At 61.4% G+C, this 115,343-nt stretch carries 88 protein-coding genes, 8 tRNA genes and 1 pseudogene (1 of these 97 running past the window's edge); 38 read left to right on the top strand and 59 right to left on the bottom strand.

All coding sequences use genetic code 11. The features are described from left to right. The 7 genes from AC1MEK_RS17755 to fabI all read left to right on the top strand — a co-directional run. Window positions 1-1,164 carry the 3' portion of a LysM peptidoglycan-binding domain-containing protein gene (locus AC1MEK_RS17755; RefSeq protein WP_480397583.1) on the top strand. 447 nt of this gene lie to the left of the window's left edge, so the window shows 1,164 of its 1,611 coding nt (coding positions 448-1,611); its start codon lies off the left edge, out of view; the stop codon is at window positions 1,162-1,164. A gap of 203 nt (window positions 1,165-1,367) precedes the next feature. Next, window positions 1,368-3,197 (top strand): extracellular solute-binding protein, encoded by a 1,830-nt coding sequence (locus tag AC1MEK_RS17750; protein WP_480397582.1) that lies wholly within the window; start codon window positions 1,368-1,370, stop codon window positions 3,195-3,197. After that, window positions 3,194-5,059, top strand: a complete 1,866-nt coding sequence (locus AC1MEK_RS17745; RefSeq protein ID WP_480397581.1) for an extracellular solute-binding protein — start codon at window positions 3,194-3,196, stop codon at window positions 5,057-5,059. The genes AC1MEK_RS17750 and AC1MEK_RS17745 overlap by 4 nt, the downstream gene beginning before the upstream one ends. A gap of 1 nt (window position 5,060) precedes the next feature. Then, complete coding sequence (locus tag AC1MEK_RS17740; protein ID WP_480397580.1) at window positions 5,061-6,134, top strand: microcin C ABC transporter permease YejB; 1,074 nt, start codon at window positions 5,061-5,063, stop codon at window positions 6,132-6,134. Window position 6,135: 1 nt separating this feature from the next. After that, window positions 6,136-7,155 carry an ABC transporter permease gene (locus AC1MEK_RS17735; protein ID WP_480397579.1) on the top strand — a complete coding sequence of 340 codons (1,020 nt, stop codon included), beginning with the start codon at window positions 6,136-6,138 and terminating at the stop codon, window positions 7,153-7,155. A gap of 1 nt (window position 7,156) precedes the next feature. Further along, on the top strand, window positions 7,157-8,767 hold the full coding sequence (locus tag AC1MEK_RS17730) for an ABC transporter ATP-binding protein (protein ID WP_480397578.1): 1,611 nt from the start codon (window positions 7,157-7,159) through the stop codon (window positions 8,765-8,767). Between the two features lie 18 nt (window positions 8,768-8,785). Next, window positions 8,786-9,580: an enoyl-ACP reductase FabI gene (gene fabI / locus AC1MEK_RS17725; protein WP_480397577.1), complete on the top strand. Its 795-nt coding sequence runs from the start codon at window positions 8,786-8,788 to the stop codon at window positions 9,578-9,580. Between the two features lie 946 nt (window positions 9,581-10,526). On the opposite strand, the gene AC1MEK_RS17720 is transcribed toward fabI, so the two are convergent. The 9 genes from AC1MEK_RS17720 to AC1MEK_RS17680 all read right to left on the bottom strand — a co-directional run bounded on the left by AC1MEK_RS17720 (window position 10,527) and on the right by AC1MEK_RS17680 (window position 19,777). Beyond that, window positions 10,527-12,398: a SurA N-terminal domain-containing protein gene (locus AC1MEK_RS17720; protein WP_480397576.1), complete on the bottom strand. Its 1,872-nt coding sequence runs from the start codon at window positions 12,396-12,398 to the stop codon at window positions 10,527-10,529. 228 nt (window positions 12,399-12,626) lie between these two features. Beyond that, window positions 12,627-12,899 (bottom strand): HU family DNA-binding protein, encoded by a 273-nt coding sequence (locus AC1MEK_RS17715; RefSeq protein WP_003183171.1) that lies wholly within the window; start codon window positions 12,897-12,899, stop codon window positions 12,627-12,629. A 141-nt stretch (window positions 12,900-13,040) separates the two neighbouring features. Then, on the bottom strand, window positions 13,041-15,437 hold the full coding sequence (lon, locus tag AC1MEK_RS17710; protein WP_480397575.1) for an endopeptidase La: 2,397 nt from the start codon (window positions 15,435-15,437) through the stop codon (window positions 13,041-13,043). Between the two features lie 184 nt (window positions 15,438-15,621). Then, complete coding sequence (gene clpX / locus AC1MEK_RS17705; protein WP_480397574.1) at window positions 15,622-16,905, bottom strand: ATP-dependent Clp protease ATP-binding subunit ClpX; 1,284 nt, start codon at window positions 16,903-16,905, stop codon at window positions 15,622-15,624. Window positions 16,906-17,022: 117 nt separating this feature from the next. Beyond that, window positions 17,023-17,664, bottom strand: a complete 642-nt coding sequence (gene clpP, locus AC1MEK_RS17700) for an ATP-dependent Clp endopeptidase proteolytic subunit ClpP (protein ID WP_274135006.1) — start codon at window positions 17,662-17,664, stop codon at window positions 17,023-17,025. Window positions 17,665-17,754: 90 nt separating this feature from the next. Continuing rightward, window positions 17,755-19,065 (bottom strand): trigger factor, encoded by a 1,311-nt coding sequence (gene tig / locus AC1MEK_RS17695; protein ID WP_480397573.1) that lies wholly within the window; start codon window positions 19,063-19,065, stop codon window positions 17,755-17,757. 376 nt (window positions 19,066-19,441) lie between these two features. Beyond that, window positions 19,442-19,526, bottom strand: a tRNA-Leu gene (locus AC1MEK_RS17690). A gap of 57 nt (window positions 19,527-19,583) precedes the next feature. Beyond that, window positions 19,584-19,659, bottom strand: a tRNA-His gene (locus AC1MEK_RS17685). 41 nt (window positions 19,660-19,700) lie between these two features. Further along, a tRNA-Arg gene (locus AC1MEK_RS17680) sits at window positions 19,701-19,777 on the bottom strand. Window positions 19,778-20,085: 308 nt separating this feature from the next. Between AC1MEK_RS17680 and folD the strand changes: the two genes are divergently transcribed. After that, on the top strand, window positions 20,086-20,940 hold the full coding sequence (gene folD / locus AC1MEK_RS17675; protein ID WP_480397572.1) for a bifunctional methylenetetrahydrofolate dehydrogenase/methenyltetrahydrofolate cyclohydrolase FolD: 855 nt from the start codon (window positions 20,086-20,088) through the stop codon (window positions 20,938-20,940). A 237-nt stretch (window positions 20,941-21,177) separates the two neighbouring features. Here the strand turns inward: folD and AC1MEK_RS17670 are convergent, their stop codons facing one another. The 6 genes from AC1MEK_RS17670 to AC1MEK_RS17645 all read right to left on the bottom strand — a co-directional run bounded on the left by AC1MEK_RS17670 (window position 21,178) and on the right by AC1MEK_RS17645 (window position 27,353). Further along, complete coding sequence (locus tag AC1MEK_RS17670) at window positions 21,178-22,983, bottom strand: ABC transporter substrate-binding protein (protein ID WP_480397571.1); 1,806 nt, start codon at window positions 22,981-22,983, stop codon at window positions 21,178-21,180. Window positions 22,984-23,173: 190 nt separating this feature from the next. After that, a complete protein-coding gene (locus tag AC1MEK_RS17665) occupies window positions 23,174-23,446 on the bottom strand; it encodes a DUF2160 domain-containing protein (protein ID WP_480397570.1) in 273 nt (90 codons plus the stop codon). A 12-nt stretch (window positions 23,447-23,458) separates the two neighbouring features. After that, complete coding sequence (locus tag AC1MEK_RS17660) at window positions 23,459-24,259, bottom strand: carbohydrate ABC transporter permease (protein WP_480397569.1); 801 nt, start codon at window positions 24,257-24,259, stop codon at window positions 23,459-23,461. Window positions 24,260-24,269: 10 nt separating this feature from the next. Continuing rightward, window positions 24,270-25,136 carry a carbohydrate ABC transporter permease gene (locus tag AC1MEK_RS17655; RefSeq protein WP_480397568.1) on the bottom strand — a complete coding sequence of 289 codons (867 nt, stop codon included), beginning with the start codon at window positions 25,134-25,136 and terminating at the stop codon, window positions 24,270-24,272. After that, window positions 25,129-26,259 (bottom strand): ABC transporter ATP-binding protein, encoded by a 1,131-nt coding sequence (locus AC1MEK_RS17650; protein ID WP_480397567.1) that lies wholly within the window; start codon window positions 26,257-26,259, stop codon window positions 25,129-25,131. The genes AC1MEK_RS17655 and AC1MEK_RS17650 overlap by 8 nt, the downstream gene beginning before the upstream one ends. Then, window positions 26,259-27,353, bottom strand: coding sequence for an ABC transporter ATP-binding protein (locus AC1MEK_RS17645; protein ID WP_480397566.1), 1,095 nt, complete (start codon window positions 27,351-27,353; stop codon window positions 26,259-26,261). Before AC1MEK_RS17645 ends, AC1MEK_RS17650 begins: the two co-directional genes overlap by 1 nt. Window positions 27,354-28,614: 1,261 nt before the next feature. On the opposite strand from AC1MEK_RS17645, the pseudogene AC1MEK_RS17640 reads away from it, so the two are divergent. Then, window positions 28,615-29,550, top strand: a pseudogene (locus AC1MEK_RS17640) (sigma-54-dependent Fis family transcriptional regulator); the annotation flags it as partial. 163 nt (window positions 29,551-29,713) lie between these two features. Here AC1MEK_RS17640 and cysS read toward each other — a convergent pair. Together cysS and AC1MEK_RS17630 are read right to left on the bottom strand one after the other, a co-directional pair. After that, complete coding sequence (cysS, locus tag AC1MEK_RS17635) at window positions 29,714-31,096, bottom strand: cysteine--tRNA ligase (RefSeq protein ID WP_480397565.1); 1,383 nt, start codon at window positions 31,094-31,096, stop codon at window positions 29,714-29,716. Window positions 31,097-31,106: 10 nt separating this feature from the next. Next, a complete protein-coding gene (locus tag AC1MEK_RS17630) occupies window positions 31,107-32,804 on the bottom strand; it encodes a glutamine--tRNA ligase/YqeY domain fusion protein (RefSeq protein ID WP_480397564.1) in 1,698 nt (565 codons plus the stop codon). A 274-nt stretch (window positions 32,805-33,078) separates the two neighbouring features. Between AC1MEK_RS17630 and AC1MEK_RS17625 the strand changes: the two genes are divergently transcribed. Beyond that, window positions 33,079-33,582, top strand: coding sequence for a peptidylprolyl isomerase (locus AC1MEK_RS17625; protein ID WP_480397563.1), 504 nt, complete (start codon window positions 33,079-33,081; stop codon window positions 33,580-33,582). Further along, a complete protein-coding gene (gene lpxH, locus AC1MEK_RS17620; RefSeq protein WP_480397562.1) occupies window positions 33,579-34,364 on the top strand; it encodes a UDP-2,3-diacylglucosamine diphosphatase in 786 nt (261 codons plus the stop codon). Before AC1MEK_RS17625 ends, lpxH begins: the two co-directional genes overlap by 4 nt. A 514-nt stretch (window positions 34,365-34,878) precedes the next feature. Here the strand turns inward: lpxH and AC1MEK_RS17615 are convergent. The 5 genes from AC1MEK_RS17615 to AC1MEK_RS17595 all read right to left on the bottom strand — a co-directional run bounded on the left by AC1MEK_RS17615 (window position 34,879) and on the right by AC1MEK_RS17595 (window position 40,566). Next, complete coding sequence (locus AC1MEK_RS17615; protein WP_480397561.1) at window positions 34,879-36,411, bottom strand: DHA2 family efflux MFS transporter permease subunit; 1,533 nt, start codon at window positions 36,409-36,411, stop codon at window positions 34,879-34,881. Window positions 36,412-36,474: 63 nt separating this feature from the next. Beyond that, complete coding sequence (locus AC1MEK_RS17610) at window positions 36,475-37,710, bottom strand: EmrA/EmrK family multidrug efflux transporter periplasmic adaptor subunit (RefSeq protein WP_480397560.1); 1,236 nt, start codon at window positions 37,708-37,710, stop codon at window positions 36,475-36,477. 10 nt (window positions 37,711-37,720) lie between these two features. Continuing rightward, a complete protein-coding gene (locus AC1MEK_RS17605; RefSeq protein WP_480397559.1) occupies window positions 37,721-39,232 on the bottom strand; it encodes an efflux transporter outer membrane subunit in 1,512 nt (503 codons plus the stop codon). Then, window positions 39,229-39,702 carry a MarR family winged helix-turn-helix transcriptional regulator gene (locus AC1MEK_RS17600; RefSeq protein WP_480397558.1) on the bottom strand — a complete coding sequence of 158 codons (474 nt, stop codon included), beginning with the start codon at window positions 39,700-39,702 and terminating at the stop codon, window positions 39,229-39,231. The genes AC1MEK_RS17605 and AC1MEK_RS17600 overlap by 4 nt, the downstream gene beginning before the upstream one ends. A 258-nt stretch (window positions 39,703-39,960) precedes the next feature. Continuing rightward, a complete protein-coding gene (locus AC1MEK_RS17595) occupies window positions 39,961-40,566 on the bottom strand; it encodes a MiaE family protein (RefSeq protein WP_480397705.1) in 606 nt (201 codons plus the stop codon). A gap of 195 nt (window positions 40,567-40,761) precedes the next feature. Here AC1MEK_RS17595 and AC1MEK_RS17590 point away from each other — a divergent pair, with 195 nt between their 5' ends. Further along, window positions 40,762-41,637 carry a universal stress protein gene (locus AC1MEK_RS17590; protein ID WP_480397557.1) on the top strand — a complete coding sequence of 292 codons (876 nt, stop codon included), beginning with the start codon at window positions 40,762-40,764 and terminating at the stop codon, window positions 41,635-41,637. A 245-nt stretch (window positions 41,638-41,882) separates the two neighbouring features. Here the strand turns inward: AC1MEK_RS17590 and AC1MEK_RS17585 are convergent, their stop codons facing one another. Further along, window positions 41,883-42,356 carry a DUF1289 domain-containing protein gene (locus tag AC1MEK_RS17585; protein WP_480397556.1) on the bottom strand — a complete coding sequence of 158 codons (474 nt, stop codon included), beginning with the start codon at window positions 42,354-42,356 and terminating at the stop codon, window positions 41,883-41,885. A 395-nt stretch (window positions 42,357-42,751) separates the two neighbouring features. On the opposite strand from AC1MEK_RS17585, the gene acnB reads away from it, so the two are divergent. Next, entirely contained in the window at window positions 42,752-45,352 is a 2,601-nt protein-coding gene (acnB, locus tag AC1MEK_RS17580; protein ID WP_480397555.1) for a bifunctional aconitate hydratase 2/2-methylisocitrate dehydratase, read from the top strand. Window positions 45,353-45,752: 400 nt separating this feature from the next. Here acnB and AC1MEK_RS17575 read toward each other — a convergent pair whose 3' ends face one another. Beyond that, on the bottom strand, window positions 45,753-50,609 hold the full coding sequence (locus AC1MEK_RS17575; RefSeq protein WP_480397554.1) for an NAD-glutamate dehydrogenase: 4,857 nt from the start codon (window positions 50,607-50,609) through the stop codon (window positions 45,753-45,755). 545 nt (window positions 50,610-51,154) lie between these two features. Here AC1MEK_RS17575 and AC1MEK_RS17570 point away from each other — a divergent pair. The 10 genes from AC1MEK_RS17570 (at window position 51,155) to AC1MEK_RS17525 (ending at window position 64,285) form a co-directional block, all read left to right on the top strand. Then, window positions 51,155-51,511 (top strand): hypothetical protein, encoded by a 357-nt coding sequence (locus AC1MEK_RS17570; protein WP_480397553.1) that lies wholly within the window; start codon window positions 51,155-51,157, stop codon window positions 51,509-51,511. A 269-nt stretch (window positions 51,512-51,780) separates the two neighbouring features. After that, a complete protein-coding gene (locus AC1MEK_RS17565; protein ID WP_404631271.1) occupies window positions 51,781-52,740 on the top strand; it encodes an AAA family ATPase in 960 nt (319 codons plus the stop codon). 4 nt (window positions 52,741-52,744) lie between these two features. Beyond that, entirely contained in the window at window positions 52,745-53,689 is a 945-nt protein-coding gene (locus AC1MEK_RS17560) for a DUF58 domain-containing protein (RefSeq protein WP_480397552.1), read from the top strand. Then, window positions 53,686-54,180: a DUF4381 domain-containing protein gene (locus tag AC1MEK_RS17555; protein WP_480397551.1), complete on the top strand. Its 495-nt coding sequence runs from the start codon at window positions 53,686-53,688 to the stop codon at window positions 54,178-54,180. Before AC1MEK_RS17560 ends, AC1MEK_RS17555 begins: the two co-directional genes overlap by 4 nt. Continuing rightward, on the top strand, window positions 54,173-55,240 hold the full coding sequence (locus AC1MEK_RS17550; RefSeq protein WP_480397550.1) for a vWA domain-containing protein: 1,068 nt from the start codon (window positions 54,173-54,175) through the stop codon (window positions 55,238-55,240). Before AC1MEK_RS17555 ends, AC1MEK_RS17550 begins: the two co-directional genes overlap by 8 nt. Beyond that, window positions 55,237-56,955 (top strand): tetratricopeptide repeat protein, encoded by a 1,719-nt coding sequence (locus tag AC1MEK_RS17545; RefSeq protein WP_480397549.1) that lies wholly within the window; start codon window positions 55,237-55,239, stop codon window positions 56,953-56,955. The genes AC1MEK_RS17550 and AC1MEK_RS17545 overlap by 4 nt, the downstream gene beginning before the upstream one ends. Further along, window positions 56,952-58,631, top strand: coding sequence for a BatD family protein (locus AC1MEK_RS17540; RefSeq protein WP_480397548.1), 1,680 nt, complete (start codon window positions 56,952-56,954; stop codon window positions 58,629-58,631). Before AC1MEK_RS17545 ends, AC1MEK_RS17540 begins: the two co-directional genes overlap by 4 nt. A gap of 163 nt (window positions 58,632-58,794) precedes the next feature. Further along, on the top strand, window positions 58,795-60,036 hold the full coding sequence (locus AC1MEK_RS17535; RefSeq protein ID WP_480397547.1) for an exonuclease SbcCD subunit D C-terminal domain-containing protein: 1,242 nt from the start codon (window positions 58,795-58,797) through the stop codon (window positions 60,034-60,036). After that, window positions 60,033-63,677, top strand: a complete 3,645-nt coding sequence (locus tag AC1MEK_RS17530; protein ID WP_480397546.1) for an AAA family ATPase — start codon at window positions 60,033-60,035, stop codon at window positions 63,675-63,677. Before AC1MEK_RS17535 ends, AC1MEK_RS17530 begins: the two co-directional genes overlap by 4 nt. Beyond that, entirely contained in the window at window positions 63,674-64,285 is a 612-nt protein-coding gene (locus tag AC1MEK_RS17525; RefSeq protein ID WP_480397545.1) for a glutathione S-transferase, read from the top strand. Before AC1MEK_RS17530 ends, AC1MEK_RS17525 begins: the two co-directional genes overlap by 4 nt. Before the next feature lie 513 nt (window positions 64,286-64,798). On the opposite strand, the gene AC1MEK_RS17520 is transcribed toward AC1MEK_RS17525, so the two are convergent. Continuing rightward, window positions 64,799-65,029, bottom strand: coding sequence for a hypothetical protein (locus AC1MEK_RS17520; protein ID WP_480397544.1), 231 nt, complete (start codon window positions 65,027-65,029; stop codon window positions 64,799-64,801). Beyond that, window positions 65,026-65,217, bottom strand: coding sequence for a hypothetical protein (locus tag AC1MEK_RS17515; protein ID WP_480397543.1), 192 nt, complete (start codon window positions 65,215-65,217; stop codon window positions 65,026-65,028). The genes AC1MEK_RS17520 and AC1MEK_RS17515 overlap by 4 nt, the downstream gene beginning before the upstream one ends. A 345-nt stretch (window positions 65,218-65,562) precedes the next feature. On the opposite strand from AC1MEK_RS17515, the gene AC1MEK_RS17510 reads away from it, so the two are divergent. Further along, window positions 65,563-67,680 (top strand): TonB-dependent receptor, encoded by a 2,118-nt coding sequence (locus AC1MEK_RS17510; RefSeq protein ID WP_480397542.1) that lies wholly within the window; start codon window positions 65,563-65,565, stop codon window positions 67,678-67,680. 286 nt (window positions 67,681-67,966) lie between these two features. Here AC1MEK_RS17510 and AC1MEK_RS17505 read toward each other — a convergent pair whose 3' ends face one another. The 6 genes from AC1MEK_RS17505 to AC1MEK_RS17480 all read right to left on the bottom strand — a co-directional run bounded on the left by AC1MEK_RS17505 (window position 67,967) and on the right by AC1MEK_RS17480 (window position 73,928). Continuing rightward, window positions 67,967-68,146, bottom strand: a complete 180-nt coding sequence (locus AC1MEK_RS17505; protein ID WP_480397541.1) for a hypothetical protein — start codon at window positions 68,144-68,146, stop codon at window positions 67,967-67,969. A 174-nt stretch (window positions 68,147-68,320) separates the two neighbouring features. Then, window positions 68,321-69,487 carry a lactonase family protein gene (locus AC1MEK_RS17500; RefSeq protein WP_480397540.1) on the bottom strand — a complete coding sequence of 389 codons (1,167 nt, stop codon included), beginning with the start codon at window positions 69,485-69,487 and terminating at the stop codon, window positions 68,321-68,323. A gap of 147 nt (window positions 69,488-69,634) precedes the next feature. Then, window positions 69,635-69,922 carry a DUF5629 family protein gene (locus AC1MEK_RS17495; RefSeq protein WP_480397539.1) on the bottom strand — a complete coding sequence of 96 codons (288 nt, stop codon included), beginning with the start codon at window positions 69,920-69,922 and terminating at the stop codon, window positions 69,635-69,637. A gap of 89 nt (window positions 69,923-70,011) precedes the next feature. Next, window positions 70,012-71,337, bottom strand: a complete 1,326-nt coding sequence (locus tag AC1MEK_RS17490; protein ID WP_480397538.1) for an MFS transporter — start codon at window positions 71,335-71,337, stop codon at window positions 70,012-70,014. Between the two features lie 149 nt (window positions 71,338-71,486). Next, window positions 71,487-72,479 carry an AraD1 family protein gene (gene araD1, locus AC1MEK_RS17485; protein WP_480397537.1) on the bottom strand — a complete coding sequence of 331 codons (993 nt, stop codon included), beginning with the start codon at window positions 72,477-72,479 and terminating at the stop codon, window positions 71,487-71,489. A gap of 129 nt (window positions 72,480-72,608) precedes the next feature. After that, a complete protein-coding gene (locus AC1MEK_RS17480) occupies window positions 72,609-73,928 on the bottom strand; it encodes an MFS transporter (RefSeq protein ID WP_480397536.1) in 1,320 nt (439 codons plus the stop codon). Between the two features lie 219 nt (window positions 73,929-74,147). Here AC1MEK_RS17480 and AC1MEK_RS17475 point away from each other — a divergent pair, with 219 nt between their 5' ends. From AC1MEK_RS17475 to AC1MEK_RS17465, 3 genes are all read left to right on the top strand, one after another. After that, on the top strand, window positions 74,148-75,899 hold the full coding sequence (locus AC1MEK_RS17475; protein WP_480397535.1) for an IlvD/Edd family dehydratase: 1,752 nt from the start codon (window positions 74,148-74,150) through the stop codon (window positions 75,897-75,899). 217 nt (window positions 75,900-76,116) lie between these two features. Beyond that, on the top strand, window positions 76,117-76,839 hold the full coding sequence (locus tag AC1MEK_RS17470; protein WP_480397534.1) for a FadR/GntR family transcriptional regulator: 723 nt from the start codon (window positions 76,117-76,119) through the stop codon (window positions 76,837-76,839). A gap of 243 nt (window positions 76,840-77,082) precedes the next feature. Continuing rightward, entirely contained in the window at window positions 77,083-78,309 is a 1,227-nt protein-coding gene (locus tag AC1MEK_RS17465) for an alkaline phosphatase family protein (RefSeq protein ID WP_480397533.1), read from the top strand. 101 nt (window positions 78,310-78,410) lie between these two features. Here the strand turns inward: AC1MEK_RS17465 and AC1MEK_RS17460 are convergent, their stop codons facing one another. Further along, window positions 78,411-79,103, bottom strand: a complete 693-nt coding sequence (locus AC1MEK_RS17460; RefSeq protein ID WP_480397532.1) for a sensor histidine kinase — start codon at window positions 79,101-79,103, stop codon at window positions 78,411-78,413. Next, window positions 79,100-80,704, bottom strand: coding sequence for a response regulator (locus tag AC1MEK_RS17455; RefSeq protein WP_480397531.1), 1,605 nt, complete (start codon window positions 80,702-80,704; stop codon window positions 79,100-79,102). Before AC1MEK_RS17455 ends, AC1MEK_RS17460 begins: the two co-directional genes overlap by 4 nt. An 834-nt stretch (window positions 80,705-81,538) precedes the next feature. On the opposite strand from AC1MEK_RS17455, the gene mqo reads away from it, so the two are divergent. The 6 genes from mqo (at window position 81,539) to AC1MEK_RS17425 (ending at window position 86,694) form a co-directional block, all read left to right on the top strand. Beyond that, complete coding sequence (mqo, locus tag AC1MEK_RS17450; protein ID WP_480397530.1) at window positions 81,539-83,176, top strand: malate dehydrogenase (quinone); 1,638 nt, start codon at window positions 81,539-81,541, stop codon at window positions 83,174-83,176. 212 nt (window positions 83,177-83,388) lie between these two features. Next, on the top strand, window positions 83,389-83,604 hold the full coding sequence (locus AC1MEK_RS17445) for a tautomerase family protein (protein WP_480397529.1): 216 nt from the start codon (window positions 83,389-83,391) through the stop codon (window positions 83,602-83,604). Beyond that, entirely contained in the window at window positions 83,601-84,257 is a 657-nt protein-coding gene (locus AC1MEK_RS17440) for a DsbA family oxidoreductase (protein WP_480397528.1), read from the top strand. The genes AC1MEK_RS17445 and AC1MEK_RS17440 overlap by 4 nt, the downstream gene beginning before the upstream one ends. A gap of 52 nt (window positions 84,258-84,309) precedes the next feature. Then, window positions 84,310-85,020: an SDR family NAD(P)-dependent oxidoreductase gene (locus AC1MEK_RS17435; protein ID WP_480397527.1), complete on the top strand. Its 711-nt coding sequence runs from the start codon at window positions 84,310-84,312 to the stop codon at window positions 85,018-85,020. Between the two features lie 118 nt (window positions 85,021-85,138). Next, window positions 85,139-85,558, top strand: a complete 420-nt coding sequence (locus AC1MEK_RS17430; protein WP_480397526.1) for an organic hydroperoxide resistance protein — start codon at window positions 85,139-85,141, stop codon at window positions 85,556-85,558. A 266-nt stretch (window positions 85,559-85,824) separates the two neighbouring features. Next, entirely contained in the window at window positions 85,825-86,694 is an 870-nt protein-coding gene (locus tag AC1MEK_RS17425; protein ID WP_480397525.1) for an isocitrate lyase/PEP mutase family protein, read from the top strand. Between the two features lie 44 nt (window positions 86,695-86,738). Here AC1MEK_RS17425 and mntP read toward each other — a convergent pair whose 3' ends face one another. The 3 genes from mntP to AC1MEK_RS17410 all read right to left on the bottom strand — a co-directional run bounded on the left by mntP (window position 86,739) and on the right by AC1MEK_RS17410 (window position 88,698). After that, window positions 86,739-87,302, bottom strand: coding sequence for a manganese efflux pump MntP (mntP, locus tag AC1MEK_RS17420; protein ID WP_480397524.1), 564 nt, complete (start codon window positions 87,300-87,302; stop codon window positions 86,739-86,741). A gap of 256 nt (window positions 87,303-87,558) precedes the next feature. Then, window positions 87,559-88,449 (bottom strand): DMT family transporter, encoded by an 891-nt coding sequence (locus AC1MEK_RS17415; RefSeq protein WP_480397523.1) that lies wholly within the window; start codon window positions 88,447-88,449, stop codon window positions 87,559-87,561. Between the two features lie 172 nt (window positions 88,450-88,621). After that, window positions 88,622-88,698: transfer RNA gene (locus AC1MEK_RS17410), tRNA-Arg, on the bottom strand. Window positions 88,699-89,010: 312 nt separating this feature from the next. Between AC1MEK_RS17410 and AC1MEK_RS17405 the strand changes: the two genes are divergently transcribed. The 3 genes from AC1MEK_RS17405 (at window position 89,011) to AC1MEK_RS17395 (ending at window position 90,246) form a co-directional block, all read left to right on the top strand. Further along, on the top strand, window positions 89,011-89,244 hold the full coding sequence (locus AC1MEK_RS17405; protein ID WP_480397704.1) for a hypothetical protein: 234 nt from the start codon (window positions 89,011-89,013) through the stop codon (window positions 89,242-89,244). A 45-nt stretch (window positions 89,245-89,289) separates the two neighbouring features. Continuing rightward, on the top strand, window positions 89,290-89,475 hold the full coding sequence (locus AC1MEK_RS17400; RefSeq protein WP_480397522.1) for a PA3371 family protein: 186 nt from the start codon (window positions 89,290-89,292) through the stop codon (window positions 89,473-89,475). Window positions 89,476-89,919: 444 nt separating this feature from the next. Continuing rightward, window positions 89,920-90,246, top strand: coding sequence for an Arc family DNA-binding protein (locus tag AC1MEK_RS17395; protein ID WP_093464019.1), 327 nt, complete (start codon window positions 89,920-89,922; stop codon window positions 90,244-90,246). A gap of 1,041 nt (window positions 90,247-91,287) precedes the next feature. Here AC1MEK_RS17395 and mgtE read toward each other — a convergent pair. After that, window positions 91,288-92,736, bottom strand: a complete 1,449-nt coding sequence (mgtE, locus tag AC1MEK_RS17390; RefSeq protein WP_480397521.1) for a magnesium transporter — start codon at window positions 92,734-92,736, stop codon at window positions 91,288-91,290. Window positions 92,737-93,056: 320 nt separating this feature from the next. Here mgtE and AC1MEK_RS17385 point away from each other — a divergent pair, with 320 nt between their 5' ends. After that, the gene (locus AC1MEK_RS17385) at window positions 93,057-93,554 is read left to right on the top strand and encodes a DUF4124 domain-containing protein (protein ID WP_480397520.1); all 498 of its coding nucleotides are present in this window, start codon (window positions 93,057-93,059) and stop codon (window positions 93,552-93,554) included. Window positions 93,555-93,596: 42 nt separating this feature from the next. On the opposite strand, the gene AC1MEK_RS17380 is transcribed toward AC1MEK_RS17385, so the two are convergent. From AC1MEK_RS17380 to ltaE, 8 genes are all read right to left on the bottom strand, one after another. Then, window positions 93,597-93,673: transfer RNA gene (locus tag AC1MEK_RS17380), tRNA-Arg, on the bottom strand. A 246-nt stretch (window positions 93,674-93,919) separates the two neighbouring features. Then, a tRNA-Arg gene (locus AC1MEK_RS17375) sits at window positions 93,920-93,996 on the bottom strand. A 135-nt stretch (window positions 93,997-94,131) separates the two neighbouring features. Further along, window positions 94,132-94,208, bottom strand: a tRNA-Arg gene (locus AC1MEK_RS17370). 108 nt (window positions 94,209-94,316) lie between these two features. After that, window positions 94,317-94,407: transfer RNA gene (locus AC1MEK_RS17365), tRNA-Ser, on the bottom strand. Between the two features lie 62 nt (window positions 94,408-94,469). Further along, window positions 94,470-94,658, bottom strand: a complete 189-nt coding sequence (csrA, locus tag AC1MEK_RS17360; RefSeq protein WP_002554426.1) for a carbon storage regulator CsrA — start codon at window positions 94,656-94,658, stop codon at window positions 94,470-94,472. Window positions 94,659-94,838: 180 nt separating this feature from the next. After that, window positions 94,839-96,071, bottom strand: a complete 1,233-nt coding sequence (locus AC1MEK_RS17355; RefSeq protein WP_480397519.1) for an aspartate kinase — start codon at window positions 96,069-96,071, stop codon at window positions 94,839-94,841. Window positions 96,072-96,171: 100 nt separating this feature from the next. Beyond that, complete coding sequence (alaS, locus tag AC1MEK_RS17350) at window positions 96,172-98,790, bottom strand: alanine--tRNA ligase (protein WP_480397518.1); 2,619 nt, start codon at window positions 98,788-98,790, stop codon at window positions 96,172-96,174. Between the two features lie 144 nt (window positions 98,791-98,934). Continuing rightward, complete coding sequence (gene ltaE / locus AC1MEK_RS17345) at window positions 98,935-99,939, bottom strand: low-specificity L-threonine aldolase (RefSeq protein ID WP_480397517.1); 1,005 nt, start codon at window positions 99,937-99,939, stop codon at window positions 98,935-98,937. Between the two features lie 600 nt (window positions 99,940-100,539). On the opposite strand from ltaE, the gene AC1MEK_RS17340 reads away from it, so the two are divergent. Then, on the top strand, window positions 100,540-101,034 hold the full coding sequence (locus tag AC1MEK_RS17340) for a 6,7-dimethyl-8-ribityllumazine synthase (protein ID WP_480397516.1): 495 nt from the start codon (window positions 100,540-100,542) through the stop codon (window positions 101,032-101,034). Window positions 101,035-101,184: 150 nt separating this feature from the next. On the opposite strand, the gene astE is transcribed toward AC1MEK_RS17340, so the two are convergent. The 13 genes from astE to AC1MEK_RS17275 all read right to left on the bottom strand — a co-directional run bounded on the left by astE (window position 101,185) and on the right by AC1MEK_RS17275 (window position 114,662). Then, window positions 101,185-102,192, bottom strand: a complete 1,008-nt coding sequence (astE, locus tag AC1MEK_RS17335; RefSeq protein ID WP_480397515.1) for a succinylglutamate desuccinylase — start codon at window positions 102,190-102,192, stop codon at window positions 101,185-101,187. A gap of 15 nt (window positions 102,193-102,207) precedes the next feature. Continuing rightward, complete coding sequence (locus AC1MEK_RS17330) at window positions 102,208-102,498, bottom strand: topoisomerase II (RefSeq protein WP_480397514.1); 291 nt, start codon at window positions 102,496-102,498, stop codon at window positions 102,208-102,210. A gap of 21 nt (window positions 102,499-102,519) precedes the next feature. Next, window positions 102,520-103,866: an N-succinylarginine dihydrolase gene (astB, locus tag AC1MEK_RS17325; RefSeq protein WP_480397513.1), complete on the bottom strand. Its 1,347-nt coding sequence runs from the start codon at window positions 103,864-103,866 to the stop codon at window positions 102,520-102,522. A gap of 173 nt (window positions 103,867-104,039) precedes the next feature. Next, window positions 104,040-105,509 carry a succinylglutamate-semialdehyde dehydrogenase gene (gene astD / locus AC1MEK_RS17320; RefSeq protein ID WP_480397512.1) on the bottom strand — a complete coding sequence of 490 codons (1,470 nt, stop codon included), beginning with the start codon at window positions 105,507-105,509 and terminating at the stop codon, window positions 104,040-104,042. Continuing rightward, window positions 105,506-106,531: an arginine N-succinyltransferase gene (gene astA / locus AC1MEK_RS17315; protein ID WP_480397511.1), complete on the bottom strand. Its 1,026-nt coding sequence runs from the start codon at window positions 106,529-106,531 to the stop codon at window positions 105,506-105,508. Before astA ends, astD begins: the two co-directional genes overlap by 4 nt. An 88-nt stretch (window positions 106,532-106,619) precedes the next feature. Further along, the gene (gene aruF / locus AC1MEK_RS17310) at window positions 106,620-107,651 is read right to left on the bottom strand and encodes an arginine/ornithine succinyltransferase subunit alpha (protein ID WP_480397510.1); all 1,032 of its coding nucleotides are present in this window, start codon (window positions 107,649-107,651) and stop codon (window positions 106,620-106,622) included. A 167-nt stretch (window positions 107,652-107,818) separates the two neighbouring features. Continuing rightward, a complete protein-coding gene (locus AC1MEK_RS17305; RefSeq protein WP_480397509.1) occupies window positions 107,819-109,039 on the bottom strand; it encodes an aspartate aminotransferase family protein in 1,221 nt (406 codons plus the stop codon). Between the two features lie 339 nt (window positions 109,040-109,378). Continuing rightward, entirely contained in the window at window positions 109,379-110,362 is a 984-nt protein-coding gene (gene argR, locus AC1MEK_RS17300) for a transcriptional regulator ArgR (RefSeq protein WP_480397508.1), read from the bottom strand. 148 nt (window positions 110,363-110,510) lie between these two features. Continuing rightward, window positions 110,511-111,275, bottom strand: a complete 765-nt coding sequence (locus tag AC1MEK_RS17295) for an ABC transporter ATP-binding protein (protein ID WP_480397507.1) — start codon at window positions 111,273-111,275, stop codon at window positions 110,511-110,513. Between the two features lie 21 nt (window positions 111,276-111,296). Then, window positions 111,297-112,409, bottom strand: a complete 1,113-nt coding sequence (locus tag AC1MEK_RS17290; RefSeq protein WP_480397506.1) for a M14 family metallopeptidase — start codon at window positions 112,407-112,409, stop codon at window positions 111,297-111,299. Between the two features lies 1 nt (window position 112,410). Next, on the bottom strand, window positions 112,411-113,109 hold the full coding sequence (locus tag AC1MEK_RS17285; protein WP_480397505.1) for an ABC transporter permease: 699 nt from the start codon (window positions 113,107-113,109) through the stop codon (window positions 112,411-112,413). Beyond that, on the bottom strand, window positions 113,106-113,795 hold the full coding sequence (locus tag AC1MEK_RS17280) for an ABC transporter permease (RefSeq protein ID WP_480397504.1): 690 nt from the start codon (window positions 113,793-113,795) through the stop codon (window positions 113,106-113,108). Before AC1MEK_RS17280 ends, AC1MEK_RS17285 begins: the two co-directional genes overlap by 4 nt. Before the next feature lie 90 nt (window positions 113,796-113,885). Then, the gene (locus tag AC1MEK_RS17275) at window positions 113,886-114,662 is read right to left on the bottom strand and encodes an ABC transporter substrate-binding protein (RefSeq protein WP_480397503.1); all 777 of its coding nucleotides are present in this window, start codon (window positions 114,660-114,662) and stop codon (window positions 113,886-113,888) included. Window positions 114,663-115,343 lie beyond the last annotated feature (681 nt).

The following is a 115,343-nucleotide window of genomic DNA, read 5'->3' as shown; positions in this document are numbered from 1 at the left end:
TCGCGCAGCGATGCGGCGGGTATCTGGCAGTTCATCCCGTCCACAGGGCGCTACTTCAACCTGCGCCAGACCAGCTTCTACGATGGCCGCCGTGACATCACCGCCTCCACCACCGCTGCCCTGGACTACCTGACCAAGCTGCACGACATGTTCAACGGCGACTGGCTGCTGGCACTGGCCGCCTACAACGCCGGTGAAGGCACGGTCAGCCGCGCCATCGAGCGCAACGAAAAGCTCAACCTGCCGACCGACTACTGGAACCTGCCGCTGCCGCAGGAAACCCGCGACTACGTGCCCAAGCTGCTGGCGCTGTCGCAGGTGGTCATGTCGCCGGAAGCCTATGGCGTCAACCTGAGCCCGATCGAGAACAAGCCTTACTTTGAAGTCGTCGAGCTCAACAAGCGCATGGACCTGTCGAAGGTAGCCGAGATGGCCAACATCGACGAGGACGAGCTGATCCAGCTCAACCCTGCCTTCAAGAAACGCCTGACCATCGACGGCCCGCAGCACCTGCTGGTGCCGACCTCCAAGTCGCAACTGCTGACCACCAGCCTGTCGAACATGAAACCCGAGGAGCTGGTGGACTGGCAGCAGTACCGCGTGCGCCCCGGCGACAGCCTGGCGAGCATCGCCAGCCGTTACAAGGTCTCCACCACCACGCTCAAGGACTTGAACAAGCTCTCGGGCAACCGCCTCAAGCGCGGCCAGGCATTGACCATTCCCGTGCAACCGGGCATGAAAACCGCGATGCCGGTGTTCGAGGAAGTGGCTGAAGTTGAAGAAACTCCGGCTCGCACCCGCACCTATAAAGTGAAGAAAGGCGACAACCTGGGGCAGATCGCCCGCATCAACAAGGTTGAAGTCAAGGACCTGCAGCACTGGAACAAGATGTCCGGCTACAACCTCAAGGTCGGCCAGACCCTGGTCATGCAGGACACCAGCAAGCCCGCAGCCAAGACCAGCGCCCGCGCAGTCGCCAAGAACAACAGCAAGGCGAAGGATCCCGAGGGCAAGGCCACGCAATACAAGATCCAGAAAGGCGATTCGCTGTATCTGGTGGCCAAACGTTTCAACGTCGAGATGCAACACCTCAAGCGCTGGAACCCGCGCAGCGGCCAGGCGCTCAAGCCAGGGCAGACACTGACGGTTTATCTGCCGCATTGATCTTTCAGACACTGATTGACCCGTAGGAGCGAATTTATTCGCGAATCGATCGTTCAACCGACACATCTCTATCAGCTGAACGATCTTTCGCGAATGAATTCGCTCCTACAGGGTTCACCATCGGCCCGGCCGCTCTACCCCACCCTTTTTCCATCCCATACAAGCTGTTACTGTGACCGACCGCTGCCTGGATCGAAGCCGACTTGATACGCCTTCTGCTGCTGTTTTCCAGCCTGGTCTTGAGCACGACAGCCGCCGCGACCATCAGCGAAAGCCATGGTTACGCCCAGTTCGGTGTCCTCAAGTATCCGGCCAGCTTCACCCATTTCGACTGGGTCAACCCCGAGGCGCCGAAGGCTGGCACCTTGCGGATCATGGCATTCGGCACCTTCGACACGCTCAACCCCTACACCTTCAAGGGCAGCAGCCCGATTTCCACGCCCAACTTCGGCCAGTACGGCGTCAGCGAGCTGAACGAGCCGCTGATGGTCGGCACCGGGCAATACGACCCGTCCGGCGATGAGCCGACTTCCAGTTACGGCCTGATCGCCAAGTCGGTGGAATACAGCGAAGACCGCAGCTGGGTGGTGTTCAACCTGCGCCCCGAAGCGCGCTTCCACGACGGCAAGCCGATCACCGCCTACGATGTCGCGTTTTCCTACCGCACGTTGCTACGCGATGGCCATCCGCAATACCGCACCGCGCTTCAGGAAGTGCAGCGGGTCGACATCCTCAATCGCCAGCGGATTCGCTTCGTATTCAAGCGCTCCGGCAATCCATTACTGATCCTGCGCCTGGGTGAGCTGCCGGTATTGCCGCAGCACTACTGGAAAAATCGCGACTTCAAGGCCACTACGTTCGAACCGCCAGTGGGCAGCGGGCCGTATCGGATTACCCAGGTGCGCCCTGGGCGCAGCCTGGTGTTCGAGCGGGTCAAGGATTACTGGGGCAAGGACCTGCCGGTCAACCGCGGCAAGTACAACTTCAACCGCGTGGAAGTGGAGTTCTACCGCGACGCCGATGTGGCGTTCGAAGCCTTCAAGGCCGGCGAGTTCGACATCTATATCGAGCACCAGGCCAAGAACTGGTCCACCGGCTACAACTTCCCCGCCGTGGCCAACGGCAGCGTGATCAAGGCGCAGATCCCGCACCGGATCCCGACGCAGACCCAGGGCCTGTTCATGAACACCCGCCGCGCGACCTTCGCCGACATCAAGGTGCGCGAGGCGCTGGGGCTGATGTTCAACTTCGAGTGGACCAACCGCACGCTGTTCAACGACGCCTACGCCCGCTCGACCAGTTACTACCCCAACAGCGAATTCACCGCAACGGACCTGCCATCGGGCCGCGAATTCCTGATGCTCTCGCCCTATCGCGAGCAACTGCCGGCCAGACTGTTCACTCAGCCGTTCAGCGTGTCGAAAACCGACGGCGGCGGCGTGCCTCGCGAGACGATTCGCAAAGCCTTGGGGCTGCTCGCCGAAGCGGGCTGGAAGTACACCGACCGAGGGCTGGCCAACAGTGCCGGGCAGCCGTTGCGATTCGAAATACTTCTGGTCAACCCCAACCTTGAACGGATCCTGCAACCGTACATCGAAGACCTGACCCGCATCGGCATCGACGCGCGCCTGCGCACGGTGGACCGCGCCCAATACAAGCAGCGGCTGGACCAGTTCGACTTCGACATGATTCTGATGACCCTGAACCAGACACTCAGCCCTGGCCTTGAGCAGTGGCAATACTTCCATTCCAGCCAGGCCAACGTGCGTGGCAGCAAAAACTACGCAGGCATCGCCAACCCGGTGGTGGACAACCTGCTCAACCAGCTGCTGGCCGCCAAGACCCGGGACGATCAGGTCGCGGCCACCCGGGCGCTGGACCGGGTTCTGCTCTGGCAGCACTACATGATTCCCAACTGGTACCTGAACAATCATCGTCTGGCGTACCGCAATCGTTTCGCCATGGTCACCACCCCGCCCTACACCCTGGGCCTGCGCGCGTGGTGGCTCAAGTCTTCGGAGAAAACCCAATGACCGCACTGCGCTCACTGACGCGGGCCAGCGGCCTGTTCCTGCTAGGGCTGGCCTGCTCCGCTCAGGCCGCTCCGCAACATGCCATCACCCTTTACGGCGAAGCCCCCAAGTACCCGGCCGACTTCAAGCACTTCGACTACGTCAACCCCGACGCGCCCAAGGGCGGCATCCTGCGCAGCGCAGGCTTCGGCGGCTTCGACAGCCTCAACCCGTTCATCAGCAAGGGCGTGCCTGCCGACGACATCGGCCTGATCTACGACACGCTGATGCGTCAGGGCCTGGACGAACCGTTCACCGAATACGGCCTGATCGCCGGCAAGATCGAAAAGGCCCCGGACAACAGCTGGGTGCGTTTCTACCTGCGTCCCGAGGCGAAATTCAACGACGGCCACCCGGTGCGCGCCGAAGACGTGGTGTTCAGTTTCGACACTCTGATCAAGGACGGCTCGCCGCTCTACCGCAGCTATTACGCCGACGTCGATCAAGTCGTCGCCGAAGATCCGCTGACCGTGCTGTTCAAGTTCAAGCACACCAATAACCGCGAGTTGCCGCTGATCATCGGCCAGTTGCCGGTGCTGCCCAAACATTGGTGGGCCACCCGCGATTTCAACAAGGGCAACCTGGAAATCCCGCTGGGCAGCGGGCCGTACAAGGTGGTCGAAGTCAAAGCCGGGCGCTCGGTGCGTTACGAGCGGGTCAAGGATTACTGGGGCAAAGACTTGCCGGTGAACAAGGGCTTTTACAACTTCGACCGGCTCTCTACCGACTACTACCGCGACAACACCGTTGCCCTGGAAGCGCTCAAGGCCGGCGCGTTCGATTACTGGCAGGAAATGACCGCGAAGAACTGGGCCACTGCCTACGACGTGCCGGCGGTGAGACAGGGCCGCCTGATCAAGGAAGAAATCGCCAACGGCAACCCGCAGGGCATGCAGGGCTTCATCTTCAACCTGCGCAGGCCTATGTTCCAGGACGCCCGCGTGCGCCAGGCGATCAGCCTGCTGCTGGACTTCGAATGGACCAACAAGCAGCTGTTCTTCAGCAGCTACACCCGCACCAAGAGCTATTTCGACAACTCGGAAATGGCCTCCCGCGGCCTGCCTTCTGAAGCAGAGCTGAAAATCCTCGACCCGCTGCGCGCGCAATTGCCACCGCAGGTGTTCACCGATGAATTCAAGCTGCCGGTCACCGATGGCAGCGGCATCATTCGCGATCAGCAGCGCAAGGCCTTTGCCCTGCTCAAGGAGGCGGGCTGGAAGATCGTCGGCGACAAGATGGTCGACACCGAAGGCAAACCGGTGAGCATCGAGTTCCTGCTGGCGCAGACCGAGTTCGAGCGCGTATTGCTGCCGTTCAAGCGCAATCTGGCGGACATCGGCATCAATCTGGAGATTCGCCGGGTCGACGTGTCGCAGTACATCACCCGCCGCCGCTCGCGTGATTACGACATGATCGTCGGCAGCTTCCCGCAGTCCAGCTCACCGGGCAACGAACAGCGCGAATACTGGGATTCCTCGGCCGCCGACAAGCCCGGCAGCTACAACCTGATCGGCCTGAAGGATCCGGCAGTCGACACGCTGGTCAGCGGCCTGATCAACGCCGACTCGCGTCAGAGCCTGATCGACCACACCCGCGCGCTGGATCGCGCCCTGCTGTGGGGCTACTACGTGATCCCCAACTGGCACATCAAGACCTGGCGCCTGGCCTACTGGGACCATCTGGGGCATCCAAAGAAATCGCCGCTGTACGACATCGGCACCATGACCTGGTGGGTCAAGCCCGACACCACGCCGGCCATTTCGGTGCAGCCTGCCGATGACGCGGCCGCGCCTGACGCCCCTTCCAAGGACACGGAGCAATAGCATGCTGGCGTACATTCTGCGGCGCTTGCTGCTGATCGTGCCGACCTTGTTCGGCATCCTGCTGATCAACTTCGTGATCATCCAGGCCGCGCCCGGCGGCCCGGTGGAACAGATGATCGCCAAGCTCGAAGGCTTCGAAGGCGCCACCAGCCGCATCGCCGGCGGCGGTGCCGAGGTCTCCGTGGCGGGCTCCAACTACCGCGGCGCGCAGGGGCTGGACCCGGCGCTGATCAAGGAAATCGAGCACATGTACGGGTTCGACAAGTCGGCCCCGGAACGCCTGTGGATCATGGTCAAGAACTACTCGAAGCTGGACTTCGGCGACAGTTTCTTCCGTGACGCCAAGGTCATCGACCTGATCGCCGAAAAGATGCCGGTGTCGATCTCGCTGGGGCTGTGGAGCACCCTGATCATGTACCTGGTCTCGATCCCGTTGGGGATCGCCAAGGCCACGCGCCACGGCAGCCATTTCGACGTCTGGACCAGCTCGGCGATCATCGTCGGCTATGCGATCCCGGCGTTCCTCTTCGCCATCCTGCTGATCGTGGTCTTCGCCGGCGGCAGCTATTTCGACTGGTTTCCGCTGCGCGGGCTGACCTCCAGCAACTTCGACGAGTTGAGCTGGGCGGGCAAGATCGGCGACTACTTCTGGCACCTGGTGTTGCCGATCACCGCGCTGGTGATCGGCAACTTCGCCACCATGACCCTGCTGACCAAGAACAGCTTTCTCGACGAGATCGGTAAACAGTACGTCATTACCGCAAAAGCCAAGGGCCTGACCCAGCGCCGGGTGCTCTACGGCCATGTATTCCGTAACGCGATGCTGTTGGTGATCGCCGGTTTCCCGTCGGCATTCATTGGCATTTTCTTCACAGGCTCCCTGTTGGTCGAAGTGATCTTCTCCCTCGACGGCCTCGGCCTGATGAGCTTCGAGGCGGCGATCAATCGCGACTACCCGGTGGTGTTCGGCACCCTGTTCATCTTCACCCTGCTGGGGCTGGTGGTGAAACTGATCGGCGATCTGACCTACACGCTGGTCGACCCACGTATCGACTTCGACCGCAGGGATCATTGATATGACGTTGTCCCCTCTCAATCGACGCCGTTTCGAACGCTTCAAGGCCAACAAGCGCGGCTGGTGGTCGTTGTGGCTGTTCCTGATTTTGTTCTGCCTGAGCCTTGGCGCCGAGCTGATCGCCAACGACAAACCACTGATCGTCAAATACGACGGCCAGTGGTACTTCCCGGTGTTCGAGCGCTACCCGGAAACCACCTTCGGCGGCGAATTCCCGCTGGAGGCCAACTACAAGAGCCCGTACATCAAGGAACTGATCGCAGCGAAGGATGGCTGGACGCTGTGGGCGCCGATCCCGTTCAGCTACCAGAGCATCAACTACGACCTGAAAGTGCCGGCCCCCGCCCCGCCCTCGCGGGAAAACCTGCTGGGCACCGATGACCAGGGCCGCGACGTGCTGGCCCGGGTGATCTATGGCTTCAGGGTCTCGGTGCTGTTCGCCCTGACGCTGACCGTACTCAGCTCGATCATTGGTGTGATTGCCGGTGCACTGCAGGGCTTCTATGGCGGCTGGGTCGACCTGGTGGGCCAGCGCTTCCTGGAAATCTGGTCGGGCCTGCCGGTGCTGTACCTGCTGATCATCCTCGCCAGCTTCGTGCAGCCCAACTTCTGGTGGCTGCTGGGCATCATGCTGCTGTTCTCCTGGATGAGCCTGGTGGACGTGGTGCGCGCCGAGTTCCTGCGCGGGCGCAACCTGGAATACGTGCGCGCCGCCCGCGCCCTGGGCATGCAGAACGGCGGGATCATGTTCCGCCACATCCTGCCCAACGCCATGGTTTCGACCATGACCTTCATGCCGTTCATCCTCACCGGCGCCATCGGCACCCTGACCGCGCTGGACTTCCTGGGCTTCGGCCTGCCCGCAGGCTCGCCGTCGCTGGGCGAGCTGGTTGCACAGGGCAAGTCCAACCTGCAGGCGCCATGGCTGGGCATCAGCGCTTTTGCCGTGCTGGCCCTGATGCTGAGCCTGCTGGTGTTCATTGGCGAATCGGCCCGTGACGCGTTCGACCCGAGGAAATGAGATGAATCAGGACAATCTGATCGAAATCCGCAACCTGTCGGTCGAGTTCGTCACCGGCGAGAAAGTCCAGCGCGTGGTCGAAGGCATCAGCTTCGACATTCGCAAGGGCGAAACCCTGGCGCTGGTCGGCGAAAGCGGATCGGGCAAGTCGGTCACCGCCCATTCGATCCTGCGACTTTTGCCCTATCCGCTGGCCCGGCACCCGACCGGCACCATCAAATACGCGGGCGAAGACCTGCTGCACACCAGCGAAAAACGCATGCGCGCCATTCGCGGCAACCGCATCGCGATGATCTTCCAGGAGCCGATGACCTCGCTCAACCCGCTGCAATCGGTGGAAAAGCAGATCAACGAAGTGCTCGGCCTGCACAAGGGCCTGACCGGCAAGGCCGCCACACGGCGCACCCTGGAGCTGCTGGAGCTGGTGGGTATCCCTGAGCCGCGCAAACGCCTCAAGGCGCTGCCACACGAGCTCTCAGGCGGCCAGCGCCAGCGGGTGATGATCGCCATGGCCCTGGCCAACGAGCCGGAACTCTTGATCGCCGACGAGCCGACCACTGCGCTGGACGTCACGGTGCAGCTGAAAATTCTCAAGCTGCTCAAGGAATTGCAGGCCCGCCTGGGCATGGCGCTGCTGCTGATCAGCCACGATTTGAACGTGGTTCGACAAATAGCCAACCGAGTATGTGTCATGCAGCGCGGTTGCATCGTCGAACAGGCATCGTGCGAAGAACTGTTCCGCGCGCCGCAACATCCGTACACCTGCGAATTGATCAGCGCCGAACCCAAAGGCGGTCCGGCGGACAACGCGCCGGGCGCGCCGATGCTGGAAGTCGAGGACCTCAAGGTCTGGTTTCCGATCAAGAAAGGCGTGTTCAAGCGCACCGTCGATCACGTCAAGGCCGTGGACGGCATCCACTTCAGTCTGCCCCGGGGCCAGACGCTGGGGATCGTCGGCGAAAGCGGCTCGGGCAAATCGACATTGGGGCTGGCGATCCTGCGCTTGATTCGCAGCGAAGGCCAGATACGCTTTCAGGGCAATTCGCTGGCGTGCCTGAAGCAGGATCAGGTCAGGCCCCTGCGCCGGCAAATGCAGGTGGTGTTTCAGGACCCGTTCGGCAGCCTGAGCCCGCGCATGTCGGTGTGTGACATCGTTGGCGAAGGCCTGCGGATACACAAGATTGGTACACCCGCCGAACAGGAAACGGCGGTGGTCGAAGCACTCAAGGAGGTAGGTCTGGACCCGGCAACCCGGCACCGCTACCCCCATGAGTTTTCCGGCGGACAGCGGCAAAGGATCGCCATCGCACGGGCATTAGTGTTAAAACCTGCGCTGATTTTACTGGACGAGCCCACTTCGGCGCTCGACCGGACCGTTCAGCGCCAGGTGGTGGAGCTTTTGCGCTCCCTGCAAAGCAAGTACAACCTGACCTATTTGTTTATCAGCCATGACCTGGCGGTAGTCAAAGCGCTGAGCCACCAGTTGATGGTGGTCAAGCAGGGCCAGGTGGTCGAACAGGGTGTGGCCGAGGATATCTTCGCCGCACCGCAACATCCTTATACACAGCAGTTGCTGGAGGCCGCTTTCCTGGCACCGGCAACTGTCGATTAACCTGAAGAGGAACAAACCATGGGTTTTCTCGCCGGTAAGCGCGTCCTGATCGTCGGTGTCGCCAGCAAACTGTCCATCGCATCCGGCATCGCTGCCGCCATGCATCGCGAGGGTGCTGAGCTTGCCTTCACCTACCAGAACGAAAAACTCAAAGGCCGCGTGGAAGAATTCGCCGCTGGCTGGGGTTCGAGCGCCGACCTGTGCTTCCCTTGCGACGTTGCCAGCGATGAAGAAATCGCCAAGGTCTTCGAAGAACTGAGCAAGAAGTGGGATGGCCTGGACTGCATCGTTCACTCCGTAGGTTTCGCCCCGGGCGACCAGCTGGACGGTGACTTCACCCAAGCCACCACCCGCGACGGTTTCCGCATCGCGCACGACATCAGCGCCTACAGCTTCGTGGCACTGGCCAAGGCCGGTCGCGAGATGATGCAAGGCCGCAATGGCAGCCTGCTGACCCTGTCGTACCTGGGCGCCGAGCGCACCATGCCGAACTACAACGTGATGGGCATGGCCAAGGCCAGCCTTGAAGCCGGCGTTCGTTACCTGGCCCGCAGCCTGGGCCCGGATGGCACCCGCGTCAACGCGGTATCGGCTGGCCCGATCCGTACCCTGGCCGCTTCCGGTATCAAGAACTTCCGCAAGATGCTGGACGCCAACGAAGCCCAGACCCCGCTGCGTCGCAACGTGACCATCGAAGAAGTCGGCAACGCCGGCGCCTTCCTGTGCTCGGACCTGGCCTCGGGTGTGAGCGGTGAGATCATGTACGTTGACGGTGGTTTCAATACGACTGCGATGGGTGATCTGCAGGACTGAGATTTTTAGGTGATTCCTGAAGCGATGCTGCTTTGTGAATCGGCGCGAAATCTGTAGGAGCCGGCTTGCTGGCGAAGACGGTGGGTCAGACGGCGATGAGCTGGCTGGCCTGCCGTTTTTTTTGGCGTTTTTCAGGTCCGGATTTGGTGGTGAGGCTGCTTTCTGTTGTTCTGGCTAACGCCAGACCTGTTTCGACTTCGCCAGATCAAGAGCGCTCTTCCTAACGTCAGACCTGTTTCGACTTCGTCGAGTTACTTGGAAAAGTCGGAATGCCGCACCACCCCCAAGTAACCAAGGGGTCCTGCTCCTGGCTTGGGTCCTCCTTCGTCGGACTTCCTTCATTCCGGTCCCGCTCCGTGGGCCCGGCGCGAATGGGCCATCCATGGCCCCGCGCCTCGCGCGGCATCCATGCCGCTTGGCCCACTCCACGAGACCTCCATTCAGCCTGCACCCAAGTCGCGTCTTGTGGTGTCTGGGCTATCGCGCATAAAGATCAAAATCAAAAGCCAGATCAAGAGTGTGTGGGAACGATCAGATGCTTTTGCTTTGCTCTACTCTTGATCTTCATGCGCAACGTCTCAGGCGACGCAAAACGCGACTTGGGCGCAAGGCCGGAACGCAGGTGATGTGGAGTGGGTCGAGCCGCATGGATGCGGCGAGAGGCGCGTTGGGCCATGAATGGCCCTTTCGCGCCGACCCACGGAACATCGCCTTCGTTACGGGAACCCGACGAAGGAGGGCCAAGCCAGGAGCAGGACACCTTGGTTACTTGGGTGTCTTTTCCAAGTAACTCGACGAAGTCGAAACAGGTCTGGCGTTAGCCAGAACCCATCAGCGGCAACACCAAAACCGCAGCTATACACAGCTCAAAACCCCACCGCCAAAAAACAAAAAAGCCCCGATCCAAACGAACCGGGGCTTTATGTTTGTCAGCCTTGAGCGCTGATCAATACTTCTCGATCTTCGCCGCCGACTGCAACTGCGACTGGTACGACTCGAAGTCCTGACGCCCCTCACGGGAAGCCAGGAAACGCCGGTACTGCGTCTTCTCCGCATCAGTCGCCGGCGCTGCCTGATTCACGCCATTGAGGCGCACAATCACGAAGCTGCCATCCGCGGCCGTCAGGCTGCCGTAGACCGGCTTGTCCTTGGCCTCAGGCTTGGGCATGCGGAACAGCGCCTGCAGCACCTGAGGATCGACCCCCTCCTGACCGCGCGACGCCGCTTCCACCACCTTCCAGCTCTGACCTTCCTGTTTGGCCGTGTACGGCGTCTTGCCGTCACGCAGGCCGGCCAGCAGCGCCTCGCCCTTGGCCTTGATGGCCTCGCTGGCGTGGTTCTTGACCAACTGCGCGCGAATCGCATCGGACACTGCTTCCAGCGGCAACTGCTCAGGCTGACGGTGCTCCTTGACGTGCACCACCACGGTGGTTTCCGGATCGAGTTCCAGCGCTGCGCTGTTGGAGCCCTCTTCCATCACTTCCTGGCTGAACGCGGCCTGGATCACGGCACGGTTGGCCGCGATGCCTTCGCCGCCCTCACGACCGAATGCCGGGGTAGTCTGCACCTTCAGGCCCAGGTCCTGAGCTGGCTGGACCAGATCGGACGCTTCGTACGCGGCATCCTGCAATTTCTTGCTGGCGTCGACGTAGCTCTGCTCGACCTGCGCCGATTTCAGATCGTGGGTCAGCTTGTCTTTCAGACTGGCGAAGGTCGGCACCACCGGCGCCTCGACGCCCAGCAGCTTGATCAGGTGCCAGCCGAACTGGCTGCGCACCGGCTGCGAGACCTGATCCTTGTTCAGCGCGTACAGCGCGTCTTCGAAGGCCGGGTCGTAAACGCCCTTGCCGGCGTAACCCAGATCACCGCCCTTAGCGGACGAGCCCGGGTCCTGGGAGAACTCCTTGGCCAGTGCGGCGAAGTCTTCACCCTTGGCCAGGCGCTGCTGGATCTCTTCGACCTTAGCCTTGGCCTGGGCATCGCTGGTCTTGTCGTTGACTTCGATCAGGATGTGCGCAGCGCGACGCTGCTCGGCCAGATTTGCGATCTCTTTCTGATACGCCGCCTGCAGATCAGCGTCCTTCACCGAAACCTTGTCGAAGAACGAGGATTTCTTCAGTTCGATGTAGTCCAGCACCACTTGTTCAGGGCTCAGGAATTCCTTGGCGTGCTGATCGTAGTGAGCCTTGACCTCATCGTCGCTGACCTTGATGTTGGCAGGATCGGCCGGCAGGGTCAGAGTGGCGAAATCGCGGGTCTGTTTTTCCAGACGGGCGAACGCGTCGACCTGAGCGTCGGTGATGAATGCGCTGCCTGCAATGCCGGCGCGGATCTGGCCGATCAGCATTTCCTGACCGAGGATCTCGCGAAATTGCATGCGGCTGTAACCAAGCTGGCGAATGACCTGGTCGAAACGATCGGCGTTGAACTTGCCGTCGACCTGGAATTCAGGCGTCATCAGCATCTGCTGATCCAGCGCAGCCTCGGAGAAGCCGAACTTGGCATCGGCCGCGCCTTGCAGCAGCAGCTTGCGATCGATCAGGCCTTTGAGGGCCGAGTCGCGCAGCATTTTTTCGTTGAGCATCGCAGGATCGAAATCCTTGCCCAACTGTTGCATGAGCTGACGGCGTTGCATCTCGACCGCCTGACCCAGATCGTTCTGACTGATTGCGTCGCCGTTGACCGTCGCGGCATCCTGAGAATGACTGGTGGCCCTGAAAATGGCGTCGAAACCGGTCAAGGCCATCAGAACAACAATGACTCCGATAATGGTCTTGGCAATCCAGCCTTGTGAATTGTCCCTGATGTTTTGCAGCATGTGTCCCCCAGAACGGTTGCCTGTGACTCACCAACCGCCGAGCGTGGGTAGAATCCGGATAGAAGAAAGGCGCATCCGAGGATGCGCCTTCTCGTAACGTGCAAAGCGGACAGGGTTCGAATGTGCGTCCCCTGAGGTGACAGGCCAGCGCTTGACCAACCGCACTTGCCGCTTTGCGACCAGGACAGAGGTAACGCTGTCCTGGGTCGGCAAAGGTAAAAAAGAAACTTAGTTGACCGCTTCTTTCAGAGCTTTACCGGCTTTGAAGCCTGGCTTCTTGGCAGCCGGGATTTCCAGAGTCTTGCCGGTCTGCGGGTTGCGGCCGGTACGGGCAGGACGATCAGTTACGGAGAAAGTGCCGAAGCCAACCAGTACAACAGAGTCGCCAGCCTTCAGAGCGCCAGTGACGGATTCGATTACTGCGTCCAGCGCACGGCCAGCAGCAGCTTTCGGGATGTCAGCGGATGCGGCGATAGCATCAATCAGTTCCGACTTGTTCACTCTAAGTCCCCTTATATCTATATTGAGTATATTTTCTAAGTTTTTTGGTGTAGCCAAACGAACGCTGTATGGCCTGCAGACGCTTCAAAGAGCCGCTTTATAACAAGGGCTCTAAAAAGCTGTCAAGGAAGGCCCCCCAGACTAATGCGTGCTAATTCTTTCCTTTGACTCAGACTCGCGTTTTTCATCCTTTGCAACCATCTCCGGAGCCACATCCGGCAAGGGCTCCGGCGCGTATTGCAGCGCAATTTGCAGGACTTCGTCAATCCATTTAACCGGTTTGATCTGCAGATCCTGCTTGATATTGTCAGGAATTTCTTTCAGGTCACGCACGTTTTCTTCTGGAATGATCACCGTTTTAATTCCACCGCGGTGAGCGGCCAGCAGTTTTTCCTTCAGACCGCCGATCGCCAGCACTTGCCCACGCAGGGTAATTTCGCCGGTCATCGCCACATCGGCGCGCACCGGGATCTGGGTCAGCGCCGAAACCAGGGCCGTGCACATGCCTACACCTGCGCTAGGGCCGTCTTTTGGCGTCGCCCCTTCCGGCATGTGGATGTGCGTGTCGCGCTTCTCGTGGAAGTCCAGCGGGATGCCCAGGCTCTTGGCCCGGCTGCGTACCACGGTCTGTGCGGCGGTGATGGATTCGACCATCACGTCACCCAGCGAACCGGTCTTGATCAGTTGACCCTTGCCCGGCACCACGGCCGCTTCGATGGTCAGCAGTTCGCCGCCCACCTGCGTCCACGCAAGGCCTGTCACCTGACCGATCTGGTCCTGTTGCTCGGCCAAACCGTAGCGGAATTTGCGCACACCGAGGAAGTTTTCCAGGCTCGCGGCGGTGACCACCACGGTGAAACGCTTCTCGCCGGCGTGTTCCTTGACCGCCTTGCGGCAGACCTTGGCGATCTGGCGCTCCAGGCCGCGCACGCCCGCTTCACGGGTGTAGTACCGGATAATGTCGCGTATGGCCTCTTCTTCGAACTCGATTTCACCTTTTTTCAGGCCGTTGGCAGCGATCTGCTTGGGCGAGAGGTACTTGGTGGCGATGTTGATCTTCTCGTCCTCGGTGTAGCCCGGCAGACGGATCACTTCCATACGGTCCAGCAGGGCCGGTGGAATGTTCATCGAGTTGGACGTGCAGAGGAACATCACGTCCGAGAGGTCGTAGTCGACTTCCAGGTAATGGTCGTTGAAATTGTGGTTCTGCTCAGGGTCGAGCACCTCAAGCAGTGCCGAAGCCGGGTCGCCACGCATGTCGCTGCCCATCTTGTCGATTTCATCGAGCAGGAACAGCGGGTTGCGCACGCCCACCTTGGTCATTTTCTGGATCAGGCGACCCGGCATCGAACCGATGTAGGTGCGACGGTGACCACGGATTTCAGCCTCGTCACGCACGCCGCCCAGGGCCATGCGCACGAACTTGCGGTTGGTGGCGTGGGCGATGGACTCGGCCAGCGAAGTTTTACCCACGCCAGGAGGACCGACCAGACACAGTACCGGGCCACGAATTTTCTTCACGCGCTTCTGCACGGCGAGGTATTCGAGGATCCGCTCTTTGACTTCTTCCAGGCCGTAGTGGTCGGCGTCGAGGATGTCTTCGGCGCGAGCCAGGTCCAGACGCACCTTGCTCTGGGCCTTCCACGGCACCTGCACCAGCCAGTCGATGTAGGAACGCACGACGGTGGCTTCAGCCGACATCGGCGACATCTGCTTGAGCTTGTTCAGCTCGGCAGTGGCCTTGGCCATGGCATCTTTCGGCAGGCCGGCAGCATCGATGCGCTTTTTCAGCTCTTCGATTTCGTTGTGGCCTTCGTCGCTGTCGCCGAGCTCCTTCTGAATGGCCTTCATCTGCTCATTCAGGTAGTACTCGCGCTGGCTGCGCTCCATCTGTTTTTTCACGCGGCCGCGGATGCGCTTCTCGACCTGCAGCAGGTCGATCTCGGCATCCAGCAGCGCCAGCACGTGCTCGACGCGGGCGGCCAGGTCGATGATTTCGAGGATTTCTTGCTTCTGCTCGATTTTCAGCGCCATGTGCGCCGCCATGGTGTCGACCAGGCGGCCCGGCTCATCGATGCTGTTGAGCGAGGACAGGACTTCAGCCGGGACCTTCTTGCCCAGCTGTACGTATTGTTCGAACTGCGCCAGCAGGCTGCGCACGAACACTTCGGATTCGCGGTCAGCGGCATCGGCTTCTTCGATCAGTGCGACTTCGGCACGGCAGTGGCCATCCACTTCCATGAAGCGCTCGACCGAACCCCGCTGCTCGCCTTCGACCAGTACCTTGACGGTGCCATCAGGCAATTTCAGCAGCTGCAATACGGTTGCAACCGTACCCACGCTATAAAGAGCGTCTTCACCAGGATCATCGTCTGCTGGGTTTTTCTGCGCCAGAAGCAGGATCTGCTTGTCGCCGGTCATCGCGGCCTCAAGGGCCTCGATGGACTTCTCGCGCCCCACGAACAGTGGGATCACCATGTGCGGATACACCACGACATCGCGCAATGGCAAAAGAGGCAATTCAATGGTCGTCTTCATGATTTCGCCTCTACGGCGGCCTTAAGGCCATGGACAGATAAAAATAAGCTGAAAACCAAGATGGGGGCACCGCTGCAAAAATACAAGCTTGGGTTTGAGTTAATGAGAAAGTGATGCCCAAACGCGAAAAGGGGCCCGAGGGCCCCTTTTGTTCTTCCAGTCGCCCGGTGCGTAGCCCAGAGGGTTACGCGTCGGGAGCCGCCTTGGCTGGTGGCTCGCTGTTTTCGTAGATCAGCAGCGGCTTGGAGCTGCCCTCGATCACGCTTTCGTCGATCACCACCTTGCTCACGTCGGTCTGCGACGGGATTTCGTACATGGTGTCGAGCAGAACGCCTTCGAGGATCGAACGCAGGCCACGAGCACCGGTCTTGCGCTCCAGCGCGCGACGTGCAACCGACTTCAGTGCGTCGGTGCGGAACTCCAGGTCCACGCCTTCCATCTCGAACAGCTTGGCGTACTGCTTGGTCAGCGCGTTCTTCGGCTCGGTCAGAATCTGCATCAGCGCAGCTTCGTCCAGCTCGTCGAGCGTTGCCAGTACTGGCAGACGGCCCACGAATTCCGGAATCAGACCGAACTTGACCAGATCGTCAGGCTCGACCTCACGCAGGGACTCGCCCACCTTCTTGCCTTCTTCCTTGCTGCGCACTTCAGCGTTGAAGCCGATGCCGCCCTTGGTGGAGCGATTCTGGATGACCTTTTCCAGGCCCGAGAACGCACCGCCGCAGATGAACAGGATGTTGCGCGTGTCCACTTGCAGGAATTCCTGCTGTGGGTGCTTGCGACCGCCCTGCGGCGGAACGGAAGCCACGGTACCCTCGATCAGCTTCAGCAGGGCCTGTTGCACGCCCTCGCCCGATACGTCGCGGGTAATGGAAGGGTTGTCGGATTTGCGCGAAATCTTGTCGATTTCGTCGATGTAGACGATACCCATCTGGGCCTTCTCGACATCGTAATCGCATTTCTGTAACAGCTTCTGGATGATGTTTTCCACGTCCTCACCCACATAACCGGCTTCAGTCAGGGTGGTGGCGTCGGCGATGGTGAACGGTACGTTGAGCAAACGTGCCAGCGTTTCCGCGAGCAGGGTCTTGCCCGAGCCGGTAGGCCCGATCAGCAGGATGTTGCTCTTGCCCAGTTCAACGTCGTCATTTTTCTTGTCGCGCTGGTTCAGGCGCTTGTAGTGGTTGTACACCGCTACTGCGAGAACCTTCTTGGCACGCTCCTGACCGATGACATACTGGTCAAGGATGCCGCTGATTTCTTTCGGCGATGGCAGTTTATGCGCGCTGCTTTCTGCCTGTGCTTCCTGCACCTCCTCGCGGATGATGTCATTGCACAGGTCGACGCACTCGTCACAGATAAATACCGAGGGGCCGGCAATCAATTTGCGTACTTCATGCTGGCTTTTGCCGCAGAAGGAGCAATAAAGCAGTTTGCCGTTGTCCTCGCCGTTGCGGGTGTCAGTCATTCGATCGATCCAATCCGGTAGGCTTGCAACACAAGATGAAGGCAATTGCGGGCTTTTTCAAGTCCACAGGTGGCACGCGCGTGCATGTCACCTGTGGATGACCGCCCGTTCAGGCAATCACTTGATCATTTGACGCTTGTCGAGCACCGAGTCCACCAGACCGTATTCAGCAGCGCGTTCGGCGCTCATGAAGTTGTCGCGGTTGGTGTCACGCTCGATGGCTTCAAGCGATTGACCGGTGTGATGAGCCAGCAGTTCGTTCAGGCGCTGGCGAATGTACAGGATCTCCTTGGCGTGGATGTCGATGTCCGACGCCTGACCCTGGAAACCGCCCAGCGGCTGGTGAATCATCACGCGCGAGTTCGGCAGCGCGAAACGCTTGCCCTTGGCGCCGCCCGCCAGCAGGAACGCGCCCATGCTGCAGGCCTGGCCCATCACGGTGGTGGACACGTCAGGCTTGATGAACTGCATGGTGTCGTAGATCGCCATGCCGGCCGTCACCGAACCGCCTGGGGAGTTGATGTAGAGATGGATATCCTTGTCCGGGTTTTCCGCTTCCAGGAACAGCAACTGCGCCGAGATCAGGTTGGCCATGTAGTCTTCAACCGGGCCGACCAGGAAGATCACGCGTTCCTTGAGCAGGCGGGAGTAGATGTCATAGGCGCGTTCGCCACGGGCGGACTGCTCGATAACCATCGGGACCAGGCCGCCAGCGGCCTGGATGTCAGAGTTCTGCTGAATATAAGAATTGCGGGACATGTCTCGCATTCACTCCCAAATAGTCATGTCTTGAATACGCATAAGCCAGCACGAAGGCTGGCTTATGGTGTTTTCGAACGAGAGAGGAAATCAGTCGGCTTTTGGAGCTTCTACCGGCTTGACTGCTTCTTCGTACGAGACCGCTTTGTCGGTCACGCTCGCTTTCTGCAAAACAGTATCCACAACTTGTTCTTCCAGCACAACCGAACGAACTTCGTTCATTTGCTGTTCGTTCTTGTAGTACCAGGCCACAACCTGCTCTGGCTCCTGATAAGCGGATGCCATTTCCTGGATCAGCTCGCGAACGCGGGCTTCGTCAGGCTTGAGGTCGAACTGCTTGACCACTTCGGCAACGATCAGGCCCAGCTCGACGCGGCGCTTGGCCTGCTCTTCGAACAGCTCGGCTGGCAGTTGGTCCGGCTTGATGTTGCCGCCGAACTGCTGAACGGCCTGAACGCGCAGACGGTTGACTTCGTTTTCCAGCAGCGCTTTAGGCACTTCAATCGGGTTGGCAGCCAGCAGGCCGTCCATTACCTGGTTCTTGACCTTGGATTTGATCGCCTGACGTAGTTCGCGCTCCATGTTCTTGCGAACTTCGGTGCGGAAACCTTCCAGGGTCGCTTCCTTGATGCCGAACTGGTTGAAGAACGCTTCGTTCAGTTCAGGCAGGGTCGGAGCCGATACGCTGTTGACGGTCACGGTGAACTCGGCGGCTTTGCCAGCCAGCTCCAGGTTCTGGTAGTCCTCTGGGAAGGTCAGGGTCAGAACGCGCTCTTCACCGGCTTTGGCGCCAACCAGGCCATCTTCGAAGCCCGGGATCATGCGGCCCGAACCCAGTACCAGCTGGGTGCCGGTCGCCGAACCGCCAGCGAAGGCTTCGCCGTCGATCTTGCCGACGAAATCGATGTTCAGTTGATCTTCGTTCGCAGCGGCGCGGTCGGCCGCTTCGAAACGGACGTTCTGCTTGCGCAGGATTTCCAGCATGTTGTCCAGATCGGCGTCAGCGACGTCAGCGGACAGACGCTCGACGGAGATGGACTCGAAACCGGCAACGGAGAACTCAGGGAACACTTCGAACGTCGCAACGTACTCGAGGTCCTTGCCCTTCTCCAGCACTTTTGGCTCGACCGACGGTGCACCAGCCGGGTTCAGCTTCTGCTCGACGACGGCTTCGTAGAAGGAAGACTGGATGACATCGCCTACCGCTTCCTGACGCGCGTCAGCTTCGTAACGCTGACGGATCACGCTCATTGGCACCTTGCCTGGGCGGAAGCCTGGGATCTTGGCCTTCTGGGCAGTCTGCTGCAGACGCTTGTTGACCTGGCTTTCGATACGCTCAGCCGGCACGGTGATGCTCATGCGGCGCTCGAGAGCAGTAGTGTTTTCAACAGAAACTTGCATGGATATTCCTCGTTGCACAGACGTTAGCCGGCCGTTATCCGACCCTAGAATCAAGGGCAAGCATTCTAGTGGGTCAAACTCAAGAAGTCACCCTACTCAAAGCGGGTAAATACAGGGCAATGCTGCCAGGAACGAAAGGATGTGCAGCTGCACCATCGCGAGCGGTCTGCAATGGCCTTTGCGCGCCCTCTATATAAAGGAAGCGACGCATGACCGAATATCGCTCCAGTCCCTGGAAACACTGCGCCGATCCCTGCCAGCGACCGGAATACCGGCGGGGATCGACATCAAACCAACACCTTGAAACAAAAAAAGCCGCACAATGGCGGCTTTTCTAGCCTTGGGAAGGCCCGTGGCGCTTCTCAAGATTTGTAGCTGGTGCGGACGAAGAGACTCGAACTCTTACGCCTCGCGGCGCTGGAACCTAAATCCAGTGTGTCTACCAATTCCACCACGTCCGCGTTTTGAAGCGCTTAAAGCAAAGGCGCCAGATTATGAATCTGGCGCCTTTTCGAATATGGGGTGGACGATGGGGATCGAACCCACGACAACAGGAGTCACAATCCTGTGCTCTACCAACTGAGCTACGCCCACCATATTGCGTTGTAACTTACTTGTGCCAAAGCTGCCTTAAGTGGCGCACCCGGCAGGACTCGAACCTGCGACCATCCGCTTAGAAGGCGGATGCTCTATCCAGCTGAGCTACGGGCACTTATCTAATTTGCATTCTTGCGACTACAAATTAAGAGCTTTCGATCACGCCGAGCCGATCTGAGCCCTACCTGCTTAATCAACCTTTCCACTCGATCCGCCGCTTCCGGCTTATCCTGTTTCGGGTTGTGCCCGGCAAGTGCGACGAATCTTATAGACGACCTTGAGGGTCGTCAACACTTTTTTCTAAAAAATTCAGATAATTAAAGGGCTTAGCTTATTAAGCGGACCAACCGCCTTTGCCCTTGCGTCAGGTCATGCGAGAATGCGCGCTCTTTTTCCCTCCCTTCCGATGGTTAATCACGCGTAATGACTGCAAAACTAATAGACGGCAAAGCGATCGCAGCCAACCTGCGCCAGCAGATCGCCCAACGAGTCGCCGAACGTCGCGAACAAGGGCTGCGTACGCCCGGGCTTGCGGTGATTCTGGTCGGCAGCGACCCCGCCTCTCAGGTTTACGTCTCGCACAAACGCAAAGACTGCGAAGAGGTCGGCTTCATCTCCCGGGCCTACGACCTGCCCAGCGAAACCAGCCAGACCGAGCTGACCGAGCTGATCGACAGCCTCAATGATGATCCGGCCATCGATGGCATCCTGCTGCAACTGCCGCTGCCGGCGCATCTGGATTCTTCGCCGCTGCTGGAGCGCATTCGTCCGGATAAGGACGTCGACGGTTTCCATCCTTATAACGTCGGTCGCCTGGCCCAGCGTATCCCGCTGCTGCGCCCGTGCACCCCGAAAGGCATCATGACCCTGCTGGAAAGCACCGGTGTCGACCTTTATGGCAAGGACGCGGTGGTGGTTGGTGCATCGAATATCGTCGGGCGTCCGATGGCGATGGAATTGCTGCTGGCCGGTTGCACGGTGACCGTGACCCATCGTTTCACCCAGGATCTGGCCGGCCATGTCAGCCGTGCGGATCTTGTGGTGGTGGCCGCCGGCAAGCCGGGCCTGGTCAAGGGTGAGTGGATCAAGGAAGGCGCGATCGTGATCGATGTGGGCATCAACCGTCAGGACGACGGCAAGCTGGTGGGTGACGTGGTCTACGACACCGCCCTGCCCCGCGCGGGCTGGATCACGCCGGTTCCGGGCGGCGTCGGGCCGATGACCCGGGCTTGCCTGCTTGAGAACACCTTGTACGCGTGCGAAGAGTTGCATAGCTGATTGGCGTTATGCGTTGTGGAAAACGGCACCCAGGCGGTGCCGTTTTTTTTGCGCGAATGATCGTGGGGTGTGGTGGTGCGTCATTTCGCGTTGAGGTGTCTGATCTGGCGCTGTGTTCTGGCTAACGCCAGAACAACCACAGACGCCTCGAAACTCGATGACACACCACCGCATCGCCAGGTTCAAAGGGTGTAAAAAAACGGCGCCCACAGGCGCCGTCGTTCCAAAGCACAAACCTTACTTCTTCGCCGCCTCCCAGCTCTTGAGCAGATCCGAGTAGGCAATGGTCTCGCCCTTCGGCTTCTCGTTCGCCAGTTTGCGCTGCGGCGCCAGGAACGCGCCGTTGCTCTTCTCGGCCTTGGTGTACCACTCTTCAGCCGAGGTTTCCGGGTTCATCTTCGGCGCACAACCGCTGGCATCCTGAACCTTCGAACGTTCGATACGGGTCATGATGGCATCCTGATCCTTGGCCAAGCCGTCCAGCGCCGCTTGCGCGGACTTCTCACCAGTCACCGCCTCAGCCACATGGCTCCACCACAGCTGAGCCAGCTTCGGATAATCCGGCACGTTGGTGCCGGTCGGCGACCACTGTACACGGGCCGGGCTGCGGTAGAACTCCACCAGACCACCGAGCTTCGGCGCCAGTGCGGTCATCTCCTTGGAGTTGATGTCCGACTCACGAATCGGCGTCAGGCCCACGATGGTTTTCTTCAGCGATACCGATTTGGACGTCACGAACTGCGCATACAGCCAGGCCGCCAGGCGTTTCTTCTCGTCAGCCGACTTGAGGAAGGTCCACGAACCCACGTCCTGATAGCCCAGCTTCATGCCTTCCTTCCAGTACGGCCCTTTCGGCGATGGCGCCATCCGCCATTTCGGCGTGCCATCGGCGTTCATGACCGGCAGGCCCGGTTTGGTCATGTCAGCAGTGAATGCGGTGTACCAGAAAATCTGTTGCGCAACGTTACCCTGAGAGGGCACCGGGCCAGACTCGGAGAAGGTCATGCCCGCCGCCTCGGGCGGTGCGTAGGCCTTGAGCCAGTCGATGTATTTCTGGGTGGCGTAGACGGCCGCCGGGCCGTTGGTGTCGCCGCCGCGGGTGATGCTCGAACCGACCGGATGGCAGGACTCTACGCGGATGCCCCACTCGTCCACCGGCAGGCCGTTGGGCAGGCCCTTGTCGCCGCTGCCGGCCATGGAGAACCAGGCGTCGGTGAAGCGCCAGCCCAGGGACGGGTCTTTCTTGCCGTAGTCCATGTGGCCGTAGACTTTCTTGCCGTCGATTTCCTTGACGTCCTCGCTGAAGAATTTGGCGATGTCTTCATAGGCCGACCAGTTCACCGGCACGCCCAGCTCATAACCGTACTTGGCCTTGAATTTCTCTTTGAGGTCAGGACGCTCGAACCAGTCGGCGCGGAACCAGTACAGGTTGGCGAACTGCTGGTCAGGCAGCTGATACAGCTTGGCCGGGGTGATGACCTTGCCCGACGCATCCTTGACCTCTGGTGAGGTGGTGAACGACGTGCCGATGAAGTCCTTGATGTCCAGCGTAGGCGAGGTGACTTTCGCACCTTCCGGGCTTGCCATCAGGTCGGTCAGAGACAGCGCCTTGCCGTAGCGGAAATGCGTACCGATCAGGTCGGAGTCGTTGACCCAACCGTCGTAGATGCTCTTGTCCGACTGCATGGCGGTCTGCAGCTTCTCGATGACGTCACCTTCCTGCAGCAGGTCGTGGGTCACTTTGATGCCGGTGATTTCGGTGAAGGCCTTGGCCAGGGTCTTGGATTCGTATTCATGGGTGGTCAAGGTTTCGGAAACCACCTTGATGTCCATCCCGCGGAACGGCTTGGCCGCCTCGATGAACCACTCCAGCTCCTTGAGCTGCTCGGCATCGGACAAGGTGGTCGGCTTGAATTCGCTGGCCGCCCATTTCTTGGCCGCGTCTTCGTACTGATCCGCCCACGCCGAAATGCTCAGGCCGCTGATCATCACCATCGTCGCCAGCGTCACGCTATGTCGCAGCTTGTTTTTCTTATTGAACATAGACACCTCCAGTGTTGATTCTTATGTGTTCCCGATTTGCAAAAGCTCATTTGCACCGCTTTCTGTGGGAGTGACCGGGGTGGCGATCCACCTTGCTCGCGAAGACTTATGTACGGCCTCAGCAAAAGCATCGGATGTACCGACCTCTTCGCGAGCAAGCTCACTCCCACAAAGGTTCTTCAACACGCGTTCAACCCCAACGCATCACCACCAACAGCCAGCCCAGGGACAGCCCCGAGGCCACCCAGATGCTCCAGTCGGTCGCGCCGATCACCAGCAGATGCAGGTAGGCGCTGCCCAGAAGTCCGATGAACAGCCGGTCGCCACGGGTGGTGGCGATCGGCAGGAAACCACGACGCTCGATGCTCGCCGAGCGCAGCTCCCAGACGGTCATCGCCACCAGCACGGCGGCAATGGTTCCAAAAAACAGGGCAGTCGGCAGGGTCCAGGACATCCACTCCATTTTCTCGACTCCTCAGACACGACCAAGGGCGAAACCCTTGACCACGTGATTACGAACGAACCAGATCACCAGCATGCCCGGCAGGATGGTCAACACCCCCGCTGCCGCCAGCACGCCCCAGTCGATCCCCGATGCCGACACCGTGCGGGTCATCACCGCCGCGATCGGCTTGGCGTTGACCGATGTCAGGGTGCGCGCCAGCAGCAGCTCGACCCAGGAAAACATGAAGCAGAAGAACGCCGTGACCCCGATCCCCGAGCCGATCAGCGGGATGAAAATCTTGCCGAAGAACTTGGGAAAGCTGTAACCATCGATGTAGGCGGTTTCGTCAATCTCCTTGGGCACCCCGGACATGAAGCCTTCGAGAATCCACACCGCCAGCGGCACGTTGAACAGACAGTGAGCCAGTGCCACGGCGATGTGGGTGTCGAACAGGCCGATGGACGAATACAGCTGGAAAAACGGCAGCAGGAATACCGCAGGCGGCGCCATGCGGTTGGTCAGCAGCCAGAAGAACAGGTGTTTGTCACCGAGAAAACGATAGCGTGAAAACGCATAAGCGGCAGGCAGCGCCACGCTCAGCGATATCACGGTATTCAGGCAAACGTAGTACAGCGAGTTGATGTAGCCGCTGTACCAGCTCTCGTCGGTGAAAATCACTCGGTAGTTGGCCAGGGTGAAATCCTGCGGCCACAGGGTCAGGCCGCCGAGGATTTCGGTGTTGGTCTTGAACGACATGTTGATCAGCCAGTAGATCGGCACCAGCAGAAACAGCAGGTAGATCCACAACGGCAGCACTTTGCGCAGGTTCATCTGCCGCTCCTCAGTCTTTTTCGCCGTGGGTCATGGCGGTGTAGAACACCCAGGACACCAACAGAATGATCAGGAAGTACACCAGCGAGAACGCCGCTGCCGGCCCCAGGTCGAACTGGCCGAGGGCCATGGTGGTCAGGGTCTGACTGAGGAAGGTCGTGGAGTTGCCCGGCCCGCCGCCGGTGAGCACGAACGGCTCGGTGTAGATCATGAAGCTGTCCATGAAGCGCAACATGACCGCGATCAACAGCACGCTCTTCATCTTCGGCAACTGGATGTGTCGGAAAACCGCCCAGTTGGATGCCCGATCAATCCGCGCCGCCTGGTAGTACACGTCCGGAATCGCCCGCAGCCCCGAGTAGCACAGCAGTGCCACCAGCGAGGTCCAGTGCCAGACGTCAATGATCAGCACCGTCACCCAGGCGTCGGAGGCATTGGCCGCGTAGTTGTAGTTGATGTGCAGCACGTTGTTGAGCAGCCAGCCCAGCAGGCCGATGTCGCCACGGCCGAAGATCTGCCAGATGGTGCCGACCACGTTCCACGGGATCAGCAGCGGAATGGTCATCACGATCAGGCACACCGAAGACCAGCGGCCCTTGGTCGGCATGGTCAGGGCGATGGCGATGCCCAGCGGGATTTCGATCAGCAGCACGCACGCCGAATAGATGAACTGGCGCAGCAGCGAGTCATGCAGGCGCGGGTCCTGTAGCACCTGCTTGAACCAGTCGGCGCCGACGAAGTAGCGGCTGGACTGGTCGAAGATGTCCTGCACCGAATAGTTGACCACGGTCATCATCGGAATGATGGCGCTGAACGCCACCAGCACAAACACCGGCAGCACCAGCCACCAGGCCTTGTTGTTCTGCACCTTACTCATGTGGCACCTCGCTGGCCTGGGCGTGATTCACCGCGGCCTCCAGCAGAAATTCATCGGCGTAGAGCATCAGCCACTGCGCCGGGAAACTGATCCAGGCCTGGCCTTGCGGCACGGGTTTGTCTTCCTGCAGGCGAACCTTGAGCGACTGCCCGGCCAGCTTGAGGGTGAGGATCTTGTAGGTGCCCAGGTCTTCGACGTAGGTCACTTCGGCGCACATGGCGTCGTCGAACGGCCCGTCCCAGACATGCACGAATTCCGGACGGATGCCGACCTTTAGCGTGCTCCACTGAGTCGCGGCCAGGCGCTGTTGCAACGCCTCGGACAACGGCAGATGAATGCCGCCAAAGCCGACGCCGCCGGGCTCGGGCTTGACCTCGATCAGGTTCATGCCGGGGCTGCCGATGAAGTAGCCGACGAAGGTGTGATGAGGTTTTTCAAACAGCTCACGGGGCGTGCCGAACTGCACGATCTGGCCGCCGTACATCACCGCGATCTTGTCGGCGAAGGTCGAAGCCTCCAGCTGATCATGGGTGACGTAGACCATGGTGATGTTGAACTGCTCGTGAATCTGCTTGAGCTTGCGCCGCAGTTTCCACTTCAAGTGCGGGTCGATCACGGTCAGCGGCTCGTCGAACAGGATCGCCGACACGTCGTCGCGCACCAGCCCGCGGCCCATGGAAACCTTCTGCTTCTCGTCGGCGGTCAGGCCCTTGGCTTTCTTCTTGAGCAGCGGTTGCAGGTCCAGCACCTCGGCGATTTCCTGCACCTTGGTCTGAATTTTCGCTTCGGCCAGGCCCTGATTACGCAGGGGAAACGCGAGGTTGTCGTACACCGTCATGGTGTCGTAGACCACCGGAAACTGGAAAACCTGAGCGATGTTGCGCTGTTCCGGCGACATGTCGTTGACCACGGTCTGGTCGAACATCACCTTGCCCTCGGACGGGCTGAGCAGGCCGGAAATGATGTTGAGCAAGGTCGACTTGCCACATCCGGAAGGCCCGAGCAGCGCGTACGCCCCGCCCTGCTCCCAGATGTGAGTCATTTCGCGGATGGCATAGTCTTCAGGCCCCGCGGGGTTGGCGCTGTAGCTGTGCGCGAGTTGTTGCAAGCGGATCTCGGCCATCAGGCAACCCTCGCCATGCGCAGGCCCGGTGCCTGAATGAGGCCGCCCTGCTGATCGAACACGAATAATTTGTGAGTGGGGATGTACACGCGAATCGGCGTGTCGACGTCGTACTCGTGCACGCCCGGCAAATGCAGGACCAGCGAGAAATGCTCGTTGCGTACGTGCAGGAAGGTCTCCGAGCCGCTGATTTCAGCCAGTTCCACGGTCACTGCCAATTCCAGGTCGTCGTCGTTGGACGGCACCAGGCTCAGGTGGCTGGGGCGCACGCCGAACTGGAACGCGCCGTCGCCGATCTTGCGCAGGTCGACGTTGAGCGGGAAATGCACGAAGTTGGCAAAACTCACTTCGTTGCCATCGATGCGCCCCGGCATCAGGTTGATCGGCGGCTCGGAGAACAGCTCCGCCGCCAGCACGGATTTTGGCTGGTGATAGACCTCGGGGGTCTTGCCGCTCTGGATCAGGCGCCCCTCGTGGAGGATGGTGGTGGTGCCGCCCAGGGCCAAGGCCTCGTTGGGCTCGGTAGTGGCGTACACCGCGATGGTGTTGCGGGTTTCGAACAGCTGGCGCATTTCCTGACGCAGCTCTTCGCGCAGTTTGTAGTCCAGGTTGACCAGCGGCTCGTCGAACAGGATCAGCTCGGCATCCTTGACCAGCGCCCGGGCCATTGCCGTGCGCTGTTGCTGGCCACCGGAAAGCTCCAGCGGGTAGCGCGCGAGAAATTTTTCGATGCGCAGCATCTTTGCGGTTTCCCGCACGCGGCTTTCGATCTCGTCTTTGGACATCTTCGCCTGGCGCAAGGGCGAGGCGATGTTGTCGAAGACGGTCATGCTCGGGTAGTTGATGAACTGCTGATAGACCATGGAGACGTTGCGATGGCGCACCGCAACCTGAGTGACATCTTTGCCATTCATCAGTACTCGGCCGCTGTCTGGCTTGTCCAGACCGGCCATCAAGCGCATCAGGCTGGTTTTGCCTGATAAGGTGCGCCCCAGCAATACGTTGAATGAGCCGGGTTCGAAGCTCAGCGACGCGTCGTCGATCCAGATCTGACCGTCGACGGCTCGGCTGACGTGCTCAAGCGTGAGAGACATGGCGTGCCCTTTTTTATATGTCTTGTTCGGGTGAAGCGCTTGGTCGGGAGATTCACGACCGCTTGTTGGATAGCGACAACCGTGCCAACACGCCTTCGTTTCCGCGCATTCGGCCAAAACCCTTGTTTTAGAGCCATCAGGACAAAACAGACAGCGCACTAACGTTCGTTGATGAACAAAAATGAACAGGAAAGACTGAACACCTGAACAAAATGAACATTGACTTTGAACACTCATGAACAACAATGGGTGAACGTTTCGAGCACGGACGCTCTGCCAAAGCCGTACCCCAAAAACAATAAAAGACTCAGGACGGAGCCATTCAATGGCCATATCAGGCGCTGCGCTCGCTCACGACACCATCATTCAGGACTCCTGGGCCCGCTGCCGGGAGTTCGGCCTCAGCCACCAGTCCCGTCCGGCCTTCGGTCGCTTGCCTGAACAGCAGATTTCGCAATTGCTGGAGCGCCATCATTCGCTGGTGCAGACCACGCATCAGCAGGTCCTGCCCTTCTACGAAAACATCCTGAGCAACTCCAACTGCCTGATCCTGCTGGCCGACCACCAGGGCCAGGTGCTCAACTCCTGGGGCACCAAGCGTTTCGTCGAGCCGGATCAGCAACTGGGTTTCGTCGCCGGTGCCAGCTGGCTGGAACAGGGCGTGGGCACCAACGCCATCGGCACGGCGCTGGCCTGTGAGCAGGCTGTTCACATTGAACACGATGAACACTTTCTCAAGGCCAACCGCTTCATGACCGGCTCTGCAGCGCCGATCTTCGACGCCTCGCGGCGCATGATCGCGGTGCTCGATGTGTCCAGCGACAGCTTCCTGCCGCCGTCCCACACGCTGGGGATGGTGAAGATGATGAGCCAGACCATCGAAAACCGGCTGATCCTGGACCAGTTCCAGAACAGCCATTTCCAGCTGACCTTCAACACCGGCCTGAACAACCTCGACAGCCAATGGGCGGGCCTTTTGGTGTTCGACGAGTGCGGGCGCATCCTCTGTGCGAACCGCCGCGCCGACAATTTGCTGGGCGTGAGCCTGCTGCGAACCAACATCGAAAGCCTGTTCAAGGCGCCACTGGCGCTACTGCTCGACCAGCCGGAAGGCCAGCCCTTCCCGCTCCAGGCTGCCGGGCACAACCGGTTTCATTGCCTGCTCAAGCGGCCCAAGGCGCCGATACTGAAATTGCGCAGCGTGCCCTCTCCCGCCAAAGCTGAACTGCCCGAAACGCCAGCACAGATGGCGCTCACGGTTGGCGACGAAAAAGTGGCCAAGGCCGCCCGCCAGGCCCAGCGTCTGCTGGAGAAGAATGTGCCTCTGCTGATCCTCGGCGAGACCGGCGCCGGCAAAGAGGTGTTCGTCAAAGCCCTGCATCAGGCCAGCTCCCGTGCCGATCAGCCGCTGATTGCCGTCAACTGCGCCGCGATTCCTTCGGAGCTGGTGGAGGCCGAACTGTTCGGTTACGAAAAAGGCGCCTTCACCGGCGCCCACCATAAAGGCAGCGTCGGCCTGATTCGCAAGGCGGACAAAGGCACGCTGTTCCTCGACGAAATCGGCGACATGCCAATACCGGTTCAGGCCCGTCTGCTGCGGGTGTTGCAGGAGCGTTGCGTGCAGCCGTTGGGTAGCAGCGAGCAGTATCCGGTGGACATCCGGGTCATCTCCGCCACCCACTGTTCATTGCGCGAACAGGTGCAGAGCGGGCTGTTTCGCCAGGACCTGTATTACCGCATCAGCGGTTTGAACCTGGAGTTGCCGCCGCTACGAGAACGCAGCGACAAGGCACAGCTGGTTCAGGCGATCTGGGAGCAGCATCGCGAACCGCAACAGACCGCTGGGTTCGAGCCTGAGGTGCTGGCCCTGTTCGAACGCCATCCATGGCCGGGCAACCTGCGCCAGTTGAGCAACGTGATTCAGGTGGCGCTGGCACTGGCGGACGACGCGCCGATCTCCACCGAGCATTTGCCGGAGGACTTCTTTGCCGACCTGGAGCTGGCTGATCTGGAAATGGAAAACGAGAGCAGCGAACCCGAAATCCGCTTCAATCGCCGCGCGGCGCTGGATACGCCGGAAGAATTGAATGAGTTGTTGCAGGCGGCGGGCGGGAATATTTCGCAGCTGGCCAAGCGGCTGGGGGTGAGCCGCAATACGTTGTACAAGCGGTTGCGCGAGCAGGGAGCGGAGGGATGAAGATCGCGATCATTGTGGGAGCCGGCTTGCTGGCGAATGCGGTGTGTCAGCCACCGAAAAGGTTGCTGAACCACCGCATTCGCCAGCAAGCCGGCTCCCACAGGTCCGGCGCAATCCGGAAAATCTGATCGCTCCCAGTTACTGCGCGGGAACGATCAATCGATCAGTCAGCCAAGCGCCACGTCGTGCCGCCCTTCCCATCTTCCAGCACCACGCCCATGGCGGTGAGCTGGTCGCGGATGCGGTCCGATTCGGCCCAGTTCTTGTCGGCGCGGGCTTGCAGGCGCGCAGCGATCAGCGCTTCCACTTCGGCTGCATCGACGCGGCCTTCGGCACCGGCGCGCAGGAAGTCGTCGGCCTCGAGCTGCAACACGCCCAGCACGCTGGCCAGTTGCTTCAAGCGCGCGGCCAGACCCGCTGCCGCGTTGACATCGCTGTCACGCAGACGGTTGATCTCGCGGACCATCTCGAACAGCACGGCGCAGGCTTCCGGCGTGCCGAAGTCGTCATCCATCGCTGCCGTGAAACGCTCGACGAACGCTTCGCCACCCACTGGCTCGACCTGCGGCAAGCCCTTGAGCGCGTGGTAGAAACGCTCCAGCGCGCCCTTGGACTCGCGCAGGCTGTCCTCGGAATAGTTGATCGCGCTGCGGTAGTGGCTCGACACCAGCAGGTAACGCACCACTTCCGGATGGTATTTATCCAGCACGTCGCGAATGGTGAAGAAGTTGTTCAGGGACTTGGACATCTTCTCGCCATTGATGCGGATCATGCCGCAGTGCATCCAGGCGTTGGCGTAGGTCTTGCCGGTGGCCGCTTCGCTCTGGGCGATCTCGTTTTCGTGGTGCGGGAACTCGAGGTCCGAACCGCCACCATGAATGTCGAAGGTCTCGCCCAGGCAGCAGGTCGACATCACCGAGCATTCGATATGCCAGCCCGGACGGCCCGGGCCCCACGGCGATTCCCAGCTCGGCTCGCCCGGCTTGACGCCTTTCCACAGGACGAAGTCCAGCGGATCGTCTTTGGCTTCGTCGACCTCGATCCGCGCACCGATGCGCAAATCTTCGATCTTCTTGCGCGACAGCTTGCCGTAGCCCAGGAACTTGCCGACGCGATAGTACACGTCGCCGTTGCCCGGTGCGTAGGCGTAGCCCTTGTCGATCAGGCTCTGGATCATGTCGTGCATGCCGCCGATGTAATCGGTGGCGCGCGGCTCCATGTCCGGCTTCAAGATGTTCAGGCGCGCCTCGTCCTCGTGCATCGCGTCGATCATGCGCGCGGTCAGGGCGTCAAACGCCTCGCCGTTTTCACGGGCGCGGTTGATGATCTTGTCGTCGATATCGGTGATGTTGCGCACGTAGGTCAGGTCATAGCCGCTGAAACGCAGCCAGCGGGTGACCAGGTCGAACGCCACCATGCTGCGGCCGTGGCCCAGGTGGCAGTAGTCGTACACGGTCATGCCGCAGACGTACATGCGCACCTTGTTGCCGTCCAGCGGCTTGAAGATTTCTTTGCTCTTGGTGAGCGTGTTGTAAATGGAAAGCACGGTTCCTACCTTAGCTCCACGAATCGCGAAGCGTGACTGTCCGGTTGAAGACCGGAGCACCTGGTTTCGAGTCCTTCAGATCCGCGCAGAAATAACCTTCGCGTTCGAACTGGAAACGGTCTTCCGGCAGCGCCTGGCCCAACGACGGTTCGGCACGACAACCGGTCAGCACCTGCAGCGAGTCAGGGTTGATGTTGTCCAGGAAGGTCTTGCCCTCTTCGGCCTTTTCCGGGTTCGCCGACAGGAACAGGCGATCGTACAGGCGCACTTCGCATTCGATGCTTTCAGCGGCCGGCACCCAGTGGATCACGCCCTTGACCTTGCGGCCTTCCGGGTTCTTGCCGAGGGTGTCCGGGTCGTACGAGCAGCGCAGTTCGACGATGTTGCCGTCGGCATCCTTGATCGCCTCGTCGGCACGAATCACGTAGCTGCCGCGCAGGCGCACTTCGCCGTTAGGCTCCAGACGCTTGTAGCCTTTTGGCGGCTCTTCCATGAAGTCGTCACGGTCGATGTAGATCTCGCGGGAGAACGGCAGCTTGCGCACGCCCAGCTCTTCCTTCTGCGGATGACGCGGCAGTTCCAGGTGATCGACCTTGTCTTGCGGGTAGTTGGTGATCACCACCTTCAACGGGCGCAGCACGCACATGGCGCGCGGGGCGTTGGCGTCCAGGTCCTGGCGAATGCTGAATTCGAGCATGCCGAAGTCGACCACGCCGTCGGAACGGTTGGTGCCGATCATTTCGCAGAAGTTGCGGATCGAAGCCGGGGTGTAGCCGCGACGACGGAAGCCCGACAGGGTCGACATGCGCGGGTCGTCCCAGCCGTTGACGTGCTGCTCGTCCACCAGTTGCTTGAGCTTGCGCTTGCTGGTGATGGTGTAGTTCAGGTTCAGGCGCGAGAACTCGTACTGGCGCGGCTTGCACGGCACCGGCAGGTTGTCCAGGAACCAGTCGTAGAGCGGGCGATGGCTTTCGAATTCCAGGGTGCAGATCGAGTGGGTAATGCCCTCGATGGCGTCCGACTGACCGTGGGTGAAGTCATAGATCGGGTAGATGCACCACTTGTCGCCGGTCTGGTGGTGATGGGCGTGGCGAATGCGGTACAGGATCGGGTCGCGCAGGTTCATGTTCGGCGACGCCATGTCGATCTTGGCGCGCAGCACGCGGGCGCCGTCTGCGAACTCGCCGGCCTTCATGCGGTTGAACAGGTCCAGGTTGTCTTCGACCGAACGCTCACGGAACGGGCTGTTCTTGCCTGGCTCGGTCAGGGTACCGCGGTATTCACGGGCCTGCTCCGGGGTCAGGTCATCGACGTAGGCCTTGCCGGCCTTGATCAGGTCGACCGCCCAGTCGAACAACTGGTCGAAGTACTGCGAGGCATAACGCACTTCACCGGACCACTCGAAGCCCAGCCACTTGACGTCGCTTTCGATGGCGTCGATGTATTCCTGGTCTTCCTTGGCCGGGTTGGTGTCGTCGAAACGCAGGTGCGTGACGCCGCCGAATTCCTGAGCCAGACCAAAGTTGACGCAGATCGACTTGGCATGACCGATGTGCAGGTAGCCGTTGGGCTCCGGCGGAAAGCGGGTCACGATCTGGGTGTGCTTGCCCGAATCCAGGTCCGCCTGCACGATCGGGCGCAGGAAGTTGGTAGGGATAGCAGGGCCTGCCTTGGTGTTGGCAGCAGCGTCTTGAGTGGGCTTGCTCATAGGATCCTTGAAAACCTGACAGTCGCGGCCAGGGTAGGCCGAATAAATCAAAGCGCTTATCATAGCCGAACCTGTCAAGCCCCTGACAGCGTGCCGTGACAAAACTGCACCTTCGGGCATCCATTCATTTGCGCATGTTGCGGGCAATGGCAAGTTTCGCTTGTGCGGCTAGCCTCTGTAGACTGCGCGCCTGAGTGAGATCGTCGGCACTTTCATGTGCTGCCTGTGGCGATCGGCACGTCAAACCACGAATTCCAAAAGAGCGACCTTGAACATGTCCAAAGTAAAACTGACCACCAACCACGGTGACATCGTCCTGCAACTGGATGCTGAAAAAGCGCCGATCACTGTCGCCAACTTCCTCGAATACGTCAAAGCTGGCCACTACAGCAACACCGTGTTCCACCGCGTCATCGGCAACTTCATGATCCAGGGCGGCGGTTTCGAGCCAGGCATGAAAGAGAAGAAAGACAAGCGCCCGAGCATCCAGAACGAAGCCGACAACGGCCTGGCGAACAAGAAGTACTCGATCGCCATGGCCCGCACCATGGAGCCGCATTCGGCATCGGCGCAGTTCTTCATCAACGTCGCTGACAACAGCTTCCTCAACCACAGCGCCAAGACCGTTCAGGGCTGGGGCTACGCGGTGTTCGGCGAAGTGATCGAAGGTTCGGAAACCGTCGACAAGATCAAGGCCGTGGCCACCACTTCCAAGGCCGGCCACCAGGACGTTCCGCAAGAAGACGTGATCATCGAGAAAGCCGAGATCGTTGAGTGATACTGCTGATCTCCGATCTGCATCTGGAAGAAGGACGCCCGGACATTACCCGGGCGTTTCTGGATCTGCTGGCAGGCCGCGCCCGTGGCGCCGAGTCGCTGTATATCCTCGGGGATTTTTTCGAAGTCTGGATCGGCGATGACGCGATGTCGCCCTTCCAGGCCTCGATCTGCGATGCCCTGCGCGCCTTGAGCGACAGCGGCACGCAGGTTTTCCTGATGCACGGCAATCGCGATTTCATGATCGGCAAGGCCTTTTGCAAGGCGGCTGGCGTGACGCTGTTGAAGGACCCGAGCGTGGTCGATTTCAACGGTGAGCCGGTGTTGCTGATGCACGGTGACAGTTTGTGTACCCGTGATGAAGCGTATATGCGCATGCGCCGCTATTTGCGCAATCCACTGACTTTATGGGTGCTGCGTCATCTGCCCTTGCGGACCCGGCACAAGTTGGCGCGCAAGTTGCGCAATGAGAGCCGGGCGCAGACCCGCATGAAGGCCAATGACATTGTCGATGTCACGCCTGAGGAAGTGCCCCGCATCATGTCCGAGTTTGGCGTCAAGACGCTGATTCATGGGCATACTCATCGTCCTGCGATTCATAAGCTGCAGATTGGCGAGCAGACCGCCCAGCGCATCGTGTTGGGGGATTGGGATCGCGAGGGGTGGGCGTTGCAGGTTGATGAGCAGGGGATGCAGTTGAGTTCGTTTGGGTTTGTGCAGGAGCAGGCGTTGGGGTTGCCTTTGCAAACTTGCGCTGTTGATTCGTTGGTGCGCAAGTCTTAGAAGATCAAGATCAAGATCAAGGTCAAGGGCGTTCTTCCTAACGTCAGATCTGTTTCGACTTCGTCGAGTTACTTTGTTTCGGCAAAGTAACCAAACCATTGCTCCTGGTTGGGCCCCTCCTTCGTCGGGGTACCTTCACTCCGGTCCCGCTCCGTGGGCCCGGCGCGAATGGGCCATCCATGGCCCCGCGCCTCGCGCGGCATCCTGCCGCTTGGCCCACTACGCGTGACCTCCATTCAGCCTGCACCCAAGTCGCGATTTGTGGCGTCTGGGCTAATGCGTACGAAGATCAAAAGCCAAATCAAAAACGTCCGGCTAACGCCGTCCCCGTAGCAGCCGGGCTTGCCCGCGGGTGGCCCTCAAGATCGCTCCCGCCGGCAAGCCGTGCTGCTACGGCCTCGCGTGGTACCCACGATCTGCATCTGGCCGGAGGCCGTGGGAGCAAGCTTGCTCGCGATCTGGCGCGAAGCGGCAGTAAAGTCAGCGCTCGCGGTGTGTCAGACACACGGTTTGTTCAATGCCCTGCCCCCGGCCCCGCCTTGGCGGCAAACGGCGGTTTGGCCAGCCAGACGATCAGGATCAGGGCGACGAACATCCAGCCGAGCATGTAGAAGTAATCCACGGTGGACATCATGTAGGCCTGGCTGGTGACCACTGAATCGAGCCGTGCGTAGGCCTGGTTGCTGGCGCCGCCGAGGGTTTCCAGGGCGTGGCGGGTGGCGGGTTCGTAGGTGTTCACGCTTTCGCTCAAGTAGGCATGATGCTCGTTGGCCCGGCGGATCCAGATCCAGGTGGTCAGGGATGCCGCGAAGCTGCCGCCCAGGTTACGCAGGAAGGTCGCAAGGCCCGAGCCGTCGGCGATCTGCGAGGGTGGCAGGTCAGACAGCAGGATGCTCAGGGTCGGCATGAAGAACAGCGCCACGCCGGCGCCCATGAACAGCTGCACCAGGGCGATGTGCTGGAAATCCACCTCGTTGGTGAACTCCGAACGCATGAAGCAGCTCATGCCGATGGCCAGGAACGCCAGGCCTGCCAGCAGACGCAGGTCGAATTTGTTCGCGTATTTGCCGACGAACGGCGACATCAACACCGGCAGGATGCCGATGGGCGCCACCGCCAGGCCCGCGTAGGTCGGCGTGTAGCCCATCTGGGTCTGCAGCCACTGCGGCAGGATCAGGTTGATGCCGAAGAAACCGGCGTAACCCAGCACCAGACAGATCGTCCCAACCCGAAAGTTGCGGAAGCTGAACAGGCGCAGGTTGACCACCGGGTGTTCGTCGGTCATTTCCCAAATGATGAACGCTGCCAGGCCGATCACCGAAATCACCGTGCCGATGATGATGAAGTTCGAGGAGAACCAGTCCAGGTCGTTGCCTTTGTCGAGCACGATCTGCAAAGCGCCCACACCAATGATCAGGGTGATCAGCCCGACGTAGTCCATGGGCTGGCGGCTGGTGGTCACCGGACGCGCGGCCATCTGGGTGCGCACGACGAAGGCGGCGAACAGGCCGATCGGCACGTTGATGAAGAAGATCCACGGCCAGGTGTAACTGTCGGTGATCCAGCCGCCGAGAATCGGCCCGGCAATCGGCGCTACCACCGTGACCATCGCCAGCAGTGCCAGTGCCATCCCCCTTTTCGCAGGTGGATAGACCGCGATCAACAGCGTCTGGGTCATCGGGTACAGAGGCCCTGCGACCACGCCTTGCAGCACGCGAAAGCCCACCAGCTCCGGCATCGAGGTGGAAATACCGCACAGGAACGAGGCCAGCACGAACAGGATCGTCGCCCAGATGAACAGCTTCACCTCACCGAAGCGTCGGCTCAGCCAGCCGGTCAATGGCAAGGCAATGGCGTTACTCACGGCGAACGAGGTAATGACCCAAGTGCCCTGCTCGGAACTGACGCCCAGGTTGCCGGAAATGGTCGGCAGCGCCACGTTGGCGATGGTGGTGTCGAGCACTTGCATGAAAGTCGCCAGCGACAGGCCGATGGTGGTCAACACAAGGCTTGGCGGCGTAAAAGAAGCGGGAGCGTTGTTACTCATCGCGAATCCTTTGACACTCGGAAGATGCACCGGCCAGAAGGCCGGTGCAGAGGGATCGGCGAATCAGCGCGCTACAGTCTTGCCGGTTGGCGATGCGCTGTTTTCGTGAATCAGGCGGGCGATCAGGGTGTCGGCCTCGGCCAGTTGCTGGGTGTAGACGTCGGTGGTGAACGACGCCTCTTTGGGCGGCTGCTGCGCCAGCACCGGGCCGCTCTGGTCGTGCAAGTTGACGTTGACCAAGGTCGAGAGGCCGATACGCAACGGATTTTTGGCAAGCTCATCGGCATTGAGGCGAATGCGCACCGGCACGCGCTGGACGATCTTGATCCAGTTACCCGTAGCGTTCTGCGCTGGCAGCAGGGCGAAGGCACTGCCGGTGCCGGCGCCGACGCTGTCGACGGTGCCGCTGAACTTCACGTCGCTGCCATACAGATCAGCCTCGATGTCCACCGGCTGGCCGATGCGCATCTTACCCAGTTGGGTTTCCTTGAAGTTGGCGTCGATCCACAGCTGATCCAGTGGGATCACCGCCATCAGCGCAGTACCCGGCTGCACGCGCTGGCCCAGTTGCACGGTGCGCTTGGCCACGTAACCGGTGACCGGCGCGATCAGGGTGCTGCGGGCGCTGTTCAGGTAGGCCTGACGCAGTTGCGCGGCGGCGGCTTTCACGTCCGGGTGCGACGAGACTTGAGTGTCATCGATCAATGCGGTGCTGGTGACCAATTGCTGCTGAATGTTGTTCAGCGCGTTCTGCGCGCTGGTCAGGTCGTCCTTGGCGTGGGACAGCTCTTCCTGGGAAATCGCCCCGCCGGCCGCCAGATTGCGCCGACGGTTGTAGTTGTCCTGCGCCTTCTGCACTTCGGCGCGCTGGGCAGCCAGTTGCGCCTTGATGCCGTCGACGCTGCTGTACAGACCGCGAACCTGACGCACGACCTTGCCCAGATTGGCTTCGGCGCTCTGCAGCGCGACTTCGGCGTCGTTGGGGTCGAACTGCACCAGCACCTGGCCTTCACGCACCAGATCGCCATCATCGGCGCCGATGCTTACCACGGTGCCCGTCACTTGCGGGGTGATTTCCACCACGTTGCCGTTGACGTAGGCGTCGTCGGTGCTTTCGTTCCAGCGACCGTAGACCTCATACCAGCCCCAAACGCCGACCCCGGCCAGGATCACGATGATCAGCAGGCCGAACATCAGCAGCTTGCGCTTGCGTGGGTTCTTCTGGGGCTGGCCTGGCGCGGCCTTTTGTTGGTTTGCTGCAGTGTTTTCGACAGCGTTTTCGCGAGTGGCAGTGGCCATGACGAGTACCTTAATTGTTCAGCGATGCAGTTGACGGGACGGCTGGGGCGGCGTTCTCGCCGGGCTTGCTGTCTTCGAAGCCTCCCCCCAGGGCCTGCATCAACTGAATCGAAAGATCGATTCGTTCCGCGTTGAGATCAGCCAGTTGGCGTTGCGATTGCAAAAGTTGCTGCTCCACGCTCAGCACATCGAGGTAGTTGCCGATCCCCGATGAATAGCGCGTGACCACGGTGTCGTAGGATTTCTGGATGACGTCGGTGGCCTGCTGGCGTGCGTCGATCTGGCCGCTGATCGCATGCAGCTGGCCGATGTTGTCGCTGACATCGCCCAAGGCGCGCACCAGACTCTTGTTGTACTGCGCCACCGCGAGGTCGTAATCGGCATCGCGGGCATCAAGGTCGGCGCGACGACGGCCGCCGTCGAAAATCGGCAGGGACACAGTCGGCGCCACATTGAAGAAGCGGCTGGCCGAACCGAACATCGCATCCCCCAGCAACGACTCGACCCCGGCCGAGGCACTGAGGTTCAGGTTCGGGTAGAAGTTGGTCTTGCTGGCGGCGATGTCCTTGCTCGCCGCCTCGACCCGCCAGCGTGCAGCCACCAGATCCGGGCGACGGCCGAGCAATTCGGCCGGCACCACCGACGGCAACTGCACCACGGCCGGTTTCAGCACCGTGGGACGGGCGAGTGCTTCGCCGCGATCCGGACCTTTGCCCATCAGCACGGCCAGGGCGATCTTGGCCGAGCGCAGGCGTTTTTCAGCGTCGACCAGCGATTCCCGCGAGCCGGCTTCCAGGCTCTGGGTCTGCTGGTACTGGTATTCGCTGTCGATGCCGGACTTGAAGCGACGCGCGCCCAACTCCAGCAACTGGCGGGTGCGCTTGAGGTCTTCGGCAGCCAGATCGCGGACGATGTAGGCCTGGCCCAGATCGCTGTAGGCGCGGGCGACATCGGCCGCCAGGGTCAGTTGCGCGGCGCGCTGGTCGATCTCGCTGGCCCGGGCCTGGCCCAGTGCCGCTTCCCAGGCGGCACGCTGGCCGCCCCACAGATCGAAGGTGTAATTGAAGCTCGCGCCCAGGCTGCGCAGGGTGCTGTAGCGGTCGCCCTGCCCCAGCGGGTCCTGATCCTTGGCCAGCCGCGAACGGCTGACGCTGCCACTGGCATCGACCGTCGGCATGCGTGCGGCATCGGCGCCATAGGCCGCCGCGCTGGCCTGATGGGTACGGGCGGCGGCGATCTGCATGTCAGGGCTGTCGCGCAGGGCTTCAGTGATCATGCCGTTGAGTTGCGGGTCGCCCAGGGCGGTCCACCAGTCGCGCTTGGGCCAGGCCGCAGGCGACAGGTTGAGGCCTTTGAGGCTCTGCGACGCCTGCAGGCTGTTGGCGTCGATGCCGACGCCCTCGGTGTGCAGGCCTTTGGAACTGGCGCAGCCGGCCAGCACCAGGGCGACGAAGACCAGGCTCAACGAGGTGCGCAACGCCGGGCTGCGCTTGAGTACGACGTTCTTCGGGACAGTGTTCATCGTGCGGCAATCCGGGAAAGAGTGATCGGATCGGCTGCGGCCACCAGTACCTTGGTGAGCAGCTTCTCCAGCATGGCCAGCTCGCTGTCTTCCAGGACACCGACCATCTCGTTCATCGCCTTGGCACCGATTTCGGACAACAGATCGGCCACTTCCTTGCCCGACTCGGTGAGCACCAGCTTGACCTGGCGGCGGTCCGCTTCGGAGCGGGTGCGCACCAGCAGATCTTTCTGCTCCAGACGGTCGAGCATGCGGGTCATCGAACCACTGTCCAGACACAGCGACCGGCAAAGGTCGGCCGGGGTTTCGGCGCCGTAGAGCGCCACGATCACCAGCACCTTGAACTGCTGGGCGGTCAGGCCGTGGGGTTCGAGGTGTTTGTCCAGAATGCGGTTTTTCAGCAGGTCAGCCCGGCCGATCAGCATGCCCAGCAGGCTGTTCTGAAAGGTCTCGGGAGTGAAATGTGCCATTGATAGTTACCCATTATCTGCCTAGGCAGTGATTTGAGGACAATATTACTGCCTAGGCAGTAAACACACAATGAAACAATTTTTAAGATGCAGAGTTCCGGACGAACGTGGTTCGCCGGATTACTGGAAGGTGATTCAGGAATATGCCCGTAGCAGCACGGCTTGCCGGCGGGGCGGTATGTCTGCAACCAAAATGTCGCCTGACACACCGCACCCGCCGGCAAGCCGTGCTGCTACGGGGGAGCGATTACGCGAGGTTCAGGCAGGCACACCGCTATGAAAGCGGAAATCCTCATCCGGGCTTTCGATCAGCTCGCGTTCGGCCAGGCGGATTTCTTCAATCTTGGCGTCGACGTCCGCCTCCTCGCCATACAGGTAGGCGAGCTTGAGGTAGTCCTGAAAATGCCGGGCCTCGGACTTGAGCAGGCTGGCGTAGAACTTGGCCAGGTCTTCATCCAGATGCGGCACCAGCGCCCTGAAGCGCTCGCAGGAACGGGCCTCGACGATGGCGCCGACGATCAGCGCGTCGGTCAGGCGGTAGGGATTGTGGTTGCGCACCAGTTTGCGCAAAGCGCCGGCATAGCGCGCCGAACTGATGTTGGCCATGGGAATGCCGCGCTTCTTGATGATGCTGATCACCTGCTCGAAGTGGCGCAGCTCCTCACGGGCCAGACGCGACATCTTGGCCTGCAGGTCGAACTTGTCGTTGTACTGGAACATGAACTGGAACGCCGCGCCTGCGGCCTTCTTCTCATTGTTCGCGTGGTCGATCAGCAGGATATCCAGGTTCTGCATGGCCGCCTGCACCCAGCTGTCAGGGGTGGGGCAAAGCAGGAAGGCGTCGATTTCCGGATAAATCTGCATGGGTTCACAACTGGCGGGATGGACAAGGCGCAGCATTATACGGGCCTGACCGCGCAGAGCCAGCCTCTGTTACGTTCAATGCCTTGCGCCAGATCAACCAACCGATTGACGGCGGGCAACTATAGTCAATGGAGCGAACAGCCAGCGCCCCGTCATGTCGAAAGACTCACGCAGTCATTCAAGGGAGATCAGCTCATGCAAACGATTCGCAGGATTCTGGTGGTGATCGAACCCAGCGCCGAAACCGACAAGGTCGAAAGCCTCGCCATGCGACGGGCGTGCCTGATCGCCAACGCCACCGGCGCCAGTCTGCATCTGCTGATCTGCGACAAGAAGACCGATCACAGCGAGCTGCTGACTACCCTCAAGCATGACCTGCAGGCCGAAGATTTTGCCGTCACCGCCGAACAGGACTGGCACGACAGCGTTCACCAGACCATCGTCAAGGTCCAGCAGGCGGAAGGTTCGGACCTGGTCATCAAGCAGCATTTCCCGGACAGCACCCTCAAACGCGCCCTGCTTACCCCTGCCGACTGGAAACTCTTGCGCTACTGCCCCTGCCCGGTGTTGATGGTCAAGACTGACCGGCCCTGGAAAGGCGGGGCGATCCTCGCTGCGGTGGACGTCGGCAACCCCGATGGCGAACACACCGCGCTGCATTACAGCATTGTCAAACACGGCTACAACATCGCCGACGTGGCCAAGGGCGAGCTGCACGTCATCACCGCCCACCCTTCGCCCATGCTCTCGGCGGCGGATCCGGTGTACCAGTTGTCCTCGACCATCGAAGGCAAGTACCGCGAACAGTGCAAGGCATTTCAGACAGAGTTCAGCATTGATGATGCGCATCTGCATATTGCCGAGGGGCCGGCGGACGTGCTGATTCCGTTCACCGCGCATCATTTGCAGGCGGCGGTCACGGTGATCGGCACCGTCGGACGGACAGGTATATCAGGGGCGCTGATCGGCAACACCGCCGAGGTGGTGCTCGATTCGCTGGAAAGCGATGTGCTGGTGCTCAAGAGCGAGGAGGCATTGGCGCATCTTCAGGCGCATCTGGCGCAAGCCTGATCGACTGGCGTCGGGGCAATCATTTGGCACGGTCGACACGTCTGCTGCGCCTGACGCACCTTTCGCGAATGAATTCGCTCCTACAGATGATCTTCGTTGCGCCCACGGTCTGACGTTGGAATGCAACCCTGTAGGAGCGAATTTATTCGCGAAGGGTGCGTCAGGCGACAAAGGTATTCAGGATGTACCGGCCATTCGCGAATGAATTCGCTCCTACAGAGAGAACGTGATCCGCCCGGATGTCATCAAACCCCGCCCATCGCGTCCTTCAGGAAGCCTGGAGCGATGTAGCGTTCGTAATGCGCCTCGGACAGCAGGAAGAATTCCCGGTCGATCGCATCGCGCAGCTCCGGCAGGCCCCAGTCGCGGAACTCCGGCAACAGCACCATGCCGTAGGCCTCCAGATCGTTGATCATGCGCGCGCCGCGGGCGATCAACTGATAGGCCCAGCAATACTCGGACTGTTGCGGTACGAAGCGGATCTTGCGCTGTTCCAGTTGCTGGCGCAGCTTGCCGGCATCGAACACCTCGACTTTGGCCGCCATCACCTGCACCAGCAACTGTTCCAGGCGCAGCCAGACCGCGCGTTTTTCGTCTTCGCTGTAGCCGTTCCAGTGGATGACCTCGTGATGGAAGCGCTTGCAGCCGCGGCACACGAGATCGCCGTAAACGGTGGAACACAGGCCCACGCAGGGCGTCTTGATCACTTGATTGGGCATGGCGCAAAAACACGGCAACGGACGAAACAGGCCGTCATGTTAGCCCTTTGTCTAACGGGGTACACCCCTGAAGATGTAGGGGCTAACTTACCTTCCGGCATTTTTTGCCGTAGAATCACCGGGCCTTTTAAGGCGCCAATGTCCGTTGGAAGCTGTTTTCAAAGCGTCACGAGCACAGTAAGTCTACCCGGCAGTACGGTTCCATGACGCAGGCCTGGCCTGCGTCCCCTCCCCCAGAACCGCTCATGCAGGCGTAAAACTTTGAAAACAGCTTCTGTTGGAGATCGTCAGCTGCCTGCCCAAAGACTCAGAAGGTCTTTAATGAGCACGGCTGCGGACTTTTTCTGGATGAGCGTCCCGGACACCCATTTGGGACCACTGATGAGGGTAATACTGTGCTTGAAGCCTACCGTAAACACATCGAAGAGCGTGCCGCCCAGGGTATCGTGCCCCAGCCGCTTAACGCCGAACAAACCGCAGGCCTGGTCGAGCTGCTGAAAAACCCACCGGCTGGCGAAGAAGCGGTCCTGCTTGACCTGATCACCAACCGCGTTCCACCTGGCGTTGACGAAGCTGCCTACGTCAAGGCCGGTTTCCTCTCCGCTCTGGCCAAGGGCGAAGTCTCCTCCCCTCTGCTGGACAAGAAACGCGCTGTAGAACTGCTCGGCACCATGCAGGGCGGCTACAACATCGTGACCATGGTCGAGCTGCTGGATGACGCGGAGCTCGCTCCGGTTGCCGCAGAACAACTGAAGCACACCCTGCTGATGTTCGATGCCTTCCACGATGTCGCTGAAAAAGCCAAGAAAGGCAACGCTCACGCCCAAGGCGTGCTGCAGTCCTGGGCTGACGGCGAATGGTTCCAGAAGCGCCCGACCCTGGCCGACAAGATCAGCCTGCGCGTGTTCAAGGTCACCGGCGAAACCAACACCGACGATCTGTCGCCTGCACCTGATGCCTGGTCGCGTCCGGACATCCCGCTGCACGCCCTGGCCATGCTGAAAATGGCCCGTGACGGCATCGTGCCTGACGTGCAAGGCTCCATCGGCCCGATGAAGCAGATCGAAGAAATGCGCGGCCAGGGTTTCCCGATCGCCTACGTCGGTGACGTGGTCGGTACCGGTTCCTCGCGTAAATCGGCGACCAACTCGGTGCTGTGGTTCTTCGGCGATGACATCCCTTACGTCCCGAACAAGCGTGGCGGCGGTTTCTGCTTCGGCAGCAAGATCGCTCCGATCTTCTACAACACCATGGAAGACGCCGGCGCTCTGCCAATCGAATTCGATGTCTCGAACATCAACATGGGCGACGTGATCGACGTTTACCCTTATGAAGGCAAAGTCACCAAGCACGACAGCGACGAAGTGATCACCACTTTCGAACTGAAGACTCCAGTGCTGCTGGACGAAGTCCGCGCTGGCGGTCGTATCCCGCTGATCGTGGGCCGTGGTCTGACCGGCAAGGCACGCGCCGAGCTGGGCCTGCCGCCTTCGACCCTGTTCAAAACCCCTGAAGCGCCTGCTGCCAGCACCAAGGGTTTCACCCTGGCGCAGAAGATGGTCGGCAAGGCCTGCGGCACCGACGGTATCCGTCCGGGCACTTACTGCGAACCGAAGATGACCACCGTCGGTTCCCAGGACACCACAGGTCCCATGACCCGTGACGAACTGAAAGACCTGGCGTGCCTGGGCTTCTCCGCTGATCTGGTAATGCAGTCCTTCTGCCACACCGCTGCTTATCCAAAGCCGATCGACGTCAAGACCCACCACACCCTGCCTGACTTCATCATGACCCGTGGCGGTGTTTCGCTGCGTCCGGGCGACGGCATCATCCACAGCTGGCTGAACCGCATGCTGCTGCCGGACACCGTCGGTACTGGTGGCGACTCGCACACCCGTTTCCCGATCGGCATCTCGTTCCCGGCCGGTTCCGGTCTGGTCGCGTTCGCCGCTGCCACCGGCGTCATGCCGCTGGACATGCCGGAATCGATCCTGGTCCGCTTCAAGGGCAAGCTGCAACCGGGCGTCACCCTGCGTGACCTGGTGCATGCCATCCCTTACTACGCGATCCAGAAAGGCCTGCTGACCGTCGAGAAGAAAGGCAAGAAGAACGCCTTCTCCGGCCGCATCCTGGAAATCGAAGGTCTGGAAACCCTGACCGTCGAACAAGCCTTCGAACTGTCCGACGCCTCGGCAGAACGCTCGGCTGCAGGTTGCACCATCAAGCTGTCCAAAGAGTCGATCGCCGAGTACCTGAAGTCCAACATCACCCTGCTGCGCTGGATGATCGCTGAAGGCTACGGTGACCCACGTACCCTGGAGCGTCGTGCCAAGGCAATGGAAGCCTGGATTGCCAATCCTGAGCTGCTGGAAGCCGACAAAGACGCCGAGTACGCCGAAGTCATCGAAATCGACCTGGCCGACGTCAAGGAGCCTGTGCTCTGCGCGCCGAACGACCCGGACGATGCCCGTCTGCTGTCCAGCGTTGCTGGCGAGAAGATCGACGAAGTGTTCATCGGTTCGTGCATGACCAACATCGGCCACTTCCGCGCTGCCGGCAAGCTGCTGGATCAGGTCAAGGGCCAGCTGCCAACCCGTCTGTGGCTGTCGCCGCCGACCAAGATGGACGCTCACCAGCTGACCGAAGAAGGCTACTACGGCATCTACGGCAAGGCTGGCGCACGCATGGAAATGCCGGGCTGCTCGCTGTGCATGGGTAACCAGGCACGTGTGAACCCGAACGCGACCGTGGTGTCTACCTCGACCCGTAACTTCCCGAACCGTCTGGGCGACGGCGCGAACGTCTACCTGGCTTCGGCTGAGCTGGCGTCCGTGGCCTCGATCCTGGGTCGCCTGCCGACCGTCGAGGAGTACCTGGAATACGCGGGCAAGATCGACAGCATGTCTGCCGACGTGTACCGCTACCTGAGCTTCGACCAGATCGCCGAGTTCCGCGAATCCGCGGCCAACGCGAAGATCCCGGTGGTTCAGGCGTAAGCGTGTGATGTTGTGTTGAAAGAAACCCCGCTTCGGCGGGGTTTTTTTATGTCTGTTGGAGTTGGCTTGATATCGCTACATGGATGCCCTGCGGGCGCTTTTCGCGAGCAAGGTGGGACGCCACCCCGGTCGCTCCCACATTGTCTGCAACGTGCCATAGCCTGCGGGACCGAGGGGTGAGCCTTGGTGCATGGCTCTGGATTTCAAGCGAAAGCACAAAGCAGACAACGGGGTCTGTCAGGCAGCGGCACGTTGCAAAAAATGTAGGAGCGACCGGGGTGGCGTCCCACCTTGCTCGCGAAAAGCGCCCGAAGGGCACCAGAGTAAGAATCTCAAGCCAACCACAAAAAAACCCCGCATCTCGCGATACGGGGCTTCTCACTACCACTCAGCTAACGCCTCAAATCACCGAAGCCTGCCCACTCATGGCCAGATCCAGCAACTCCCGGTTGGCCACGGCGTACATCGCGTAGTCATTGCCGCTCGCCGCACGCAGTTCGACCAGCATGGCCTTCCAGCGGTCGACCATCGAAGCGTGCTGTTCCAGCCACAGGTTCAGGCGCTCTTCGACGTTTTCCGGGCCGTTCGGCATTTGCAGGACGGAGACGGTGATCGCGCGCTGTTGCCAGTCGACGTCGTCGCGGAACGCTTCGCGGGCCAGGGCCTGCCAGTTGTTTTCCACCGGCAGGGCGCTGATCTGCTGCAGATACCAGGTGATGTCCAGCGAGCTGCCCACGGCGAAGTAGACCTTGGCCACGTCGGCGGCGTTCTGGCCGGTGACGTCGGACGCTTCGATGATCGGCAGCAGCGTGTACAGGTGCGTGGTGCCTGCCACCATGCGCGCCAGCAGTTCAGGCACGCCAGCCTCGACGTATTCCTGATAACGCGCCTGCCAGACTTCACGGGGTGGGCCTTCCAGCAGTTCGTCGAGTTTCAGGCCCAGTGCCGCCAGGTGCGGACCGAAGTGCGCAACGTCACGCGCCGCGTCCAGTTCGTTGCGACGGCTGCGCAGGAACCAGCGGGTGGCGCGACGGCCCAGACGCATGATCTCGTCCATCAAGGCCAGCTGGATTTCGGCCGGAACCTTGTAGTCCAGCGCCTCGATCTGACGGAACCAGTGCGGCAGGTGGAAGATGTCGCGCACGATCACGTAGGCACCGGCCACGTTGGCCGCGCTCATGCCGGTCGACTCCTTGAGCCGCTGCACGAAGGTGATGCCCATGTGGTTGACCAGGTCGTTGGCGATCTGGGTGCTGACGATTTCGCGCTTCAGACGGTGGCGGCGCATGGAATCGGAGAACTTCGCGCCCAGCGACGGCGGGAAGGCGGTTTCCATGTCGCGGGCCAGGTAGTCGTCGTCCGGCACGCGGGATTCGAGCAGCGCTTCCTTAAGGTCGATCTTGCTGTAGGAGATCAGCACCGACAGCTCGGCACGGGACAGGCCTTTCTGTTCGGCGATGCGCTCGGCCAGCTGGTCTTCGGCCGGCAGGAACTCGATGGCGCGGTCCAGCTTGCCACGGGCTTCCAGGTCGTTCATCAGACGCTTGTATTCGGCGATGCGCTCGTAAGCGCGACGGGCCGCCAGAGACAACGCCTGAGTCTGCTTGTAGTTGTTGCCCAGCACCAGATTGCCGACTTCGTCGGTCATGCTTTCGAGCAGCAGGTTGCGCTGCTTCTCGGTCATGTCACCGGCCTGCACCACTTCGTTGAGCAGGATCTTGATGTTCACTTCGTGGTCGGAGCAGTCCACACCACCGGCGTTGTCGATGAAGTCGGTGTTGGTGGCGCCGCCCAACAGGCCGAACTCGACGCGACCCAGTTGGGTCATGCCCAGGTTGCCGCCCTCGCCCACCACCTTGCAGCGCAACTGGTTGCCGTTGACGCGCACGGCGTCGTTGGCCTTGTCGCCCACGTCGGCATGGCTTTCGGAGCTGGCCTTGACGTAAGTGCCGATGCCGCCGTTCCACAGCAGATCCACCGGCGCCTTGAGCAGCGCGTGCATCAGTTCGGTCGGGGTCAGCTTGTCGGCGCTGATGTCGAAGCGCTCTTTCATCTGCGGCGTGATGGTGATGCTCTTCAGGCTGCGCGGGAAGATACCGCCGCCTTCGGACATGATGCTGGTGTCGTAGTCGGTCCAGGCCGAACGCGGCAGGTCGAACAGACGCTGACGCTCGGCGAAGCTGGTCGCCGGATCCGGGTTCGGGTCGATGAAGATGTGCAGGTGGTTGAACGCGGCCACCAGTTGCAGCTTGTCGGACATCAACAGGCCGTTGCCGAACACGTCACCGGCCATGTCGCCGACGCCGATCACGCTGACGCTGTCCTGCTGGACATTGATGCCGCGCTCGCGGAAGTGGCGCTGTACGCCGACCCACGCGCCCTTGGCGGTGATGCCCATCTTCTTGTGGTCGTAACCGGCCGAGCCACCGGAGGCGAACGCGTCGCCCAGCCAGAAGCCGTAGTCGATGGCGATGCCGTTGGCGATGTCGGAGAAGGTCGCGGTGCCCTTGTCCGCCGCCACCACCAGGTATGGGTCATCGTCGTCATGGCGCACGACGTTGGCTGGCGGCACCAGCACGCCTTCTTTCAGGTTGTCGGTGATGTCCAGCAGGCCCGAAATGAAGATGCGGTAGCAGGCGATTGCCTCGGCCTGCACCTCGTCGCGGGTGCCGGTGGTCGGCAGGCGACGGGGCAGGAAGCCGCCCTTGGCGCCGACCGGGACGATGACCGAGTTCTTCACCTGCTGGGCTTTGACCAGGCCCAGCACTTCGGTGCGGAAGTCTTCTTCGCGGTCCGACCAGCGCAGGCCGCCACGGGCAACGTTGCCGAAACGCAGGTGCACACCCTCGACGCGCGGCGAGTAGACGAAGATTTCGAACTTCGGCACCGGCTTCGGCAGCTCGGGGATCAGGCGCGGGTTGAACTTGAAGCTGAAGTAGCTCTTGTTCTGGCCGTTGGCATCGGTCTGGTAGAAGTTGGTGCGCATGGTCGCCTTGATCAGGTCAAGGTAGCGACGCAGGATGCGGTCTTCGTTGAGCACCTGAACGTCGTCCAGGGCGGTGAGGATCGCGGTTTCCAGACGCTGTTGCATGTCGTCCAGGTCGCCGCCCGACAGCTTGCGCGCCAGGTAGAAGCGGGTCTTGAACAGACGGGTCAGCTCGCGGGCGATGTCGGCGTGGTTGTTCAGGGTGCTGGCGATATAACCCAGGTCGAAGCCCAGACGGATCTGCTTCAGGTAACGGGCATAAGCGCGCAGCAGCGCCACGTCGCGCCATGGCAGGCCGGCAGTCAGCACCAGGCGGTTGAACGCATCGTTTTCGGCGTCGCCGCGCACGATGTGGACGAACGCGTCCTGGAAGGTGTCGTTGAGCTGTTGCAGGTCCAGGTTCAGGCCTTCGGCGTAGGTGAAGGCGAAATCATGAATCCAGTACTCGCGACCGTTGGTGTGACGCAGGCGATACGGGAACTCGCCCAGCACGCGCAGGCCGAGGTTTTCCAGAATCGGCAGCACGTCCGACAGCGCCAGCGGGGTATCGGCGTGGTACAGCTTGCAGTGCAGCTGCGCCTTATCACCGGACAGCGGCTGATAGAAGCTCATCACCAGCGGCTTGGCTTCGGACAGGCCCAGCACATGCTGCATGTCGACCACCGCCGAGTGCGCGGCGAAACGCTCGCGGTAACCGGCCGGGAAGCCATTGGGGAAGTCGGCCAGCACGTTGGTGCCCTGGGCTTCGCCGAAGCTTTCGATGACAAGGCTGGCGTAATCGTCCTTCCATGAACGGCAGGCCTGGACCACTTCGTTTTCCAGTTGCTGCGGGTCGATGTCCAGGGTGACTTTCGGGTCCACCCGCAGGATCAGTTGCACGCGGGCCAGTACCGACTCGGAGAAGAAGGTCCAGAACTCGCAGTCGCTGGCCTTCAGGCGCTCCATCAGCACCTGCTGGATCTTCTGCCGCACTTCAGTGGAGTAGATGTCGCGCGGCACATAGGCCAGGCAGTAGCAGAAGCGGCCGTACGGATCCTTGCGCAGGAACACGCGAATCTTGTTGCGCTCCTGGATCTGCACGATGGACATGACGGTGCTGAACAGCTCGTCCACCGGGGTCTGGAACAGGTCGTCGCGCGGCAGCACTTCGACCACTTGCGCCAGTTCCTTGCCCAGGTGGGCCTTGGCGTCGAAGCCGGAGCGGCGCTCGATTTCGGCGACCTTACGGCGGATGTACGGGATGTTGCGCACGCTTTCGCCATACACCGACGAGGTGTACAGGCCCATGAAGCGGCATTCCTTGATGACGCGGCCATTGGCGTCGATCTGGCGGATCGACACGTAGTCCGGGTACGCCGGGCGGTGCACGCGGCTTGGGTGCGCGGCCTTGGCGAAGGACAGCAGCGTCGGCTCATGCAGGTAGTTCACCGCATAGCCTTCGATGTGCAGGTCTTCAGGGGTCAGGCCTGCGCGCAGCAGCTTGGTCAGGCCCAGGAACGACGCCGGATCGTAGGTCAGCTGGCCGCCGTTGCCGTCGCCCTCGACGGTGAACTCTTCGTAACCCAGGAAGGTGAAGTGGTTGTTCACCAGCCACTCGAGGAACACCTTGACCTCGGACTTCTCGTCCGGGTCGATGGCAAATTCGGAAGCATCGATGCTCGCCAGCAGGTCGTTGACCTTGGCTTTCATCGGCAGGAAGTCTTCTACCGCGACACGCACCTCGCCCAGCACCTGCTCCAGCTCACGTGCCAGCACGTTGAGCTCGGCCGGGTTGGCGCAGCGGTCGATTTCCAGGTACATCAGCGATTCTTGCAGCACGCCCTCGCCCAAGGTGCCTTTTGGCAGCACTTCGAGCAGTTGGCCCTTCTCGTCGCGACGCACGCTCAGCACCGTAGTCTGCAGCGTGTGGATGCTGTAGCCGCGGCGGTTCAGCTCGGTACGGACCGAGTCGACCAGGAACGGCAGGTCGTGGTGCAACACTTCAACGGCGGTGTGGGTGGACTGCCAGCCATGACGCTCGTAATCAGGGTTGTACACGCGCACCTGCGGCGTGTCGTGGGTGAAGCGCTCGAGCAGACGCCAGGCCGACAGGGTGCAACCGGCAAGGTCGGAGAGTCTGCGTTGAGTGAGTTCGTCCAGAGAAATGATGCCGAAGAACTGATCGGCGAACAGCGCCACTTGTGGCAGTGCCTGTTCGCTGATGTGCTGGGCCAGTGCCGCTCGCAGTTGATGCTGGAAGTCGGACTTGCTGGCTGCGGTGAAGAACGCCATCTGTGGTACTCCGCTTGCTTGGCTTTTATATAGGAGAGATGCGTGTTTCGGGGTCGTTCATGGGTACAGGTGTGTCAATTCGCGTCTGATCGATAATAGTCAGCAAATCGTGACAAGGCGCGATACCTGCACACATGCCTTTGTACTAACGCTCGTCGTGTGTGCGTCGTCACATTGCCCCCCGAGTGAAATTCGGTGCGGTGTCTGCCCAGGCAGGCTCGACCGCACGTCCGATCATCTGCTGCGAAGCTTAACGACAGCGGCCCCGCGCCCGCTTGCAGGGCTGCGACATATTCGGACATCGGGTTGAGAACCGGCATGGGCCATGCCGAAGAGGAATAGTGTCAAGACCTGCACCGCCTTACCCCTGTGGGAGCCGGCTTGCTGGCGAAAGCGGAGTGTCAGACGCTGCAACTGGAGCTGACACACCGTATTCGCCAGCAAGCCGGCTCCCACAGAAGCGCGGCGCTCGGTAGGAGAGGAAGTTTTCCCCCAAGACTGGCAAAATCCCGCTTTGTCCGAACCGAACCACAGGATCCGCCGCCATGCACATGACCACTGACAGCTTCATCCACAACCCTTGCGATGATGAAGAAGACGACATGGCGCTGGTCTGCTGCCATGGCGACAACGGCGACCTGTTTCTGCTGGCGCGCTTTCCGGACGAGGACGAGGTGGACATCACCTTCCGTGACGACACCATTCACGTCGAGCAGTTGAAAGTGACCCTGAGCGCAACGCTGTTGCGGGTGGAAATCGACGCGGCAGATGCCGGGCCGTTCGGTGGCGAGACCACTTACGAAATCACTCACACCACCCTGGACAACGAGCTGGGCGATCTGGACGAAACGCTGCGCATCCTGCTCAAGGATGTGGGCAGTTACGTCAGCGAAATCGGCTGAGCCTGTATCGCATCACACGCCCCGTAGCAGCACGGCTTGCCGGCGACAGGGCCCTCATGATCGCCATCGCCGGCAAGCCGGACTGCTACGGATCTGCGCTCGAACGCAAAACCTGTCCGACAATCCTGTAAATCGCCCCACGTACCGGCGCAGATACTGAAAAAACCCCTCCCCCGATTAGTCGCCACCCCCTCGGATGGATTAAAGTAACGCCCCCAGCCTCGGCGCCGTTTTGGCGCCCATGCGTCCTCTGCCAGGAACCGTCACCGATGGAACATCGTGAAGCGTTGATCGCGCTGCGAACCTTTCTCTCCACTCAGATTCTGGGGCAGGAGAAACTGGTCGAGCGCCTGTTGATCGCGCTGCTTGCCGACGGCCACATGCTGGTCGAAGGCGCCCCGGGCCTGGCCAAGACCAAGGCGATCAAGGAGCTGGCCGAAGGCATCGAGGCGCAGTTCCATCGCATCCAGTTCACCCCTGACCTGTTACCCGCCGACATCACCGGCACCGAGATTTATCGCCCGGAGACTGGCAGCTTCGTGTTCCAGCAGGGGCCGATCTTCCACAACCTGGTGCTGGCGGATGAAATCAACCGGGCGCCGGCCAAGGTGCAATCGGCGCTGCTGGAAGCCATGGCCGAGCGCCAGGTCAGCGTGGGGCGCAGCACTTACGATTTGTCGCCACTGTTTCTGGTGATGGCGACCCAGAACCCCATCGAGCAGGAAGGCACCTATCCCCTGCCCGAGGCGCAGCTGGACCGCTTCCTGATGCACGTGAAGATCGGCTTTCCCGACGCCACGGTCGAACGCAAGATCCTCCAGCAGGCCCGCGGCGAAGCGCTGCACGGCGAGGCCAAACCCGATCGGCGGGTCAGCCAGCAGGCGATCTTCGCCGCGCGCAAGGAAATCCTCGGCCTGTACATGGCCGACGCGGTGGAGGAATACCTGGTGCAACTGGTCATGGCCACGCGCACCCCGGCCAAGTTCGACGCCGAGCTGGCCGAGTGGATCGGCTACGGCGCCAGCCCGCGCGGCTCGATTTCCCTGGACCGCTGCGCCCGCGCCCACGCGTGGCTCGCGGGCCGCGACTTCGTCAGCCCCGAAGACATCCAGGCGATGGTCTTCGACGTGCTGCGCCACCGCATCATTCTGTCGTTCGAAGCGGAAGCGGCAGGCATCGATCAGGACCGCGTGATCCAGCGCATTCTCGACGTCGTTGCCGTCGCCTGAACCCATGCAACCCTATCTGATTTCCCAACCGGGCATCCGCATCAGCCTCGCCGAGCTGATCGAGATGCGCCATCGCGTGCGGGAAGTGCAGCTGTTTTCGTCGCCCGGCCGGCGCAGCCCGTTGATCGGCCTGCACCACTCCAAGCTGCGCGGGCGTGGCGTGGACTTCGATCAGGTGCGGGTCTATCAGGCCGGCGACGACGTGCGCACCATCGACTGGCGCGTCACCGCGCGCACCCAGGAGCCACACACCAAGCTGTTTCATGAAGAACGCGAGCGGCCGATTTTCATCATGGTCGAGCAGAGCCGCCGGCTGTTTTTCGGCTCGGGGCTGATGTTCAAGTCGGTGCTGGCCGCGCAAGCCGCCGCGCTGATCGGCTGGGCCGCGCTGGGCCACAACGACCGGGTCGGCGGGCTGGTGTTCGGTGACAACCAGCACTACGAGATCAAACCGCGGCGCAGCAAGCAGAGCCTGTTGCAGTTGCTCAACCGTCTGGTGCGAGTCAATCAGTCGCTGCACACCGAAGCGGTGGACGATCGCGACTCCTTCGGCGTGGCCTTGCGTCGCGCCCGGGAAGTGCTGCGGCCCGGCAGCCTGGTGTTCATCCTCTGCGACGAGCGCACCTTGTCGGACTCCGCCGAGCAGCAATTGGCGCTGCTGTCGCGCCATTGCGACCTGCTGCTGTTGCCGCTGTCGGACCCGCTCGACCACGCGCTGCCCGCTGCCGGCCTGCTGCGCTTTGCCGACCGTGGCGCGCAGCTGGAACTGGACACCCTCAACCCCGACCTGCGCCAGACCTACCGCGCGCAGAGTGAAGCCCGTCAGGCGCGTTGGGAATTGCTGTCGCAGAAACTGCGGGTGTTGATGATCCCCCTGAGCACCCAGCGCGAGATGGTCGAGCAACTGCGCGACTACCTCAACGAGCAGCAACCGGTGCGAGCCAAATGAGCCTGCTGGACCAGCTGCAGCCAATGATCCGCCCGGAACCGGTAGGTTTCTGGCCGCCCGCACCCGGCTGGTGGCTGCTGCTGGTTCTGCTGCCGGCGCTGGGTTACGGCCTGTGGCGCGCGCGGGTGCTGCTGCCGAAAAAGGCCCGCACCGAAAACAGCGAACCGCCGCTGGACCCGCGCCGCCAGGCCGCACTCCTGGAGCTGGCGCAACTGCCCAAGCCCTACGACGGCGCACCCGCCGGCGCCTGGCTGCAACAGATCAACGGCCTGCTCAAACGCCTGTGCCGTAACGACTACCCCTACAGCCAGAGCCACACCCTGAACGGCCGCAAATGGCTGGCGTTCCTCGACAACCGCTGCCCGGCCGCAGGCCTGACCCGCTGGATGATTCTGGTGGAAGGCGCCTACAAGCCCGAATGCAAGCTCGACGACAAGGCCATCAACGGCCTGACCCAGTCGGTCGAAACCTGGATTCGCAAGCATGTTTGAATTCGCGCAGGTCTGGCTGTTCGCCCTGCTGCCGCTGCCGTGGCTGCTGCGTTTCGTGCTGCCGGTGGCCGACAGCGGCGAGGCCGCGCTGAAAGTCAGCTTTCTCAATGAACTCGAAGGCCTGGCCGGGCGCCGTGCCCGCGCGCACCTGCCGGGCTGGCGTCGACAGTTACCGTTCGTCACCCTCTGGCTGTTGCTGCTGATCGCTGCAGCCCGCCCGCAATGGCTGGGCGAGCCGCTGCCGGTGGCTGCCAGTGGCCGCGATCTGTTGGTGGCAGTGGACGTGTCGGGGTCAATGGATTACCCGGACATGGTCTGGCAGAGCGACGAGGTCAGCCGCCTGACCCTGGTCAAACAGCTGCTGGGCGATTTTCTTGAACAGCGTCAGGGCGACCGCGTCGGCCTGATCCTGTTCGGCAGCCAGGCCTATCTGCAGGCGCCGCTGACCTTCGACCGCAGGACCGTGCGCGTGTGGCTGGACGAAGCGCGCATCGGCATCGCCGGCAAGAACACCGCCATTGGCGACGCCATTGGTTTGGCCCTCAAGCGCCTGCGTTCGCGCCCGGCCCAGAGCCGGGTGCTGATTCTGGTCACCGACGGCGCCAACAACGCAGGGCAGATCGACCCGGCCACTGCCGCGCGGCTGGCGGCCGGTGAAGGGGTGAAGATCTACCCGATCGGCATCGGCGCCGACCCGGACAAAGGCGCCACCAGCATTCTCGGCCTGAACCCGAGCCTGGACCTGGACGAACCGGCTCTGCGGGAAATCGCCGAGATCACCGGCGGCCAGTACTTCCGCGCCCGCGATGGCGAGCAGTTGAAAAGCATCGGCAAGACCCTCGACACCCTGGAGCCGGTGGCCCAGCAACCGACCCAGGCCCGCCCTGCCATCGAGCTCTACCACTGGCCGCTGGCCGCGGCGCTGCTGTTGAGCATCCTGTTGGTGATCCACGAGCGCTGGCCGCACAACCCGCTGTATCGCTTCCTCGCGCGCCAGCCGGTGCTGCATCAGGGCCCGCAATGGCGTCAGCGCTTCAAGCGCTTGCGGAGGCGTCGATGAGCAGCGTCTGGCCTCATGTATTGCGCCCCTGGTGGCTGCTGATCCTGCCGTTGCTGGTGTGGCTGATCTGGCGGTTGTGGAACCGGCAGAAGCGTGTAGGCCGCTGGCAGATGATTCTGCCCAGCGCCTTCCACTCGACCTTGCTCAGCGGCGGCAGCGGCCGCGAAAGCAAGCTGCCGTGGATCGTCCTGTCGCTGGGCTGGCTGCTGGCCCTGCTGGCGCTGATCGGGCCGAGCTGGCAACGCGTGGAGCAGACCAGCCAGAAACCGGTGGACCCGCTGGTGGTGGTGCTGGAGCTGACCCCGGAAATGCTCGCCGCCGACAGCCCGCCGACCCGGCTGGAACAGGCCCGGCGCAAGCTGCTGGACCTGTTACAGGTGCGCAGCGATGCGCAGACCGCGATCATCGTCTATGCCGGCAGCGCCCACACCCTGGTGCCGCTGTCGGACGACCTGACCACCAGCAAGAACCTGCTCGATGCCATCAAGCCGTCGATCATGCCCGAGAGCGGGCAGCGCGCCGACCTTGCGGTGCTCAAAGCGCGGGACCTGCTGCGCCAGGCCGATCTGGGTCAGGGCCGTCTGCTGTGGATCGGCTCGTCACTCAATGAAACCGAGCGTCAGGGCATTCGCCAGGCCATGAATGACCACCCGCCGCAGTTGCTGATGCTGGGCGTCGGCACCGCCGAAGGCGCGCCGGTGGCCCAGGAAAAAGGCGGTTTCCTCAAGGACGCTCAAGGCGCGATTCTGGTGCCGCGCCTGGAAAGCGCCAGCCTCAAGGACTTCGCCGAGAGCCTGGGCGGGCAATACACCCCGCTGCAATTGGTGGATGCCGACCTGCGCGAACTGGGGTTGCTGGCCACGCCTACCGAATTGCGCAGCATGGGCCGGACCGTGCAGCTCGACAGCTGGGCCGACCAGGGCTACTGGCTGTTGCTGCCACTGTTGCTGCTGGCCGCCTGCGCCGGGCGCCGTGGCTGGGTGCTGTGTCTGCCGCTGCTGATGGCCATCCCGCAACACAGCTACGCGTTCGACTTCGAAGACCTGTGGCGCCGCCCCGACCAACAGGGCCAGCACCTGCTGCAGCGGCATCGCCCGGCCGAAGCCGCCAGGCATTTCGAGAACGTGCAATGGCAAGGCATCGCGCTGTTCGAGGCCGGCGACTTTGCCGCTGCCGCTCAGCGCTTCGCCCAAGGCAACACTGCCGCTGACCATTACAATCGCGGCAACGCGCTGGCCCGAAGTGGCGAGCTGGAAGCGGCCGTCGACGCCTACGAACAAGCGCTGGAACGGCAACCCGAGTTCCCCCGGGCTGTGGCCAACAAGGCACTGGTCGAGCAGCTCATCGAGCAGAACCGCCAGGCCGCCGCCGAAGACCAGAGCGAAGGCAAGACTGAAAGCGAAGACGACGCCAGCCAGGCGCAGACCGGCGAAGCCCAACAGCAACAGAGCGACCAACAAGCGCAGGCCCAGGCCAGCGAAGACAACGCCTCGAGCAACCCGCCGCAGTTTTCCGGCAATGCCCAGGCGCCGGACGCCTCCCCGGATGCCGATGAACCGACCCAGGCGCCCAGCCGCCCGGTGGACACCCAGATCAACGCCGAACAGCGCCAGGCGCTCGAACAATGGCTGCGGCAGATTCCGGACGAACCCGGCGAGCTGCTGCGGCGCAAATTCTGGTACGAACAACAGCAACATCAGGAAAAGAGCAAATGAGTCGTGTGCACCGGGTGATCATCGTCTGGCTGCTGTGCCTGTTCGCCCTCGTGGCGCGCGCCGACGAGCCTGCGCAGACCTTGCAGGCCAGCGTCGATCGCACGCGAATCAACACCGGCGAGACCGTCGAACTGACCCTGGAATCCGACGACGCAACCTTGTTCGGCAAGCCGGACATGGCCCCGCTGGACGCCGACTTCGAAGTGCGCGACACCCGCCAGCTCAACAGCCTGACCACCCTGGAAGGGAACGTCCACGCCACCACCCGCTGGCTGATCACCCTGATGCCGCGCCACAGCGGCTCGATCGAGATTCCCTCGCTCAAGCTCGGTGAGCTGGTCAGCCAGCCGATCGCCCTGCAAGTGGTCGAGGTCGAAGCGTCCCAGGCCCAAGAGCAGAAGCTCGCGCCGGTGTTCATGGAAGCCAGCCTTGATCAGGATACGGTCTACGTGCAGGCCCAGGCGGTGCTGACCGTGCGCATCTACCACTCGGTTTCGCTGTTCGATGACAGCAACCTGACGCCGCTGCAGGTGCCAGACACGCGCATCGAAAAGCTCGGCGACACCCGCACCTACGAGAAGCAGATCAACGGCATCCGCCATGGCGTGATCGAAATGCGTTACGCCCTGTACCCGCAGCAGAGTGGCGACATGACCATTCCGGCGCAGGAATTCAGCGCGACCATGGTCCAGGACATTCCCGAAACCCAGGCCGCCGCCACCAGCCAGCCGACCGTGGCCACCAGCCCCAAGCCGGGCAAACTGATGCGCGTGACCTCGCTGCCGCTGGCGTTGAAGGTCAAGCCGCAACCGGCGCACTACCCGGCCAACACGCCGTGGCTGCCGGCGCGCAGCATCACCCTGAGCGAAGACTGGAACCCGGACCCGGCCCACGTGCAGATCGGCGATTCGCTGACCCGCACCCTGGTGGTCACCGCCGAAGGCTTGTCCAGCGCGCAGCTGCCGCCGCTGCCGGTCTCGGAAGTCAGCGCGCTGCGGCGTTATCCGGATCAGCCGCAGTTGAGCAATCAGGCCAGCGAGCGCGGCCTGGTGGGCACCCGCGAAGAACGCGTGGCGCTGGTGCCGAACCGGCCCGGCGCGATCGAGATTCCGGCGGTGGACCTGGTCTGGTGGAACACCCTGGAAGACCATCTGGAACACAGCGCCCTGCCCGCCCGCACCCTGCAAGTCAGCACCAACCCGGCGCTGGCGGTGGACATGCCGGTGAGTGACAGTTCCGGTGCGAGCGTGATCGGCCCGCCGGTATGGCCGTGGCAGTTGAGCACCGTGCTGCTGGCCTTCACCACGCTCTTGGGTTTCGCCCTGTGGTGGCGTGCCCGCGCCTTGCCAGCCGTGACCCGCGCCGCGCAAGCCGGCCCCAGCCCGCGCACGGTGCTGGACGACCTCAAGCGCGCCAGCCTCGCCAACGACCCCCAAGCCACCCGTCAGGCGCTGGACGCCTGGGCCCGGCAGCAGCCGGAAACCCTGGCCGACATGGCCGCGCGCTTCGTGCCGCTGTCCGATGCACTGGACGGCCTGAACGGCGCGCTGTACAGCGAAACCGGCAAGCTGTGGCTGGGCGAAGAATTGTGGCGCGCCGTCAAGGCACTGCCCGCCATCGAGAAACCGCTACAAGCCAACGGCGCAGACAGCCTGCCGCCGCTTTATCCGAAATGAACATGCCGATTGCCCACATGACCAAAACACCTGTGGGAGTGAGCTTGCTCACGAAAGGGCCGGTACAGCCGCCAGGTCTTCAGCGGCTGGACGTCATTCTTCGTGAGCAAGCTCACTCCCACAAGGTTCTCGGCACGCCTGCAACTGTATTCAAGGTACCCCCATGCGTCTGTTCCACACCTCCGACTGGCACCTGGGCCAGAACCTGCACGGCCAGGAGCGGGACTTCGAACACGAGAGTTTCCTCAAATGGCTGCTGGCCCGGCTCATCGAGCGCAAGCCCGACGTGCTGCTGATCGCCGGCGACATCTTCGACACGGTCAACCCGCCGGTCAAAGCCCAGGAGCGCCTGTACGACTTCATCGTCAGCGCCCACGAACAGAACCCGCAGCTGACCATCGTGATGATCGCCGGCAACCATGACTCCGGCTCGCGCATCGAGCTGCCCGCGCCATTGATGCGGCGCCTGCGCACCCACGCGCTGGGCCGGGTACTGTGGCTGGACGATGGTGTGCTCGACGTCGAGCGCCTGCTGCTGCCGCTGACCAACACCAAGGGCAAGGTGCTGGGCTGGTGCCTGGCGCTGCCGTTCCTGCGTCCGGCGGAAGTGACCGGCCCCACGCTGGGGGAGAACTATCTGCGCGGCATCGGCCAGGTCCACGAAATGCTCATCGAAGCCGCCAACAAGAAACGCAAGAAAGGCCAAGCGCTGATCGCCATCAGCCACGCCCACATGGCCGGTGGTTCGGTGTCCGAAGACTCCGAGCGCAGCCTGATCATCGGCAACGCCGAAGCGCTGCCCGCCAGCCTGTTCGGCGAGAGCATCACCTACGTCGCGCTGGGCCATTTGCACAAGCCGCAGAAGGTCAATGGCCAGAACCGCATTCGCTACAGCGGCTCGCCCATCCCGCTGTCGTTTTCCGAGATCGGCTATCAGCATCAGATCCTCGAAATCGACTGCGAAAACGGCAAGCTGGCCAGCGTCACCCCGCTGCTGATTCCCCGCGCGGTCAACCTGCAGCGCATCGGGCCATACCCCTTGGCCGAATTGCTGCTGCAACTCAAGGACTTGCCAGACATCGACCTGCTGGCCGACGTCGACCGCCAGCCCTGGCTGGAAGTGCGGGTGAAGCTGGACGAGCCGCAACCGGACCTGCGCAACCAGATCGAAGCGGCGCTGGAGAACAAGGCCGTGCGCCTGGTGCGCATCGCTGCTGAATACGCCGGCAAAGGCGCGCGGGGCGACGAAGACGAGCGCGACCTGATCGAACTCGACCAGCTCAGCCCCCAGGAACTGTTCAGCCGCGCCTGGCTGGACAACTACGGCAGCGAGGTGGATGACCAGACCTTGCAGGACTTCGCCAGCCTGCTGCAGGACGTGCAACTGGAGAGCGAACAGCCATGAAGATTCTTGCCATTCGCCTGAAAAACCTCGCCTCGCTGGCCGGCCCCTTCGAGCTGGATTTCACCGCCGAGCCCCTGGCCAGCGCCGGCCTGTTCGCCATCACCGGCCCCACCGGCGCGGGCAAGAGCACGCTGCTCGATGCATTGTGCCTGGCGTTGTTTGGCGCCATCCCGCGGCTCAACGATATCGGCCAGTCGCGGGTGCCGGAAATCGACGGCGACATCAGCACCGCCGACCCGCGCAACCTGCTGCGGCGCGGCACCGGCAGCGGTTATGCCGAAGTGGATTTCGTCGGTATCGACCAGCGCCGTTATCGCGCCCGCTGGGAAACCAACCGCGCCCGCGACAACGCCACGAAAAAACTCCAGCAAAGCCGCCAGACCCTGACCGATCTGGACAGCGAGCAGATCCTCAGCAGCCAGAACAAGAGCGAATACAAAAACCTGCTCGAAGCGCGGTTGGGCCTGAACTTCGAGCAGTTCACCCGCGCCGTAATGCTGGCCCAGAGCGAGTTCAGCGCGTTCCTCAAGGCCGACGACAAGGAACGCAGCGAGCTGCTGGAAAAGCTCACCGACACGGCGATCTACAGCCAGCTGGGCCGCCGCGCCTACAGCAAGAGCAAGGAAGCCGAAGAGGCGCTGAAAACCCTCAACGCCCAGGCGGGCAACCTGACGCCGCTGGAACCCGAGCAGCGCGCTGAGCTGGAACAGCGCTTCAGCGACGCTCAACAGCAACTGAAACTGGCCCAGAGTCAACTGCGCCAGCTGGAACTCAAGCAGCAGTGGTTCAGTGAGCTGACGCGCCTGCGTGACAGCCATCAGGCCGCCAATGAGCAACTGACTGGCGCGCAGCAGACCTGGGATCAACAGGCGAGCGAGCGTCAGCAACTGGTGCAGTTGGAGCGCCTGGCGCCGCAGCGGCATGTGTTCGGTCAACGTACCCGGCTCGAAAGCCAGATCAACCCGCTGGCGGCGAAGATCAAAGAACAGACCGAGCAACAGACGCAGATCCAGGCCACGCTGGGCGACCTCGAAAGCCGACTCGACAGCGCCCGATCCGGCCTTGCCCAGGCGCAGGAACAGCAGCAGAGCGCAGCCCCCGCCCTGCGCGAGGCATTCGAGCAACAACTGCAACTCGGCCACCTCGATAAAGAAGTGCGGCAAATCAGCGAGCAGGCCCTCGCCGCCGAGCAGGCGAGCAACGCGGGTCAGGCCGCGCTGGAGCAGTTGATCGAACAGCAGCGCCTGGTCGAAGCCCGACTGCAGGCCATCGATGAACAGCTGCAAGGCAGCGCAGTGCTGCAGGCGCTGAGTCATTCCTGGGCGGCTTATCGTCCGCAGCTGCAACAGATCGTGCTGACCAGTTCACGCCTGCAAAAAGGCCGTGAAGAGCTCCCCGCGCTGGAACAGGCCTCGACCCGCGCCGAGCAGACCCTGAGCGAGCGCCGCAGCGCCTTGCAAGCGGTCTACGACGACGCTCAGGTCAAGGCCGATGCGGTCAGCCAGGAAATCGAACGGCTGGGCCAGGCGCTGCAGGACAACCGCAAGGAACACAGCGCCAGCGACGCCCTGGAGCGCCTGTGGCAACGCCACGAGGAGCTGGCCAAGCGTCTGGCCGAAGTGCAGACCCAGCAACAACAAGCCACTGAACGCCGCGCCCAGAGCATCGCCCAGGGCATGCAGTTGAAGGGTGAGCACGAAGCCGCCGAGCAGGCGCTCAAGGTCACGGTCGAGTTGTTGCAACGTCAGCGCCTGGCCCGCAGCGCCAGCGTCGAGCAGTTGCGCGGGCAACTGGCTGACAACCAGCCATGCCCGGTGTGCGGCAGCGAAGATCATCCCTATCACCAGTCCGAGGTGCTGCTCGACGCGCTGTCCGGCCATGACGACAACGAAGAGAATGCCGCGCGCCTGAAGGTCAGCCAGCTCAGCGAAAAACTCGCCGAGCTGCGCACCGAAGTCGCGGAGCTGAACAACCAGCTCAAGCAGGCCAAACCGCAGCAGGAACAACTGAGCGAACAGTTGCAAAAGCTCGAGCCGGAACTGGCCGCCCACGCGCTGAACCCGCGCCTGCTGGAGCAGCCCGAGCACCTGCGCAGCGACTGGCTCAGCGAGCGCCTGCATCAGTTGGCCCAGGACATTCAGACCGCCGAACAGCGCCAGACGCGCCTGCTCAAGGCCCAGCGCGACGCCGAATCCCTGCAGCAGCAGGTGCAGGACGCCCGCGAAGCCAGCGCCCAGGCGATGAAACTGCTGGACGATCAGCAGCGCCACATCGCGCTGGACAACCAGAGCTTCGAGACCGCGCTGCAGGAATTCGAACCGCTGCTGCCAGCCGAGAGCCTGGCGCAGTGGCGCGAGTCGGCCACCAGCAGTTTCATGCAGCTGGACAACGACATCGCCCTGCGCCAGCAGCAACTGGATCAGCAAAAAGACGAGCAGCAGGAACACGCCGAGCGGGCGAAGAAAATCGAGCTGGAGCACAACGCCCAACAAGCTCGCGCGCTGGAAACGCAGAAGCTGCAAGAGCGCCTGCTCGCCAGCCAGCAGCAACAGGCCGTGGTGCAGCAGCGCCTGAGCGAAATCCTCGGCGAGCACGCCAGCGCCGACCACTGGCAACGGCATCTGGAACAGGCTGTGGAGCAGGCGCGCCAGTCTCAGACCGACATCGCCGAACAGCTGCAACAGGCGCGCAGCGAGCTGCTCAAGCTCAGCACCGAACTGGACGGCGGCCGCCAGCACCTGCAAACGGTGGAGGCCGAACAGGCCGAGCTGGATCGGCAGATCGGCGAATGGCGCAGCCAGCACCACGAACTGGACGACGCCGCGCTGGAGACGCTGCTGGGCATCAGCGACGAGGACGTCAGCCAGTTGCGCCAGCGTCTGCAACAGAACGAAAAAGCACTGGAACAGGCCAAGGTATTGGTGCAGGAGCGCGAGGCTCAGTTGCAGCAACATCAGGCGCAACACAGCGATGTCAGCGACGCCGAACAACTGGCTGGCGCCCTGACAGAAGCGCAGACCCAATCCGCTACCCATGACCAACTGTGCGCCGACCTGCGCGCGCAGATCAGTGAAGACGAACGCCGTCGCAACGCCAACAGCGAGCTGCAGGAGCGCATCAAGGCAGCCCACGGCGAGTACCTGCGCTGGGCGCGTCTGGCAGCGCTGATCGGCTCGGCCGAAGGTGACAAGTTCCGCAAGATCGCCCAGGCCTACAACCTCGACCTGCTGGTGCATCACGCCAACGCCCAGCTCCGGCAACTGGTACGCCGCTACCGCCTCAAGCGCGGCGGCAGCATGCTGGGGCTGCTGGTGATGGACACGGAAATGGGCGACGAGCTGCGCTCGGTGCATTCGCTGTCCGGCGGCGAAACCTTCCTCGTTTCGCTGGCCCTGGCACTGGGCCTGGCGTCCATGGCCTCGAGCACGCTGCGCATCGAATCGCTGTTCATCGACGAAGGCTTCGGCAGCCTCGACCCTGAATCCCTGCAACTGGCGATGGACGCGCTGGACGGCCTGCAGGCCCAGGGGCGCAAGGTCGGGGTGATTTCCCACGTGCAGGAAATGCACGAACGCATCCCCGTGCAGATCCAGGTCAAACGCCAGGGCAACGGCCTGAGCACCCTGGAGGTCAGCGGATGAGCGGCCTGCTCTACTCCTTCCGCCGCTGCCCCTACGCCATGCGCGCACGCATGGCGGTGGCCTATTCGGGCGTAAAGGTGGAAACGGTGGAAGTCAGCCTCAAGGCCAAGCCGCCGGAGATGCTCGAACGTTCCCCCAAGGGCACGGTGCCGGTGCTGGTGCTCGCAGACCGGGTGCTGGAACAGAGCCTGGACATCATGCGCTGGGCCCTGGCGCAGAACGACCCGGACGATTGGTCTCTGGTTTCTGACGTCGACGGCCAGCGGCAAATCGCCGAATTGATCGATGCCAATGATGGTGCGTTCAAGACCGACCTGGATCGCTACAAATACGCCGTGCGCTACCCCGAGTTCTCCCAGGACACCTATCGCGCGCGAGGGGAAGTGTTTCTGGCGAGGCTCGAAGGTTTGCTCGAAGGTCGCAATTACCTGGTCACCGACCACCTCACCCTGGCCGACACCGCGCTGGCGCCGTTCGTGCGCCAGTTCTGCGGGGTCGATCCGGACTGGTTCTGGCAGGCGCCGTATCCGCGATTGCAGGCGTGGTTGCAGCGATTTCTCGATTCGGCGCTATTCAAGCAGGCGATGGATAAACACACATCCCCGTAGCAGTCCGGCTTGCCGGCGGGGCAATCTTGAGGGCGACCCGCGGGCAAGCCCGGCTGCTACGAGACGGTGGTGTTTGTATGCTTTTGATCTGGCTTTTGATCTTCGTGTGCGATAGCCCAGACGACAAAAATCGCGACTTGGGTGCAGGCTGAATGGAGGTCTCGTGGAGTGGGCCAAGCGGCAGGATGCCGCGCGAGGCGCGGGGCCATGGATGGCCCATTCGCGCCGGGCCCACGGAGCGGGACCTTCATTCAGGAACCCGACGAAGTCGGGCCAAACCAGGAGCAAAAGCCCTTGGTTACTTGGGTGGTGCGGCATCCCGACTTTTCCAAGTAACTCGACGAAGTCGAAACAGGTCTGACGTTAGGAAGAACGCCTTTGATCTTGACCCCATCAGGGTCACCGCAAAAAAGGAGACAACACTGGATTGCTGACGAATGAGGTGTATCAGTCCCAACGGGTTTGGATGACACACCGCATTCGCCAGCAAGCCGGCTCCTACAGTGTTCCACGTCAAACGCGGCTCAACTGAAACACCGATGAAAACACCTCGCCCATCTTAGGCGGCGGATTCCCGGCATTGACCGATTGCGCCCGGACCATTTCCACCGCTTCGGCCATCTCGCTGCGAAACTCCAGGCTGCGGGCCACGCCGCCCACCGAACCCTCGCCCTGCCCCAGCAACGTGCAGCCGTTGTTGATAACGGCAAAGAACACGATCACCCAGAATTTCATCCCTCTCACGACGCACGCCCCTTCGCCTGTTCATCCGCGCCATCGAGCGCAAAAGCAGACGATTGAACGGACACCTGCGACGGTGCATTCAGTTGTGGATTGAGGCTGACAACAGTGACCACTGCGATGACAACGACATACAACGCGATGGCGATATATGCGCCTTGTTTAAGTGAATTGAGAATGGCAGTGGCCATGACAGAAGCTCCAGGATGTTGCTGTTTTCTGGAGCGAAATATGAGGGCTGGCGGTATTAATGAAAAACGATGTGCAGCGATTCTGAAGATCAGTTCGGTTGATTATTTAAACGCTCAATGAGGGCGATAGGCGTGACAAATATCCAGCACTCAATTCATGTCAACAACCACTCGCCGAATATAAGAAATTTCCCGCAATGGCGATCGGCAAGGGACGACATATACACGCACCTCTCGCTTGTAAATTGCGCCGCTTGAATCCGGCCGGTCAACATTGTCTCGACCCGATAACAGCGAGCCGTTCGGACCCTCTCCTGATTTCCTCCACCCACAACAAGACCCACCATGATCAAACATAGACTTGCCTTGCTAGTGCCGCTGTTCGGAACTGCCAGCCTTCCCGTGTTCGCCGAAGATAACGAAACCACGGGCAAGCCAGCCACGCTGAATCTCTCGGAGATGGTGGTTTCCGCCACCCGGACCCAGCAAAGCATCGCCTCGATTCCAGGCTCGGTGCAGGTGATCGAGGCCGAGCAGATCACCCAGCAGAGCGCCGCCGGGCGCAGGGTGGCGGACATCATCGGGCAACTGGTGCCGGGCCTTGCGCCGGCCACCGGGGGCATGAGCAATTTCGGCCAGACCCTGCGCGGCCGTAGCTTGCTGGTGTTGATCGATGGCGTGTCGCAGAACTCGACGCGGGACAATTTCCGCCAGTTGAACAGCATCTCGCCCGACAGCATCGAACGCATCGAGGTGATTTCCGGGGCCAGCAGCATCTACGGTGCCGGTGCGTCGGGCGGCATCATCAACATCATCACCAAACGCAACAAGGGCGAAGAAGCGGCCTTTTCCAGCCGCATCGGGATCAGCGCGGCGAACAACCTGCGCGCCGAAGGCTTTGCCTATGAGGCCTTTCAGAGTGCCACCGGGCGGTTCGGCGCCCTCGACGGGTATCTGTCGGCAGGGCTGACCCAGCGCAACGATCAGTTCGACGGCAAAGGGAAGCGTCTTGCCCAGGACACCTCCCAGGGCAGCAACATGGACACCGACACCTATGACGTGCAGGCGCGGCTGGGTTATCAGTTGGACGCCGAGCGCAGGATCGGGCTTGCGCTGCAGGACTACAAGGATCAGCAAGACACGCGTTACACCAAGGACCCGAAAAACCGCGAAGCGGCGACGGCGATCAAGGGCCTGCGCCTGAAGGATCAGCCCTACACCCATAACCAGGCGGTCAACCTGACCTACAGCGACGCCGACGTGCTGGGCCAGAGCCTGCAACTGGAAAGTTACTGGCGCCGCTCGGACGCACTGTTCTTTCCCGATCTGAAACGCGGCAAGGCAGGCATTTCCGACAACAACAGCGTGCAGGACGTGTACGGTCTGCGCGCTGCGGTCGACAGCGCAATGCCGGCGATCGGCAACGCCACCGGTAATCTGGTGTGGGGCGCGGACTATGATCATGAGCGCTCACGCCAGCGCGGCGATCAGTACAGTGTCGATGGCCTGACCTATCGCAAGACCGGCACCACCTTCGAGCTGGGGCCGGATCTGCAGACCGACACCCGCGCGCTCTTCGGCCAGCTGTCCTACGACATCGGTGACTGGACAGTGCGCGGCGGCCTGCGCAAGACCTGGATTGAAAGCAGGATCAGCGACAGCATCGCCTACGGCGAAATCGTCCAGACCGGCCGCAGGGCCACGCTGCCCGGCGGTACGTTGAAATACGACGCCACCCTGTACAACCTCGGCGCGATCTACCGCTTGAGCAACGCTCAGGAAGTTTTCGCCAACTTCAGCCAGGGCTTTTCCCTGCCGGACATTCAACGCTACTTGCGCGATGTCAGCAGCACCTATGACATCAACCGGCTCAACGCCCAGGCGTTGAAGGTCGACAGTTATGAACTGGGTTGGCGCGGCAACTGGGACCGCTGGCAGATGCAGGCCACCGCCTATGAGAACACCTCCGATGTGACGCAGTTCTACGACGCCAACGACCGCGTATTGCGCCTGATCAACCAGCGCGAACGTGTTCGGGGCGTGGAAACGGACCTGAGTTATCGCCTCACCGATCGCTGGAGCGCGGGCGGGACTTACGCGTGGGCCAAGGGCGAAACCCGGCAGAATGGCAAATGGATCGATTTGCCGGCCACCCGCGTCTCTCCGGCAAAAACCACACTGTTCGCCGAATACAGGCCCAATGATTATTCCGTGCGCCTGCAGGCAATGCACCTGGCCAGTTACGATGCGGCGTCAAAGGACAATAACGGTCGGCCAATCGATGGTTATACCTTGTTCGATCTTCTGGGCTCGAAACCATTACCCGTCGGGCGCCTGGAAGGCGGTATCTACAACTTGAGCAATCGCCAGTATCAGACATTGTTCAGCCAGGCCAACGCCCGCGCGCCATACCCTAATGCCCAGGGGCGGACCTTGAGTGTGAGTTATGCGGTGGATTGGTGATATCCAATAAAATCCAGGCATAAAAAAATCCCCATTGCTTGTTCAGCAGACGGGGACCAAAGGGAGGAATTCAACGCTTTCGCGAGCAAGCTCGCCTACATTTGATACATGGCCTGACACGCAGTGGTCAGTGGGTCGCATCAACCTGTTAAAGGCGAAGTTGCTCGCGAAAGCGTTCTTTCAACTACGAGCCGTTACAACAATTCAAAGCGTTTCTTGCAAATCCATTCCCCGGTAGCGAGGGCAGCGTTGACGGGGAATGGATTCACGTCCTGAGTGCTATTCATTACTGAGTCTTGTGATCCAGTGCAGCGTAGAAGTTGGCGCTTTGTTGCAGGTATTTCGGAGTATAGGACTGAGTCGCGCTGACTTTTTTATCGGTCACTTCGACACTGGCGCTGGCAGGCAATGCAACGGTGGCGGAGATGGCGGACGCGGCGATGATGGAGAAGAGATTGAAGTTCATGATGCGTACCTCGGTGTAGTGTTTCGTTTCAAGTCTTGACCGTCGTGGCCGTGGAATGAAAGTTACGCCCGAGTGGCTTTCAGAAAAAATCTTTTCTGGCACTAGCCCATATCACTTCAATTAATAGATGGCCGCAGCCCATGAAAATCAAGGGCTGCAGCCTGCGTCAATGTGTCACTTGGCGGTGAGGAAGCGGAAGTCGGAGGGGGAATCGAAGTCGATTTTCTGCACGGTTTCGCCCAGAAGGCCGGTTTTCGAGTCGACGCGCACGGTGACGATCTGGTTGCTCTTCTGGTTGGCGATCAAAAGGAACTGCCCGCTAGGGTCGAAGGCGAACTCACGCGGCTCCTTGCCCTCCACCGAGCGGCGCTGGACTTCCTTGAGCTGGCCATTGCCGTTGATGCTGAACACCAACAGTTCGTTGACCTCGCCACGGTTGGCGACGTACAGGAACTTGCCGTCCGGTGAGGTGTGCAGGCCGCCGGCGGCGCGGTATTGCTGGCCTTCCTGGTTGGCCAGTTCCACCAGTTGCGTGCGCTTGAACGCGCCGTCCTTGTAATCGAACACCGCCACTTGTGCGCTCATTTCCATGGTCAGCCAGGCGTGCTTGCCGTCCTTGCTGAACAGCAGATGGCGCGGGCCACTGCCCGGCGGCAGATCGACAGCCGGGGTTTTCGCAGGTTTGAGGGGCTGGGCCTGGTTGTGGTCGTAGCTGAACACGAACATCTTGTCCGCGCCCAGGTCCATGGCAACCAGGTATTTGCCATCAGGCGTCGGTACGGCGGAGTGAACGTGGGACGAGGCCTGGCGCTCGGGGTTGACCTTGCTCGCTTCGTGGGTCGCGGTCTGCGCCACGGGCGACAGCTTGCCGTCCTTGCCCACCGGCACCACCGCCAGCGAACCGCCCGGGTCCGGGTGCACGGCGTAGTTGGCGACGAACAGGAAATGCCCGTCCTGGCTCAGGTTGGAGTGGGTCGGCTCCTCGCCCTTGCTGTCGATCTGGTTGATGAAGGAGACCGCGTGGGTCTTGGGGTCGATGGCAAAGCTTGAAACCTTGCCGACCACGTCGGCCTGGCCCGGGCCGTTTTCATTGACCGCGAACAGGTGGCGCTGGTCTTTGGAGAGGGTCAGCCAGGACGGGTTTTCGCTCTTGATCACCTGACGCGGCGTGGCTTCGAGCTGGCCGGTCTGGGTGTTGAAGCCGTAGCGGTAGATACCTTCGCTTTTACCGGCGGTGTAGGCACCGACCAGCACGTCGTAATCGGTCATGGTCTTGGCCTGTACGGAAAGAGCCGTGAGGCTGCTGGCGAGTACCAGCCAGGGCAGGAGTCTGGGAGTCATTGGGGTGATCTCGTTGTTGGAGTTGTTGGCGGTATGACAGCGATCTGTAGGAGCGAATTCATTCGCGAACAATCGTTCAGGCGAAAGATATGCGTTGGATGCACCGCCGCTTCGCGAATGAATTCGCTCCTACTGAGGGGATTGCGATTACTCGTCTTCTTCGTCGCTACCGGCAAACGCATCCAGCACGACGATCCGGTGGTCGGCATTGCCATCGTTAATGACCCAGCTCTGCAGGGCGCTGTCGAACTCGGCGGAGTCGACCTGGGCCAGTGAGAAGCGCCAGACCTTGCGCTCGCGGCCGTCCATGCTTTCGATCTGCAGCATCTCGTCCAGGGTGAATTCGAAGGCGTGCAGGCCGTCGATTTCCAGCATGCTCTGGGACGTCAGCGCCGCTTGCAGGAGGGCGCGCAGGTTTTCCGGGGTGGTGGTCATGGCAGTCGTTCGCATAGGTGAAAGCGCGAATGATAGGTCAAAAGGCGCCGGTGTGGAGTGGCCGGCGCCTTGAAAACCTGTCCGGTCGATCAGCCTTGAGTGGCTTCTCGGGCGTAATAGCGCGCCGGAATCCCCCAGACGATCAGCCCGATGGCCAGCACGCTGACGGCGAACAGGGCAAACAGCGCAGGCGTGGCAGTGCCGGTCAGATCCTTGATGCGGCCGACCATAAATGGCGCGATGATGCCGCCCAGCTGCCCCAGCGAGTTGATCAGGGCAATGCCTGCTGCGGCCGCGATGCCGCTGAGGAAACGCGGTGGCACCGTCCAGAAGATCGGCATCCAGGCGATGATGCCGGTCATGATCACGCTCATGCCGACCATCAGCGGCAGCAGTTGCCCGGGAAACAGCGCACAGACCAGATAGCCCGCTGCCGTCAGCGTGGCGCACCCGACCATGTGCCAGCGACGCTCGCCGCGCCGGTCGGAACTGGCGCCGATCAACAGGTTGCCGACCACCGCGCACACGTACGGAATGACCGTGAGCAGGCCGATGTCCATGGTGTCAGTCACGCCGGCGGTCTTGATCAGTTGCGGCATCCAGAACAGCAATCCGGTCAGGGCCATGACCAGGCACAGGTAAATCGCGGACATCACGTAGGTGGTCGGGTGTTTCCAGATGTCTTTGACCTTTTGCGAGGTCTTGGGCTGCACCTCTTGCGCCATGCGGGTCAGTACCACTTGCTTCTCCTGGGCGCTAAGCCAGGGCGCGTCTTCGATGCGGTCCTTGACCAGCCAGAACACCACGCCGCCCAACAGCACCGAGGGAATGCCCTCCAGCAGAAACAGCCAGCGCCAGCCGGCGAGGCCCATGACCCCGTCGAAGTGGCCGAGAATCAGCCCGGCAATCGGACCGCCGACAATCCCGCACAGGCAAATGGAGCTTTTGAAGTAGGAATTGACCCGCGCCCGCCGCGTACTCGGGTACCACTGGGTGAAGAAATACAGCACGCCGGGGACGAATCCGGCTTCCATCACGCCAATCAGAAAACGCAGGGTGTAGAACCAGAACTCGGTCTGCACGAACATCATGCAGGCCGAGGCGATGCCCCAGGACACCATGATCCGGGCGATCCAGATGCGCGCGCCGATGCGGTGCAGCAACACGTTGCTGGGCACCTCGAACAGGAAATAGCCGACGAAGAACAGGCTCGCGCCCAGGCCGTAGATGGTTTCGCTGAAGCCCAGGTCGCTGGCCATCTGCAGCTTGGCGAAGCTGATGTTGACCCGGTCCAGATAGGCGAACAGAAAGCAGCAGATGAACAGCGGCACGATGCGCCAGCTGACCTTGCGGTAGATGCGGTCTTCCAGGGCGTCGGTGTCGAGCTGATCCAGCGGGATGGCGTTGGCGGTCATGGGCGCACCTCGATTGTTGTTATGCGTGCGAAAGGACGATGAACCTGTGGGAGTGAGCTTGCTCACGAATGCGCTGGGTCAGTTGATTGGACGTCGACTGATCTGACGCATTCGCGATCAAGCTCGCTCCCACAGGGGCAAGGTGGCGATCAGAGCTGCGTAATCCCGCCCGGCACAAACACCGCCTCCACCGGCGCAATGCCGTTGACCAGCGGCGCACCGAACTCGCTCTGGCTGATCTCGAAACGATCCCCCGGCTGAGTCTTGATGCCGTCGGCGAACGACAGGGTCGCGGTGCCGAAGAAGTGCACGTGCACATCGCCCGGACGCAGGAACTGGCTGTACTTGAAGTGGTGGTATTCGAGGTTTTCCAGGCTGTGGCACATGTTCGCCTCGCCGCTCAGAAACTCCTTCTCCCAGAGCACCTGACCGTCGCGCAGGATGCGGCTGGTGCCCGCCAGGTGCGCAGGCAGATCGCCGACCCGCAGCTCCGGGCCGAACGAGCAGGCGCGCAGTTTCGAGTGGGCCAGGTACAGGTAATTCTTGCGTTCCATGACGTGGTCGGAGAACTCGTTGCCGATGGCAAAGCCCAGCCGATACGGCTTGCCGTCGTGGCCGATGACATAAAGGCCGCTCAGCTCGGGCTCTTCGCCGGCGTCTTCGGAAAACGGCGGCTGCGCGAAGGCTTCGCCCGGACGCACGACAATGCTGCCATCGCCCTTGTAGAACCACTCCGGCTGTACGCCCGCCTCGCCCGCCGCCGGTTTGCCGCCCTCGATGCCCCATTTGAAGATGCGCATGGTGTCGGTCATGGCCGACTCGTCGTTGCCATGCTGGTGCATCTTGTCCCGGGCCGAGGCGCTGCCCAGGTGGGTCAGACCGGTGCCGCTGACCAGCAGGTGAGCCGGATCGGGGTGATCCAGCGGCGGCAGGATGCGCAGGTCAGCGCGCAGCTGCGAGTAATCGTGACTGTCGCCCAGACCCTGGCTGTCGACCTGCTCGGCCAGGGAGATTTTCTTGTCGATGGCGGCCAGCGCCAGATCGCGGGTGCTGGTCGCGCCCTGAATCTCGCGCACCAGTGCGCCGTCCACCAGGCCGACGCGACGCTGGCCATTACCCAATTCGAATTGAACCAAATGCATGGGTGTCTCCTTTCCAGATGATTTGCACAACCCCGTAGGAGCGCGCTTGCCCGCGATTGCGTTCTGTCAGCCAACACACTCGATGCTGGCAGTCCGGTCGCGGGCAAGCGCGCTCCTACAAAAGCTGCGTCATGAACGAGAACCGCGGGCGCTGGCCGCGAATTCGGATTCCGGCAACACGTGCCTGCGCTCGAGCACGCGATAGACCACGCCGGTGAGGATCAGGCCGAAGACCATCACCCCCGACAGGAAATACAGGCCCGATGCCAGACTGCCGGTGATTTCTTTCAGCCAGCCGATCACGAACGGGCCGATGTAGCCGCCCAGGTTGCCCACCGAGTTGATCAACGCGATGCCCGCAGCCGCACTGGCCCCGGCGAAGAAGCGGCCCGGCAGGGTCCAGAACACGGCGGTGCAGGAAAACAGCGAGAACGCCACCAGGCACAACGCGGCCAGTTGCAGCACCGGGGCATTGAGGAACGCGCTGAAGAACAGGCCCAGCGCGCCGATCACGTACAGCACGGCCAGGTGCCCGTAGCGGTCGTTGAGGCGGTCGGAGCTGCGCGGCACGATCAACAGGCCGACGATGCCGAAGATGTACGGCACCGATGAGACGAAGCCAGTCACCAGGTCGCTGCCGCCAAACTGCTTGATCAAGGTCGGCAGCCACAGGCCCAGGCCGTAGATGCTCAGGGTCACCGGCAGGTAGAACAGCGCCAGCAGCAGGACGCGTTTGTCCTTGAGCGCATGCAGCGGATTGCCGTGGCGGGTCTGGCCGTACTCTTCCAGGTCCTTTTTCAGCTCGCCGGCCAGCCAGTTCTTTTCCACCGGGTCGATCCACTTCACATCGTTCGGGCCGTCCGGCAGCCAGCGCAGCACTGGCCAGGTCAGCAGGATCGCCGGCGCGCCGATGCACAGGAACAGCCACTGCCAGCCGTGCAGCCCACCGATGCCCTCCATGCCCAGCAGGCCGCCGGAAATGGGCCCGGTGATCATCATGGCGATGGGTTGCGAGAGGATGAACAGGCCCAGGATCTTGCCGCGATGGCGCACCGGGAACCACTGGGTGATGTAGTACAGCACGCCGGGGAAGAAGCCCGCCTCGGCGGCACCGAGCAGAAAGCGCATGACATAGAAGCTGGTCGGCCCCTGAACGAACGCCATGCCCATGGTGATCGCACCCCAGGTGATCATGATCCGGGCGAACCAGCGCCGCGCGCCGAAGCGTTCAAGCATCAGGTTGCTGGGGATTTCCAGCAGGAAGTAACCGATGAAAAACAGCCCCGCGCCCAGGCCATAGGCCGCGTCGCCGATGCCGACGTCCGCACCCATGTGCAACTTGGCAAACCCGACCGCGGAACGGTCCACGTAGGCGATCAGGTACAGCAGGATCAGAAAGGGGATGAGCTTGAGCGTGATACGACGGATAAGCCTGAGTTCCTGGCTCATGTGAGCGGTCTCCACGTTTGTTTTTGTTATGGAAAGCGTCGCGGAGCGCCTCTTGGTTCGTGTGTGCCGGCCCGGAATGCGTCCGGCAGAGGTCGTCCTTCGATGGGAAACGACTATATAGTATTACTATTTAACGTGACAACACTTCCACTCAGGGCTTTTTAGGCCTATTTTAGTCAGCACGCAAAGCCTTTAGTCTTACAATAAGAGTGCTGATTTATGTCTGATGCCCCGTCCAATACCAAAAAACCCACCCTGCGTTCGGCCCAATGGTTCGGTACCGCCGACAAGAACGGCTTCATGTACCGCAGTTGGATGAAAAATCAGGGCATTGCCGACCATCAGTTTCAGGGCAAGCCGATCATCGGCATCTGCAACACCTGGTCTGAACTGACCCCTTGCAACGCCCACTTCCGCACCATCGCCGAACACGTCAAACGTGGCGTCATCGAAGCCGGCGGTTTCCCGGTTGAATTTCCAGTCTTCTCCAACGGCGAATCGAACCTGCGCCCCACCGCCATGCTCACCCGCAACCTGGCGAGCATGGACGTGGAGGAAGCGATTCGCGGCAACCCCATCGATGGCGTGGTGCTGCTGACCGGCTGCGACAAGACCACCCCTGCCCTGCTGATGGGCGCGGCCAGTTGTGACGTGCCGGCCATCGTCGTCACCGGCGGGCCGATGCTCAACGGCAAGCACAAGGGCAAGGACATCGGCGCCGGGACCATCGTCTGGCAGATGCACGAGTCTTATAAGGCAGGCCAGATCAGCCTCGACGAATTCCTCTCCGCCGAAGCCGGCATGTCGCGCTCGGCGGGCACCTGCAACACCATGGGCACGGCTTCGACCATGGCCTGCATGGCCGAAGCGCTGGGCACCTCGCTGCCGCACAACGCCGCCATTCCGGCGGTGGATTCGCGTCGCTATGTGCTGGCGCACATGTCCGGCATGCGCGCGGTGCAGATGGTCAACGAAGACCTGCGCCTGTCGAAAATCCTCACCCGCGAAGCCTTCGAAAACGCCATTCGCGTCAACGCCGCCATCGGTGGCTCGACCAACGCCGTGATCCATCTGAAAGCCATCGCCGGGCGCATTGGCGTGGACCTGGAACTGGACGACTGGACCCGCATCGGTCGCGGCACGCCGACCATCGTCGACCTGCAGCCGTCCGGGCGTTTCCTGATGGAAGAGTTCTACTACGCCGGCGGCCTGCCTGCCGTGCTGCGTCGTCTGGGCGAGAACAATTTGATCCCCAACCCGAACGCCTTGACAGTCAACGGCAAGACGCTCTGGGACAACGTGCAAAGCTCGCCCATCTACGGCGACGACGAAGTGATCCGCGCCATCGACAACCCGCTGGTGGCTGACGGCGGCATCTGCGTGCTGCGCGGCAACCTGGCGCCGCTGGGGGCAGTGCTCAAGCCATCGGCAGCCACCCCTGCGCTGATGCAGCATCGCGGCCGCGCGGTGGTGTTCGAGAACTTCGACGAATACAAGGCGCGGATCAACGACCCGGAACTGGACGTCGACGCCAGCAGCATCCTGGTGATGAAGAACTGCGGGCCCAAGGGTTATCCGGGCATGGCCGAAGTCGGCAACATGGGCCTGCCGGCCAAGCTGCTGGCCCAGGGCGTGACCGACATGGTGCGTATCTCCGATGCACGCATGAGCGGCACCGCCTACGGCACCGTGGTCCTGCACGTTGCGCCGGAAGCCGCAGCAGGCGGGCCGCTGGCCGTGGTGCGCGAAGGTGACTACATCGAGCTGGACTGCAAGACCGGGCGCCTGCACCTGGATATCCCGCAGGATGAACTTCAAGCGCGCCTGGCCGACTGGCAAGCGCCGCAGCATAACCTGATCGGTGGCTATCGCCAGCTGTACATCGACCATGTGATGCAGGCCGACCAGGGTTGCGACTTCGACTTCCTGGTGGGGATGCGCGGGGCGGAGGTGCCGAGGCATTCTCACTGACGCATTGAAGGAACGTTAATCACCACTGCTCCCCTGTGGGAGTGAGCTTGCTCACGAAAGCCATGGTTCGATCACCACGATCTATCGGTCGCTCAAGCCACTTCGTGAGCAAGCTCACTCCCACAAGCCATTTGTCGTCAACCGGATCACCAGCATCCCGGTCCGTGCCCTCTGCTATGATGCGCCGCACCCACCGCTCAGGATCGCCTCGCGCCCCATGGATTACCGTAAGCCCTCCGACCGCAAAAGCATGCATTCGCGCATCGTCCAGGACATCGGCATGCAGATCGTTTCCGGGCACTTCAAGCCCGACGACAAGCTCCCCGCCGAAGCGCTGCTGTGTGAGGAATACGCGGTCAGCCGCCCGGTACTGCGCGAAGCCACCCGGGTACTGGTAGCCAAGGGCCTGGTCTATTCGAAGCCGCGGGTGGGCACCGTGGTCAAACCCCGTCGCGAGTGGCACATCCTCGACCCCGACGTGCTGCACTGGCTGATGCAGAGCTCGCCGCAGAACGAGTTCTTCACCCTGTTGACCAGCGTGCGGGCGATCATCGAACCGGCCGCCGCCGCACTGGCCGCGCAGCATGCCACGCCGGAAGAAGTCGCCTCGATCGGTGAGGCCTACGAGCGCATGGCCGCCGCGCCCACCGTGGACGACGTGCTGCAGCCGGACCTGGATTTCCACAGCCGCATCGCCGATGCCACCCATAACGATCTGCTGGCGCATCTGTGCAACATGCTGTCACTGGCACTGCGCGAGGCGCTCAAGCATTCGAACAAGCGCCCCAACCTGCACGAACTCGCCCTGCCCCGGCACAAGGCGATCCTCACCGCCATCGAAAACCGCGACGCCCTCGGCGCCCATCATGCAACGCTGGTGCAGCTGGATGACGCGCGCAATGCGCTGAATGTGGTGTTGGGGCAAGGCCTGAAACTGTAGAAATTTACTCCACCTCCCCGTAGCAGCACGGCTTGCCAGCGGGAGCGATCTTGAGGACGCACCCGCTGGCAAGCCGTGCTGCTACGGGGATTATGTGCGCACATGGGTACACACACTCAAATGAATGGACACTCGCCCTCCTTCCCTCCAGAAATTGGCTATAACCAATAGAGCCCGTTTCACCATCGACAAGGACTCGTCGCTCGCCCATGCCTTACTTGCGACCTCAACATGAGGTTTAACATGTACTCCATCGCCAGACTCTGCGGCATCGGCTTGCTCCTGGGTCTTCTGGCTGCGCTGCTGCTCAAGAACATGCTGCTGGGCGATGCGGTCGATTTTCATCGGCACAAGGCCCTGTTAATCGGTATCGACGGGGTGCAGTACGAGCAACTCAGGCAAGTGATCGACGCCGGCAAGGCGCCGGTGATCGCCTCGTTACAACCGGCCATGAGCTACACCGGCGGCATCAAGGACACCTCGACCCAACAGAGCACGTTCAGCGGCCCCGGCTGGGCCACAGTGCTGACCGGCGCCTGGGCCAACCGCCATCGCATCGCCAGCAACGACAGCGGCCTGCGCAACAAGACCGACAGCCTGTTCAAGCTGATCAGCCTGTCGTCGCCGACCCGCCACACCGCCAGCATCGTCAGCTGGAACCCCATCAACGACAACTTCGCCGACGATCTCTCGGCCGGTTTCATCGAATTGGGGGTCAAGTGCGGCGGCGACGATCAATGCGTCACCGAGCGCACCATCCAGGAGCTGCGCACCGGCAATTTCGACTTCATTTTCGTGCACCTGGACCAGCCCGACGACGCCGGTCACGAAAGCGGCTTCGGCCCGAGTTATCAGGACGCTATCGCCAAATCCGACCGACAGATCGGGCTGATCCTGGACGCCCTGAGCAAGCGCAAGCGCGAGAACGCCGACGAGGACTGGCTGGTGATGATCACCACCGACCATGGCAGACGGCTGCCGGACGGCTACGACCACGGCGAACAGAGCCGCAGCGAAAAAACCGCGTTCATCGGCCTGAACAAACCGGCCAACGCCCAGTTGACCCAACCGATCCACGACCCTGACGACCCAGGGTTCGGCGGGCTTTACGGCTACGCCAGCGAGGCCGACATCGCGCCGACCATCCTCACGCACCTGGGCATCAACACCGATGCCGAGCGCTACGTCATCGACGGCGTGCCATTGCTCGGCCACCTCGGCGTGCGGCAGCTTTCCGCCACACTGAACCCGGACAACCGCACCGTGCGCCTGCGCTGGCGGATCAGCGAAGGCAGCAAGCAACCGCTGCGCATTTATCGCGCCGGGCAACTGATTGCCAAGCTGACGGATTCTTCAGGGGAATATGTCGACAGCGACCTGCCACAGCCCATCGGCCAGTTGAACTACACCCTGGTGCTCAACGAGGTGCCGGTGTCGATTCTGGTGTCGGACAAGTCGCTCAAGCGCTGAGAAAATGCAGGCGCCTCATACGTAGCAGCACGGCTTGCCGGCGGGGCGATCTTGAGGACGCACCCGCCGGCAAGCCGTGCTGCTACGGGGATCAATGATCATCACGGCAGGTAGATACTGAACAACCCGCCGCCCAGCTCGCCGCCGTTGGCAATCTCGATATGCCCGTGCACGCCCTGGCGCTGATGCTGGCGGGCGATGTTGGCGGCAAAGTACAGGCCAAGGCCGGTGCTGCCGCTGCTCTGGTTGATGCCCAGCACGTAGTCGCTCTGCTGCGCGATCATCGTTTCCGGGAAACCCGGGCCGTCGTCGTTGACGCTGATAACCAGCTGCTCACCCACCTGCCCCGCCGTGATCAACACTTCGCTGCGGGCGTAGCGGATGGCGTTGATCACCACGTTGGACACCACCGAACCGATCAGCTCACGGTCGAAGAACCCCGGCAGGCCGAAGTCATCGACGCTGTAGCGCGCGTTGATCCCACGGCTGGCCAGCACTTCCTGATGAAACGCCAGCTGCGCCTCGATGAAGTCGTCCAGCTCGTGATAATCAGGGCGCAGCGGCAGCTGGTTCACGTCCAGTTTGTACAAGCCCAGCAGTTGCACCAGCATGCCGTTCAGGTGGGCGAATTCGTAGTCGATCACGCCCTGCTCAGGGGTGCCGCGCTGGGCCTCGGGCAACTGGCCGAGCCACTGAGCGTGGGCCTGGATCAGCGAGGCCAGGGAGTTTTTCATGTCGTGCACGGTGGAGGCGATCACCATGGAAAAATCCAGCCCCTGATCCTGATCCTTCATTCGCCGAACGCCCTGAGTCGCAGTTTCTGGTAGCGCTCGTAGCGCGGGTCGGTTTCGGGCATCTTGCCCACCATTTTCAGGCTGTTCTGGCACTCGGCCAGGCTCGCCGCATCGAGATTCTGCACGCCCATGTGCAACAGCGACTGGGCCATGTTCAGGGCGATACTGATGTTCTTGGGTTGCAGCGCCAGGCCCTGGCGGAACAGGTCCTGAGCCTCGCCCAGCTTGCCCGCGCGATAGCTCTTGATGCCCTGCATGTTGAGGTCGATGGCCGCCTTGCCAGCGCTGAGGATTTCCGGATCGCTGGTCTGCTTGGCGATGTTCTGCATCACCACCGGGTCATCGCCGTAGATCTCCGCGCAGCTTTTCAGAATGCCCGCGCCCGCTGACTCCTGCCCGAGTTGGGTGAGCTGCGCGGCCACGGCCAGCGCCGCGTCGGCACTCAGGAACTGCTCCATGCCCTCGAGCCGGGCCATGGCCTGCTCGGTGAGTTTGGCGGCCATTTCCGGGTCGGAACTGGCGACGCTGGTGGCTTTCATCAGGCGCGCGCGCACCTGCAGGCCGGCGTCGTTGGTGTGTTCCTTGGCGACGTCGCTCAGGGTCTGGTTGATTTCCACCCGCGTACGCGCATCCAGCCCGCGCTCGCCGCCACGGCTGATCAACGCCTGAGCCAGGCCGAGGTTGGTTTCAGGGTCCTTGAAGCGGGAGAACTGCCCTTGGGAAACCGCCTGGCGATAGGCCCTGGAAGCCCCGTCGAAGTCCTTGTTTTCCAGCGCCAGTTGCCCCAACAGGCGCTGACGACGCACTGCGTAAGGCGAAAGCCGCACGGCCTCTTCGAGCATCTTCTGCGCGCGCTTGCGATCGCCCAGGGCGATCAGCACATCGGCCAGGCCGTCGAACAGCACCGGCATGGTATTGAAGGCACGAATCGCGTCTTCATAAACGGTCTGCGCCTCGGCGTTGCGTCCGCGCTTGTGCAGCAACTTGCCCAGCGCCGAGTAGGCCCAGGGTTGCGGACGATCGGCGAGAATCGATTTGAGAAAGGCTTCCAGCGGCTCGTGCTGGTTCAGGTCACGCAACGCGTCGGCCTTGTAGCGCAGGCACAACGGGGCGAAACGCGGGTCCTGTTTGGTCAGGTTCACGCATGCAGCCAGCACTTCTGCGGGCTTGCCGCGATCCAGTGCCTGGAGAATGGGTTTGAGCAGGTTCTTGCGCTGGACGATCTTCTCCAGCCGCTGGGCCAGGCTTGCGCGGTTGAACGGCTTGGTCAGGTAGGCGTCGGGTTCCCATTCCAGCGCGCTCATGACCATCGCCTGACTGTTTTCGGCGGTGACCATGACGAACACACTTTCATGGCTGATGAGCTTGTCGGTCATCAGGTCTTCGAGCACCTGCTGGCCGTTCTTCTTGCCGTCGCCCAGGTTGAAATCGTGCAGGACGAAGTCATAGCGCTTCTGCGAGCACATCTTCAGCGCCTGTTCGCCGTTATCGGCGGTGTCCACTTCCTTGACGCCCAATTCACGCAGCATCGACCTGACCGAGCTACGAAAATCGGAGAAATCATCGACGATCAGAAAGCTTTTTTGGTTCCACGCCAGCATCGAGATTCCTGTCACGGGAGAAAAAATCAGCCCAGGGGCAATTACACAACGGGTCGGCTTCGCCGCTCCCGGTTTTGCGGGGGCAGATGATAGCCAACATCAACTCGCCATCAAGCTATTTCACACAGTCTCAGGCCACTTGAGGTGCGGCAAGACGCCGCTTATCCGCGTTATCGGCGGCACAATGGCAAAGCTTAGGTGATGCCAGCGGGAAAAAGCGAACCCGATTGGGTGAAGGCCAAGGTCATTGCCACCTACCGCGCTTGTGCAACGTCAACGGCGTGGGCGGTCTCAATGACGTTGAGTAGTGGGTCATATCCGAATCCGAGGTGCGGCTGATAGGTTCTCGCTAACGCGAGACCTGTTTCGACTTCGTCGAGTTACTTGGAAAAGACACCCAAGTAACTCGACGAAGTCGAAACAGGTCTGACGTTAGGAAGAACGCTCTTGATCTTGATCAGAACAAACCAGCGCCCAGCGCCACCAATCAGCCACCTGTGACACATTGGCCAATTGACTAATTCGTCACACGTTTTGTCGTAAATCACATTTCAGGTACAATCCCGCCCCCGCTGCCCCATGTCTGGACCTGATGACCGGACCGAGCAGCGGATTGCTGTTTACTCAAGCTGCTGAATCCAATGATCCAACAAAAAGCCAGCGCGGAGGGACACAGAACTCAAGGGGCGTCTATCGACCTTGAACCCTACCTCCTCGCCCGTCGGGCGCGAAACCGGAATTGCGTGCACGCCAACACATGAATGGCGCAGCAGCTCCGGCCTCGCCCCCAATAAGAACGGCAGGCGGATAATGTTCGATCAACGGGATAACACAATGCTGAAAAACACGAGCAAGGCGCTGCTGGGGCTGGCAGTGTCGCTGGGCATGCTGCAGGCACACGCCGCAGACACCAAGAAAGTGGACGTGCTGCTGATCGGCGGCGGCATCATGAGTTCGACCCTGGGCGTCTGGCTCAACGAGCTGGAGCCGGGCTGGTCGATGGAAATGATCGAGCGTCTGGACGGCGTCGCCGAAGAGAGCTCCAACGGCTGGAACAACGCCGGTACCGGCCACTCGGGCCTGGCCGAACTGAACTACACCCCGGAAGACAAAGACGGCAAGGTCAACATCTCCAAGGCCATCGAAATCAACGAAGCCTTCCAGGTGACCCGCCAGTTCCTCGCCTGGCAAGTGCGCAGCGACGTGCTGAAAAACCCGCACTCGTTCATCAACACCACTCCGCACATGAGCTTCGTGTGGGGCGATGACAACATCAAGTTCCTCAAGAAGCGCTACGAAGCCCTGCAGGCGAGCCCGCTGTTCCGCCCGATGCAGTACTCCGAAGACCCGGCGCAGATCGCCAAGTGGGTCCCGCTGATGATGGAAGGTCGTGACCCGAACCAGAAGCTGGCGACCACCTGGACGCCGATCGGCACCGACGTCAACTGGGGTGAAGTCACCCGTCAGTACGTGTCCTCGCTGCAGACCCGTCAGAACTTCAAGCTCAAGCTGTCCACCGAAGTCAACGACATCACCCGCAACGAAGACGGCAGCTGGCACGTCGAGTACAAGAACCTGAAGGACGGCACCAGCAGCGCCACCGACGCCAAGTTCCTGTTCATCGGTGCCGGCGGCGGCGCCCTGAAACTGCTGCAGAAATCCGGCATTCCGGAAGGCCGCGAGTACGCAGGCTTCCCGGTCGGCGGTTCGTTCCTGGTCACCGAGAACCCGACCGTGGCCATGCAGCACATGGCCAAGGCCTACGGCATCGCCTCCACCGGCGCACCGCCCATGTCGGTTCCGCACCTGGACACCCGCGTGCTGGACGGCAAGCGCGTGATCCTGTTTGGCCCGTTCGCCACCTTCTCCACCAAGTTCCTGAAAGAAGGCTCCTACCTGGACCTGTTCAGCAGCATGACCACCCACAACTTCTGGCCAATGACCAAAGTGGGCATCGAGCAGTACCCGCTGGTCGAGTACCTCGCCGGTCAGTTGATGCTGTCCGACGACGACCGCTTCAAGGCGCTGCAGGAATACTTCCCGCACGCCAAGAAAGAAGACTGGCGTCTGTGGCAGGCCGGCCAGCGCGTGCAGATCATCAAGCGTGATGCCGAGAAAGGCGGCGTGCTGAAGCTGGGCACCGAAGTGGTCTCGTCTCAGGACGGCAGCATCGCGGCTCTGCTGGGTGCCTCGCCAGGCGCTTCGACCGCTGCACCGATCATGCTGAACGTGCTGGAAAAGGTCTTCAAGGACAAGGTCGCGACGCCTGAGTGGCAAGCCAAGATCCACCAGATCATCCCGAGCTACGGCACCAAGCTGAATGACTCGCCTGCAGCTGTTCAGCAAGAGTGGAACTACACCGCTGAAATCCTGCAGCTGGAAAAGCCGCCGGTGATCGACCAGAGCGTCGGCACCCGCACCGAGCCAGCCAAGCCGGTTGAAAGCAAGCCTGCGAACGACATGGCGCTGTAATACGCCTGACGTTCTCGCAGCAACAAGAAAGCCACGGGGCGCAAACCCCGTGGCTTTTTCGTTTCCGGGTGTTTGAATCTACCGAGGGATTCATTACACCGCATCACAAATGAAGTACCCGCCCCCTCATTTATCCGCCGCCCGCAACTTCTTAAAGTCCACTCCACCTGCTGACCGGTCACACCGACGGGTCGCACACTGGAGTTGCACTCATGCCTTTCATCAGCGTTCGCATCACCCGCGATGGCGTGACCAAAGAGCAGAAAGCCGAGGTCATCGCCCAAATCACCAAGACCATGGAAACCGTCCTGAACAAGGACCCGCACCTGACGCACATCGTGATCGAGGAAGTGGACACCGATAACTGGGGTTACGCCGGGATCACCACCACCGAGTACCGCAAGAGCCTCTCGGAGTCGAAATCGTGACCCGCAGCGTCAGCGTCGACTTCGTCTCGGACGTGGTCTGCCCCTGGTGCGCGCTGGGCGCCACAGCCCTTGCGCAAGCCATTGCCAACCTTGCTGGCGAAGTGAAGGTCGAGCTGACCTACAAACCCTTCGAACTCAACCCCGACATGCCGGCCGAGGGCGAGCACGCGGTCAGGCACATGATGCGCAAATATGGCCGTACGGCTGCTGAAGTGGCTGCGCGCAATGACATGGTCACCGAGCGTGGCAGGGCCATGGGTTTTGCGTTCGATCTGGAAAAACGCAGCCACTTCTACAACACCTTCAATGCCCACCGCCTGCTGTTGTGGGCGGCGGGTGAAGGTCGCCAAGTGGCGCTCAAGCACGCCTTGCTCAAGGCCTACTTCAGCGACGGCCAGAACCCGGACGACGTGGAAACACTGGTCCGCCTGGCCGCAGAAACCGGGCTGGACAGCACGGCGGCGCGAGAGCTGCTGGCGAGCGGCCAATTCGCCAGCGAGGTGCGTGAACTTGAGCAGTTTTATCAGGACCGCGGGATCAACTCGGTTCCGGCCCTGGTGATCAACGGCCGTCAATTGGTTACCGGTTCCCAGTCCGTCGAGTACTACGAACAGGTCCTGCGGGAAACGGCGCAAGCGCCTGCAACGGCCTGAAACATTACCCCATTCATTAAGAACGCTTTCCTACATTTAAAGAGGATTCATCATGAGCCATTCCAAAGTCGTTATCGTCACCGGCGCATCCCAGGGCCTGGGCGCAGGCATCGTCGCGGGTTTCCGCAAACTGGGTTATCGGGTCATCGCCACCTCCCGCTCGATCAAGCCTTCGACCGATCCGGACATCCTGACCGTGGCCGGTGACATCGCCGACCCGGCCACCGCGGAGAAGATCATCCGCGAAGGCGTGGCCCGCTTCGGCCGCATCGACACGCTGGTCAACAACGCCGGGATCTTCGTCGCCAAACCCTTCACCGAATACAGCCTTGAGGACTACGCGCAGATCGTCGGCACCAACATGACCAGTTTCTTCCGCATGTCGCAGCTGGCCATCGCGCAGATGGAAAAACAGGGCGACGGCGGCCACGTGGTCAGCATCACCACCACGCTGGTGGACCACGCGGTGGAAGGCGTGCCTTCGGTCATGGCCTCGCTGACCAAGGGCGGCATGAATGCGGCGACCAAGTCCCTGGCGATCGAATACGCCAAGCGCGGCATCCGGGTGAACGCGGTCTCCCCCGGCATCATCAAGACGCCGATGCACGGCGAGGAAACCCACGCCGCACTGGGCGCGCTGCACCCGGTCGGGCACATGGGCGAAGTCGAAGACATCGTCGGCGCGGTGCTGTACCTGGACAGCGCCAACTTCGTGACCGGCGAGATCCTCCATGTCGACGGCGGCCAGAGCGCGGGCCACTGAGGAAGCGGCCGGCGCCTGCGAGCGATTCGACAAACCGCAAAAGCAGGCGACACTTGAATCGGCCCCGCGCAGGGGCCGACTCATCCTCATTGAATGGCACTCATCACTGGAGCACATCATGAGCAAGAACCTCGACAAAGTGCTGTACACCGCCAAGGTCCACACCGACGGCGGACGCGACGGCGCTGCCGCCAGCCACGACAACCGGCTGAACATCAAGCTGTCGTCGCCGGGCGCCAAGGGCGACGGGACTAACCCCGAACAACTGTTCGCCGCCGGCTGGTCGGCCTGTTTCATCGGCGCCATCGGCGTGGTCACGCAGAAGATGAAAGTGGCCATGCCGGCCGACACCAGCGTCGATGCCGAAGTCGACCTGGGCACCAACGAAGGCGGTTATCTGATTCAGGCGCGCCTGAAAGTCAGCCTGCCGGGCCTGGACCGCGAAACCGCGCAGAAAGTGCTGGAAGCCGCCCACGAAGCCTGCCCGTATTCCAAGGCCACGCGCGGCAATATCAACGCCGAAATCACCCTCGCCTGAGCGGCTGATCCAGCCTCGTCAAAGCCAGCGTCCCGCCCCCGGGAACCGCTGGCTTTTTCAGTTCCGGCAAATGCCGGAAATCACGAGGAAAATGCGCGAAAACGGTGCACGAAGGAACGTTTCAGCACCCATATTCATCGGCCCATGTGCATCCCGTATACCCCATTCCCAAACGACATAACCCACGGTTTACAGGCGTGATAGTCTCGCCGCACCTATGAGCATATGAAATGGCATCAGTGAAGATCGCCAGAACAGGAAACGTCATGTCCAGAATGTCCCACACCGCCCTGCGCCGTAATTTCCGCGAGCTTCTCGCCTCCAGCAAGTGCTACGACACCGCCTCCGTTTTCGACCCGATGTCGGCGCGCATTGCCGCTGACCTGGGCTTCGAAGTCGGGATCCTCGGCGGCTCGGTGGCCTCGTTGCAGGTACTGGCTGCGCCGGACTTCGCCCTGATCACCCTGAGCGAGTTCGTCGAGCAGGCCACTCGCATCGGCCGCGTCGCACAACTGCCCTTCCTCGCCGACGCCGACCACGGCTACGGCAACGCGCTGAACGTGATGCGCACGGTCGAAGAGCTGGAGCGCGCAGGTGTTGCGGCGCTGACCATCGAGGACACCCTGCTGCCGGCGCAATTCGGCCGCAAGTCCACGGACCTGATTTCCATCGAAGAAGGCATCGGCAAGGTCAAGGCGGCACTGGAAGCGCGTTGCGATCCGGAACTGGCGATCATCGCCCGCACCAACGCCAACGTGCTGTCGGTGGAGGACCTGATCGAGCGCACCCAGGCCTATGAAAAGGCCGGCGCGGACGGCATCTGCATCGTCGGCATCAAGGACTTCGAGCACCTGGAGCAGGTCTCGGCCAAACTGACCGTGCCGCTGATGCTGGTGACCTACGGCAATCCGAAGCTCAACGACTTCGAGCGCCTGGCCCGCCTGGGCGTGCGCATCATCGTCGCTGGCCATGCGGCGTACTTCGCCTCGATCAAGGCCACTTACGACTGCCTGCGTGCCCAGCGCCAGGTCACCCACAGCACCGAGAACCTCAGCGCCACCGAGCTGACCCACACCTACACGTTGCCGGAAAACTACGTGGCGTGGGCCGAAGAGTTCATGGACGTCAAAGAGTAACCTGGCTGCAAGCGGCGCCCGCCAGTGGCGCCGCTTGCCCTTCATCAGGCGTTGAGATGCTCGTAGAGAATCGTCGCGCCCACCAGCATCAGCACGATCCCGCCGATGATCTCGGCACGTTTGCCCACCACCGTACCCAGGACTCGCCCCAGCATCACGCCGATGGAGACCATGACCGTGGTCGCCAGGCCAATGGCGCCGGCCGCCACCAGGATGTTGACGTTGACGAACGCCAGCCCCACGCCCACCGCCAGCGCATCGATGCTGGTGGCGAAAGCGGTGATCGCCAGGATGACGAAGGAATGGGAATCGGGTTTTTCGTCCTCTTCGTCTTCGTGCTTGCAGCCGTTGTAGATCATGTGCAGGCCCAGGATCAGCAACAGCGTGAAGGCGATCCAGTGGTCCCAGTTCTCGACGTACTGAGTGGCCGCCTGGCCGATGCCCCAGCCGACGATGGGGGTGATGGCTTCGATCACGCCAAAGATCACGCCGGTGCGCAGGGCATCGCTGAAACGGGGTTTGTGCAGGCTGGAGCCTTTGCCGATGGCCGCCGCGAAGGCGTCCGTGGACATGGCCAGGGCGAGGAAAATCAGGGAAATGGGGTTCACGGTCAGTTTCCAGTCGGGCTATAGAGACAACGATGCGACCACGCGCCCGACTTCAGGCATGGATGCATCGCTGGTCTCGCCAACCGAAAGGTGTTCGCGCCACGGCTTTGAGCCGAGAATGTTGACAACGAACGCTCGAAATCCCGACTGACACCGAGCCCGAGCAGGCTACTCCCCAACAACGGTGGCCACTATAGCCACTTCGATGTGAAAAACATATTAACTCGATCGATTTTCTCTCTTGCGCTTATCGTGATCAGCTCTTCACCCGGGCCGCATACAGGCCGCCGACGATCACCAGACAGGCGCCGATAATGGTCCATTGATCCGGCAGCTCGCCAAAGACCAGCAGGCCGATCAGGGTGGCGAACACCAGCAGCGAATAGTTGAACGGTTGCAGCGTCGACGCCGTGGCGAACCTGAGCGCCTGCAGCAACAGCAACTGCGCCACCACCCCGGTCATCGACAGAATCCCCATTAATACCCATTCGATCGGCGTCGGCGCTACCCACAGCGGCAGCCCCAGCACGGTCACTGCGATCGCGCCGAACACACCCATGTAGAGCATGTTGGTGGCGAAGGAATCGTCCTGGCTGATGCGCCGAGTCAGCACACTGAACAATGCGAACCCCAGCGCGGACACCAGCGGAATCAGGGCCGCGAGCTCGAACACCCCACTGCCCGGACGCAGAATCACCACCGTGCCGAGAAACCCGACCCCGGCGGCGATCCAACGCCGAAGGCCAATGAACTCCTTGAGGAAAAACCCGGCCAGGCCCAGTGTCATCAACGGAAACACCGCGTACAACGCATGCATCTCGGCCAGCCCCAGATAACGCAAGCCCACGCCGAACAGCACGATATCGCCCACCCCGAGCAGCGCGCGAATGATCTGCAAGAACGGATGACTGCTGCGGCTGGCCGCCCGTACTCCGCCGCCGCGAAACGTGCAGTAACCGATGGCAAACAGCAGAAACACCCAATAGCGCACCATCACCAGTTGCATCACCGGCAAGTCCTTGACCAGCACCTTGGTGATCCCGTCTTGGCTGGCGAACACCAGCATCGACAACAGGCACAACAAAATACCCAGTTCGGGCCGTGCAGCTTCATGTACGCGCGCAGTGCCTTGCAGCGGAGTGCTCATGGCGGGTCAGTCCGATGACGATTGAGGAAGGGGCCGAAAACGGCGGTCGATGCCGGGCATTTAAGCCAGAAATCGCGGTGAGGTGCATATCTGGCAACGACGAAAATGCGTCGGCCACAGCCATGTTTTGCCAAACGGGGCGCACGTGGGGTTGGGCGATGGGAATTTGAGATGGTGTCCCAGGGCAGGTTCGAACTGCCAACCTTCCCCTTAGGAGGGGGATGCTCTATCCAATTGAGCTACTGAGACGCTGTGCTGACGCGCCGAATGGCGTCAACGAGACGGCGAGCATGTTAACGGTAAGCCTTTGTTTTGTCATGTCGTCATTGCCAATTCAAGCTGTAGGCCGGCGCCCGTGTGGATAAGCGCTTTACGGTCATCATGCAAACTGCAATGCGCCAGATTGACATCATTGCAAACTGCAACCTCGAATCCTCGCCAATCATCTATAACTCATTGATTTATATGGTTTTTATTGCCGACAAAAGCTGGCATGCAGACTGCAATACTCCTCTGCATGCACATCCCCTTCAAAATCAATTCCAAGCGAAGGTAACCGACATGAACATGACTCTCTCGCTGTTGAATGCTGCCGCCCTCGTCGCTCTGGTGGCCTTTCACTTTCAGGACACTGGCAGCAAAACCGAGACAGTCGCCGTTCAGGCTCAACCCCACTATCTGATCAAGCAGGCACCTCGCTACGCTGCAATGCAATCGCAGCATTCCGACGCCATGCTGGCCAATGACACTGATGAAGCCATTCCTGTCGACCGTTCCGAACGCTGGGTGTTCTGATTTCGCCGCCCTGATGTGCCGCCGTCCCTAATTCCGAGAACCATCATGTCGAAAGCCGCACTGACCTTCCTGATCCTGAGCATCATGGCCATTGCCACCGATCAACTGCTGCCGCCGTCCATGGACACCATGGGCACGGTCGCCAAGACCGCTGCAGGCGTCTTCGCCAGCCTTTTCGTGGTGGCGTTGATCGTCGGGCGCCGGATCAAGTTCGACCCTGTCCTGCGCTGACCTGCGACGCCCTGCTTGCTGATACGCTTTATTCAGGCCTATCTGATCTGTTTTCCTACACCCGCGACACCTGATTCTTCTCTCCTGGCAATAGACCCTTCGTCTCTTTCTTGAGCCTTCGCTCGAAATTTTTCGTGGACGCTTCTACGCTGAAGACAGATGGCCATCATGGCGCAAACCCGCGCCCACGGCGGTTATCGCCTGGAATGTGGCATCCGGGAACTTTGCAAACCAGAACGCATTTCTGATAATTGGTGCTGGCTAAACGCCTTTATCTAGTTCAATATTGTCACAGATTTGACGCCAAGGATCCGACGTATTGAGGCATGATGGCGGACCTTTATGTTGGCGGGTTGAACATTTCGCCCAAATGACAGTCAGACGATGACATCACGCGGCTGAATGCAGAACCGCCTGCCCCTTTGAACTAAATCGGTTAAATATATGAGCCCTATGAAACAGGCCAATTATTCCAGTCGCACCGCTGACAAGTTCGTTGTCCGCCTCCCGGAAGGCATGCGCGAGCGCATCGCAGAAGTTGCCAAACAACACCACCGCAGCATGAACTCGGAAATCATTGCGCGTCTCGAGCAGAGCCTGATTCAGGAAGGCGCTCTGGGCGACGAACCAAGCCTGCGCCTGGACAGCCCGGAGCTGTCGCTGCATGAGCGCGAGCTGCTGCAACGCTTCCGTCAGTTGGCCCACCGTCAGCAGAACGCTCTGGTGTCGCTGATTGCCCACGATACCAGCCTGGCGAACGACGACGAGTAAGTCGACAGGGTCAGACACTCAAAAGCCAGCGGTTTGCTGGCTTTTTTGTGGGTCATTGGTTGGTTTTCAGAGTGCGTGCGGCCCGGGTACTGGGGTGACGCTGCTATCTTTTTGTTCTGGCTAATGCCAGACCTGTTTCGACTTTGTCGAATCACGATCAAGAGCGCTCTTCCTAACGTCAGACCTGTTTCGGCTTCGCCGAGTTACTTGGAAAAGACCCCCAAGTAACCAAGGGGTCTTGCTCCTGGTTTGGGTCCTCCTTCGTCGGACTTCCCTCCCTCCGGCGATGTTCCGTGGGCCCGGCGCGAATGGGCCATCCATGGCCCCGCGCCTCGCGCGGCATCCTGCCGCTTGACCCACTCCACATCACCTCCGCTCGGCCTGCACCCAAGTCGCGTTTGGCGGCGTCTGGACTATCGCGCATCAAGATCAAAAGCTTGAGGGCGATGCCCTCCGTAGCAGCACGGCTTGCCGGCGGGGCGATCTTGAGGTCGACCCGCGGGCAAGCCCGGCTGCTACGGGAATGATGGGGTTATTCGATCGCATGCAAACCGCATCCCCCGTAGCAGCACGGCTTGCCGGCGGTCTGGCGCGCAGCGGCAGCAAATCCTGCGCACGCGGTGTACCTGACACCGTCAGGTCGCCTGATTTTACTGCCGCTTCGCGCCAGACCGCCGGCAAGCCGGACTGCTACGGGAACGGCGTTAGCCGGTCTAACGCGTAGGCCGGTCGCTTTTGATCTGGCTTTTGATCTTCGTGCGCGATAGCCCAGACACCACAAATCGCGACTTGGGTGCAGGCTGAATGGAGGTCTCGTGGAGTGGGCCAAGCGGCAGGATGCCGCGCGAGGCGCGGGGCCATGGATGGCCCATTCGCGCCGGGCCCACGGAGCGGGACCGGAGTGAAGGGACCCTGACGAAGTCAGGGCCAAACCAGGAGCAGAAGGACTTGGTTACTTGGTCCCTTCAAGTAACTCGACGAAGTCGAAACAGGTCTGACGTTAGGAAGAACGCTCTTGATCTTGATCTTACCCCACCCACCCTAAAGCAGAAACAACGTCGCCAACCCCAGAAAGATAAAGAACCCACCACTGTCAGTCATCGCCGTGATCATCACACTAGACCCCATCGCCGGGTCGCGCCCGAACCGGGCCAGAGTCATGGGAATCAACACGCCCATGAACGCCGCCAGCAACAGATTCAGCGTCATTGCCGCCGTCATCACCACACCCAGCGACCAGCTGTGATACAGCATGTAAGCCACCACACCGATCACCCCGCCCCAGATCAGGCCGTTGACCAGCGCCACACCCAGCTCCTTGCGCATCAGCCGCGAGGTATTGCCGTTGCCGGTGCTGACCTGGTCCAGCGCCATGGCCCGGACGATCATGGTGATGGTCTGGTTGCCCGAGTTGCCGCCAATACCAGCCACGATCGGCATCAGCGCCGCCAGTGCTACCAGCTTTTCGATCGAACCCTCGAACAGCCCGATCACCCGCGAGGCAAGGAAGGCAGTGATCAGGTTGATCGCCAGCCACGACCAGCGGTTACGCAGCGAGCGCCACACGGAGGCGAAGATGTCTTCTTCTTCGCGCAGACCGGCCATGTTCAGCACTTCGGTCTCGCTCTCTTCACGAATCAGGTCGACCATCTCGTCGATGGTCAGACGGCCGATCAGCTTGCCGTTCTTGTCCACCACCGGCGAGGAAATCAGGTCGTAGCGCTCGAACGCCTGGGCGGCCTCATAGGCGTCGCCATCAGGATGGAAGCTCACCGGGTCGTCGGCCATGACTTCCGAGACCTTCTTCTCGGGGTCGTTGACCAGCAGGCGCTTGATCGGCAGCACGCCCTTGAGCACGCCGTCGTAATCGACCACGAACAGTTTGTCGGTGTGGCTTGGCAGTTCCTTGAGACGACGCAGGTAGCGCAGTACCACTTCCAGGCTGACGTCCTCGCGGATGGTGACCATCTCGAAGTCCATCAGCGCGCCGACCTGTTCCTCATCGTAGGACAGGGCCGAACGCACGCGCTCGCGCTGCTGGGTGTCCAGCGCTTCCATCAGTTCATGCACGACGTCGCGAGGCAGCTCGGGGGCGAGGTCGGCGAGTTCGTCCGCGTCCATTTCTTTGGCGGCGGCCAGAAGCTCATGATCGTCCATGTCGGCGATCAGGGTTTCGCGCACCGAGTCGGATACTTCGAGGAGGATGTCGCCATCGCGTTCGGCCTTGACCAGTTGCCAGACCGTCAGGCGGTCCTCAACAGGCAGGGCTTCGAGAATGTAGGCGACGTCGGCAGAGTGCAGGTCATCGAGCTTGCGTTGCAGCTCGACCAGGTTTTGCCGGTGAACCAGGTTGTCTACGCGTTCCTGATGCTGACCGTCCTGGCGGTGCGTCAGATCTTCGACGACACGCTGGCGCTGCAGCAGATCGACCACTTGCGCAAGGCGATCCTGCAGGCTTTCCTGCGTTTTCTTTACTTCGATTTCGGTCATAGGCGAACTCCACTCCCAGCAGTGGACCACGCCGGAAGATCAATCAGTCGATTCTTGATTGGTGTTGCTTGTATTCAAGTTGCTACTGGGTAAGTCCATGGAGGTATTCCACAAGCCCCGGCGGGGCTGACGGGCGCAATGATACACCGCTTGCCGAGGCTGCATGTTAAAAATTCAACGCGGAACAAGTGGTTGCAACACAATGTTAACCATTGTCCGAGTCGGTATGACTACGACGTCACATCCTGTGAAGAAAACACGCTCGCGGCGAAATAATCCTCTGGCTAGCCTGCGCATACCCCGCCAAGGAAGACACGCTCATGCCGTTGGACACAAAAAAACCGCTGATTGCTGCCCTGCTCTGCATTCCGGCTTTCGCAGGGGCCAGCACCGTGCACCGCTGCACCGACGAAGCCGGCAACGTCACCTTCACCGCCCATGGCTGCCTGGCCAGCCAGCACCTGCAACTGCAGGAGGCGCACAACGCACCGCCCGGCAGCGTTGCGCCCTCACCCCGCCCGATGCCGGAAAAGCCCCCGCTCAAGCAGACTGACAACTGGGTCGTGATCGGCCAGTGGGATGACGGCTGCGGCAATGTGTTGAGCGCTGAACAGCGGCGCAAGGCGATGATCGATTACCAGACGCCCACCGGCATGACCAAACGGGACGTGGAGAACCTGCTCGGCAAACCCGACAAGGTCATCAGCCGCAACGGCGAGGTGCAGTACCTGTACAAGGAACAGAAAGGCCACAGCCGGCAGGTGTCGTTCGACGAGCAAGGCTGCGTGAAGGGCAAGACGCAGAAACGCAAACGCTAGAAAGACAAAAGGCCCGCAATTGCATGCGGGCCTTTCGTTATATGGTGCACTCGACAGGATTCGAACCTGTGACCGCTCGGTTCGTAGCCGAGTACTCTATCCAGCTGAGCTACGAGTGCATGTGTTGCCGCGCATTATAGGCCGTCAAATCTGTTTGTAAATCGATTTTTCATATAAATTTCAACAACTTACATACAAACCCAGATTGCAACCGACTACGCAGACATGACGACTGGAGCAATGTGTCGAGCCCCGAACAGCGCCGCAAGGCGATGGACGAGCAAGACTGCGGGAAGGGCAAGACGCAAAAACGCAAACGCTGGAAAGACAAAAGGCCCGCATTTGCATGCGGGCCTTTCGTTTTATGGTGCACTCGACAGGATTCGAACCTGTGACCGCTCGGTTCGTAGCCGAGTACTCTATCCAGCTGAGCTACGAGTGCAGGTGGCGCTTGTTGAACCAGATCACCACTGGCTTGTTGCGTTTTACTTCTAGAAGTGAGTGGTTCTTCCGAAGACCTGTTGAAGCCAGGCTCTTTCTCAAGCAGCTGCCTGTATCACTACAAACAACGCTTAAATGGTGCACTCGACAGGATTCGAACCTGTGACCGCTCGGTTCGTAGCCGAGTACTCTATCCAGCTGAGCTACGAGTGCATTTGTTGCCGCGCATTATAGGCCGTCAAATCTGTTTGTAAAGCGCTTTTTTCTAGTAATTTCAACAACTTACAGATCAAGCCAGATTACAACGTACTACGCAAATAATGGCGGAGAACGGGGGATTCGAACCCCCGACACCCTTGTGAGGTGTACTCCCTTAGCAGGGGAGCGCCTTCGGCCACTCGGCCAGCTCTCCGCAACACGGGGCGTATAATAACCACCCTTTTCCCCGTTTGCAAACCAAAAATTCAAATAAAATTAATGGCTTGGTTCCTCGTCCTTCTCTTTCTTGATGCGCAGGTAGATCTCTTCACGGTGAACAGCCACTTCCTTGGGCGCATTGACGCCAATTCGTACCTGATTACCTTTAACGCCGAGCACGGTTACGGTGATCTCACCGTCACCAATAATCAGGCTCTCCGCGCACCGACGGGTCAAAATCAGCATGCCTATCTCCTCAATCTACATTCAGGGACTACAGTCTGCACAACCTAAAGGCATCGACCGACCGCTTGCATCGGCAGCCCGGTCCGCCTTGAGTATTGACCAGCGGCGCGAAAAAAACAGTTTTATCGCACCGCCAGAAACGCGAAAGGCGCGGTATACACCGCGCCTTTGCATCAACGCTTACTCGCCCTGGCGAGGCGCGTCGAGTTCGAAGGCGGTGTGCAGGGCGCGCACGGCCAGTTCCAGATACTTCTCTTCGATCACGACCGAAACCTTGATTTCGGAGGTGGAGATCATCTGGATGTTGATGCTTTCCTTGGCCAGTGCCTCGAACATGCGGCTGGCAACACCTGCGTGGGAACGCATGCCAACGCCGACGATGGAGACCTTGGCGATCTTGGTGTCGCCAATCACTTCACGGGCACCGATTTCGCTGGCAGTGTTCTGCAGCACGCTCAGGGCCTGATCGTACTCGTTGCGATGCACGGTGAAGGTGAAGTCGGTGGTGTTATCGTGCGCAACATTTTGCACGATCATGTCGACCTCGATGTTCGCGGCGCTGATCGGGCCGAGAATCTTGAAAGCAACGCCCGGGGTGTCAGGGACGCCACGAATGGTCAGCTTGGCCTCGTCACGGTTGAAGGCGATGCCCGAAATGATCGGCTGTTCCATGGATTCCTCTTCATCAATGGTAATGAGGGTGCCAGGCCCCTCCTTGAAGCTGTGCAGCACGCGCAGCGGGACGTTGTACTTGCCGGCGAATTCCACCGAGCGGATCTGCAACACCTTGGAACCGAGGCTGGCCATTTCCAGCATCTCTTCGAAGGTGATCTTCTCCAGGCGCTGCGCTTGTGGCACCACGCGCGGGTCAGTGGTGTAGACGCCGTCGACGTCGGTGTAGATCTGGCATTCGTCAGCCTTGAGGGCCGCGGCCAGCGCCACGCCAGTGGTGTCGGAACCGCCACGACCCAGGGTCGTGATGTTGCCGTGCTCGTCGACACCCTGGAAACCGGCGACGACAACCACACGACCTTCCTTCAGGTCAGCGCGAATTTTCTGATCGTCGATCTGCAGGATACGCGCCTTGTTGTGCGCGTTGTCGGTCAGGATGCGCACCTGATTACCGGTGTAGGACACCGCAGGCACGCCACGCTTGATCAGCGCCATGGCCAGCAAGGCGATGGTCACCTGCTCGCCGGTGGAGACGATCACGTCCAGCTCACGCGGGACCGGTTGATCGCTGATCTGCTTGGCCAGGTCGATCAGGCGATTGGTCTCGCCGCTCATGGCCGACAGCACGACCACCAGATCATCACCCGCCTCGCGGAATTTCTTGATCTTGTCGGCCACCTGCTCGATGCGCTCTACCGAGCCCACGGAGGTGCCGCCAAATTTCTGTACGATTAAAGCCATCTCAAAGCCGCCTCAGCCCGTGAAGGGCGCCCGTTAAACATTCAAACCACCAAGCGCTGCGACCGCCGGGGCAGGTCGCAGTGGGTCGACCAAGGGTTTGTTACAGACCCTGATCGGCGAACGGAACGGCCAGCGCCAGCGCTGCGTCCAGCCCGGCAGCGTCGGTACCGCCACCTTGCGCCATATCAGGACGGCCACCGCCCTTACCGCCAACAGCGGCAGCCGCTTGCTTCATCAAATCACCGGCTTTGAGTTGGCCAGTCAGGTCCTTGGTGACGCCAGCCACCAGTACGACCTTGTCCTCATGCACACCGCCGAGCAGGATCACTGCGCGGCCGAGTTTGTTCTTCAGCTGGTCGACCAGTGCCAGCAGCGCCTTGCCATCCTGACCGTCGAGACGGGCAGCGAGGACCTTGGCACCCTTGACGTCCACCGCAGCGGCCGACAGATCGTCGCCCGCAGCGCTGGCCGCCTTGGCCTGCAGTTGTTCCAGCTGTTTTTCCAACAGGCGGTTGCGTTCCAGGACAGCGCTGAGCTTGTCCAGCAGGTTGTCGCGATTGCCTTTGACCAGGCTCGCGGCTTCCTTCAGTTGTTCTTCGGCACCATTGAGGTACGCCAGCGCCACGGCGCCGGTGACCGCTTCGATACGACGCACGCCAGCCGCCACACCGCCTTCGCTGACGATCTTGAACAGCGCGATGTCGCCGGTGCGGTTGGCGTGGATGCCGCCGCACAGCTCGACGGAGAAATCACCGCCCATGCTCAATACGCGAACGGTGTCGCCGTACTTCTCGCCAAACAGCGCCATGGCGCCCTTCTTCTTGGCGGTGTCGATGTCGGTTTCTTCGGTTTCGACGGCGGTGTTCTTGCGAATTTCGGCGTTGACGATGTCTTCCAGCGCCTTGATCTGCTCAGGCTTGATCGCTTCGAAGTGACTGAAGTCAAAGCGCAAGCGCTGACTGTCGACCAACGAGCCTTTCTGCTGCACGTGGTCGCCCAGCACGCGGCGCAGGGCTTCATGCAGCAAGTGCGTGGCCGAGTGGTTCAGCGACGTGGCCTGACGCACCTCAGCAGCGACCTGAGTCTGCATCTGGGCGCCGACCGACAGGCTGCCCAGCGTTTGCACGCCGTGATGCAGGAAAGCGCCGCCGGTCTTGGTGGTGTCGCGTACTTCGAAGCGGCCGGCGTTGGATTGCAGGAAACCGCAATCACCGATCTGGCCGCCGGATTCGGCGTAGAACGGGGTCTGATCGAGGATCACGACACCCTCTTCGCCTTCGTTCAGTTGCTCGACCGACTGGCCTTCCTTATAGATAGCCACGATTTTCGCGTCGCCGCTGGTGGCGTGGTAGCCGGTGAACTCGGTGGCCACGTCAACCTTGACCAGGCTGTTGTAGTCCATGCCGAACGCACTGGCCGAACGCGCGCGCTCGCGCTGGGCGTTCATCTCGCGCTCGAAACCGACTTCGTCCAGCGTCAGGTTGCGCTCGCGGGCGATGTCGCCGGTCAGGTCCATCGGGAAGCCGTAGGTGTCGTACAGCTTGAACACGACTTCGCCCGGCACCACGGTGCCCTTGAGTTCGGCCAGATCCTGCTCGAGGATCTTCAGGCCCTGCTCCAGGGTCTTGGCGAATTGCTCTTCTTCGGCCTTGAGCACGCGCTCGATGTGCGCCTGCTGGGATTTGAGCTCAGGGAACGCCTCGCCCATCTCGGCCACCAGTGCGGCGACGATCTGATAGAAGAAACTGCCCTTGGCGCCCAGCTTGTTACCGTGACGGCAGGCGCGGCGGATGATGCGGCGCAGCACGTAGCCACGGCCTTCGTTGGACGGCAGCACGCCGTCGGCAATCAGGAAGCCGCAGGAACGGATGTGGTCGGCCACGACTTTCAGCGAAGGCTGGGCGTCGTTGCTGCAACCGATGGCCTTGGCAGCCGCGGCCAGCAGGCTCTGGAACAGGTCGATCTCGTAGTTCGAGTGCACGTGCTGCAGCACGGCGCTGATCCGCTCCAGGCCCATGCCGGTGTCCACCGACGGCGCTGGCAGCGGGTGCAGCACGCCATCGGCGGTGCGGTTGAACTGCATGAAGACGTTGTTCCAGATCTCGATGTAACGGTCGCCGTCTTCTTCCGGCGAGCCAGGCGGGCCACCCCAGATGTCGGCGCCGTGGTCGTAGAAGATCTCGGTGCAAGGACCGCACGGGCCGGTGTCGCCCATGGTCCAGAAGTTGTCGGAGGCGTACGGCGCGCCCTTGTTGTCGCCGATGCGGACCATGCGCTCGGCCGGCACGCCGACTTCCTTGGTCCAGATGTCATAGGCTTCGTCGTCGGTGGCGTAGACCGTGACCCAGAGCTTGTCCTTCGGCAGCTTCAGCACGCCGGTCAGGAAGGTCCAGGCGAAGGTGATCGCGTCACGCTTGAAGTAGTCGCCGAAGCTGAAGTTGCCCAGCATTTCGAAGAAGGTGTGGTGACGCGCGGTGTAACCGACGTTTTCCAGGTCGTTGTGCTTGCCACCGGCGCGCACGCACTTCTGGCTGCTGACGGCACGGGTGTAGGCCCGCTTTTCCTGGCCCAGGAAGCAGTCCTTGAACTGGTTCATGCCTGCGTTGGTGAACAGCAGGGTCGGGTCGTTGCCCGGAATCAAGGAGCTGGAGGCTACACGGGTGTGGCCCTGCTCTTCGAAGAAGCTCAGGAAGGCTTCACGGATTTCTGCGCTTTTCATAGGTTCTTCCACGGGAACTGCGGCCGGAGCCAGGTGCATTACGTCATTCGACGAAACGACGGCAAAGGGCCGCATTATATAGGCGTTGCTTCCACGGTACAGCGTCTTTGTACGATAGAAGCAACCAATTGGATTATCGGTCGATCAGTGCGCGCCGAATTCGGCAAATGCTGCAACCACTTGCTCCATTTGCGCGGCCGACGCGTCCAGGTGCGTGACCATGCGCAAACGCGGCGCGGCGCTCAGGACAATCCCGCGCTCGGCACAGAACGCCTTGAGTTTCTCGGCCCGCTCGCCGACCTGTACGTACACCATATTGGTCTGTACCGGCTCGACGGTGAAGCCCAGTTCCGCCAGGGCCTTGCCCAGGAACGCCGCGTTGGCGTGGTCCTCGGCCAGGCGCTGGACCTGATGCTCCAGCGCGTACAAGCCCGCCGCGGCCAACAGACCCGCCTGACGCATGCCGCCGCCGACCATCTTGCGCAGGCGGCGCGCCTTGGCGATCACCTCAACCGAGCCGCACAGCACCGAGCCGATCGGCGCACCTAGGCCTTTGGACAGGCACACCGACACCGAATCGAAATACCCGGCGATCTCGCGCGCGTCGACGCCCAGCTTGACGGCGGCGTTGTACAGCCGCGCGCCATCCAGGTGCAGGCCCAGGCCCTTCTCGCGGGTCAGTTGCCGGGCCGCCGCCAGATACTCCAGCGGCAGCACCTTGCCTTGCATGGTGTTTTCCAGCGCCAGCAGGCGGGTGCGGGCGAAATGGAAATCGTCGGCCTTGATCGCACCGGCGACCTGATCCAGGTCCAGGGAACCATCGGCCTGATTGTCCAGCGGCTGCGGCTGGATCGAGCCCAGCACTGCCGCGCCGCCGCCTTCGTATTTGTAGGTGTGCGCCTGCTGGCCGACGATGTATTCATCGCCGCGATCGCAGTGCGCCATCAGGCCAAGCAGGTTGCTCATGGTGCCGGACGGCACGAACAGCGCGGCAGCAAAGCCCAGCCTCTGCGCCAGGTACGACTCCAGGCGGTTGACGGTCGGGTCTTCGCCGTAGACGTCATCGCCCAGCGGCGCGCTGGCCATGGCGTCGCGCATACCGGCGGTGGGCTGGGTCACTGTGTCGCTGCGCAGATCGATTACCGTCACGATGAAGCTCCCTGAAATGTCTGTCGAACCTCAGTTCTGAGGCCTGAGCATCTGATAATCAAGGCTGGACGCAGCAATGCCAAGGCCTGCTTATAAGAAAAACCGATGAAAACCATCCAAAAGGCTTCATGCACATTCTGAAAATCTGTGTTACAAACTGCACGCCGGCGCACCATGGCGTCGGCAACGTTCTCAGGGCGGGGTGCGATTCCCCACCGGCGGTAATGGCGCGCGATGCGTCTAGCCCGCGAGCGCTCATCCTTTACAAGTCGGCTCCAGAAGTCGGCGAGCGAAGGTCAGGCAAGGCAAAAAACAGCGAGCAAGCGGAGTTGAGGGGCCTCAATGAGCATTGCGAGCTGTTTTTTAACGCAGCATGACCGAGCGCAGCCACTTCTGGTGTCGAGCTTGGGTGAGGTCAGCAGATCTGGTGCGATCCCAGAGCCGACGGTCATAGTCCGGATGAAGAGAGAACGGGATTGGTACAACAGGATCGACCCAATGGCTTGTCACGCATGTGTTGCGCAGACATCCAAGGCCGTACCCTGGCATCCCCTTCGATCCAAAACGCCCTGTTTTTTACTTAAACAGGAGTCAGAACAGATGCAACCCACCGCAATTCACGCTCACGAACGCGTCGCTTTCATTCAAGCTTGCTGGCACAAAGATATCGTCGATCAGGCGCGCAAGGGCTTCGTCGCCGAGATGGCCAACCACGGCTACGCCGAAAGCGATATCGACTTCTTCGAAGTGGGCGGCGCCTTTGAAATCCCGCTGCACGCCAAACTGCTGGCCAAGACCGGCCAATACGCTGGCGTCGTCGCCGCTGGCCTGGTGGTCGATGGCGGGATCTATCGTCACGAATTCGTCGCGCAATCGGTGATCAGCGCGCTGATGCAGGTTCAACTGGAAACCGAAGTACCGGTGTTCTCGGTGGTCCTGACCCCGCACCACTTCCACGGCGGCGAAGAGCACCACAACTATTTCTTCAATCACTTCGTGCACAAGGGCCAGGAAGCGGCCAAGACCTGCGCCGATACCCTGACCAAGCTGCGTGCGGTGCGTCGTCTGGGTGAGTCGCAGAAAGCGGTGGGTTGATCATAAACGCGAGCCTGCGGGCTTCAAACCTGTGGGAGCCGGCTTGCTGGCGAATACGGTGTGTCATTCAAAGTTGTAGTGTCTGACTGTCCGCATTCGCCAGCAAGCCGGCTCCCACAATTGATCACAGCATTTGGCAGGCTTTCAATTTCAGGCCAACTGCTCATCCGTCGTCGGCACGATCAGAATCCCCGCTCGCAAGCCGTTCTTGACCTTCGGGTTGGGAAAGATGATGCGCGCGCCCTCCTCTTCCACCACCCAGCGTGAATCGGCCAGGTCCTCGGCCAGCACGAAGCCTTTCTCCAGTTTGGTGAAGTTCTCGACATCCGCCGCCAGGTTCAGGCGGAAGGCGTCGCTGTGCTTGATGATTTCCCGGGCGACGCTGAACAGCTTCAAACCGTCGATCTGATCGCCAACTAAAGGCTCAGTGCCACGAATCAGATGTTCGAGCGTGGCTTTCAGCGGCGCAAGGTCCACGTCCTGGTTCTGCCCGAATGGCCGTGCCTTGCCCAGCTCCAGGGTGAAGGCCTCGGCATCCAGCTTGTCGTAGGTGTAGGCGCTGAACACAATGGACGGCTTGTTCTGCAGCAACACCGCCTCCATCCCGGCGCGATGCAGGCGCACCAGCTCGCGGCGTGAATGCTGTCGGCCTTCTTTCCAGGGATACAGGGCAAACTGCTCGATTTTCGAGCCGCGAATGGCGGTGTGCAGGTCGTAGTGCAGGCGGTAGCGGTCGGGCACGCTGAAAAAGCTCGCCGCCAACCGCTCCAGCTCGCAGGCGCGCATGGCTTCGGCGCCGCTGCCCTGCTCGTGACGGCCATTGAACAGCCGGTTGATGTCGTGCTCGACATAGCGCTCGCCACGACGCATCGCTTCGGGGTTGCCGAACAGAAACAGAATACGCGCCCGAGGCTTGAGTTCACCCCGGGCGATGGCATGAATCAGCTCGTCGAGCAGCTCGATCGGCGCGGTTTCATTGCCGTGCACGCCTGCCGACAGCAGCAGGTCGGTGCCATTGTCACGCCCCTGGGGCGGTTTGACTTCCAGCGCCCCTTCGGCCAGCCAGCGCATGCGCACGCCTTCGACGGTCAGTTGAGTCTTTTCTGCGGGTTCGCGACCCGCGAGAGTCAGTTCAAGCAGTTTGCCGAGGGCGAGCATAAGGCCTACTTCCGCTTAGTGATTGCAATCAGGACCGTGAACGTGACCTTCCTCTTCGTCGTCACCTTCGTCGGCCGCTTCCATTTCCAGCTGCAGGCTGACCAGGTTGGTCGCCATCGGGCGCAGCAGCAGGTTGGCGTATTCGGTGTCGCCTTCTTCGACGTCCACGCCGATCAGCAGCTGACCGCGGCCATCCTGCTGAATCCACACTTCTTTGCCCTGCCAGATAACGGCAAAACGGGTGCAGGAGGTTTCCAGCTGGGTGCCGTCGGTGTCTTCAAGGATCAAACGCAGGGCGTCGGTCATGTAAAAATTCTCTCTGGTGCATCAATTGATTTGGAAAGGATAGACCGAGCCCAGCTTGAGGTGCTGCGTCAGTTCATCCAGTGCCGTACGACATTCGGTCAGCAGGCACGGATCGGCCAGATCGTTTTCGCTCAGGCGGTCGCGATAGTGCTTGTCCACCCACTGCGTCAGGGTGTCGTACAACGGCGCGGTCATGATAACGCCTGGGTTGACCGCCGCCAGTTCCGTTTCGTTGAGCGCCACGCGCAAACGCAGGCACGCCGGGCCACCGCCGTTCTGCATGCTCTGCTTGAGATCGAAGACCTTGACCTCGCGGATCGGGCTGTCGTCGGCGATCAGGCGCTGCAGGTAATTCCACACGCGCTCGTTGCTGCGGCACTCTTCGGGGACGATCAGCAACATCGAACCGTCGGCGCGGGACAGCAACTGGCTGTTGAACAGGTAGGAACGCACGGCATCCTCAACCCCGACTTCGTTGCGCGGCACGCAGATCGCCTGGAAGCGCCCGCCGCGACGGCCGAGCTTGTCGTGCAGCTCGCTGAGCATGTACTCGGTATTGAGGAAGGCGTCCTCGTGATAGAACAGCACCTCGCCGTTGCCGACCGCGATCACGTCGTTGTGGAACACGCCCTGATCGATCACCGCCGGGTTCTGCTGGGCGTAAACCACGCCGTCGTCACTCAGGCCGTGCAAACGGGCCACGGCTTGCGAGGCTTCGAGGGTCTGGCGCGCCGGGTATTTCTGCGGCGCCGGGAAGCGCGTGTCGAACGCCGCGCGACCGAACACGAAAAACTCGACCCCGGCATCCCCGTAGCTGCGGCAAAAGCGCGTGTGGTTGGCCGCGCCCTCATCGCCGAACTGGGCGACGGCAGGCAAGGCGGCGTGATGGGCGAAGTGCTGCTGATCGGCGAACATCGCTCCCAGCACGCGGCTGGTGGTCGGGTGCTCGATGCTGCGGTGGTACTTGCAGTTGAGGTTGGCGGCGGTGAAATGCACCCGGCCATCAAGGGTGTCGGCGCTGGGACTGACGGTGGCCGCGTTGGCCACCCACATGCTCGACGCCGAGCAACTGGCCACCAGCAACGGCATCGACTCCTTGGCGGCGCGCTCGATGACCTGCGCGTCAGTGCCACCGAAACCCAGCTTGCGCAGCCCGGCGACGTCCGGACGCTCCTGCGGCGCCAGCACGCCCTGGGTGAAGCCCATCTCCATCAGCGCCTTCATCTTCGCCAACCCCTGCAACGCAGCTTCGCGCGGGTTCGAGGCCTGCTGGCAATTGCTCTGGGACGCGACGTTGCCGTAGGACAGCCCGCCGTAGTTATGGGTTGGCCCCACTAGACCGTCAAAGTTGACTTCACAGGATTTCATCGGTGAGGCTCCGTGGATCTGTTTTTATAGACATCAATGTTCGGGTAAGGCTGCTTCGTGACCGCCTGAACACAGAACCCGTAGCAGCACGGCTTGCCGGCGGGAGCGGTGTGTCAGGCGGCACATGTGTTGCTGATACACCGCCCCGCCGGCAAGCCGTGCTGCTACGAGAATCAGTTCAACGTGATGCCGGGCGTCAGGCTCGCGGGCAATACCAGCGTGCCGGTCTCCAGCGACGCCACCGGATACGCGCAATAATCCGCTGCGTAATACGCGCTGGCGCGATGATTGCCCGAACCGCCCACTCCGCCGAACGGCGCAGTACTGGCCGCGCCGGTCAGTTGCTTGTTCCAGTTGACGATACCGGCGCGGCTCTGCAGCCAGAACTGCTGATAGCGCTCTTGGGAATCCGACAGCAAGCCTGCCGCCAGGCCGTATTGAGTGGCGTTGGCTTCGGCGATCGCGCCGTCGAAATCGTTGTAGCGGATCACCTGCAGCAATGGCCCGAACAGCTCTTCATCGGCACGATCCAGCACATCGCTCACGTCGAGAATGCCCGGCGTCAGCAAGGCTGCCTGGGCCTGTGGCTGGGTCATTTCCAGCAGCGCCACGGCGCCATTGGCCAGCAGTTGTTCCTGAGCATCGAGCAGGGTTTGCGCCGCCTGCAGCGAAATCACCGACCCCATGAACGGCGCCGGTTGCTGATCGAAAGCCCCCACCTGGATGGTCGAGGCCACTTCGACCAGACGCGCCATGAAGGCATCGCCCCACGGGCCCTGCGGTACCAGCAGGCGACGAGCGCAGGTGCAGCGCTGGCCGGCGGAAATGAACGCCGACTGAATCACGGTGTACACCGCCGCATCCACATCAGCGACCTGATCGACCACCAGCGGGTTATTGCCGCCCATTTCCAGGGCCAGGATCTTGTCCGGGCGCCCGGCGAACTGCTGATGCAGGGCATTGCCAGTACGGCTGGAGCCGGTGAAAAACAAGCCATCGATACCGCTGTTCGCGGCCAGCGCGATACCGGTGTCCCGCGCGCCCTGCACCAGGTTCAGCACGCCCGCGGGCAGCCCGGCCTCGATCCAGCATTGCACGGTCAGCTCCGCGACTTTCGGCGTCAGTTCGCTGGGCTTGAACACCACGGCGTTACCGGCCAGCAGCGCCGGGACGATATGCCCGTTGGGCAGATGCCCAGGGAAGTTGTACGGGCCGAACACCGCCACCACGCCATGGGGCTTGTGCCGCAGGACCGCCGTGGCATCGCCCAGCGGGCCGCTCTTCTCGCCAGTCCGCTCGCGGTAGCTCTGGATGGAAATCGCGACCTTGTTGACCATGCTGGTCACTTCTGTGGCTGATTCCCACAGCGGCTTGCCGGTTTCCTCACCGATGCAATGGGCGATTTCGTCGGCGCGGCGTTTCAATGTCGCCGCGAAGGCTTCAAGCACCGTGATGCGCTCGTCCAGCGTGCGTGTGGCCCAGGCCGGAAACGCCTGACGTGCTGCATGGATCGCGGCGTCCACCTGCGCGGCTGTCGCCGCTTGCCCCGCCCAGATCACCTGTTGGCTGACCGGGTTCAGCGATTCGAATGGCTCGCCCTGCCCGGCCTGCCAGGCACCCGCGATGTACAAGCTATTCATCACACACCCTCCCGTGCCGGAGAAAGCGGCACCGCGCGGACCTGATCGCCCGCCGTCAGGCGCAGGCGCTTGGCGGTCTTCGGATCGACCACCAGCGTGCCTGCGGCAAAACGCGCCGGCGCTGCAGTGATGCGGCAATCTTCGCGCTTGCGGTTGTGGATCAGGAACGGCGTGGCGTCGTCACCCGGCGTGCCAACGGCCAGCACCAGCGCCTGGCTGTCACGCACCGCGCGGATCTTGCCGGTTTCGCATTCGATGGCAGGGCCGGCGTCGAAAATGTCGACGTAACCCTGATAGCTGAAACCTTCGGCCTTGAGCATCGTCAGCGCCGGTTCCGTGCTGGTGTGCACGCGGCCGATCACATCCCGGGCGGCCTGCGACAGGAAGCAGCTGTACAGCGGGAACTTGGGCATCAATTCGGCAATGAATGCCCGGTTTCCAACGCCGGTCAGGTAGTCGGCCTGGCTGAATTCCATCTTGAAGAAGTGCCGCCCCAGGCTCTCCCAGAACGGCGAACGGCCCTGCTCGTCGGACATGCCGCGCATCTCGGCGATGATCTTGTTGCCGAACAGCTCGGGGAATTCGGCAATGAACAGCATCCGCGCCTTGGACAGCAGGCGGCCATTGAGGCCGTTACGGAAATCGGCGTGGAGGAACAGCGAGCACAGCTCCGAGTTGCCGGTCAGGTCGTTGGCCAGAAACAGGGTCGGGATTTCGCGGTAGATGTTCAGTTCCTGCGAGGCGCTGACGGTCAGACCCACCCGGTAGTTGTACCAGGGCTCACGCAGGCCGACGGCACCGGCGATGGCGGAAATTCCCACCACGCGGCCATCGTCGTCTTCGAGCACGAACAGGTAATCGGTGTCGCCGCGTTCGGCTTCGCCACGGAAGGTCTTTTCCGCCCAGCCCACGCGGTGCGCCAGACGCGCCTCGTTGGCCGGCAGCGTGGTCAGGCCTGCGCCTGTGCTGCGCGCCAGATCAATCAGTGCCGGTAAGTCACTGCTGCGTACGGGACGAACGATCATGCTTTCTCCTCAAGCCGGCGTCGTACGGACACCGGCGAACTCGCTAATCTGCGACACGGCAGCCGCTCACTGGCTGCCCGAACTCAACTCAAACCGCGACGATGCGCACGCTGGCGCCTTCACCGACGCCCAGCGCTTCGGCGGCGGCCAGGCTCAGGGTCACCGGCTTGCCGGGCACCCAGTCCAGTTCCAGCATCACCGCGCGGTAGTCCTGCAACTGGCTGTTGGCGACCAGATACGGGCGCCCGCCCTTGACCGCGTCACCGCTGTCGACGGTGTCGACTTTCACCGGCACCACGCGGCTCTGGGCGATCGAGCGGATGCCCGAGGTGCGCGCATGCAGGGTCGGGCCACCATCGAAGATGTCGATGTAGTGGTCGGTCTCGAAGCCTTCGCGCATCAGGATGTCGAAGGTGATCTGCGCCCTAGGGTGCACCTGGCCCATGGCCTCCTGCGCCTCATCGGGCAGCAGCGGCACGTAGATCGGGTAATGCGGCATCAGCTCGGCCAGGAAGGTCCGGCTCTTCAGGCCGCAGAGGCGCTCGGCCTCGGCGTAGTTGAGGTCGAAGAAGTTGCGGCCGATGGCGTCCCAGAACGGCGAATCGCCGTTTTCATCGCTGTAGCCGACAATCTCGGTCACGATCGAATCGGCGAAACGCTCCGGGTGGGCCGCGACGAACAGCAGGCGTGCGCGGGAGTTGAGCTCCGACCACAGCGTGCCGACCAGTTCGGGCAACACGTAGAAACTGGTCAGCAGGCTGTTGCCGGTCAGGTCATGGCACTGGGAAAGCACGTGGATCTTGTTGTGGATCTTCAGCTCACGGGAGGCGTGAACGAAGGTTTCGTTACGAAAGCTGTAGAAGGGTTCGGAATAGCCGGCCGAAGCGACGATCCCGGAACAGCCCACCAGACGCCCGGATTCGGTGTCTTCGAGCACGAAGAAATAGGTTTCCTCGCCGTTGAAACTGACCTCAGCGGCGAACGACGCTTCGGACGCGGCGATCTTGTCACCCAGACGGCCAGCGTCATCCGGCAGGGACGTGACACCAATCGGACTGTCCGCAGCCAGGCGTTGAACCTCGCTCAGATCAGCCATTTGCGCAGGGCGCATCACCAGCATGGTGTCACTCCTTGAAAAAAATCGGGGCCGGTTGTCCGGCGCATAAAAATAAAGATCGGCGCAGCTCCGTGTAGGAGCGCGCTTGCCCGCGATTGGCCATTTCAGACGACATATGGAGGTCGTATGAAATATTGTTCGCGGGCAAGCGCGCTCCTACAGGGCAATCATTACGCCTTGGTCAACGCCGCCACCGCACGCTCGAAGCGGTTCAGGCCTTCCTCGATGTCCGCATCCTCGATCACCAGGCTCGGCGCAAAACGCACCACGTCCGGACCGGCCTGCAGGATCATCAGGTTTTCCTTTTCAGCCGCGTTGAAGAAGTCTTTCGCCTTGCCTTTCCAGGCATCGGTCAGCACCGCGCCGATCAGCAGGCCCATGCCGCGCACTTCGCTGAACACGCCGTATTGCTGGCCGATTTTCTCCAGACGCGCCTTGAACAGCTCATGCTTGGCCGTCACGCCACCCAGTACTTCAGGGGTGTTGATCACGTCGATGACCGCTTCACCCACCGAACACGCCAGCGGGTTGCCGCCGTAGGTGGTGCCGTGCACGCCGACGGCCAGGTGCTTGGCCAGTTTTTCGGTGGTCAGCATGGCGGCCATCGGGAAGCCGCCGCCGATGCTCTTGGCGCTCGACAGGATGTCCGGGGTCACGCCGTAGTGCATGTAGGCGAACAGATGGCCCGAACGGCCCATGCCGCTCTGCACTTCGTCGAACACCAGAAGCGCGTTGTGCTCGTCGCACAGTTTGCGCGCGCCTTGCAGGTATTCGAGTTCGGCTGGCAGCACGCCGCCTTCACCCTGGATCGGCTCCAGTACCACAGCGCAGGTCTTGTCGCTGACCGCGGCCTTCAAGGCTGCGAGATCGTTGTACGGCACGTGGGTGATGCCGGTGATCTTCGGGCCGAAACCGTCGGAGTACTTCGGCTGCCCGCCCACACTCACGGTGAACAGGGTGCGGCCGTGGAAGCTGTTCAGTGCGGCGACGATCTCGTACTTCTCGCTGCCGTACAGATCGTGAGCCACGCGACGGGCCAGTTTGAAGGCCGCTTCGTTGGCTTCGGCGCCGGAGTTACAGAAGAACACGCGCTCGGCGAAAGTGGCGTCGACCAGCTTCTTGGCCAGACGCAGCGCAGGCTCGTTGGTGAAGACGTTGGAGACATGCCACAGCTTGTTGGCCTGTTCGGTCAATGCGCCGACCAGCGCCGGATGGGCGTGGCCCAGCACGTTGACCGCGATGCCGCCGGAGAAGTCGATCAGCTCGCGCCCCGCCTGATCCCATACGCGGGAACCCTGGCCGCGTACCGGAATGAACGCTGCGGGCGCGTAGTTGGGGACCATCACCTGGTCGAAATCGGCACGTTGCACCGGTACTTGCTCAACGGACATCGGAGTCTCCTGAAGAGGAACGCCTGCCTGGGACTGGCGAGCGATGGAAGGATTGTAAGGACTGATTTCTGCGCAGCCTTGCTGCCAAGCGACAACTTCTTATAGCGCAAACCCGGCTTTTTCAGAGGCTTTCGGCAATGCGACAAAATGCTTCGCAAAGGCGCAGTTTAAACGTTGGCGAGGGGTTGTAGCAGGGGAATGTGGATTTGAAGTCGAATTGCCGGTGGCGGGTCCCGACCGTGGGAGTGAGCTTGCTCACGAAGGGGCACAACAGACGACATATAGTAGCGCGCCAAATACCGGATTCGTGAGCAAGCTCACTCCCACAGTGACAACGGATCAACCGCGCTCGGCGGGCACCGACGACAACTCGAACGGGCTGCTGCTGCGGCGCTGGTTGCGGTCTTCGCGCGGGGTGGCGCCGAAGAAGTTGCGGTAGGCGCTGGAGAAATGCGGCCCCGAGGAGAAACCGCAGGACAGCCCGATCTGGATGATCGACTTGCTGGTCTGCATCAGCATCTGCCGCGCCTTGTTCAGGCGCAGTTCCAGGTAATACTGGCTCGGCACCCGATTGAGGTACTGCTTGAAGATCCGCTCCAACTGGCGCCGGGAAACGCACACGTGCTGGGCGATTTCATCGGTGGTCAGCGGCTCTTCGATATTGGCTTCCATCAGCAACACGGCCTGGGTCAGCTTTGGATGGCTGGAACCCAGGCGATTCTGCAACGGAATGCGCTGGCGCTCGCCACCTTCACGGATGCGTTCGACCACCAGCTCCTCGGACACCGCACCGGCCAGCTCGGCCCCGTGATCGCGGGCCAGCACGGCCAGCAGAAGGTCGAGCACCGACATGCCACCGCATGCGGTCAGGCGATCGCGATCCCAGTCGAACAGGTGGCTGGTGGCAATGACCTTGGGAAAACGCTCGGCGAAATCATCCTGCCAGCGCCAGTGCACCGCCGCGCGATAACCGTCGAGCAGCCCCAACTGCGCCAGCGGATAAACCCCCGCCGACAGACCGCCGATCACGCAACCGGCGCGCACCAGTTGCTTGAGCGCGCCGCCCAGCGCCGAGGACATCGGCGCCGGTGGCTCATCGGCGATCAGGAAAACTTTCTGACAACCTTCAAGGCGCCCTGCCCACGGCTCGCCCGGCAATTGCCAGGCGGCGCCTTCAGCTGGCGGCTCGGCCTGCAGGAACGACATTTCATAGACCACTTCCGGATGCACGCGCTGCGCGACACGCAGGGCTTCTTCGGCCAGCGCCAGGGTCAAGGCTTTGGTGCTGGGCCAGATAAGAAATCCGATTCGATGGGCAGTCATGTCGTGCAGTCCGAAACCTGTCGCAGTTTGTTATGGGTCACACGCAAAGCGTATGAAATCTGTTGCGTTCAGTTGATGCAGGCGAGCCGAATGACGCGCAGCATGAACTGTTCTGTAACAAAACGCACCGTGGAAAACGGCGCAATGGTTACTTCAAGCTTCCGGACAGGAACTGCTGCAGGCGCTCCGACTTCGGATTGACCAGCACTTCACGAGGGTCGCCGCTTTCTTCGACCAAGCCCTTGTGCAGGAAAATCAGCTGGTTCGACACTTCGCGGGCGAAGCCCATTTCGTGGGTCACCACGACCATGGTGCGACCTTCCTGGGCCAGCGCCTGCATCACCTTGAGCACGTCGCCCACCAGTTCAGGGTCGAGCGCCGAGGTCGGCTCGTCGAACAACATCACTTCAGGCTCCATCGCCAGCGCCCGGGCAATCGCCACGCGCTGCTGCTCACCACCGGACATGTGCCCCGGATAGGCGTCCTTGCGATGGGCCACGCCCACCTTGTTCAGGTAGTGCTCGGCTTTTTCCAGCGCCTCTTTCTTCGGCACGCCCAACACGTGAACCGGCGCTTCGATGATGTTTTCCAGCGCGGTCATGTGCGACCACAGGTTGAAATGCTGGAACACCATCGACAGCCGCGAGCGCATGCGCTGCAGTTGCTTGGGATCAGCCGCCTTCAGGCCGCCGTCCTTGTTCGCAACCAGCTTGAGCTCTTCGTTGTTGAGCAGAATGCGCCCGGATTTGGGCTGTTCCAGCAGGTTGATGCAGCGCAGGAAAGTACTTTTGCCCGAGCCGCTGGAGCCGATGATGCTGATCACATCGCCTGCCTTGGCGGTCAACGAAACGCCTTTGAGCACTTCGTGGCTGCCGTAGCACTTGTGCAGGTCCTGGACTTCCAGTTTGTTCATGGTTGGGGTTCTCACAGGTAATCAGTCACTGAGCAGGCGGCCGCTGCGCAGCGGGGTACGGCCCGCCACCTTGGCCATCCAGTAACCCGGCTGGGCGTAACGCAGCTTTTCGATGGCGAACAGCACACCGGCAGTGCCGGCACAGACGGTGGTCGCGCGGTCGTTGAGCGGGTCGATGACCTCGAACAGCGGATCGCCCGCCTCGACCCAGTCACCTGCCGCGCGCAGAAAGGTCAGCACGCCGGTGTGCGGCGCATAGATCATTTCGGTGCCTTCAAATGGCATGCCTTCGCAGGGCTCGTGAGCGGGCTTGGGCCACTCGCCAGCGATCAGGCCGTGCTCGGCGAGGAACGCCAGAATGCCCTCGGCGTACTTTTCGGCTTCGGCCTTGCCGGTGTTGGACTGGCCGCCCAGCTCGACCGTGGTGGACATGCACGCCAACGGAATCTGCGCCTCGGGGAATTGCTTGGCCAGACGCAGCCAAGGCAGCGAGCAAGCTTCGTCGAACGAGCTGCCGCCCGAATCTTCGGCCAGCAAACCCACGCTGACGCCCAGATAAGCCGACAGCGAACGCCACTGCGGCCAGTGCTGCGGCAGCGCGTACATGTGCAGCGAGGCATCGGTGTCGCAATGCAGGTCGAGCACGATATCGGCAGTGCAGGCATGGCTGAGCAACACGCGCTGCATGCCGGCCAGTTCGCTGGCGGGCGGCGGCAGCTGTGCCAGCACATCGTTCATCGCCTGACGGATCAGCAGGGTGTTGGCGCGTGGATCATCACCCAATTTGCCAGCCAGCCTTTCAGCCACCGGCTCGCTCAGCTCAGTGAAATCGCGGTTGAAGTTCTTGCCGCTGCCATATTCGAAACGGCCCTGGTGATTGCCTTGCAGCAACTGGCCGAGACCAATCGGGTTGGCCACCGGAACCAGCTCGACGACGCCATTGAGCAGGCCCTGCGCTTCCAGCTCGGTCAGGCGCTTCTTCAATTCCCACGCGGTGCGCATGCCGGGCAGTTCGTCGGCGTGCAGGCTGGCCTGGATATAGACCTTGCGCTCGCCTTGGCCGAAGCGGAACACGCTCAGCGTGCGTTCAGTGCCCAGGGTGCTCCAGGGCAGCGGATGATCGATGCGTTGCATATCAGTGCTTCCTCGGTGCGAGGTAACCGAGCCAGCGGCGCTCGGCCAGCTTGAACAGTTTCACCAGAATGAAGGTCAGGCACAGGTAGAACACGCCGGCGGTGATGTAGGCCTCGAACGGCAGATAGAACTGCGCGTTGACCGTCCGCGCCGCGCCCGTGATGTCGATCAGGGTCACGATGGAAGCCAGACTCGTGGTCTGCAGCATCATGATCACTTCGTTGCTGTACTGCGGCAGCGCCCGGCGCAGGGCCGACGGCAGCAAAATACGGCGGTACATCTTGGCCTTGGACATACCCATGGCCCGGGCCGCCTCGATCTCGCCCGGCGGCGTGGACTTGAGGCTGCCGGCGATGATTTCAGCGGTGTAGGCACTGGTGTTGATCGCAAAGGCCAGGCATGCGCAGAAGGTCGCGCTGGACAGCCACGGCCACAGGAAGCTCTCGCGCACCGCCTCGAACTGGGCCAGGCCGTAGTAGATCAAGAACAGCTGCACCAGCATCGGCGTGCCGCGAATCACGTAGGTGTAGCTCCAGGCCAGCAGGTTGACCCAGGCCACTTTCGAGACCCGCATCAAGGCCAGCGGCAAAGCCGCCAACAGGCCGAAGAACAGCGACAGGGCCAGCAATTTCAGGGTAATCAGCAGGCCGCCGAAGTACAGCGGCAGGTTTTCCCAGACCACGTTGTAATCGAAGATCATAGGTCGGCCACCCTTACGCCCGCCGAGTAGCGTTTTTCGATTTGCCGCAGTGCCAGCAGCGAAACACTGGTGATCACCAGGTACATGGCCGCGACTGCGAGGAAGAAAGTGAAGGGTTCGCGGGTGGCATCGGCCGCCTGCTTGGCCTTGAACATCATGTCTTGCAGACCGACCACGGAAATCAGCGCGGTGGCCTTGGTCAGCACCAGCCAGTTATTGGTGAAACCCGGAATCGCCAGACGGATCATCTGCGGCACCAGGATGCGGAAGAACACCCGCGAGCTGCTCATGCCATAGGCCATGCCGGCTTCGGCCTGCCCCTTGGGAATGGCCATGAAGGCGCCGCGAAAGGTTTCCGAGAGATACGCACCGAAAATGAAGCCCAGCGTGCCGATGCCGGCCATCAGCGGGTTCAGGTCGATGTAATCGTCATGCCCCAGCAAGGGCGCGACGCGGTTCAGCAGGTCCTGGCCGCCGTAGAAAATCAGCAGGATCAGCACCAGATCGGGGATGCCACGAATGACGGTGGAATACAGGTCGCCCAGCCAGGCCAGCCAGCGCACCGGCGACAGACGCAACGACACGCCGATCAGGCCGAGCACGATGGCCAGTGCCATGGAGCACAGCGCGAGCTGCAAGGTCAGCCATACACCGTCGAGAATGACGGGTCCGTAGCCTTTCAACATGTTGTTTGGCCCTCGAGCGCGGGATAGAAAAATGGCGCAATCAGAAGAGCCAATGCCCCGCTGCTTGCGCCACTGCGTACTGACGTCGACTTACTTGCCGTAGATGTCGAAGTTGAAGTACTTGTCCTGGATGGCCTTGTATTTGCCGTTGGCACGGATCGCGGCGATGGCGGCGTTGATCTTGTCCAGATCGGCCTTGTCGCCTTTGCGCACCGCGATGCCTACGCCGTCGCCGAAGTAGTTGACGTCGGTGAACGCAGGACCCACGAAAGCGTAGCCCTTGCCCTGGTCGGTGTTCAGGAAACCGTCCTGCAGCAGGGTGGCGTCGGCCACGGTGCCGTCCAGACGACCGGCGCCGATGTCCAGGTAGATTTCGTTCTGCGAGCTGTACGGCTTGATTTCAGCGCCCAGCGGAGCCAGGACTTCCTTGGCGAAACGCTCGTGGATCGAACCACGCTGCACGCCGATGTTCTTGCCCTTGAGTTCGGTCAGGGCGTCGCTGACGACGGTACCCTGCTTCATGACCAGGCGGGCCGGGGTGTTGTAGTACTTGTTGGTGAAGTCGACGGACTTCTTGCGGTCTTCGGTGATGGACATCGAGGACAGGATGGCGTCGATCTTGCGCACTTTCAGCGCCGGGATCAGGCCGTCGAATTCCTGCTCGACCCACACGCACTTGACCTTCATCTCTTCGCACAGGGCGTTGCCGATGTCGTAGTCGAAGCCGACGATGCTGCCGTCCGGCGCCTTGGAGGCGAATGGAGGGTACGCCGCTTCGATACCGATCTTCAGGGGCTTTTCATCGGCGAACGCAGGCTGAACCAGTACGGACAGCGCCAGTGCGCCCAGCAGCATGAGCTTTTTCATTCTTGAAACTCCATCGGTAAAACGCGACAAGTGGCCATGGGCAGCAAGGCCCGATGAGCAGAAGGACAATCTGAAATTGCGACGCGAGGTGCTGCCCGGTTGATCGGCCCGGCAAGCCTTCGGCGAGTGATCGGCATTTTAGCGGCAGGCTGTAAGTCGATATTTCTTCAATGCGACAAGTAGTTACAGAAGCACCGAGAAAGCCGTTCAGCCTGATTGACAGCCCCAACAGATTGTGCAAGGGGCGACTAGAGCAAACCTATCAACGAAGCAAATAACGCGCCCATTATTGGCAAAGCCTTCTAATCCGGCAAGTCCAGCGTGGCTTGTGAGGGGGCTGGTGCGATGGAATGCAGGGTTTTCGGGGTGATAGGACTCACCTGGGTGGCTGGGGTGATACCGGGGAGAAAGCCGGTAACAAATCGATATATATCGTTGGGGGGATCATCGAAACCTGTAGGAGCGTGGCTTGTCCCGCGATCGGCGACGAAGTCGTCGTAAAACCTGTGTATGCGGTGTGTCTGATACGGCGCGGTTGCATTTTCGACGTGAAGTTCAAGATCAAGATCAAGAGCGTTCTTCCTAACGTCAGACCTGTTTCGACTTCGTCGAGTTACTTGGAAAAGACACCCAAGTAACCAAGGTGTCCTGCTCCTGGTTTGGGTCCTCCTTCGTCGGACT

It is taken from the genome of Pseudomonas sp. 2 (assembly GCF_056627435.1).
Note: the sequence above shows the minus strand (reverse complement) of the source record. Positions and strands in the feature narration are given on the sequence as shown.

Coding starts and splice junctions, on each gene's coding strand:
- AC1MEK_RS17745 (WP_480397581.1), top strand. CDS start 3,194: ATGACCGCACTGCGCTCACTGACGCGGGCCAGCGGCCTGTTCCTGCTA.
- AC1MEK_RS17740 (WP_480397580.1), top strand. CDS start 5,061: ATGCTGGCGTACATTCTGCGGCGCTTGCTGCTGATCGTGCCGACCTTG.
- AC1MEK_RS17735 (WP_480397579.1), top strand. CDS start 6,136: ATGACGTTGTCCCCTCTCAATCGACGCCGTTTCGAACGCTTCAAGGCC.
- AC1MEK_RS17730 (WP_480397578.1), top strand. CDS start 7,157: ATGAATCAGGACAATCTGATCGAAATCCGCAACCTGTCGGTCGAGTTC.
- fabI (WP_480397577.1), top strand. CDS start 8,786: ATGGGTTTTCTCGCCGGTAAGCGCGTCCTGATCGTCGGTGTCGCCAGC.
- AC1MEK_RS17720 (WP_480397576.1), bottom strand. CDS start 12,398: ATGCTGCAAAACATCAGGGACAATTCACAAGGCTGGATTGCCAAGACC.
- lon (WP_480397575.1), bottom strand. CDS start 15,437: ATGAAGACGACCATTGAATTGCCTCTTTTGCCATTGCGCGATGTCGTG.
- clpX (WP_480397574.1), bottom strand. CDS start 16,905: ATGACTGACACCCGCAACGGCGAGGACAACGGCAAACTGCTTTATTGC.
- clpP (WP_274135006.1), bottom strand. CDS start 17,664: ATGTCCCGCAATTCTTATATTCAGCAGAACTCTGACATCCAGGCCGCT.
- tig (WP_480397573.1), bottom strand. CDS start 19,065: ATGCAAGTTTCTGTTGAAAACACTACTGCTCTCGAGCGCCGCATGAGC.
- folD (WP_480397572.1), top strand. CDS start 20,086: ATGACTGCAAAACTAATAGACGGCAAAGCGATCGCAGCCAACCTGCGC.
- AC1MEK_RS17670 (WP_480397571.1), bottom strand. CDS start 22,983: ATGTTCAATAAGAAAAACAAGCTGCGACATAGCGTGACGCTGGCGACG.
- AC1MEK_RS17665 (WP_480397570.1), bottom strand. CDS start 23,446: ATGGAGTGGATGTCCTGGACCCTGCCGACTGCCCTGTTTTTTGGAACC.
- AC1MEK_RS17660 (WP_480397569.1), bottom strand. CDS start 24,259: ATGAACCTGCGCAAAGTGCTGCCGTTGTGGATCTACCTGCTGTTTCTG.
- AC1MEK_RS17655 (WP_480397568.1), bottom strand. CDS start 25,136: ATGAGTAAGGTGCAGAACAACAAGGCCTGGTGGCTGGTGCTGCCGGTG.
- AC1MEK_RS17650 (WP_480397567.1), bottom strand. CDS start 26,259: ATGGCCGAGATCCGCTTGCAACAACTCGCGCACAGCTACAGCGCCAAC.
- AC1MEK_RS17645 (WP_480397566.1), bottom strand. CDS start 27,353: ATGTCTCTCACGCTTGAGCACGTCAGCCGAGCCGTCGACGGTCAGATC.
- AC1MEK_RS17630 (WP_480397564.1), bottom strand. CDS start 32,804: ATGAGCAAGCCCACTCAAGACGCTGCTGCCAACACCAAGGCAGGCCCT.
- AC1MEK_RS17625 (WP_480397563.1), top strand. CDS start 33,079: ATGTCCAAAGTAAAACTGACCACCAACCACGGTGACATCGTCCTGCAA.
- AC1MEK_RS17615 (WP_480397561.1), bottom strand. CDS start 36,411: ATGAGTAACAACGCTCCCGCTTCTTTTACGCCGCCAAGCCTTGTGTTG.
- AC1MEK_RS17610 (WP_480397560.1), bottom strand. CDS start 37,710: ATGGCCACTGCCACTCGCGAAAACGCTGTCGAAAACACTGCAGCAAAC.
- AC1MEK_RS17605 (WP_480397559.1), bottom strand. CDS start 39,232: ATGAACACTGTCCCGAAGAACGTCGTACTCAAGCGCAGCCCGGCGTTG.
- AC1MEK_RS17600 (WP_480397558.1), bottom strand. CDS start 39,702: ATGGCACATTTCACTCCCGAGACCTTTCAGAACAGCCTGCTGGGCATG.
- AC1MEK_RS17595 (WP_480397705.1), bottom strand. CDS start 40,566: ATGCAGATTTATCCGGAAATCGACGCCTTCCTGCTTTGCCCCACCCCT.
- AC1MEK_RS17590 (WP_480397557.1), top strand. CDS start 40,762: ATGCAAACGATTCGCAGGATTCTGGTGGTGATCGAACCCAGCGCCGAA.
- AC1MEK_RS17585 (WP_480397556.1), bottom strand. CDS start 42,356: ATGCCCAATCAAGTGATCAAGACGCCCTGCGTGGGCCTGTGTTCCACC.
- AC1MEK_RS17575 (WP_480397554.1), bottom strand. CDS start 50,609: ATGGCGTTCTTCACCGCAGCCAGCAAGTCCGACTTCCAGCATCAACTG.
- AC1MEK_RS17570 (WP_480397553.1), top strand. CDS start 51,155: ATGCACATGACCACTGACAGCTTCATCCACAACCCTTGCGATGATGAA.
- AC1MEK_RS17565 (WP_404631271.1), top strand. CDS start 51,781: ATGGAACATCGTGAAGCGTTGATCGCGCTGCGAACCTTTCTCTCCACT.
- AC1MEK_RS17560 (WP_480397552.1), top strand. CDS start 52,745: ATGCAACCCTATCTGATTTCCCAACCGGGCATCCGCATCAGCCTCGCC.
- AC1MEK_RS17555 (WP_480397551.1), top strand. CDS start 53,686: ATGAGCCTGCTGGACCAGCTGCAGCCAATGATCCGCCCGGAACCGGTA.
- AC1MEK_RS17550 (WP_480397550.1), top strand. CDS start 54,173: ATGTTTGAATTCGCGCAGGTCTGGCTGTTCGCCCTGCTGCCGCTGCCG.
- AC1MEK_RS17545 (WP_480397549.1), top strand. CDS start 55,237: ATGAGCAGCGTCTGGCCTCATGTATTGCGCCCCTGGTGGCTGCTGATC.
- AC1MEK_RS17540 (WP_480397548.1), top strand. CDS start 56,952: ATGAGTCGTGTGCACCGGGTGATCATCGTCTGGCTGCTGTGCCTGTTC.
- AC1MEK_RS17535 (WP_480397547.1), top strand. CDS start 58,795: ATGCGTCTGTTCCACACCTCCGACTGGCACCTGGGCCAGAACCTGCAC.
- AC1MEK_RS17530 (WP_480397546.1), top strand. CDS start 60,033: ATGAAGATTCTTGCCATTCGCCTGAAAAACCTCGCCTCGCTGGCCGGC.
- AC1MEK_RS17525 (WP_480397545.1), top strand. CDS start 63,674: ATGAGCGGCCTGCTCTACTCCTTCCGCCGCTGCCCCTACGCCATGCGC.
- AC1MEK_RS17515 (WP_480397543.1), bottom strand. CDS start 65,217: ATGGCCACTGCCATTCTCAATTCACTTAAACAAGGCGCATATATCGCC.
- AC1MEK_RS17510 (WP_480397542.1), top strand. CDS start 65,563: ATGATCAAACATAGACTTGCCTTGCTAGTGCCGCTGTTCGGAACTGCC.
- AC1MEK_RS17505 (WP_480397541.1), bottom strand. CDS start 68,146: ATGAACTTCAATCTCTTCTCCATCATCGCCGCGTCCGCCATCTCCGCC.
- AC1MEK_RS17500 (WP_480397540.1), bottom strand. CDS start 69,487: ATGACTCCCAGACTCCTGCCCTGGCTGGTACTCGCCAGCAGCCTCACG.
- AC1MEK_RS17495 (WP_480397539.1), bottom strand. CDS start 69,922: ATGACCACCACCCCGGAAAACCTGCGCGCCCTCCTGCAAGCGGCGCTG.
- AC1MEK_RS17490 (WP_480397538.1), bottom strand. CDS start 71,337: ATGACCGCCAACGCCATCCCGCTGGATCAGCTCGACACCGACGCCCTG.
- araD1 (WP_480397537.1), bottom strand. CDS start 72,479: ATGCATTTGGTTCAATTCGAATTGGGTAATGGCCAGCGTCGCGTCGGC.
- AC1MEK_RS17480 (WP_480397536.1), bottom strand. CDS start 73,928: ATGAGCCAGGAACTCAGGCTTATCCGTCGTATCACGCTCAAGCTCATC.
- AC1MEK_RS17475 (WP_480397535.1), top strand. CDS start 74,148: ATGTCTGATGCCCCGTCCAATACCAAAAAACCCACCCTGCGTTCGGCC.
- AC1MEK_RS17470 (WP_480397534.1), top strand. CDS start 76,117: ATGGATTACCGTAAGCCCTCCGACCGCAAAAGCATGCATTCGCGCATC.
- AC1MEK_RS17465 (WP_480397533.1), top strand. CDS start 77,083: ATGTACTCCATCGCCAGACTCTGCGGCATCGGCTTGCTCCTGGGTCTT.
- AC1MEK_RS17460 (WP_480397532.1), bottom strand. CDS start 79,103: ATGAAGGATCAGGATCAGGGGCTGGATTTTTCCATGGTGATCGCCTCC.
- AC1MEK_RS17455 (WP_480397531.1), bottom strand. CDS start 80,704: ATGCTGGCGTGGAACCAAAAAAGCTTTCTGATCGTCGATGATTTCTCC.
- mqo (WP_480397530.1), top strand. CDS start 81,539: ATGCTGAAAAACACGAGCAAGGCGCTGCTGGGGCTGGCAGTGTCGCTG.
- AC1MEK_RS17445 (WP_480397529.1), top strand. CDS start 83,389: ATGCCTTTCATCAGCGTTCGCATCACCCGCGATGGCGTGACCAAAGAG.
- AC1MEK_RS17435 (WP_480397527.1), top strand. CDS start 84,310: ATGAGCCATTCCAAAGTCGTTATCGTCACCGGCGCATCCCAGGGCCTG.
- AC1MEK_RS17430 (WP_480397526.1), top strand. CDS start 85,139: ATGAGCAAGAACCTCGACAAAGTGCTGTACACCGCCAAGGTCCACACC.
- AC1MEK_RS17425 (WP_480397525.1), top strand. CDS start 85,825: ATGTCCAGAATGTCCCACACCGCCCTGCGCCGTAATTTCCGCGAGCTT.
- AC1MEK_RS17415 (WP_480397523.1), bottom strand. CDS start 88,449: ATGAGCACTCCGCTGCAAGGCACTGCGCGCGTACATGAAGCTGCACGG.
- AC1MEK_RS17405 (WP_480397704.1), top strand. CDS start 89,011: ATGAACATGACTCTCTCGCTGTTGAATGCTGCCGCCCTCGTCGCTCTG.
- AC1MEK_RS17400 (WP_480397522.1), top strand. CDS start 89,290: ATGTCGAAAGCCGCACTGACCTTCCTGATCCTGAGCATCATGGCCATT.
- AC1MEK_RS17395 (WP_093464019.1), top strand. CDS start 89,920: ATGAGCCCTATGAAACAGGCCAATTATTCCAGTCGCACCGCTGACAAG.
- mgtE (WP_480397521.1), bottom strand. CDS start 92,736: ATGACCGAAATCGAAGTAAAGAAAACGCAGGAAAGCCTGCAGGATCGC.
- AC1MEK_RS17385 (WP_480397520.1), top strand. CDS start 93,057: ATGCCGTTGGACACAAAAAAACCGCTGATTGCTGCCCTGCTCTGCATT.
- csrA (WP_002554426.1), bottom strand. CDS start 94,658: ATGCTGATTTTGACCCGTCGGTGCGCGGAGAGCCTGATTATTGGTGAC.
- AC1MEK_RS17355 (WP_480397519.1), bottom strand. CDS start 96,071: ATGGCTTTAATCGTACAGAAATTTGGCGGCACCTCCGTGGGCTCGGTA.
- alaS (WP_480397518.1), bottom strand. CDS start 98,790: ATGAAAAGCGCAGAAATCCGTGAAGCCTTCCTGAGCTTCTTCGAAGAG.
- AC1MEK_RS17340 (WP_480397516.1), top strand. CDS start 100,540: ATGCAACCCACCGCAATTCACGCTCACGAACGCGTCGCTTTCATTCAA.
- astE (WP_480397515.1), bottom strand. CDS start 102,192: ATGCTCGCCCTCGGCAAACTGCTTGAACTGACTCTCGCGGGTCGCGAA.
- AC1MEK_RS17330 (WP_480397514.1), bottom strand. CDS start 102,498: ATGACCGACGCCCTGCGTTTGATCCTTGAAGACACCGACGGCACCCAG.
- astB (WP_480397513.1), bottom strand. CDS start 103,866: ATGAAATCCTGTGAAGTCAACTTTGACGGTCTAGTGGGGCCAACCCAT.
- astA (WP_480397511.1), bottom strand. CDS start 106,531: ATGATCGTTCGTCCCGTACGCAGCAGTGACTTACCGGCACTGATTGAT.
- aruF (WP_480397510.1), bottom strand. CDS start 107,651: ATGCTGGTGATGCGCCCTGCGCAAATGGCTGATCTGAGCGAGGTTCAA.
- AC1MEK_RS17305 (WP_480397509.1), bottom strand. CDS start 109,039: ATGTCCGTTGAGCAAGTACCGGTGCAACGTGCCGATTTCGACCAGGTG.
- argR (WP_480397508.1), bottom strand. CDS start 110,362: ATGACTGCCCATCGAATCGGATTTCTTATCTGGCCCAGCACCAAAGCC.
- AC1MEK_RS17295 (WP_480397507.1), bottom strand. CDS start 111,275: ATGAACAAACTGGAAGTCCAGGACCTGCACAAGTGCTACGGCAGCCAC.
- AC1MEK_RS17290 (WP_480397506.1), bottom strand. CDS start 112,409: ATGCAACGCATCGATCATCCGCTGCCCTGGAGCACCCTGGGCACTGAA.
- AC1MEK_RS17285 (WP_480397505.1), bottom strand. CDS start 113,109: ATGATCTTCGATTACAACGTGGTCTGGGAAAACCTGCCGCTGTACTTC.
- AC1MEK_RS17280 (WP_480397504.1), bottom strand. CDS start 113,795: ATGTTGAAAGGCTACGGACCCGTCATTCTCGACGGTGTATGGCTGACC.
- AC1MEK_RS17275 (WP_480397503.1), bottom strand. CDS start 114,662: ATGAAAAAGCTCATGCTGCTGGGCGCACTGGCGCTGTCCGTACTGGTT.